The sequence below is a fragment of the Parafrankia sp. EUN1f genome (assembly GCF_000177675.1).
In the GTDB taxonomy this organism is placed as follows: Bacteria; Actinomycetota; Actinomycetes; order Frankiales; family Frankiaceae; genus Parafrankia.
Map to the genome: position 1 here is coordinate 1 of NZ_ADGX01000006.1, position 103,305 is coordinate 103,305.

Annotated in this window: 71 protein-coding genes and 4 pseudogenes; 43 read left to right on the forward strand and 32 right to left on the reverse strand. The window is 71.1% G+C overall.

Features of this window, described 5'->3' with window-relative positions:
* The 3 genes and pseudogenes from FREUN1FDRAFT_RS44900 to FREUN1FDRAFT_RS02585 form a co-directional block, all read right to left on the reverse strand.
* A pseudogene (locus FREUN1FDRAFT_RS44900) lies at positions 1 to 335 on the reverse strand (hypothetical protein); the annotation flags it as partial.
* Between the two features lie 414 nt (positions 336 to 749).
* Entirely contained in the window at positions 750 to 1,352 is a 603-nt protein-coding gene (locus FREUN1FDRAFT_RS02580; protein WP_006538376.1) for a TetR/AcrR family transcriptional regulator, read from the reverse strand.
* Positions 1,353 to 1,597: 245 nt separating this feature from the next.
* A complete protein-coding gene (locus FREUN1FDRAFT_RS02585) occupies positions 1,598 to 2,083 on the reverse strand; it encodes a GtrA family protein (protein WP_006538377.1) in 486 nt (161 codons plus the stop codon).
* 619 nt (positions 2,084 to 2,702) lie between these two features.
* On the opposite strand from FREUN1FDRAFT_RS02585, the gene FREUN1FDRAFT_RS02590 reads away from it, so the two are divergent.
* Positions 2,703 to 3,275, forward strand: a complete 573-nt coding sequence (locus tag FREUN1FDRAFT_RS02590; RefSeq protein ID WP_006538378.1) for a carbonic anhydrase — start codon at positions 2,703 to 2,705, stop codon at positions 3,273 to 3,275.
* Between the two features lie 49 nt (positions 3,276 to 3,324).
* Here the strand turns inward: FREUN1FDRAFT_RS02590 and FREUN1FDRAFT_RS02595 are convergent, their stop codons facing one another.
* The 3 genes from FREUN1FDRAFT_RS02595 to FREUN1FDRAFT_RS02605 all read right to left on the reverse strand — a co-directional run bounded on the left by FREUN1FDRAFT_RS02595 (position 3,325) and on the right by FREUN1FDRAFT_RS02605 (position 8,581).
* Positions 3,325 to 4,275 carry a TIGR03089 family protein gene (locus FREUN1FDRAFT_RS02595; RefSeq protein WP_006538379.1) on the reverse strand — a complete coding sequence of 317 codons (951 nt, stop codon included), beginning with the start codon at positions 4,273 to 4,275 and terminating at the stop codon, positions 3,325 to 3,327.
* Between the two features lie 219 nt (positions 4,276 to 4,494).
* The gene (locus FREUN1FDRAFT_RS02600) at positions 4,495 to 6,057 is read right to left on the reverse strand and encodes an LCP family protein (protein ID WP_006538380.1); all 1,563 of its coding nucleotides are present in this window, start codon (positions 6,055 to 6,057) and stop codon (positions 4,495 to 4,497) included.
* Between the two features lie 553 nt (positions 6,058 to 6,610).
* Complete coding sequence (locus FREUN1FDRAFT_RS02605) at positions 6,611 to 8,581, reverse strand: glycosyltransferase family 39 protein (RefSeq protein WP_006538381.1); 1,971 nt, start codon at positions 8,579 to 8,581, stop codon at positions 6,611 to 6,613.
* Positions 8,582 to 8,705: 124 nt separating this feature from the next.
* On the opposite strand from FREUN1FDRAFT_RS02605, the gene rfbD reads away from it, so the two are divergent.
* The 5 genes from rfbD (at position 8,706) to FREUN1FDRAFT_RS02630 (ending at position 15,957) form a co-directional block, all read left to right on the forward strand.
* The gene (gene rfbD, locus FREUN1FDRAFT_RS02610) at positions 8,706 to 9,605 is read left to right on the forward strand and encodes a dTDP-4-dehydrorhamnose reductase (protein WP_050795715.1); all 900 of its coding nucleotides are present in this window, start codon (positions 8,706 to 8,708) and stop codon (positions 9,603 to 9,605) included.
* Positions 9,606 to 9,656: 51 nt separating this feature from the next.
* Entirely contained in the window at positions 9,657 to 11,345 is a 1,689-nt protein-coding gene (metG, locus tag FREUN1FDRAFT_RS02615) for a methionine--tRNA ligase (protein ID WP_006538383.1), read from the forward strand.
* A gap of 85 nt (positions 11,346 to 11,430) precedes the next feature.
* Positions 11,431 to 13,194, forward strand: coding sequence for a hypothetical protein (locus FREUN1FDRAFT_RS02620; protein ID WP_006538384.1), 1,764 nt, complete (start codon positions 11,431 to 11,433; stop codon positions 13,192 to 13,194).
* A complete protein-coding gene (locus tag FREUN1FDRAFT_RS02625; protein WP_006538385.1) occupies positions 13,191 to 14,063 on the forward strand; it encodes an NAD(P)-dependent oxidoreductase in 873 nt (290 codons plus the stop codon). Before FREUN1FDRAFT_RS02620 ends, FREUN1FDRAFT_RS02625 begins: the two co-directional genes overlap by 4 nt.
* Before the next feature lie 22 nt (positions 14,064 to 14,085).
* Positions 14,086 to 15,957 (forward strand): hypothetical protein, encoded by a 1,872-nt coding sequence (locus tag FREUN1FDRAFT_RS02630; RefSeq protein WP_006538386.1) that lies wholly within the window; start codon positions 14,086 to 14,088, stop codon positions 15,955 to 15,957.
* Between the two features lie 260 nt (positions 15,958 to 16,217).
* Here the strand turns inward: FREUN1FDRAFT_RS02630 and FREUN1FDRAFT_RS02635 are convergent, their stop codons facing one another.
* Genes FREUN1FDRAFT_RS02635 through FREUN1FDRAFT_RS02655 form a run of 5 tightly spaced genes read right to left on the reverse strand, consistent with a single transcriptional unit; the run spans position 16,218 to position 22,725 of the window.
* Complete coding sequence (locus tag FREUN1FDRAFT_RS02635) at positions 16,218 to 17,354, reverse strand: glycosyltransferase family 1 protein (protein ID WP_006538387.1); 1,137 nt, start codon at positions 17,352 to 17,354, stop codon at positions 16,218 to 16,220.
* Between the two features lie 31 nt (positions 17,355 to 17,385).
* Positions 17,386 to 18,969: a glycosyltransferase gene (locus tag FREUN1FDRAFT_RS02640; RefSeq protein WP_006538388.1), complete on the reverse strand. Its 1,584-nt coding sequence runs from the start codon at positions 18,967 to 18,969 to the stop codon at positions 17,386 to 17,388.
* On the reverse strand, positions 18,966 to 20,459 hold the full coding sequence (locus tag FREUN1FDRAFT_RS02645; RefSeq protein ID WP_006538389.1) for a glycosyltransferase family 2 protein: 1,494 nt from the start codon (positions 20,457 to 20,459) through the stop codon (positions 18,966 to 18,968). The genes FREUN1FDRAFT_RS02640 and FREUN1FDRAFT_RS02645 overlap by 4 nt, the downstream gene beginning before the upstream one ends.
* Before the next feature lie 38 nt (positions 20,460 to 20,497).
* A complete protein-coding gene (locus tag FREUN1FDRAFT_RS02650; RefSeq protein WP_006538390.1) occupies positions 20,498 to 21,757 on the reverse strand; it encodes an ABC transporter ATP-binding protein in 1,260 nt (419 codons plus the stop codon).
* Positions 21,757 to 22,725, reverse strand: a complete 969-nt coding sequence (locus FREUN1FDRAFT_RS02655; protein ID WP_035948994.1) for an ABC transporter permease — start codon at positions 22,723 to 22,725, stop codon at positions 21,757 to 21,759. The genes FREUN1FDRAFT_RS02650 and FREUN1FDRAFT_RS02655 overlap by 1 nt, the downstream gene beginning before the upstream one ends.
* A 406-nt stretch (positions 22,726 to 23,131) precedes the next feature.
* On the opposite strand from FREUN1FDRAFT_RS02655, the gene FREUN1FDRAFT_RS02660 reads away from it, so the two are divergent.
* The 4 genes from FREUN1FDRAFT_RS02660 to FREUN1FDRAFT_RS02675 all read left to right on the forward strand — a co-directional run bounded on the left by FREUN1FDRAFT_RS02660 (position 23,132) and on the right by FREUN1FDRAFT_RS02675 (position 28,873).
* On the forward strand, positions 23,132 to 25,723 hold the full coding sequence (locus FREUN1FDRAFT_RS02660) for an HAD-IA family hydrolase (RefSeq protein ID WP_006538392.1): 2,592 nt from the start codon (positions 23,132 to 23,134) through the stop codon (positions 25,721 to 25,723).
* A 371-nt stretch (positions 25,724 to 26,094) separates the two neighbouring features.
* Positions 26,095 to 27,939, forward strand: a complete 1,845-nt coding sequence (locus FREUN1FDRAFT_RS02665; RefSeq protein ID WP_006538393.1) for a class I SAM-dependent methyltransferase — start codon at positions 26,095 to 26,097, stop codon at positions 27,937 to 27,939.
* Between the two features lie 159 nt (positions 27,940 to 28,098).
* Complete coding sequence (locus FREUN1FDRAFT_RS02670; protein ID WP_006538394.1) at positions 28,099 to 28,464, forward strand: Mth938-like domain-containing protein; 366 nt, start codon at positions 28,099 to 28,101, stop codon at positions 28,462 to 28,464.
* 199 nt (positions 28,465 to 28,663) lie between these two features.
* Positions 28,664 to 28,873, forward strand: coding sequence for a hypothetical protein (locus FREUN1FDRAFT_RS02675; RefSeq protein WP_006538395.1), 210 nt, complete (start codon positions 28,664 to 28,666; stop codon positions 28,871 to 28,873).
* Between the two features lie 162 nt (positions 28,874 to 29,035).
* On the opposite strand, the gene FREUN1FDRAFT_RS39415 is transcribed toward FREUN1FDRAFT_RS02675, so the two are convergent.
* The 3 genes from FREUN1FDRAFT_RS39415 to FREUN1FDRAFT_RS02695 all read right to left on the reverse strand — a co-directional run bounded on the left by FREUN1FDRAFT_RS39415 (position 29,036) and on the right by FREUN1FDRAFT_RS02695 (position 34,569).
* Positions 29,036 to 31,711, reverse strand: coding sequence for a WD40 repeat domain-containing serine/threonine protein kinase (locus tag FREUN1FDRAFT_RS39415; RefSeq protein WP_006538396.1), 2,676 nt, complete (start codon positions 31,709 to 31,711; stop codon positions 29,036 to 29,038).
* Positions 31,712 to 31,773: 62 nt separating this feature from the next.
* Positions 31,774 to 33,891, reverse strand: a complete 2,118-nt coding sequence (locus tag FREUN1FDRAFT_RS02690; protein ID WP_006538397.1) for a DUF2142 domain-containing protein — start codon at positions 33,889 to 33,891, stop codon at positions 31,774 to 31,776.
* A 3-nt stretch (positions 33,892 to 33,894) separates the two neighbouring features.
* Positions 33,895 to 34,569, reverse strand: coding sequence for a DapH/DapD/GlmU-related protein (locus FREUN1FDRAFT_RS02695; protein ID WP_232295013.1), 675 nt, complete (start codon positions 34,567 to 34,569; stop codon positions 33,895 to 33,897).
* A 141-nt stretch (positions 34,570 to 34,710) separates the two neighbouring features.
* Between FREUN1FDRAFT_RS02695 and FREUN1FDRAFT_RS02700 the strand changes: the two genes are divergently transcribed.
* From FREUN1FDRAFT_RS02700 to FREUN1FDRAFT_RS02735, 8 genes and pseudogenes are all read left to right on the forward strand, one after another.
* Positions 34,711 to 35,655 carry a glycosyltransferase family 2 protein gene (locus FREUN1FDRAFT_RS02700; RefSeq protein WP_006538399.1) on the forward strand — a complete coding sequence of 315 codons (945 nt, stop codon included), beginning with the start codon at positions 34,711 to 34,713 and terminating at the stop codon, positions 35,653 to 35,655.
* The gene (locus tag FREUN1FDRAFT_RS02705; RefSeq protein ID WP_006538400.1) at positions 35,645 to 36,952 is read left to right on the forward strand and encodes a glycosyltransferase family 4 protein; all 1,308 of its coding nucleotides are present in this window, start codon (positions 35,645 to 35,647) and stop codon (positions 36,950 to 36,952) included. Before FREUN1FDRAFT_RS02700 ends, FREUN1FDRAFT_RS02705 begins: the two co-directional genes overlap by 11 nt.
* Positions 36,949 to 37,662: a class I SAM-dependent methyltransferase gene (locus tag FREUN1FDRAFT_RS02710; protein WP_006538401.1), complete on the forward strand. Its 714-nt coding sequence runs from the start codon at positions 36,949 to 36,951 to the stop codon at positions 37,660 to 37,662. Before FREUN1FDRAFT_RS02705 ends, FREUN1FDRAFT_RS02710 begins: the two co-directional genes overlap by 4 nt.
* Positions 37,663 to 37,720: 58 nt before the next feature.
* Positions 37,721 to 37,909: a hypothetical protein gene (locus tag FREUN1FDRAFT_RS02715; protein WP_006538402.1), complete on the forward strand. Its 189-nt coding sequence runs from the start codon at positions 37,721 to 37,723 to the stop codon at positions 37,907 to 37,909.
* A gap of 248 nt (positions 37,910 to 38,157) precedes the next feature.
* Complete coding sequence (locus FREUN1FDRAFT_RS02720; protein ID WP_006538403.1) at positions 38,158 to 39,486, forward strand: glycosyltransferase family 1 protein; 1,329 nt, start codon at positions 38,158 to 38,160, stop codon at positions 39,484 to 39,486.
* Between the two features lie 64 nt (positions 39,487 to 39,550).
* Positions 39,551 to 40,681, forward strand: a complete 1,131-nt coding sequence (locus tag FREUN1FDRAFT_RS02725) for a glycosyltransferase family 1 protein (protein ID WP_006538404.1) — start codon at positions 39,551 to 39,553, stop codon at positions 40,679 to 40,681.
* A gap of 17 nt (positions 40,682 to 40,698) precedes the next feature.
* Positions 40,699 to 41,609, forward strand: a pseudogene (locus tag FREUN1FDRAFT_RS02730) (glycosyltransferase family 2 protein).
* Between the two features lie 149 nt (positions 41,610 to 41,758).
* A complete protein-coding gene (locus tag FREUN1FDRAFT_RS02735) occupies positions 41,759 to 42,832 on the forward strand; it encodes a sugar phosphate nucleotidyltransferase (protein ID WP_035949000.1) in 1,074 nt (357 codons plus the stop codon).
* Positions 42,833 to 43,078: 246 nt separating this feature from the next.
* On the opposite strand, the gene FREUN1FDRAFT_RS02740 is transcribed toward FREUN1FDRAFT_RS02735, so the two are convergent.
* The 3 genes from FREUN1FDRAFT_RS02740 to FREUN1FDRAFT_RS02755 form a co-directional block, all read right to left on the reverse strand.
* Positions 43,079 to 45,601, reverse strand: coding sequence for a sensor histidine kinase (locus FREUN1FDRAFT_RS02740; protein ID WP_157474219.1), 2,523 nt, complete (start codon positions 45,599 to 45,601; stop codon positions 43,079 to 43,081).
* A gap of 134 nt (positions 45,602 to 45,735) precedes the next feature.
* Positions 45,736 to 47,787, reverse strand: a complete 2,052-nt coding sequence (locus FREUN1FDRAFT_RS44905) for a lytic transglycosylase domain-containing protein (RefSeq protein ID WP_006538409.1) — start codon at positions 47,785 to 47,787, stop codon at positions 45,736 to 45,738.
* A 427-nt stretch (positions 47,788 to 48,214) separates the two neighbouring features.
* Positions 48,215 to 49,531: an acyltransferase gene (locus FREUN1FDRAFT_RS02755; protein ID WP_006538410.1), complete on the reverse strand. Its 1,317-nt coding sequence runs from the start codon at positions 49,529 to 49,531 to the stop codon at positions 48,215 to 48,217.
* A gap of 440 nt (positions 49,532 to 49,971) precedes the next feature.
* Here FREUN1FDRAFT_RS02755 and dnaN point away from each other — a divergent pair, with 440 nt between their 5' ends.
* Positions 49,972 to 51,177 carry a DNA polymerase III subunit beta gene (gene dnaN, locus FREUN1FDRAFT_RS02760; RefSeq protein ID WP_035949009.1) on the forward strand — a complete coding sequence of 402 codons (1,206 nt, stop codon included), beginning with the start codon at positions 49,972 to 49,974 and terminating at the stop codon, positions 51,175 to 51,177.
* A gap of 37 nt (positions 51,178 to 51,214) precedes the next feature.
* On the opposite strand, the gene FREUN1FDRAFT_RS02765 is transcribed toward dnaN, so the two are convergent.
* From FREUN1FDRAFT_RS02765 to FREUN1FDRAFT_RS02780, 4 genes are all read right to left on the reverse strand, one after another.
* Positions 51,215 to 52,006, reverse strand: a complete 792-nt coding sequence (locus FREUN1FDRAFT_RS02765) for a DUF3105 domain-containing protein (RefSeq protein ID WP_006538412.1) — start codon at positions 52,004 to 52,006, stop codon at positions 51,215 to 51,217.
* Positions 52,007 to 52,214: 208 nt separating this feature from the next.
* On the reverse strand, positions 52,215 to 53,798 hold the full coding sequence (locus FREUN1FDRAFT_RS02770) for a coenzyme F420-0:L-glutamate ligase (protein ID WP_006538413.1): 1,584 nt from the start codon (positions 53,796 to 53,798) through the stop codon (positions 52,215 to 52,217).
* Entirely contained in the window at positions 53,791 to 54,819 is a 1,029-nt protein-coding gene (cofD, locus tag FREUN1FDRAFT_RS02775; protein WP_006538414.1) for a 2-phospho-L-lactate transferase, read from the reverse strand. Before cofD ends, FREUN1FDRAFT_RS02770 begins: the two co-directional genes overlap by 8 nt.
* A 60-nt stretch (positions 54,820 to 54,879) precedes the next feature.
* Positions 54,880 to 55,464, reverse strand: coding sequence for a TetR/AcrR family transcriptional regulator (locus tag FREUN1FDRAFT_RS02780; protein ID WP_006538415.1), 585 nt, complete (start codon positions 55,462 to 55,464; stop codon positions 54,880 to 54,882).
* Between the two features lie 299 nt (positions 55,465 to 55,763).
* Here FREUN1FDRAFT_RS02780 and FREUN1FDRAFT_RS02785 point away from each other — a divergent pair, with 299 nt between their 5' ends.
* From FREUN1FDRAFT_RS02785 to FREUN1FDRAFT_RS02805, 5 genes are all read left to right on the forward strand, one after another.
* Positions 55,764 to 56,045: a hypothetical protein gene (locus tag FREUN1FDRAFT_RS02785; RefSeq protein WP_006538416.1), complete on the forward strand. Its 282-nt coding sequence runs from the start codon at positions 55,764 to 55,766 to the stop codon at positions 56,043 to 56,045.
* 110 nt (positions 56,046 to 56,155) lie between these two features.
* Positions 56,156 to 58,900 carry a bifunctional FO biosynthesis protein CofGH gene (locus tag FREUN1FDRAFT_RS02790; protein ID WP_006538417.1) on the forward strand — a complete coding sequence of 915 codons (2,745 nt, stop codon included), beginning with the start codon at positions 56,156 to 56,158 and terminating at the stop codon, positions 58,898 to 58,900.
* A gap of 446 nt (positions 58,901 to 59,346) precedes the next feature.
* The gene (locus tag FREUN1FDRAFT_RS47880) at positions 59,347 to 60,015 is read left to right on the forward strand and encodes a WhiB family transcriptional regulator (protein WP_006538418.1); all 669 of its coding nucleotides are present in this window, start codon (positions 59,347 to 59,349) and stop codon (positions 60,013 to 60,015) included.
* Positions 60,016 to 60,042: 27 nt separating this feature from the next.
* Positions 60,043 to 63,648 carry a glycosyltransferase gene (locus FREUN1FDRAFT_RS02800; RefSeq protein ID WP_050795716.1) on the forward strand — a complete coding sequence of 1,202 codons (3,606 nt, stop codon included), beginning with the start codon at positions 60,043 to 60,045 and terminating at the stop codon, positions 63,646 to 63,648.
* Positions 63,638 to 65,332 (forward strand): DUF5719 family protein, encoded by a 1,695-nt coding sequence (locus FREUN1FDRAFT_RS02805; protein ID WP_006538420.1) that lies wholly within the window; start codon positions 63,638 to 63,640, stop codon positions 65,330 to 65,332. The genes FREUN1FDRAFT_RS02800 and FREUN1FDRAFT_RS02805 overlap by 11 nt, the downstream gene beginning before the upstream one ends.
* Positions 65,333 to 66,009: 677 nt before the next feature.
* On the opposite strand, the gene manA is transcribed toward FREUN1FDRAFT_RS02805, so the two are convergent.
* Positions 66,010 to 67,374 carry a mannose-6-phosphate isomerase, class I gene (gene manA / locus FREUN1FDRAFT_RS02810; RefSeq protein ID WP_006538421.1) on the reverse strand — a complete coding sequence of 455 codons (1,365 nt, stop codon included), beginning with the start codon at positions 67,372 to 67,374 and terminating at the stop codon, positions 66,010 to 66,012.
* Between the two features lie 71 nt (positions 67,375 to 67,445).
* Positions 67,446 to 67,841 (reverse strand): metallopeptidase family protein, encoded by a 396-nt coding sequence (locus FREUN1FDRAFT_RS02815; protein WP_035949045.1) that lies wholly within the window; start codon positions 67,839 to 67,841, stop codon positions 67,446 to 67,448.
* Between the two features lie 363 nt (positions 67,842 to 68,204).
* Between FREUN1FDRAFT_RS02815 and FREUN1FDRAFT_RS02820 the strand changes: the two genes are divergently transcribed.
* From FREUN1FDRAFT_RS02820 to FREUN1FDRAFT_RS02850, 7 genes are all read left to right on the forward strand, one after another.
* The gene (locus tag FREUN1FDRAFT_RS02820; RefSeq protein WP_035949013.1) at positions 68,205 to 68,600 is read left to right on the forward strand and encodes a DUF3499 domain-containing protein; all 396 of its coding nucleotides are present in this window, start codon (positions 68,205 to 68,207) and stop codon (positions 68,598 to 68,600) included.
* Positions 68,601 to 68,827: 227 nt separating this feature from the next.
* Positions 68,828 to 70,192, forward strand: a complete 1,365-nt coding sequence (locus FREUN1FDRAFT_RS02825) for a phosphomannomutase/phosphoglucomutase (RefSeq protein WP_035949015.1) — start codon at positions 68,828 to 68,830, stop codon at positions 70,190 to 70,192.
* Positions 70,189 to 70,389: a Trm112 family protein gene (locus FREUN1FDRAFT_RS02830; RefSeq protein ID WP_006538424.1), complete on the forward strand. Its 201-nt coding sequence runs from the start codon at positions 70,189 to 70,191 to the stop codon at positions 70,387 to 70,389. The genes FREUN1FDRAFT_RS02825 and FREUN1FDRAFT_RS02830 overlap by 4 nt, the downstream gene beginning before the upstream one ends.
* 19 nt (positions 70,390 to 70,408) lie before the next feature.
* Entirely contained in the window at positions 70,409 to 71,557 is a 1,149-nt protein-coding gene (locus FREUN1FDRAFT_RS02835; RefSeq protein WP_006538425.1) for an SIS domain-containing protein, read from the forward strand.
* A 727-nt stretch (positions 71,558 to 72,284) separates the two neighbouring features.
* Complete coding sequence (locus FREUN1FDRAFT_RS02840) at positions 72,285 to 74,003, forward strand: long-chain-fatty-acid--CoA ligase (protein ID WP_006538426.1); 1,719 nt, start codon at positions 72,285 to 72,287, stop codon at positions 74,001 to 74,003.
* A complete protein-coding gene (locus FREUN1FDRAFT_RS02845) occupies positions 74,000 to 74,449 on the forward strand; it encodes a nuclear transport factor 2 family protein (protein WP_006538427.1) in 450 nt (149 codons plus the stop codon). The genes FREUN1FDRAFT_RS02840 and FREUN1FDRAFT_RS02845 overlap by 4 nt, the downstream gene beginning before the upstream one ends.
* A 7-nt stretch (positions 74,450 to 74,456) precedes the next feature.
* Positions 74,457 to 75,797 (forward strand): cytochrome P450, encoded by a 1,341-nt coding sequence (locus FREUN1FDRAFT_RS02850; RefSeq protein WP_006538428.1) that lies wholly within the window; start codon positions 74,457 to 74,459, stop codon positions 75,795 to 75,797.
* Between the two features lie 337 nt (positions 75,798 to 76,134).
* Here the strand turns inward: FREUN1FDRAFT_RS02850 and FREUN1FDRAFT_RS43395 are convergent, their stop codons facing one another.
* Positions 76,135 to 76,488, reverse strand: a complete 354-nt coding sequence (locus tag FREUN1FDRAFT_RS43395) for a hypothetical protein (protein ID WP_006538429.1) — start codon at positions 76,486 to 76,488, stop codon at positions 76,135 to 76,137.
* Between the two features lie 597 nt (positions 76,489 to 77,085).
* Between FREUN1FDRAFT_RS43395 and FREUN1FDRAFT_RS02855 the strand changes: the two genes are divergently transcribed.
* The 8 genes from FREUN1FDRAFT_RS02855 (at position 77,086) to FREUN1FDRAFT_RS02885 (ending at position 88,867) form a co-directional block, all read left to right on the forward strand.
* Positions 77,086 to 78,144 carry a hypothetical protein gene (locus FREUN1FDRAFT_RS02855; protein WP_006538430.1) on the forward strand — a complete coding sequence of 353 codons (1,059 nt, stop codon included), beginning with the start codon at positions 77,086 to 77,088 and terminating at the stop codon, positions 78,142 to 78,144.
* Between the two features lie 22 nt (positions 78,145 to 78,166).
* A complete protein-coding gene (locus tag FREUN1FDRAFT_RS39425; protein ID WP_006538431.1) occupies positions 78,167 to 80,554 on the forward strand; it encodes a glycoside hydrolase domain-containing protein in 2,388 nt (795 codons plus the stop codon).
* 68 nt (positions 80,555 to 80,622) lie between these two features.
* Positions 80,623 to 81,216, forward strand: coding sequence for an acyl carrier protein (locus FREUN1FDRAFT_RS39430; protein WP_006538432.1), 594 nt, complete (start codon positions 80,623 to 80,625; stop codon positions 81,214 to 81,216).
* A gap of 1,181 nt (positions 81,217 to 82,397) precedes the next feature.
* A complete protein-coding gene (locus tag FREUN1FDRAFT_RS43400) occupies positions 82,398 to 82,871 on the forward strand; it encodes a hypothetical protein (RefSeq protein ID WP_157474221.1) in 474 nt (157 codons plus the stop codon).
* A 219-nt stretch (positions 82,872 to 83,090) separates the two neighbouring features.
* The gene (locus FREUN1FDRAFT_RS02870) at positions 83,091 to 83,537 is read left to right on the forward strand and encodes a cytochrome P450 (protein ID WP_006538435.1); all 447 of its coding nucleotides are present in this window, start codon (positions 83,091 to 83,093) and stop codon (positions 83,535 to 83,537) included.
* A 276-nt stretch (positions 83,538 to 83,813) separates the two neighbouring features.
* Positions 83,814 to 84,872 (forward strand): hypothetical protein, encoded by a 1,059-nt coding sequence (locus tag FREUN1FDRAFT_RS02875; RefSeq protein ID WP_006538436.1) that lies wholly within the window; start codon positions 83,814 to 83,816, stop codon positions 84,870 to 84,872.
* A gap of 34 nt (positions 84,873 to 84,906) precedes the next feature.
* The gene (locus FREUN1FDRAFT_RS02880) at positions 84,907 to 87,258 is read left to right on the forward strand and encodes a glycoside hydrolase domain-containing protein (protein ID WP_232295016.1); all 2,352 of its coding nucleotides are present in this window, start codon (positions 84,907 to 84,909) and stop codon (positions 87,256 to 87,258) included.
* Between the two features lie 1,369 nt (positions 87,259 to 88,627).
* Positions 88,628 to 88,867, forward strand: a complete 240-nt coding sequence (locus FREUN1FDRAFT_RS02885) for a hypothetical protein (RefSeq protein WP_006538438.1) — start codon at positions 88,628 to 88,630, stop codon at positions 88,865 to 88,867.
* Positions 88,868 to 88,944: 77 nt separating this feature from the next.
* Here FREUN1FDRAFT_RS02885 and FREUN1FDRAFT_RS02890 read toward each other — a convergent pair whose 3' ends face one another.
* Both FREUN1FDRAFT_RS02890 and FREUN1FDRAFT_RS02895 read right to left on the reverse strand, forming a co-directional pair.
* Positions 88,945 to 91,437 carry a transglycosylase domain-containing protein gene (locus tag FREUN1FDRAFT_RS02890; RefSeq protein ID WP_006538439.1) on the reverse strand — a complete coding sequence of 831 codons (2,493 nt, stop codon included), beginning with the start codon at positions 91,435 to 91,437 and terminating at the stop codon, positions 88,945 to 88,947.
* A 371-nt stretch (positions 91,438 to 91,808) separates the two neighbouring features.
* The gene (locus FREUN1FDRAFT_RS02895) at positions 91,809 to 92,612 is read right to left on the reverse strand and encodes an RDD family protein (protein ID WP_006538440.1); all 804 of its coding nucleotides are present in this window, start codon (positions 92,610 to 92,612) and stop codon (positions 91,809 to 91,811) included.
* 108 nt (positions 92,613 to 92,720) lie between these two features.
* Between FREUN1FDRAFT_RS02895 and FREUN1FDRAFT_RS02900 the strand changes: the two genes are divergently transcribed.
* The gene (locus FREUN1FDRAFT_RS02900) at positions 92,721 to 93,731 is read left to right on the forward strand and encodes a stage II sporulation protein M (protein ID WP_006538441.1); all 1,011 of its coding nucleotides are present in this window, start codon (positions 92,721 to 92,723) and stop codon (positions 93,729 to 93,731) included.
* Between the two features lie 61 nt (positions 93,732 to 93,792).
* Here the strand turns inward: FREUN1FDRAFT_RS02900 and FREUN1FDRAFT_RS02905 are convergent, their stop codons facing one another.
* From FREUN1FDRAFT_RS02905 to FREUN1FDRAFT_RS02925, 5 genes are read right to left on the reverse strand one after another with little or no spacing between them, the layout of a single operon-like run.
* Entirely contained in the window at positions 93,793 to 95,091 is a 1,299-nt protein-coding gene (locus FREUN1FDRAFT_RS02905) for a DUF58 domain-containing protein (protein WP_006538442.1), read from the reverse strand.
* Positions 95,092 to 95,100: 9 nt separating this feature from the next.
* Positions 95,101 to 96,192 (reverse strand): MoxR family ATPase, encoded by a 1,092-nt coding sequence (locus tag FREUN1FDRAFT_RS02910; protein ID WP_006538443.1) that lies wholly within the window; start codon positions 96,190 to 96,192, stop codon positions 95,101 to 95,103.
* On the reverse strand, positions 96,189 to 97,760 hold the full coding sequence (locus tag FREUN1FDRAFT_RS02915) for a DUF4350 domain-containing protein (protein WP_006538444.1): 1,572 nt from the start codon (positions 97,758 to 97,760) through the stop codon (positions 96,189 to 96,191). The genes FREUN1FDRAFT_RS02910 and FREUN1FDRAFT_RS02915 overlap by 4 nt, the downstream gene beginning before the upstream one ends.
* Positions 97,726 to 98,508: a DUF4129 domain-containing protein gene (locus tag FREUN1FDRAFT_RS02920; RefSeq protein ID WP_006538445.1), complete on the reverse strand. Its 783-nt coding sequence runs from the start codon at positions 98,506 to 98,508 to the stop codon at positions 97,726 to 97,728. The genes FREUN1FDRAFT_RS02915 and FREUN1FDRAFT_RS02920 overlap by 35 nt, the downstream gene beginning before the upstream one ends.
* Positions 98,505 to 99,638 (reverse strand): hypothetical protein, encoded by a 1,134-nt coding sequence (locus FREUN1FDRAFT_RS02925; RefSeq protein ID WP_006538446.1) that lies wholly within the window; start codon positions 99,636 to 99,638, stop codon positions 98,505 to 98,507. The genes FREUN1FDRAFT_RS02920 and FREUN1FDRAFT_RS02925 overlap by 4 nt, the downstream gene beginning before the upstream one ends.
* Positions 99,639 to 99,910: 272 nt before the next feature.
* Between FREUN1FDRAFT_RS02925 and FREUN1FDRAFT_RS02930 the strand changes: the two genes are divergently transcribed.
* The 3 genes and pseudogenes from FREUN1FDRAFT_RS02930 to FREUN1FDRAFT_RS02940 form a co-directional block, all read left to right on the forward strand.
* Positions 99,911 to 100,798, forward strand: coding sequence for a ComF family protein (locus FREUN1FDRAFT_RS02930; RefSeq protein WP_232295017.1), 888 nt, complete (start codon positions 99,911 to 99,913; stop codon positions 100,796 to 100,798).
* A gap of 663 nt (positions 100,799 to 101,461) precedes the next feature.
* The gene (gene hpf / locus FREUN1FDRAFT_RS02935; RefSeq protein WP_006538448.1) at positions 101,462 to 102,250 is read left to right on the forward strand and encodes a ribosome hibernation-promoting factor, HPF/YfiA family; all 789 of its coding nucleotides are present in this window, start codon (positions 101,462 to 101,464) and stop codon (positions 102,248 to 102,250) included.
* A 148-nt stretch (positions 102,251 to 102,398) separates the two neighbouring features.
* Positions 102,399 to 102,809 (forward strand): annotated as a pseudogene (locus FREUN1FDRAFT_RS02940) (response regulator transcription factor); the annotation flags it as partial.
* Here the strand turns inward: FREUN1FDRAFT_RS02940 and FREUN1FDRAFT_RS43405 are convergent.
* Positions 102,809 to 103,305, reverse strand: a pseudogene (locus tag FREUN1FDRAFT_RS43405) (hypothetical protein); the annotation flags it as partial. The pseudogenes FREUN1FDRAFT_RS02940 and FREUN1FDRAFT_RS43405 sit on opposite strands and share 1 nt — an antisense overlap.

The following is a 103,305-nucleotide window of genomic DNA, read 5'->3' on the forward strand; positions in this document are numbered from 1 at the left end:
ATCGCCGTACCGCCCTGCTGGTACCCGCCTGTCTGCGGGTAGCCACCGCCCTGCTGGTACCCGCCGGTCTGCGGGTAGGCGGCGGTCGGCGGGTACGGCTGCTGGCCGTAGCCCGCGCCGGCCGGTGGCTGCTGCCCGCCGGCCGCCCCGCCACCCGGCTGCTGGTAGCCGCCGCGACCGGACGGATAGGAGCCGGGAGGTGTCGAACCGCCGCCGGCAATCTGGGTCACGGCGTCGTCGTCGAATCCGGGACCACCACTGAAGCCGGGACCACCGCTGTCGGCGCGCCGGGTTTCGGCGTCCGGATCGTGCTGACCCGGGTTCGGTGGCTGCATGACGTCCCTCCTGATGTGCCTGTACCGCGATGTGCCTGTAGCGCGCCGCCCACGGTCGGTGTGACCGGTCCGGTGGTGGTGCGATGGAACCTGGACGACCCTCGCGTGCCGGCGCCGCGTGCATGGGTGGCAGGTTCCGGGCGTCGAGCTGCTGGGCGTTCGTGGGCGCCCGGTCGTGCCCGGTCCGGGAGCGGTCCGCCGTGGGTTGACGGGTGGCCGGTGCGGGTTCGACTTTGGTGCCCGCCCAAGAGTAGGAGTCACGCGGAGATTGGGCTGGTCCGGGTCGCTTTTCGGACATGACCATCCGGTCAGGGTTTCAACACGGTCACTGCCCGCAGTCGCCATCCGGATTCCGGGTACCCGGATCCGCCGTGCGTGAGCCGCCGCAAGGCCTGCTCCGAGCCGCGGCGAGATTCAGATGCCGCGTGCGTAGGGCAGGATCACGTCGTCCACGATGTGCTCGACGAAGGCCCCGTCGACGGGATCCCCGGTGATGAGCAGCCGCTGCAGAATCATCGCCGTGCCGACCTCGACGAGAATGTTCGGATCGGCGGACGCGCCGACCTCGCCGCGGGCGATGCCGCGGTTGACGATGCCCTCCGAGGTGGTCATGCGCTGATTCCACATGCGTTCGCGCACCGCGGCGCGCAGCTCGGGGTTGCGCGGCATCTCGGAGACGACCTCGGCCATGATCCGGCCCTGTGCGTGGCCGACCAGGTCCGCGAAGGCGGACAGGAAGGCGACCAGCTCCTTGCGCATCGAGTCGGCTTCGGCGACCTGAAGCGTCTGCTCGGTGAACTGGGTGAGCGCATCCATCACAAGCGCGATCTTGGAAGGCCAGCGCCGGTAGATGGTGGCCTTTCCGGCCTTGGCGCGGGTGGCCACGCGGTCCATGGTCACGCCGTCGTAGCCGTGCTCCGCCAGCAGCTCGAGGGCCGCCTGGCGGATGGTGTGGTCCCTGCTCTCGTCGCGGGGGCGTCCGCCGGGCCTGGGTGATGCGAGTGTCGGCCGCGTCACGGCGCACCCTCCTGGACCTTGAGCGGGCCGTGCGTTGTACCGGGGTGACCAGGTCACCTCCGGTGGAGAACTCGGCACGCTGTGCATGGGCTGGTGACGCGAGCCTAGCGCAGCCGGCCGGCAGGAGAACTGATCGGTACCGGAACCAACCTGTTCCCTTTCTGTCCCGGCGGGGCGGAGGCAGGACAAGAAGAGGCCCGGCCCGGCGGTGATCCGCCTCGGGCCGGGCCACTTCCGCGGACCAGTCAGGCCTGGCCGGCGGGTTCGGGAATCCGCTGGTCCTTGACCGGCGGGGCCGCCACCTTCGGGTGGTCGGGATGCAGGAAAACGTATTTCTTGTAGGCCCAGAAGCGGAAGATCGTGCCCAGCCCGGTACCGAGAACGTTGCCGAACAGGTTGAACGCGACCACTCCTTCGAGGCCCAGGACGTACCGGGCGAAGCCCAGGCAGGCCAGCGCGATCGCCAGACCGATCGCGTTCAGGACCACGAAGAGGCTGTACTCACGCCGGACTCCGGTGCGCGCGCGATGGCTGAACGACCATTGCCGGTTACCGATGTACGCGCAGGTCGCCGCGATCACCGTCGATACGGTCTTGGCGCTGAGCGGCCCCATCCCCAGAAGGGTGTGACACAGGTTCGAGACGGCGAAGTCGATCGCATAGCAGATCGCCCCGACGATGCCGAACTTGCCCACCTCGTGGATGAGCACCTGAATCCGTGAGCGTGGCATCCGATGGCTCACCACGGGCGGCGCCGATCGACTTTGCGAACATCGATTTTGACCACCAGGAGAGAGTACAGACGACTCGTCCGGACTCGGTCGCCGCCCCCGGAGCCGGGGCCTGCGGGTCCTGGGCGCGTCGCGGTCCCGAAGCGTCCGTTTACGGACCGGCGTCCCTTGCTTGTGGAAGGCCGGTTGCTTGTGAAAGGCCCGCTGTGCTGGGCGGGCCGCCCGCGATGCCCGCGTCATGATTCCGCCGTTCCCGTGCGCCGACGAGGCCGACACGCCGAGAGGGCCGGACGAACGGCGGCCCGGGCCCGGATGTGGGCACGAGCCGGCCAGGGCTGCGCTGGGTGACGGTTCACTGTCACAGTGTTCCCGGTCGCCTCCCGATCGATACGTCACTCGCACCGCACGCGTGATCTGTGTCGGCTTCACGGCTGCCTTCGTGGGGAGAAATGCCCTGAGTGTGTGACGAAGTCCCTTTTCGAGGGCGACACCCACGCCCCCAATCGGGGCAGAGTGAGTGGCGGCGGGTGTCCGGGCCCTGCATGCTTGGGGCAGTGGCAATCCCTCCGCGGCTCGTCATGCCGCGTGAGCGACGAACCGACGGAGGTGACCTGCGGTCATGAGCGCGCCCGAGGATGTCGGACCCGCTCAGGGTGCGACCCGCACCCTGCTAGCCCGCGCGGCGGACTTCGCCGCACTGCGTGGTGGCACCCCCGAACGACCCCCGCTGCCGGGCCAGCCGGCGACCGGCGTCGCCGTCGTGGCCTGCATGGACGCCCGTCTCAACGTCGAGGCGCTCTTCGGCTTGGCCGAGGGCGACGCGCACATCGTGCGCAACGCCGGTGGAGTGGTGACCGAGGATGTCGAGCGATCGCTGGCGGTCAGCCAGCACGCGCTCGGCACCACCGAGATCATTCTCGTGCACCACACCAGGTGCGGTATGGAACAGATCAGCGACGAGGGGTTCAGCGAGGCCCTCGCCGAGCGGACCGGTGTCCGCCCGCCCTGGCGGGTTCGGGCTTTCGCCGACGTCGCCGTCGATGTCCTCGAGGGCATCCGAACGCTGCGTTCGTCACCGTTCCTGCGGGCATCGACATCGGTGCGGGGCTTCGTCTACGACGTCGACTCCGGTGAGCTTCAGGAGATCACCGAGAGTTCACTCACTGCCCGGAAGCAGGGCACGAGCGTCTAGCCCAGGCCTTTGCCGCTTCGGGTGCAGGCCTGGGGCGGGGCAGCGCAGGTCACCAGGGGGCGGGGAGCCTGCGGACCTGGAGCGGCAGGCCGGTGGTGCGGGACTGCGGTACCGACCAGTCGACAGTGGTGATCCGCTCACTGTCGACCCGGCGCGCCAGCGCCTTCGGGTCAAGGTCGTCCAGGTTGCGGCACAAAACCACCGACGCGCCGCAGACCAGCGGGACCAGCGTGGCGACCAGCAGCCCTGCCACGGTGGCGGGCCCCCCGACGGTGAGGATGCGATCCTCCGGGCCCAGCGCGTCGCGGCGTGCCACGGCGGCGGCGAGGCCGAGCAGCCGTGCCTGCTCCGCGGGCGCCGATGGCGGCCCGAAACGGTCGCCGTGCGGGGGGACCTCCACCGCGTAGTCGAGCACCCCCGGCACCGCGGCGCGCAGCCGGCCGCCGAGCGGGCGTAGCGAAAGCCCGACGACCTCGTCGACGTCGAGGGCGGTCGCGATGTCGAGCCGGTCCTCGCTGGTGAAGATGACGCCGGGGTGCCGCGGCGCCTCGCCGGCTCCGTGCTCGCCAGCCACGTGTCGGTCCGTGCCGTGCCCGCCCGCCTCGCGCTCGTCGACCGGCCCTCCCGGGCTCACGGCGAGCTGGACCTCCATGCCCGCCGACCAGGCCGCCAGGAGGATCACGCAGCTTGTCCAGTGCGGGGGAAGGTCGATGCCGACGGCGTCCGCGGGCGCCAGGCCAACCGTGTCCACCAGCAGGTTGGCGGTCTTCGCGACCCAGTTGTCCAAGGTCGCGGTGGAGAACTCCACCCGCTCGCCGGTGGCGTCGTCATAGAAGGTGACCATTGGTCGGCCCGGGTCGCGGGTCAGTCGCGCGGCGAGCGCGGCGGCCACCCCGGGGAAGGGCACGGCGGGTGCCTGCGTCGTGGCCTCCGTCGTGGCCTCGGACGGCAGGGCGACGGCGCGGAGCACCGAGGCAGCTGGGACGAACCGGACGTCCAACGGTCGCGGTCTCCAATCCGGTCGTCGGCGGTGCCGGTGGCGGGTGGTGGCGTGGTGGTGATGGCGGGGCGTGCCGGCGGTGCTGATCCGCCGTGGAACATAACGCTACCGATTCCCGGGACCGACCCCGAACGTCCGCCGCGCGAACACCGCGCGGGCACCGTTTCGGGGTCGCCACCTCGGGCCCTCCGGCAGGCTGTCGGCAGGCTGTCGGCAGTCTCAGTAGGTGCAACCGGTGGTCAGCTGCGTCGCGGTGAGGGGCGCGCTCGTCCTGGTACCGGTCGCCGCGGTGTCGGCCGTGGTGGGGGAGCCCGTGGCGGACGCGGATGACCCAGGTGAGGGCATCCCGGAGACCGCGCGGGTGCCGGGCGCCGGAGCCGCCCCGGGCCGCACCTGCTGGAACGACGTGCCGAGCACGAGCGAGACCCGGCTGGCGCGACCGTCATCCCGGACGAGACGGGCGTCCGGCACGACGGCGGCGACCGCGCGGGCCGCGGCCTCCTGCCCGGGCCCGTACCTGACCTCGCTGGTCGAGAGCCGGCCGGCCGGCCAGTCGCGGGGAGAGCCGACCCGGAAGCCCAGTTTCGACAGGTCCGCGCCGACCGCGCCCGCGAGGCCACCGATCCGGGCCGCGTTGAAGACGTCGACCGAGACGTCCTTCGGTGCCGCCGTGGCGGGCCGCGCCGGTGCGGACGGGGCCGGCGCCCGGCCGCGCAGCGGAGCGAGGAACGCGTTGAGCTGCGCGGGGTCGTACAGCTGCACCGATCCGTATCGGGGCAGCTCGCCGACGGCGTTTCCGCCCTCCGCGGGGGTCGGCGCGTGTACGGGGATCGTGACGAACCTGATCTGGTCGGAGCTCATCGCGCTCATCCGCTTCGCGAGTAGCCGCATGTCGTCGATGTCCGTCCCGTCGTCGATGGTCAGGGACTTCGTCGTCGCGCTGATCAGGCTCTCCAGCCGGGCCGGGTTCGTCAGCACGCCGTCGCTGGTGGCCTTGCGGAACACCGCCCCGATGAACTGCTGCTGGCGGTGGATGCGGTCGAAGTCGTTGTCGGGCAGGCCATGGCGCTGCCGGACGAACGCGAGCGCCTGGTCGCCGTCGAGGTGGTTCTCGCCGACCCGGCCCCGCCACTGCGACCAGTTGTCGTGCAGGTTGCTCCGTGAACCGTCCGGCAGGGCCTTCACGCAGACGGTCACCCCGCCGATCGCGTTGGTCATGTCGCGGAAGCCCGCGAGGTCGACCGACACGTAGTGGTCCACGCGGATGTCGGTGAGCCGCTCGATGGTGCGGATCAGCAGCGACGGGCCGCCGATCGAGATCGCCTGGGTCAGCTTGTCCCGGCCGTGCCCCGGGATGTGGACGAGGGTGTCGCGTGGGAAGGAGACCAGCGTGGTCGTCCCGTTCACGTCGAGGTGGGCGAGGATCGTGGTGTCCGAACGTTGCCCGGTGACCTCGCCGTCGTGCTGGAACTCGTTTCCGGTGCCGGCCCTGCTGTCGGACCCGACGAGCAGGAAGTTCGTCGTTCCCTCGATCGGGTCGGCGGGGCGCTCGCCCTCCAGGCTCAGCCGGAGCCGGTTGATCTGGCGGTCGAAGTGCTCGTAGAGCGCGAATCCCCCCACCACGAACGCGAAGATCAGGCAGGAGAGGGCGCCGCAGAGGCCGGTGGTGAGCCTGGCGGCGATCGGTCGGCGGCGGGTGCCCACCGGCGGCACGAGGCGGAGGTGATGTGCCTCGGGACCGGGAGGTCTCCCGGTCGAGGCGCGAGGTCCAGCACCGGTCACATGTCCCCCTCCGCCATCTTCCGGTAGCTCACCGTGCCTGCGGGGATGTCAGCCCGTTCCGCTACGTGCCCGGACGTGGCCACGATCCGTTCGCTCGGCGGTCGGCCTTCGACTTCGGCCCGCGACTCCTCGGTGCATGCAGCTACTCAACGTACTCGTAGCATCACGTTGCATGCCCTCGGGGGGTCGGAGTACACGCGATGTCGTCAGGAATGACCGTGGGTGTGGTTCAGGTGTCGCACGGTGACCCGCCGGGCCCGTGCTGCCGCACACCGTCAGACCAAAATTTCACCAATAGTTGCAAAAGGGGCGGATGGTCACTTGACGATCCGCAAGGAGCGAGGATTTCGGCTGCTGCGGCAGCTGAAATCGCCACATCTTGCTGAGAAGCAGCGGGGGCAACGGAAACCCGAAGATCGGGACTCGACGACGGGCTCTCCGACGGCCAAGGTCCTGCCTTCGTGCGGCTTGCTGAGGCGCCCTGCGCCCGTTTTGTGCTGCTTGCGGTGAATGGCTGACGCTGTGTGGCGGCGGTGCGGGGGCCCGGTTGGGGTCAGATCAGCGCCACCGGGTCGGGCTGGGAACTGGTCCCCGTGGTCTCCCCCGGTGCCCTGGTCTCCCCAGGCGCTCGGCTGGCCGTGGCGGTGCCGCGCTGCCGGGCCGTGCGGACGGAGGCAAGGAGAACAACGACCCACAGCAGCCCGGTCAGGACGAAGGCGCCGATCGTGACACCGACGGGCAGCGGCGCCCAGCGGGCGATCGCGGAGACGACGTCCGGAATCCGGGTAGGGACGAAACGGACACCCCGTGGCAGCCAGTAGTAGCTGCACACCGCGAGCAGCGCGAGCCCCTGCATCACCAGGGCGCCGAGCAGGACGATCGACGGCGCCCACCGGGCCCGCCGGCCGAGTGACCGCCCGAGCCCCGCGGCCACGACGACCGCGAGCCCCACCAGACCGAGGTACAGGTAGCGGCCCTGAACCGCGATGCCCCGGGTATACCGCTCGTACTCGGCCCAGCTCCGCTGCCCGACCATGAGATACGCGAAGAAAACAGGCGCGAGCAGCACGAGCGGAGCGGCCGCCCGCGTGACCCAGCCCAGCCCAGCACCGGCCGTCGTGGCCTCCGTCGCGGCCTCGGTCACGGTCGTGGCCTCCGGGCTGGCCGTGGTCGTGGCCTTCGGGCTGGCTTCCACTGCGGAGTCCGGAGCGGCGTCCGTTGTGGCCGCCGGCGCGTCCTCCGTCACGGCCTCCGGCACGGGCGCGCGGCGCCGGGCCGCCGTGACCACGGCCGTGACGGACAGACCGACCACGGTCACCGTCGCGGCCACGATCGCGATCGGCGACAGCTGCGGGGGCTCGAACATGCCGAGGCCACCCCAGAAGCGGCTGATCATCGTCCGGACGAAGTACCACAACCAGGTGAAGAACGAGTCGGGCAGCAGCAGCGGCTCGCGGCGCGGCGGGTCGGTGGCCCAGCCGTTCGGCTGGAGGGCGTCGTAGAGCAGGTAGTTGCGGACCCACCACCAGCCCCCGATCGCCACCCCCAGGCCGACCGCGATCACGGCGGGCAGCACCGGCACCCGGACCCGGCCGCCGGGCGGATGCGGGCTGCCGGCCGGGTGCTGGTCGCGCCGGGCCTGACGCCAGCCGACCAGGTAGGCGGCGACGATCGTGAACGGGAGCGCGAAGGCGAACGCCTTGGACAGCATGGCCACGCCGAACCAGAGGCCGGCCCAGGCCGCGGTACGCCGGCGCAGGTCACCGCGGACGACCCCGGCCAGGACGACGGTGAGCGCGCCGGTCGCGAGGACCAGGATGCCGTCGTTGTTGAAGGTCGCGCCGACCCTGGTGAAGCCGGGCACCGCCAGAGGCAGCGCCGCCGCCGCGGTCGCCAGCGGGCCGCGCAGCCCGAACCTGCGCGCCGCGGCCCAGGCCAGCAGCGGCAAAGGTGCGAGGAGCAGGATGTTCAGCAGCCGCAGGACGAGCACCTGCTGGTCGTAGGCCCAGTGCTCGGAGCCCGCCAGGACGTCCAGCAGGCCGGCGCCGATGGCGTAGACCAGTGGCGGATGCTGGATCATCTGGTTCGACAGCCGGCCGTCGTCGACCGGCGTGGCGCCGCCGAGCTCGTCGAAGGAGAGCCGGTCGCCGCGCGGGGTGGGGGTGATCTCGGCGAACGACGGTGAGCCGCGGCGCTTGCCGCCGGACTGGAACATGTCGTGGAACCGGCCGCGGTCGAAGTCGTCGGAGGTCGAGGCGACGCCGGTCGCGATCATCTTCTCGCCCGGGGCGGGCCAGCCGGCCCCGTGCTGTAGGCCGTAGACCATGTCGACGTGCTGTGCCTCGTCGTAGCCCGTCCAGGTGGTGTAGACGAACGAGTAGGTCACCAGAAGTGCCACGTGCAGCGCGGTGATGAGCAGCACCAGAACCGGGACCTTCGGACGCCTCGATCCCTGCGGGCCGTCCCGCCGCGGTTCGTTCTCCTGCGGGTCGGCCTTTTCCGGCATAGGCGTCTCGAGCGTCATCACCGCTCAGGGTAGTCGCACGCACCGACGCCCCGGCTGGCGCCGCCGGACCCGTCGCGGGTGCGTGACGACATCGCCGACGGCGTGTCAACAGCTGTTTGCATACATCTGCCAGACTCGCGGGGTGCGCATCCTCGTCACTGGTGCCGGTGGACAGCTCGGTAGCGATCTGTGTCGCCTTCTTGACGCCGAGTCCCGTGCTGACAGCCCGCGTGTGCTCGCCTGGGCCGGCCTCACCCGGTCCGAGCTCGATCTCTCCGACGCGGCCCGGGTCCGCGCGGTCATCGCCGACCAGGCCCGCCCGGCCCGGGTGCAGGGCGGGCTCGTCGTCATCAACACCGCCGCCTGGACGAACGTCGACGGAGCCGAGTCGGACGAGCAAGGTGCCTACGCGGTGAACGCCGCCGGGCCGGCCCACCTGGCTGCCGCCTGCGCCCAGGCCGGTGCCGTCCTCGTGCACATCTCCACCGACTACGTGTTCGACGGCGCGGCCTCGAAGCCCTACGAGACGACCGATCCGCCTGGGCCCCGGTGCGCGTACGGGCGGACGAAGCTCGCCGGCGAGGAGGCGGTGCTGGAGCTCTGCCCGGGGTCGTACGTCGTGCGCACCGCCTGGGTGTACGGGCGCACGGGCGGCAACTTCGTCAAGACGATCGCCCGGCTGGCCCGGGAGCGTGACCAGCTCACCGTCGTCGCCGACCAGCACGGCAGCCCCACCTGGTCCGCCGATCTGGCCGCCGGCCTGCTCGACCTGGTCACGGCGCGGCCCACGCCCGGCCTCTACCACTGCACCGGCGGTGGGGAGACGACCTGGTTCGGCTTCGCCCGCGCGATCGTGGGCGCGCTCGGGCAGGACCCGGCGAAGGTGGTGCCGATCAGCACGGCGGAGTTCCCGCGCCCGGCGGCGCGCCCGGCCTACTCGGTGCTGTCCCAGCGTTCCTGGCAGGACGCCGGGCTGCGTCCACTGCGCCCCTGGGACGACGCGTTCGCCGCGGCCTTCGCCGAGTTCGGCGCCGAGCTCTGAGCCGACCTCTGATCGGAGATCGGCAACGCGGCCGGCGAGTAGTTTGATGCTGTGAGCACTCAGACCCCCGACACGGAAGCGCGGCGTCCGGGCCGACCGGTCCTTGTCGCCGTCGCGTGGCCCTACGCCAACGGGCAGCCGCACCTCGGGCATATCGCCGGTGCCTACCTGCCCGCCGACATCTTCGCCCGCTACCAGCGAATGATCGGCAACCGGGTGCTGATGGTCTCGGGGTCCGACGCGCACGGCACGCCGATCACCGTGCGGGCCGACGAGGAGGGGGTCACCCCGCAGGCGATCGTCGACCGCTACCACCCGGAGTTCCTGCGGATCTGGTCCGATCTGGCGATCAGCTTCGACCTCTTCACCACCACCCGTACGCACAACCACGAGGTGGTCGCCCAGAGCGTGTTCACCCGGCTGCGCGAGGCCGGGTACATCTACCCGAAGGAGACCTCGCAGTTCTTCGACCCGGACGCGGGCCGTTTCCTGCCCGACCGGTATGTCGTCGGCACCTGCCCGCACTGCTCGTACACGCAGGCGCGGGGCGACCAGTGCGAGAACTGCGGCCGCACGCTCGACCCTGAGCTGCTGGTCGACCCGCGCAGCAAGGTCACCGGCGCGGTCCCCGAGATGCGCCAGACGACGCACTTCTTCCTGCGCCTGTCCGGGCTTTCCGACCAGCTGCTCGACTGGCTGCAGACCCGCCAGGGCTGGCGTCGGCACGTGCTGAACTGGTCGGTGCAGTTCGTCAAGGACGGTCTGCACGACCGCGCGATCACCCGTGACCTGGACTGGGGCGTCCCGCTGCCCACTGACGAGCTCGGGCCGGGCAAGCGGCTCTACGTCTGGTTCGAGGCCGTCATCGGCTACCTGTCGGCGAGCAAGGAGTGGGCGGCGGGCACCGGTGACCCCGAGGCATGGCGGGCCTGGTGGGAGGACCCGGAGGCGGCGGCCTACTACTTCGTCGGCAAGGACAACATCCCCTTCCACACCGTCATCTGGCCGGCGATGCTGCTCGGCCACGGCGGGCTGGACCTGCCGACCGACGTCCCGGCGAACCAGTACGTCACCTTCGGCGGTGCCAAGGCGTCGAAGTCGGCGGGGATCGGTCGGGGTGTGCGCGAGTACCTCGACCTTCTCCAGCCGGACGCGCTGCGTTTCGCGCTCGCCTCGGTGCTCCCCGAGCAGAACGACACCGAGATCTCGGACGCGGACATCGTCCGCCGCGTCAACGACGAGCTGATCGCCAACTGGGGCAACCTCGTCAACCGGGTGATGGCGCAGATCAACAAGTTCTTCGGCGGGGCGCTACCCGAGACCGGTGATCTCGACGGGGTGCACGCCGAGCTGCTCGCCTCCGTCGACGCCGGCCTCGTCCGGGTGGGTGAGCTGCTGGAGCGGGTCGAGCTGCGGGCCGCACTGCGCGCGGCGATGGAGATCTCCGCCGAGGTGAACGCCTACCTCTACCGCGAGGAGCCGTGGAAGACCGTCAAGGTCGACAAGGCCACCGCGGCGCACAGCCTCGCGGTCGCCGTCCAGGCGATCTCCGGCATCACGACGGCGCTGGCACCGTTCCTGCCGTTCAGCTCCGCGCGGGTCGCCGAGGTGCTGGGCATCGACCTCGGGGTGTGGGCACGGCAGCCGGTCGCCGCCGGGCGGGAGCTGGTCTGGTCCGGTGGCCTGTTCACCAAGCTGGACGCGGACGCCCTGGACGTCGCCGCACCCACCGGCGCCTGATGGCGTGACGGCCCTGCGCCACCCCGGGCGACCGGCCGGGGGCGGCGCACGGCCGCCGCGTGCGGGCTGGGACACTGACTCCCAAATGGCGAGCGCATCGGGCCCGCCGTCCCCGGTAGGCACACCGCCGGCCCGGGACGGGGTGGCGGCAGGAGAGGTACCCGCTCAGTCGAGCCAGCCGCGCTCCGATCTCCTTGATCGCCCGGCCCCTTCGGATCCGCCTGCCGATCAGATCCCGGCCGCGCGGCCGGGCCGTCCGCAGGACGGGCGTGCGCGTCTTCTGCGTCTTCTGTGGGGCCGCCTCCCGGCGCCGCTGTGGGAGCGCCACGCGGCCTTCCTGGTTGTGCTGGTGCTGGCCGTCGCGGCCAGGGTGGTGGTCGTCTGGGCCTACCGGCCGGCGCTGCTCTACTACGGGGATTCCCCCGCGTACCTGGACCAGGCCGCGAGAAGGCTCTGGGCGGGGGACTGGCGGCCGTCGGGCTACCCGATGTTCCTGCGGGTCCTCGGCGCGCCCGACCACCTGACCAGGCTGGTGATCGTCCAGCACGCGCTGACGCTGCTGGTCGGCGTGGCCCTGTACGCCACCGCCCGGCGGCTGTTCGAGCGGTTCGGTCCTGCCGCGGCGGCCCGAGGCCGCGGTGGCTGGCCCGCCGCCCTGGTGGCGGCCCCGGCGCTGCTGGCGCCCTGGGTGCTCGACCTCGGCCAGTTCGTCCTGGCCGACAGCCTGTTCGGCACGCTGGTGCTCGGCGGGGTCCTGGGCCTGGCCTGGCCTGGCCGCCCGGCTGGCTGGCGGTTCGCCCTCGCCGGCCTGTTGCTGGGAGCAGGCGTCACGGTCCGCACGGTCGGCTATGGCCCGATCGCCCTGGGCGTTGCCGGCACGATCATCCTGGTCATCGGTCACCACCGCACCGGCGCCACCAGCGCCACCAGCGCCACCAGCATCGCCGATGCTTCCAGCGCTTCCAGCGCTTCCAGCGCTTCCAGCGCTTCCAGCGCGGGCAGGGCTGTCCGTGTCGTCGCGCCCGTGGTGGCGTTCGTGCTGGCCGCGGCCGCGCCGGTCGTCGCGTACTCGGCCTGGAGCGCGAGCCAGGGCAGTGGCTTCACGGTCAGCGCCCACTCGGGCTTCTTCCTCTACGGGCGGGTCGCGCCGTTCGCCGACTGCGACCGGCTGCCCGACGACGCCGATCTACGGTCGCTCTGCGACCCGCGGCCACTCGCGCAGAGGGGCTCACCGGTGACCTATCTGTGGCCTGACGACTCGCTGCTGCGGCAGGGAAACGACCTTGTCCCACCAGGACGGGAGGAGCTCGCAGGCGAGTTCGCCCAGCACGTGATCCGGGCCCAGCCCTGGATGATGATCACCACCACGGCCCGCTACCTGGGCGGCTACTTCTGGCCCGTCCAGTACGAGACCGAACTCACCAGCCGTGCAGACACCTGGGAGCTGCCCGACACCACCAGAAACCGGCTGCCCGACGGGCAGCCGCACGCCACCGACGGCTACTTCGCCGTCAAGGACCTGAGTGACGGCCCCGCCGCGGTGCTCTCGTTCTACTCCGGGCTGTCCTACGCCGTGATGCCGCTGGTCGGCCTGGGCCTGCTTGCCGGCGTGCTCGCGGGGGCGGCCGGGCGGATTCGTGGCGTGGCGGGGCCGGGCCGGCTGTTCTGGCTGTCGGCGGGAGCGGGTATGTCCACCTTGCTGCTGAGTTCTTTGACGTCCGCGTTCGACTACCGCTATCTGGGGTCGGTCATCGGCCTGCTCGCCGCGGGCGCCGTGCTGGGAGCCGTCGCGCTCGTCAGGGTGCTGCGTGCCCGGCCCGCGGACCGCTTTCATGGGGGGACCTTGTGAGGATCGCGTTTCTCGGCCTCGGCCGGATGGGGCGCCGGATGGCCCGCCACGTGCTGGTCGCCGGCCACGAGCTGGTCGTCTGGAACCGCACCCCGGGGCGTGCCGAGGAACTGACCTCGGCCGGTGCCATCGAGGCCGCGGACCCCGCTGACGCCGTCCGCGGTGCCGAGGCCTGCGTGCTGATGCTGTTCGACCCGGAATCCGTCGCGGAGGTGCTCACCGCGGTCGTGCCGGCCGCCGAGCCGGGCGCCCTTCTGATCAACTGCACGACGGTGGGCCCGGCGGCGGCACGGGAGCTCGGCCGCACGGCTGCGGGCGCGGGGCTGCGCTACCTGGACGCCCCGGTGGTCGGCACGGTCGGCCCGGCCGAGGCCGGCACCCTGCGGATTCTGGTCGGCGCCGCCGACGCGGATCTCGCCGCGGCCAGGAGCATCCTGGAGGCCTTCGGCGATCCGGAGCGTATCGACCATGTGGGGTCCATCGGAACCGCCAGCGAGCTGAAAACCGTCGTCAACCTCGCTCTCGCCGAGGGGATGGCCGCCGTCGCCGAGGTGCTTCGCTACGGCACCGACCTCGGCCTCGACCGCGGCCTGGTGCTCGCCGAGCTCGCCGCCGGGCCGCTCGGCACGCTGGTCAACTACAAGCGGCCGATGCTGGAGTCGGACGACTACTCCCAGGCCGCGTTCACGGTCACCGGCCTGGCGAAGGACGTCCGGTTGGCCACGGCGTCGGTCGCGGGGCCACTGCCGGTCGCCGAGGCGACCCTGGCACTGACAGCGGCCGCCGAGCGGGCCGGTCACACCGACGACGACTTCTCCGCGATCGCCGCGGTGGACGTCTCCGGCTCGAACGTCTCCGGCTCGGCCTGAGCACGGCCGCGGTACCGATCCAGTGGCCACCAGACGTTGGTTGCTGCTCGGCGTGGTCGCGGCGGGGCTGACGCTGAGCTCGGTCGGGCTGCTCGGCGTGCTCGCGACGGAGCCCTTCGCCAGCGCCGACGAGGCACAGCACACCGCGTACGCGGTGGAGGTCGGCGACGGGCGCTTGCCCGAGCTGGACACACCGGTACGGGCGACCATCCCGGGCATGCCCGGCCTGCCGGCCGACTGCCGGGTCGACCCGGCGCAGGTGCGCCGTGCGGCCTCTGACTGGGCGGCACAGACGTCGCTGCCGGCCTGCGCGGCCCGGGACCGCGCCTTCATGACCTTCGACGTCATCTACACCGCGAACCATCCGCCGCTGTTCTATCTGCTCGAATCGGTGCCGCTGCGGATCGGCCGGTCGGCCGGCCATCCGCTGGCCGGTTTCTACGCGGCGCGGATCCTCAACCTGACGGTGGGCTTTGCGGCGCTGGTCGCCACGGCCTGGCTGGTGCGGGTGCTGGTGCCCGGCCGGCCGGATCTCGCGGTGGCCGCGGCGGCCGTTACCGGTGCGATGGGCGGGTTCATCGCCGTCACCACCCAGGTCTACAACGACGCGCTCGCGGTGGCCCTGATCACCGCGGCGACCGCGGCGACGCTCGTGCTCCTGCGCCGGGGGCCGTCAGCGCGGACGCTGCTGGCGGTGGCCGTTCTGGTTCCCGCGGCGGCGCTCAGCCGGGCCAGCGGCGCGATCGCCGCGTCGCTGCTGGTACCCACGGTCGGGGTGGCGGTCGGGCTCGCGCTCGCGCGTGGCGCGGGCCTGGGCGTGGGCGGACGTTCGACGCCGGGCCGCCGTCCGACACCGTGGCGCAGCGCACTGGTGGGGCTGGCCGCCGCCGTGGCCATCGGCCTGCTGACGGTGGCGGCTGCCGGCTGGTTCTACCTGCGTAACGAGCGGCTGTACGGAGATCTGACCGCCACCGGACGGATCGCGTCGATGTTCCCCACCGGGATCGAGGAACGGTCGGCCTGGCAGGTGGTCACGTCCGAGGACTTCTGGTGGCTGGTCTACCGCGGCCTGTTCGGGCGCCCGAAGCTGCTCCTCGGCTGGCCCTATCGGATCGCCGTCGGCGTCGGGCTGCTCACCCTGGTGGGCCTGATGGCAGCCGCCGTACGCGCGGGCCACGCCCACGCTGTCGCCCGCGGTCGCGGTCGCGGGCATGGGCGAGGGCGTGGGCGTGGTGCCGGGCGTGACGCCGGGGACGGTGCCGCGCGGGCCCGGAGCACACTGGTGATCGATCTGGTGTGCTGGCTGGTCGCCGGCGCGCAGGCCCTGATCGCGGTCGCGACGCTGGTGGGTTTCGTGGCCGCGGGCGGCGCGTCGTTCGCGCGCTACCTGCTGCCCGCGCTGCCCATGCTGGCCCTGGCTGTGGCGGCGGGATGTTCCGCCCTTCCGCTGGCCCGCCGAGGCCTGCCGACGGTGCTGGTGGTCGGGGCACTGTGGTGCACCACGATCGTCATGCTCAGCCGTGAGCTGGCCCGGCATGACCCGAGCCTGGCCGACCGGGACCTGCTCGGCCGGCTGCGCGGCGCCATCGCGGCGACCGCGTTCAGCCCGAGCGGCGCGTCGCTGGTGGTCGGTGTCCTGCTCGCCTTGGCCGCGCTCGGATTCGCCCTGCTGGCCCTGTCGCTGTGGATGCTTGCTACCGCCGCGGTTCCCCGCTGGCAGGTGCGCCCTGCCCGCGGCGCATCCGGCGCCGCTCCGGTAGATGGGAGCATGGTCCCGGCCGCGAGCGGTTTCGGAGCCGTTCGCGGCGGGTGCGGTGAGGGCGACAGACAGGGCGCCGGCGAGGTCGTCGGCGAAAGTGTCGGCGAGGTCGTCGGCCCACCCGGTAGTGCCTGAGGTTCGCACTTCACGAACGCGGTCGGACCTCCGAGCGCCCGGTAGTCCCGTAGTCCGGTAGTCCGGTTTGGCGAGTCGCAAGAGTGAACCATTTTGGTCGTTCCGACGACCGAAATCCTTCTTTCTTGCGGGTCGTCAGGCGACTCTGCGCCCCTTTTGCCCCTCTTGAGGGCTACTGCTGGTGCTGTGCGGCGGCGCGGGATCCTCGACGGGTGGCCGTGCGGGTGGGGTTCGCATTCCGTCAGGGCGGCTCCGCCGGTTCAGCGCGCGACTCGCTGGTAGACGGCGGCGGTCAGTTCCGCGGTGCGCCGCCAGGTGAAGGTGCGGGCGTGGTCACGGCCCCGAGCGGTTTCGGAGCCGTTCGCGGGTGCGGTGAGGGCGGCGGACAGGGCGCCGGCGAGGTCGTCGGCGAACGCGTCGGCCCGCCCGGGAGGCACCAGGCGGACGCCCGCCGCGCCGCCGACGACCTCACGCACCGCGGGGATGTCGGCGGCGACGACCCTGGTCCCGGCGGCCAGCGCCTCCAGCGGCGGTAACCCGAAACCTTCGTAGCGGGAAGGGAAGCACAGCACCGCAGCTCCGGCCATCACCGAACGCAGCTCGGCGTCGTCCAGGTAGCCGAGGGTGACGACCGCCTCCGGTGGCAGTCCGGCAGTGTCCAGGGCGGGGCCCCAGCCGGGCGGCCCGACCAGCGCCAACGGCGGGGTGTCGCGCTCGGTGGCGCGCAGTCGCCGCAGCGCCTCCAGCAGCGCCGGGAGGTTCTTGCGCGGTTCCGCGGAACCGACGAACAGCAGGTAACGCTCGGGCAGGCCGTGGGCGGCGAGCCAGCCGCGGGCCGGGGCGGCGGCGGTGAACCAGGCCGGGTCGACGCCGAGCGGCGTGGGGGTGACCAGCTCCGGGGCGAGCTGGTAGGCGGCGATCACCTCGTCGGCGACGGCCTGGCTGGGGGTCAGCACCGCGGCGGCACGGCGCAGCCCGCGCGGAACGAGTGTCGTGTACCGGGCGGACGCCTCCGACACCGTGTCGGGCGTGCGCAGGTAGGACAGGTCGTGCACGGTCAGCACGCCGCTGGCGGCGGCCAGCGGGCCGAGCACGAAGTTCGTCCCGTGGATGATGTCCGCGGCGCCGGTGAGCCATTCGGTCGGCGGGTGCTCGGAGCGCATCCAGGCGTCCTGCAGCAGCCGGGCGGGGACGCGGCGCGCCGCGGGGCGGACACCGGGCGGCAGCGCGGCGGCGAGCCCCGCCGAGCCCCGCCAGGTGAACGCGGTCGCCGCCACGTCGAGATCGAGCTGGTCAACGCGGGCCAGCTCGCCCAGCCCGGCGAGCAGCGCCGCTGTGTAACGGCCGACCCCCGTGCGCGGCCCGAGCAGCGGGGTGCCGTCGAGAACGACCCGCATCACACGGCCCGCATCAGGAGACCCACCCGCATCAGGCGTACAGCCGGCGGCGCTCGACGATGTCGTGCCACCGGTCGGCGAACGCGGCGTCGGAGAACTGCTGGGCCCGGTCGACCGCGGCCGCGGCCAGCCGGGAGCGCAGCCCGTCCTCGGCGGCCAGCCGGCGGGTGAACGAGGCGACCTGCTCCGGATCGCTCCAGCGGTAGCCGTCCCGCCCGTGCCGGACGATCTCGCGCTGCCCGGCGCGGTCGATGACGACCGGCACGCAGCCGCCGGCCATCGCCTCGACGGTGGTCATCCCGAAGTGCTCGGCGGTCCAGGGGCGGCGCCGGTCGTCCTCGCCGTAGCCGGTCGCCGACCAGAAGACCGAGCTGGTGGACAGCAGCCGCTCGACCTCGGCCCGCGGCGCGTTCGGCAGCACCTCGACGGGCAGCCCCGCACCGGCGGCACGGACCTGCTCGACGTAGGGCTTCTGCGAGTCCTCACAGCCGCCGACGACGTACATCTTCCAGTCGGGCAGCCCGCCGGAGCGGTACAGCTCACCGAACCACTGGACCATCTCCAGCTGCCGCTTGGCATGGCCGAGGCCCGGGGCGAAGAACCGCCCGACGGTGATCACGGCCTTCTCCCGCTCCGGGGCCGGGTGGAGCCGGTCGACCTGGATCGGCGGGAACAGCACGTCGGAGTCCCGCTTCCACAGCTGGCGGATCCAGCCGCGGGTGTACTGCGAGTTGGCCATGACGGTGTCGTAGCCGTCGAGGTAGCCGAGGTCGGCCGGGTCGCGCAGCAGCCACGGGAAGCGCAGCGCCATCCGCTCCAGCGGGCCCTCGTCGGCGTCGGTGACCCGCGGCCGGCTCACCGCCACACCGAGCTCCCGCACATCCGCCTCGCCGGGGGAGAACGCGTCGCTGACCAGGGTCAGCTCGGTGCCCTTCGACGACGACGGCAGCGCCACCTCGAACGGGGCGAACTCCTGGCCGACCGTCAGCTTGGCAAGCACCGTCCCGTCGGCGTCGAGGACCTGCAGCCGCACACCCTCGGGGGCGCCGGGCCGGCCGATGTCGGCCCGCAGGGTCCGCCCGCCGCCGGGGTTGACGGCGAGGATGCCGGAGCCGTTCGTCCAGGTCCACTGCCGGCGCCGGCCGCCTTCCGGCGGATACCAGCCCTGCCCGAAGCTGACGGCGGGGGTCACCCCGCGCAGCAGCGGGCCGGCGGTGCGCACCGCGGCCTTGCGCCAGGCGGCCATGTCGTGGTCGAACGGCGTCGGGAAGAAGCACAGGTACGCGGACCGCGGCGACCGCGGGGCGAGCCGGCTCATGTACGAGCCGTTGACGAACAGGTGGTACTCCTCGGACAGGACGGCGATCGCGTCCTCGCCGCGGTCGGGCAGCCGCCGGTAGCGGCAGCCCGACAGATCCAGACCCAGGTGGCTGCCGATCGCGGCGAGGTCGACGTCGGAATGCCCGATGATGTCGACGTCGAGGCCGTCCGCGGCCAGCACCTGGGCGATCATGCCGTTGTGGCGCTCGCCGCCGCCCATCGAGTGCCAGAAGCGGTTGTAGACGGCCGCGCGCAGACCCTCCGCACGCGGACCGGCGGTGCCGGGCGCGGTCATCGCTCGACCAGCCAGCTCTGCAGGCTGACTCGCCGCTCGGTGGCGGCGGCGCCGATCTCCCGGCGGTGGCGCAGCATCGTGGGCAGCAGCCGCAGATAGGACGAGAACACCCGCACCCGCAGCAGGGTGGGGCGCACTGCCGGCCGGCTGCGCGAGCGCCACGCCTGGCGCAGTGTGCGCACGGCGATCGACGCAGTCGTCAGCGGGTAGCGGGCGACCGCCGAGATCGCGGTGCGCGCGGTCGCGTCCTTGGTCAGCATCAGCAGCCGGTTGCGGTCGGTGTGGAAGACGAACAGCGGGGACCACTCGACGCTGGACGCGGAGTGGACGTGGCGCAGCACCGCGCCCGGCACGTAGCGGATCTGGTAGCCGCGGGAGCGGATCCGCCAGGACAGGTCGGTGTCCTCGTAGTAGAGGAAGAAGTCGTCGTCGAACCAGCCGAGCTGCTGGCCCAGCTCGGTCCGCATCGCCATGCCGTTGCCGCAGGCGGTGAAGACCTCCTCCGGGTTGTCGAACTGGCCGGTGTCGATCTGCTGGTAGCCGCGGTCGGCGCCGTAGCCCTCGGTCAGCACGATGCCACCGACGTTGTTGATGACGTCCACCCGCGGCGCGTCGGCGCCCACCGTGAACGAGACGGTGGACGGCTCGGCCGTAACCGGCAGCGTGCACGACGACTGCAGAGCGTCCGACGGCAGAGCGTCCGACTGCAGAGCACCTGACGGCAGAGCACCCGACGTCGGGGCGTCCGGCGAGCCGTCCCAGCCCAGGGTGACGTCCTTGGCGGTGTCCGCGGCCCAGGTGATCCCGATGGTGACGGGGCCGTGCTCGGGCACCGGAACGCACAGCTCGCCGTCGCCGCGGGTCCAGAAGAACGGGGCCTTCGGTGGGCCCTCGGCGCCGAAGGTGAGCTTCTCCCACAGCACCTCGCGCAGCACCTCGCGGCCGTCCACCGTCACCGAGCTGACTCGCACACCCAGCTGGCGCGGGTCGTGGGGGCCGGGGGAGAAGGTGGGCGTGGCCAGGGTGAGCCGCAGGAACCGGGGCAGGAAGACGACCTTGCCGGTGACCGCGCCGAGCCTGCTGCCGCCGGGCTCGTCGAACGGTGCCAGCAGCCGGGCCAGCCAGTCCGGCTCGGGGATGGCGTCGTTGTTCAGCAGCACCGCGAGCGGTGTGGTCACGTTCCGCAGCGCGAGGTTGTTCCCGCCGGCGAAACCGAGGTTGCGGTCCGACCGCACGACCTTCACCCAGGGGTAGCGGCTGGCGAGCAGCTCCAGCGAGTCGTCGCCGGAGGCGTTGTCGACCACCTGGGTCTCGAACGCGAACGGCGCGTCCTGCTTGGCGAGTGCGTCCAGGCAGGGCGGCAGCAGGTGTGCCCCGTTCCAGTTGACGATGACGACCGTCGCGAGCGGCCCGGTGCCGTTGCCGTCGCTGTTGCCGCTTTCGGCGCCGCTGCCGCTGCCGTCGCCGTTGCTCTTGGAAGCGCTGCTCATCGCACCATCCGCTCCTTGCCAGCCGTCACTGCCGCCAGTCACCGGCGCAGCCCTGCCTGGTAGTCGACGCGGAGCAGCCCGGCGACCTGCGGGCCGCTCACGCCGAACAGGTCCTCGAACCGCCGCACCGTGACCGGATGGCCGGTGGCGGCGTCCGACACCCGGACGTTGACCGCGAAGGCCCCGAGCAGCTCCGGCAGCCGGGGAACGACGAAGTCCACCATCACGATGCCCGGCCCCGGGCTGATGCCGCCAGGCGGGGTCTCCATCATCCAGATCGGGACCTCGCCCTGACCCAGGATGTCCACGTGCAGGTAGACGTGCTGCGGCGCGTAGTCGGTGAGGTCCAGCTCGACGCTGACGGTGAGCTGCTCACCCGGGTCGTACTGCACCTGCGGGGCGCCGCCGGGATCGCGGCTGAACGTGACCGCCGTCGGCTTGACCGGTGACAGGTCGTACGGCACCGCCCCGCCCTCGACGGGCAGGCTGCCCAGCCGCTGGCGAAGCAGCTTCGTCCCGACCGCCGGCTGCCCGTCGTAGATGAGGTTGCCCGTCTCCAGGACGAGCACCCGGTCGCACATGTTCTCGATCAGATCCAGGGAGTGGGTGACGAACAGGATCGTCCGCCCCTCGGCCCGGAACTGCGCGATCTTGTCGAGGCACTTGCGCTGGAACGCCTCGTCACCGACGGCGAGCACCTCGTCGACGAGCAGGATGTCCGGGTCGACGTGCACGGCGACGGCGAAGCCGAGCCGCACGTACTGGCCGGACGAGTAGTGCTTCACCTCGTCGTCGATCTTGTGGCGCAGCTCGGAGAAGTCGACGATCGAGTCGAACAGCCGGTCGATCTCCCGCTTGGACAGACCCAGCAGCGAGGCGTTGAGATACACGTTGTCGCGGCCGGACAGCTCGCCGTTGAACCCGGCGCCCAGCTCCAGCAGCGAGGCGATCCGCCCGTTGACCGCCACCTCGCCGGAGGTCGGGCGCAGGATGCCGGCGAGGACCTTGAGCAGCGTCGACTTGCCCGACCCGTTCGCGCCCGCCAGGCCGACCGTCTGCCCGCGCCCGATCTGGACGTCGACGTCGCGCAGCGCCCAGAAATCCTCCCCGCTCGCGCCCTCGCGGCGGACGAACCGCTCCTTCAGGCTGGTCGCGCGCTTGTGGTAGGCGACGAACTTCTTGCTGACCCCGGCCGCGCGGATCACGGTCGGCGAGCCCGGCGACTGCGCCGCGGAGGCCGAGGCCGAGGCCGCGGGGCGGTCGGGCTGTGCGGGCGGGGCGAGCGGCGGTGACGACACTAGAGGTCCTCGGCGAAGTCGGCCTGGAAGCGCCGGAACACCCGCAGCCCCAGAAAGAGCACGGCGAGCGAGATGAGCGCGGCGATCCCCAGGTGTTCGAGGTAGAACGTGTATCCGGTGTCGGCGATGATCGACGACGAGCCGGTGGAGTTGCCCGGCGGCGGGTCGTAGATCGCCCGCTGGAACGTCATCACCACCACGGCCATCGGGTTGAGCAGGTACACCCAGGTCCAGTCGCCGAGCCGGTCGGAGATCAGGCCGTACGCGTAGACCATCGGGTTGACCCAGAACCAGGCCACCAGGGCGACGTCCAGCAGGTGCTGGGTGTCGCGATAACGCACGTTCAGCGCCGACAGCAGCAGCGACAGCGCGACGGTGAACAGCAGCGCGACCGCCCCGGCGGGGACGATCAGCAGCAGCTCGGGCCCGAACAGGCTGTACTGCAGCCCCAGGATGACCACGAACAGCACCAGCAGCTGGAGCGCGAAGTGCACCGCGGCGAAGCCGACCGCGGACAGCGGCAGCACCAGCAGCGGGAAGCGCACCTTCTTCACCAGGTTCGCGTTGGCCACCACCGCGCCGCAGGCGGACGACACGCTGCCGGAGAAGGCGTTCCACACCAGCATCCCGGACATCAGGTAAATGCCGAAACGCGGGATCCCCGTCTTCAGCACGACCTGGAAGACGAAGGTGTAGACCACAAGCAGCAGCAGCGGGTTCGCCAGCGACCAGGCGAAGCCGAGCGTGGACCCCTTGTACTTGACCTTCAGGTCCTTGCGGACGAGGTTGCGCAGCAGCTCCCACCGCACCCGGGTCTGTGCCCGGCTGCGATGATCGACATGGCGCGCGCCGGAGCGTGAGCCGCGAGGGCGCTGGGCCGGTGCCGGTGTCGGCGCCTGCCCGGACCCCTGGCCCGGCGACGGCGGTGGTGATGAGGGGAACGTGGAGAGGTCAGCGACCCGCGACATGACCTTCTTCTTTCCCCGTCGGGCGTGCATCTCGGACCCGCACCGTGCTCGGCCCCTCCTCCGCCCAGCGCAACCGTGGCCGGTTGGCGTCGACTCCTCGACCGTTGCTCGAACGTCGTCGTGTGCTCGGACGCCGTCGTGCTTGAACGTCGTCGCCCGGGTTGGAGACGATGGCCGTAGACCGTACCGCGTGCCACCCCGGAGGCGATGCCCCGAGTCCGGTGACTGGCACCCCCAGGGGGGTTCATAGTATCGATCCGTCTATCTGGCTCCGGCCGGCGAGCGCTCCACCCGAACCACCCGTTGACAACCCGGAAACCTCCGGTGTCGTCCGGCGGTGGTCCGGGGGTGCCTGGCCGGCCCAGATTGGGCGGTCGGGGGACCGGCTGTCCGGGAGGGGCGGGCAGTGTTCACCGACGTCCGACTTCGCGAGGTCTGGTCGCATCTGGAGTCGGGCGGTGCCCAGGCCCTGACTCTCGATGTGTTCGACACCCTGCTGTGGCGCATGGTGCCCGAACCGGCACACGCCTTCATCACCCTGGGGCATCGCCTCGCCGAGATCGGCCAGCTGCCGACCGGCGTCACCCCGGGCGAGTTCGCCCGCCTGCGCGTCTACGCGGAGCACAAGGCCCGGGAGCACTCCCACGAGGTGCGGGGCACCTACGAGGTACGCCTCGACGAGATCTGGGGCGTGCTGGTGCCGGCGCTGCCCGGCGCGGGCAGCCTCGGCGACCTGATGGACGTCGAGCTCGCCGTCGAGCGTGACCTGTGCCGGGCCGACCTGGCCGTCGTCGAGCTGGCCGAGCTCGCGATGACCAAACTCGGGCTGCCGGTGTACCTGCTCTCCGACACCTACTTCTCCGCCGCCCAGCTGGAGCGACTGCTCAGCCGCCCGGAGCTGGCCGGGGTGCCGTTCACCGAGATCTTCACCTCGTCCGACGCCGGGCTCAGCAAGAGCGACGGACTGTTCCGGCACATGCTGGCCGCCTCGAACCTGCAGCCGTCGCGGGTCGTGCACCTCGGCGACCACCCGGTCGCCGACGTCGAGAGCGCCCGCGAGCACGGCCTGGTCGCCATCCACTACCCGAAGTACTCCGGCTCGCTGAAGTCGACGCTCGAGCTGGAGGGCCTGCTCACCGGTCCGGGCGACGACACCCCGATCGACTCGGCGCACGGCGACTACGGCATGACCGCGCTGCGGGCCCGCTCGCTGCACCGCGCGGACGCCGCCGCCGTCCCGCCGGGCCTGCGCCGCTACTGGGAGACCGGCGCGACCGTGTTCGGCCCGGTCTTCACCGGTTTTGCCGACTGGGCGGTGGAACGCACCAGAGACCACGGCGCCGACCACATCTACTGCCTGATGCGAGAGGGCGAGTTCCTCTCCCGCCTGGTCGCCGAGCCGGGCGCGGACGCCGGTGTGACCACCTCCACCCTGTGGGCGTCACGCCAGGTCTGCGCGCTGTCCAACGTGTTCGAGGGCAGCCCCGAGGAGCTGCGCAGCTTCCTCGTCCGCCGGCACGCGCCGAGCGTCGGCCAGCTGCTGCGCCAGCTCGGGGTCGCCGTCGACGACGTCGCCGGCATCTCCTCGCTCGCCGACCGGCGCCTGGACGTCCCCGGCCTGCTCGACGACACCCTCGAGGCGCTGTGCTCGGACGAGCGCATCCGCAGCGAGATCGTCCTGACCGCGGCCCGGCTGCGCGACCGGTACGTCCAGTACCTCGACACCCAGCTGCCCGAATCCGGGCGGATCGTCGTCGCCGACCTCGGCTGGGGCGGCACCATCCAGGCGCTGCTCGCCCGCCTGCTCGCCTCCACCGGGCGGGACTTCGACGTCCGCGGCCTCTACCTGGCGACGAACGCCGCCGCCGGCACGCACCGCCTCGCGGGCCTGCAGATCGAGGGCTACGCCGCCTCCGGCGGGCAGCCGGAGCTGATGGCCAACCAGCTCATGCGCAGCCCCGAGGTGCTCGAACAGCTCTGCATGCCAGACATCGGCTCGCTGGTCTCCTTCGACGACGAGCACCGCCCGGTCCTGAGCATCGACCGCACCTCGCGGACCCAGGTCGCCCAGCGGGTCGCCGTCCAGGACGGCATCCTCGCCTTCCAGCGCGAATGGCTGCGCTACCGGCGCTCGGAGACGGCGATGCCGTCGCTGTCCGAGGCGGGCGCCCGGCACGCCTCGCTGCGAATGCTGACCCGGTTCGTCGCCCGCCCCACCGCGGCCGAGGCCTCCGCGTTCGGCGCGTGGGCACACGACGACAACTTCGGCTCGGACTCGACCGAGGGCCTGTTGCCGCCCGAGCTGGTCCGGCGGATGCCCTACCTGACCCCGGCGGACGTCGAGAAGATCACCATGCGGGAGCTGTACTGGCCCGCCGGTGTCGCCGGCGTCGCGAACCGGTCGCTCGCCGTGATCAGTGGTCTGGCCGCCGCGGCCGGGGTGCGGGCCGAGGAGGTCTCCCCGGAGGCCGCCGCCGGCCCGGTCGAGGTCTACGTCGACACCGGCAGCGACTTCGTCAACGGCCACAAGGAGACCGTCGTCACCCGCTCCGGGCGCGACGGGATGTCGATCGTGCGGCTGCGGGTCGAGGGTGTCGGCGCCCGCCGGGTGCGGATCGACCCGGCCGGCCGGCGCGGCCTGCTCCGCCTCGACTGGCTGACGATCTCCTTCCACCTGCACAACGCTCCCGAGCCGTACAAGGTCACCGTCACCTCCCTGGACGACCTCGCCGGCCAGCAGCTCGCGCTCATCGGCCTGCGGACCCTGCAGGCCAACCTGCTGGAGATCGTCGGCGACGACCCGCAGATCATCTACACGATCGATCACGGCACGCAGCCGCAGCTCGGCGGGACGTACGCGATCGACGTCGAGATGGCCTTCGGCTGGCTCGGGATCCGGGCCGACCCGCTGCAGGTGCGCACGGCGGACGCGGCCCGCACCGGCCTGCCCGTCCGAGCCGCCCGGAAGATCCGTCGTGAGCTGGGAGGGATGCGGTGACGTCAGAGGCAGACGACACGGCTGACACGGAGGGCATGTCCCCCGATCCACGCCCCTCCCCGCCTCCGGGTGGCGCCGCCGGCACCTCGGGCACCCCCGGCGACCCGGTGGCCCCGGGCAGCGGGGGCACCGCGGGAAGCTGGTTCCGCCCGCCACCGAGCCAGTCCGACCCGCTGCGGACCAGCCTGCTCCCGTCGGTGTCACCGCCATCGCCTCCTACGGGGCCGCCGCCTCCCACAGGGCCACGGCCTCCCACGGGGCCGCCCTCTGCTTCGCTCCCACCGGCGGGGCCACCGTCCGGCCCGCTCCCCGTGCGCTCGTCGGCCCCCCGGCCGCCCGCGGCCACGCCGCCGGCCTCGTCACCCCCCGAGATGTCGGTCTTCACGCCGCGCTCGGCCCGGCGCGCCGCCGAGAACGCCCCGGCGCAGCCCTCCTCACCAGGTGGGCCCGTAACGGCTCCGCTTCCGCTTCCCGGCTACCCGGTCACCCCCGGCACCTCGGCGACCTTCGAACCACCCCGCGACCCCCGTGAGTTCCGCGACGCGCGGGACCGCACGCACGACCGCCCGGACCGCAGGCATCCGGACCTCAGCCACCCGGACCCCAGCCCTCCGGGCCTCGACCGCCCGGGCCTCGACCGCCCGGGCCTCGACCGCCCGGGCTTCGATCGTCCCGACCTCGATCAGGCGGATCCTGGCCGTGCACCCTTCGACAGCGCACCCTTCGACCGTGCACCCCTGGACCGGGCACCCCTGGACCGGGCGGAAGCCGCACCCGACGCCCTGCGGCCGCCGGCGGAGACGTCCAGCTCGCCCGGGACGTCCAGCCCGCCCGGGACGTCCAGCTCGACGGAGACGTCGAGCGTGGTGCACGGCAGCCTCGCGGAGCTGGCCGCGGACGCCTACGGCGGTGGCGACCACGCCGCCGAGCCGGGTGAGATCGCGGAGAAGACCCTCGCGCCGCTGCTCCTGCACTCGCTGACCGACCTGCGCGAGATCTGGATCCCGCTGCTGGAGGCGGCCGGCGCGCGCAGCGTCGCCGAGATCGGCTCGGAGAGCGGCGCGACGACGTCGCTGCTCGTCGGCCTGCTGCGCCGGGGTGGCGGCGGGCGCCTGGTGGTCATCGACCCCGAGCCGGGGGTCACCCCGACGTCCGGCGGAGGGCTGGACGTAGAGGTGATCCGCGGCTTCAGCCCCGAGGCGCTCGACGGCCACGCACCGACCGACGCCTACCTCATCGACGGAGACCACAACTACGCCACGGTCCGCGGCGAGCTCGCGGCGATCGCGGCCGCCGTGCGCGACTTCGACCGGGCCTACTTCCCGCTGGTGATCCTGCACGACGTCGGCTGGCCCGCCGGTCGCCGCGACCAGTACTACGCCCCGGACCGGATCCCCGAGGACCAGCGCCAGCCGAACTCCTGGGACGTCGGCGTGGAGATCGACAAGTCCGACGCGATCCCCGGCCGCGGCTTCCGCGGGGCGGGCGCCTTCGCCTGGGCGCTGACCGAAGGCGGCCCCCGCAACGGTGTGCGTACCGCCGTCGAGGACTTCGCGATGGACCATCCCGACCTGCGGTTCATCACGGTGGCGCCGATCTTCGGCCTCGGGGTGCTCCTCGACCGGCGCGCGCCCTGGGCCCGCCGTATCGCCGACCTGCTCGCACCGTGGGTGGCCAACAGCCTGCTGGCCCGGATGGAACGCAACCGCATCGACCTGTACCTGCGGGTCCTCGCGATGCAGGACGACGCGGCCGCCGCCGCCCGGATCCGGCAGCGGGAATGGTCCCGCATCGACGCCGAGCGCAGCGAGCTCGCCGCCCGGGACCTGCATCGCCTGAGCCGCATCAGCGAGCTGGAGCAGGAGCTCGCCGTGGCCCGCAGGGAGCAGCAGCAGCGGCCGCCGTGGGGCCCCGGAGCACCGGACGAGCCGAGGCTTCTCACCGCCGCCCGCATCGCCGGCGCAGCCCTGCGGGCCCGTCTCGGCGGTGAGGCGGGTGTCCGCGACTCCGGCGACTCCGGCGACTCCGGCGACTCCGGCGACTCCGGTGACGGGGCCGGCTCGACGGCTATCCCGTCGCGGGGCGCTCAGGCCCTGGCCGCGGGCACCCGCACCGGCAGCGCCGCGGTCGTCCGCCTGGGCTCAGGCCTCGCCCGGCTGGTGGAGAACAGATCCACCGGTGGCACCCCGAACTCCTCCCGTCACAGCAGGCACTGACCGCGCGGGCCTGCCGGGCGTCGGGCTGCCGCTGCTGCCGCGCAAGATTTGAGGGTTTTGGTTGCTACAACGACCAAAGCCCTCAGATCTTCCGATCGTCGCCACGTGATCCAATGATCTTCGCTGGAAAGAGATGCCGATCCGGTTCTGAGGAGTCCGATGGCCCGCTCGCCACACGTTGTCCACATCTCATGGGGCCGCACCGACGTGGAAGGGCTCGGGTCAGGCAAGGACTTCATCCTGTACCCAGGCGGAGGCCGGGAGTGGGACTGGTCCGAGAACGGTACCCGCCATGAGCCGGGAATCCAGCCGGCCGATGTACAGGAGATCCTCGACGTGGGCGTGACCGCGGTCGTGCTCAGCCGCGGGATGGAGCTTCGCCTGCGGACGATGCCGGAGACGCTCGAGTTGCTGCGCGATCACAACGTCGAGGTTCACGTCGAGGAGACGAAAGCCGCGGTGCTCCTCTACAACCGGCTGGCAGAGACCGCTGCCGTTGGTGCGCTTCTCCATTCGACCTGTTGAGCCCGGGCTCGCGCGCGTCAAATGACGAGCGGGTCGACGTCGTAGCGCTGGATGTCGGCGCCGCGGGTGGCGAGGGTCGGATCTGCTCTGAACGGGCACGCCCAACGGGCTGGACGTCCCGGGCGGCGCGGTGAAGGTCTGTGGGTTGAGGTGACAGGGTGCCCGCGATCACACCGCTCGTCTGAGGAACCCTTCCAGCATGCGATGGAGCAGCGAGAACGACTACGCGATCGACGAGACGATCATCACCGTTGATGACGGCCGTAACGCCCGCGTGCTCAGGGTCAGCCGCCACGGGCTCGTCGTCGGTGACTTCGCGTCCTGGGGTGATCTGCTGGCAGACGTCGACCTCGGCCTCGCCATTCAGGAGGATCCGCACGCACCCTGTGTCCCCGGCGCGCCTCGGTAGGCGGCGCCTGGCGTCGGCCCGGGCAGCCGGTTCGTGCCTTGTCTCGCCGGGCCGGTAACGCTGGCCCGGCGAACGGCCCGGGAGCCGCGTAGGGCGCTCGGCAGCGAAAACTGATGTCGGCCTGGCGGTGGTCGGCTCCTGGCCGTTCAGGCGCTGGGTGCTTCAGCAGACGGGCTGGTAGGGGACGTCGGCGATGTCGCGTTGCCAGTCGGCCTGGGTGATCTGGTTCGCCGGGTCGGCGCAGGCGCGGGCGACGAGGCCGGCGTCGTCGATGCGGGAGATACGGGTCGTGTAGTCGTCGCTGATGGTGACCAGTGATTCACCATTCGGCATGAACTCGACGCCCTGCACCCAGTCGCCGTGGCCGGAGATCACCCCGGCTGCGGTCACCTTGCCCGGGGCGCTCAGGTCCCACAGGTGGGCGGTGGTGTCCCAGCCGGCGGTGGCCAGGGTGTGGCCGTCGGGGCTGTAGGCGAGGTCGAAGACCCACTTCTCGTCGGCCTCGATCGACGCGGTCGCCCTGGGCCGGGCGGGATCCGTGACGTCCCACAGCTTCACCAGGCCGTCGTAGGCGCCGGTGGCCAGTTGCTTCCCGTCCGGGCTGAACGCCACCGCCCAGACGTAGTCCGTGTGGGCGGTGATGGCGGCCAGCGGGCGAGGCGAGCTCGGGTCGCTGATGTCCCAGAGTCGGGCGGTGTGGTCGGCGCTGGCGGTGGCCAGCACCTTTCCGTTCGGGCTGAAGGAGACCTCGTTGACCCAGCTGGTGTGCCGGTTCAGCACGGCGAGCTGGTGCGGGGACTCCGGATTCCTGATGTCCCACAACCGGGCGGTGTTGTCGTAGCCCGAGGTGGCGAGGATCTGCCCGTTCGGGGAGAAGGCGGCGTCGAGGACGTAGCCGTCGTGGCCCAGCAGCACGGCGAGCTGCCTGGGCTGGCTCAGGTCGCGGATGTCCCACAGCCGCACGGTGCGGTCGTAGCTGACGGTCGCGAGCAGCTTTCCGTCCGGGCTGAACGCGGCGTCGAGCACCCAGGCCGAGTGGGCGGTGAGGGTGGCCAGCTCATGGGGGTGCGAACGGTCGGTGACATCCCACAGCCGGACCAGGTTGTCAGCGCCGCCGGTGGCGACGGTGCGCCCGCTCGGGCTGACGCCCAGGCCGAGCACCGACTCGGTGTGCCCTGTCAGCACCGTCGCCGTGGCAGGGGAGAAGGACGTCCGCAGGCTGGCCCTGGCCTCGGGTACCGGGCTGATCCGGAACGCGGCCAGGCTGAGGCGTGCCGCGCGCCCGGAGTCGGAGTCGCGGATCGACTCGGCCATCGCGGCGACCCGGCGGGCCACGTTGTCGCGCGTCGCCCTCTCGTCGCGGCCGCCGCCGGTGAAGGCCAGCGGGATGAGCGCGGCGATCAGGAGCAGCGCGAGCAGGGGCACGCCGAAGAGCACGATCCGGCGGCGGGTGGTGGCGGCGAGCAGACGGGTGACCCGGGAGCCTTCGGTCCCGGCCGCTGAACCACCCCCAGTGCCCCCAGTGCCCCCAGCGGCCTCGGCGCCGGCGGCGTCACCGGTGCCGGCCGGTCCGGCAGGTGGCCGGCCGCCGGTGCCGCCGCCACTGAGGCTGTCGGTGCCGGTGCGGCTGCCTCCGGTGCCCCCAGCCCCCCCGGTGCCCCCAGCCCCCCCGGTGCCCCCAGCGCCGCCGGTGCCGGTGTGGCCTCCGGCGTCGGGGGCACCGGTGATCGCTGGCGGGCGGGGACCGGTGGCGACGTCGTGCTCGGGTGCGGGCTGTGCCGGCACGCCCGTGACCACGCACGACGCCGAGGCCCCCACGATGCCGCTGGTCAGGTCCGGGAGTGGCAGGTTGCCCGGCTGGCCGACCGGTGCCACCGGTGGAGGAGGGTCGGCGATGGGCGCGTTGGTGGTCTGGATCGCCGCCGAGACGTCGGGGTCGGGGTGGGTCGCCGGGCCCATCCCGACCAGCCGCAGGAACAGCTCCTGGGCGGTCGGGCGCTCGGCCGGGTTCTTGCGCATCGCCTGCTCGACGATGGGCCGCAGCGCGGGATCGAGGCCGTCCAGCAGCGGTTCGCGGTGGACCACCCGGTAGAGCTGCACCGGGGTGGGCCCGTCGCCGAACGGGTACGAGCCGGTGCCGGCGTAGGTGACCAGACCGCCCCAGGCGAAGATGTCGGCCGCCGATGTCACCGGCTCGCCGTTGGCCTGCTCGGGGGCCATGAACGCCGGGGTGCCGATGCGCTGGACCTCCTGGCTGACCATGGTCTGGGCGTCCAGGGCGCGGGCGATGCCGAAGTCGATCACTCGCGGGCCGAGGGTGGACAGCAGCACGTTGGACGGCTTGAGGTCCCGGTGGACCATGCCGGCGCCGTGGATCGCGGTCAGTGCGGCGGCCACGCTGACCGCCACCCGTTCCAGGTCGGCCGAGCGCAGCGGGCCTTCGACGGCGACGGCCTGGGCCAGCGTCAGCCCGTCGACGTATTCGGTCACCAGGTACGGCTGCCCGTCGGGCGGGTCGACGACGTCGAGGACCTCGGCGGTGCAGAAGCGCGCGACCCGGCGGGCCAGGTCGGCCTCGCGCTGGAACCGGGCCCGGAACTCGGGCAGCCGGGCCAGATCGGCCCGGACCACCTTGACGGCGACCATCCGCCCGCCGGGGTCACGGCCGAGGTAGACCGTGCCCATTCCGCCCTCGCCGAGCCGGCCCACCAGCACGTAGCGGCCGAGCCGGGCCGGATCGTCCGGGCCCAGCGGGGACGCCAGCCGCGAGGCGGCGGCCACCGAGGGGCCGGTCGAATCCGCGGGCGGTGTGGTTTCCCAGCCCCGCTTTCGGCGCACGGCTCCCCCCGAACCGAGATGACGGACACCGGAACCTTACGTGAGTGGTCCGCGGCCTGCTTTCAGTGTGACGGCACGGGGCTGGCCATGCTTGACGGCCTACCTTTTGCCGCGGAGGGTCCCGACTCGGCCGGCGCGGATTCGCCCGGGGGCGGCTCGGAAAGCCCCTGCTCATCGGGCTTGGACCCGGCGGAACCGGCTGGCGGGGATTTCCGCGCCGCCGGGCGGATGGGGATGGTGTCCCTGGATTCCGGTTCCGTCGGGAGTGGTTCGAACCCTCCGGCCTGGCCGGGCGGCCCGGCCGGCCAGGCCGCTGTCGTCGCTGTGGTCGGCTGGGGCGTCCCGGCGGGGTTCCGGCCGCCACCGAGGCCCGGTGCGGCTGGATGATCCGGCCCGGCGCCACCCGGCGGCGTGTCACCGCGCACGGCCGTCCACACACAGCTGACGAGAACGAGAACGGCCAGCGCGACACCGACCCACACAATGGTGATCACCGTCGAGGGCGACCAGGGTGACCAGGCCGCCAGTGCGTCCCAGGAATCGGCGAGATCGCCGCCGGCCGGCTCCCAGAAGTGCACCAGAACGGTCTTGATGGACCACCACTGGGCTGCCGCGGCGGCCCCGAAGAACAGGACGGGAAAGACGCGGGCGACCTGCCGGCCGAACGCGGGGGCTCCCATGCCGACGCCGACCGCGAGAGCGGTCAGCCCGCCGTACATATACCGCCCCGAAATCCCGCTCAGGTGGCCGTGCTCGCTGAAGCCCGTCGCGGACTGAAAAGTCATCAGCCCGAAAAGGCCGAGCGTGGGCCAGAGCAGGAACAGCAGGTCCACCCGGGTCCGGCCGTCGCGGGCCCGGATGATGCCCAGCGCGAACAGGGCGATCACGATGGCGCTCGCCGTCCGGACGAACACCGTCGGCAGGGTCACCTCGAACCAGCCGAACGCTCCCCACCAGCGCGTGACCGCGCCGTTGAACAGGACGTCCAGGTAGGCGTCCCAGTCATCGCCCAGGTAGTCGCCGAGCGGGAAGTTCGGCGTCTCCGGCTGGAACGTGTGATAGCGGACGAGGTTGACGACCCACCACCAGCCGCCGAAGGCCACCATGAGCCCACCGCCGAGCAGAATCTGCCGCCACGGAGCCCTGGTGGCGCCGGTCGGCACGGTACGCAGCCCGGTGTCGGCGAGCAGGAACGGCGCGTCCCGGTCCGGATCCAGCGTGCCCCGGCCCCGGACCCGGCCCCGCTCGGCCTGGCCGGTGCGGCTGAGGTTGCTGGCGCGACTGGCACGACTGGTGCGGTTGTGGCGGTCGTCCCGCCGGGCTCGCAGCCAGGCGACGAGGTAGGCGAGCGCCGCCATCGGGACGAGCACAATGGCGAGCGACTTCGTCAGCAGGGCGAGCCCGATGAACCCGCCGGCCCAGGCCGCGGTGCGCAGCGAGGTGTCTCCGCGCAGGATGTAGATGATCGTCAGGGTGGCCAGCCCGGTGGTCAGCGCCAGCAGGTTGTCGTTGTTCACGCTCGACCCGATGTGGCTGAGCTCGGGCACCGCCAGCGGGACGAGGGCCGCGCAGGTCGCCGCGATGCGGTTGCCACCGGAGAGCCGGTGCGCGCCCGCCCAGGCCAGGACCGGCAGCCACATCACCATCAGCGCGCTCATCAGGCGCAGCGCACCGATGGTCACGTCCCAGCGCAGGCCGTCGCCGTCCCCGCCGCCGGGCAGCGCCCACAGCACCGCGGCGCCGACCCAGTAGTAGAGCGGCGGGTGCTGGACGAGTTGCTGAATGTCCCCGGGAGGCTGCGGATCACCGTCCGCCTGCCGCGTCTGGCCCAGCTCGTCCCAGTCGGGACGGTCGGCGCGCGGTGTGGCGTCGTCCGTGACGATCGGCGCGTGGTCGAGCTCGTAGGGCACCGCTTCGGAGCCGTAGGGGGACGCCGCGATCGCTCCGACGCCGTCCGGCTTCACGAACGCGTGCCCGGGATGAGGCCAGCCGTCGCCCTGGACCAGCCGCAGCACGGCGTCCACGTGGTTCGGCTCGTCGGGCGCGTGGTACTGCGGGACGAGCACCGACCAGCAGGCGAGCAGCGCCCCGAACAGGGCGGTGATCAGCCAGATCGGCAGCGGAACCGAACGCAGCAGGACCAGTGGCCGGAACCGGATGCCACCCGGGTATTCGGACATCGCTCAGCGCCAGTAGTCGATATGCCCGACGACCTTCGCCGGTGAGCCCGCGACGACGGCCTTCGCGGGGACGTCCTTGGTCACCACGGAGCCTGCGGCCACGACGGCGCTCTCGCCGACCGTCACGCCTTTGAGGACGATCGCGCCGGCACCGATCCAGGCCCGGTCCTCCAGCACGATCGGCCCACTCATCGGCTGTTCGACACCGTCGACGACCATCGGATGGAAATCGTTGTCGAGAAGCTGGGTGTCCCATGACACGTTGCAGTACGCGCCGATCGACACCCGTTCCCGTACCAGGATCTTCGCGAAACCGTTGATATTCGCGAAGGGGCCGAGTTCAAGCACGCCCGAGTCGACCACGACGCGAATCCCGCGCTGCAGCGAGACGACGCCCTCGCAGCGGATCCGGCCCTCGGGATGGACGCGGACCACCGACACGTCGTGCCGCGTCGTCAGGCCGAACGGAGCGAGCCCGATCCGCAGCGCAGCGCCGTCGGCGAACTCGATCCGCTCGTGCCCTTCGATCACCGTCGGTGAACCGATCCAGATCGGCTGCTTGTGGGCGAGCGGATACCGCAGTCCGGCCACGAACGAGCGTGCCGAGGTCTCCCGGGCGGCCCGCAGAGCCCGCACATGGCGCACATACTCGCGTAGATCACCTCTGAACGTCCCCACGCTGGTAACAGTAGGCGCAGCATCGGGCCGACCGGAGTTCGGCCCCCACAGCAAGCCGTGTCACCCTGGTGGGCGGACTGCCCGCGAGCTGCCTGGGGAAGGAACGCGGGCGCGCGACCACGACCCGGGAGTCACAGCGACGTGAGTGTCAGTGCCATCCATCCATCCGAGCACCAGACGGGCCTCGCGGTCGAGACGCCGCCCTACGTGACCGTCGTGCTTCCCTGTTACAACGAGCAGGATCACGTCGTCCTGGAGCTCGAGCGCATCACGGCGGCGATGGACGCCAGCGGCTACAGCTACGAACTGCTGGTGATCGACGACAAGTCGACCGACAGCACACTGAGCGTCCTGCGCGACGTCGCGCCGAAGTACCCGAACATGCGGCTGATGCCGTTCCGGCGCAACGGCGGGTCGGGCACCGCCCGGCGCATCGGGACGCAGGAGGCGCGCGGTAGGATCGTCGTCTGGACCGACGCGGACATGACGTATCCCAACGAGCGCATTCCCGAGTTCGTCCAGTACCTCGACGAGAATCCGGATGTCGACCAGGTTGTCGGCGCGCGGACCACCGAGGAGGGCACGCACAAATGGGCGCGCGTGCCGGCGAAGTGGCTCATCCGAATGATCGCGCAGCGGCTGTCCGGAATGAAGATCCCTGATCTCAACTCCGGGCTGCGTGCCTTCCGCCGCGACGTCTCACTGCCCTACCTGCGCCTGCTGCCGCCCGGATTCTCCTGCGTCACGACCATCACGATGGCGTTCCTGTCCAACCAGCATCCGGTGGACTACCTGCCGATCGACTACGCCAAGCGCTCGGGGACGTCCAAGTTCCACCCGTTCCGGGACGCGCGCCGGTACATCCTGCAGGTGCTGCGGATGGTCATGTACTTCGACCCGATCAAGGTCCTGATGCCGGTCGCCCTGTGGATCATGGGGATCGGCTTCGCCAAGCTGATCGCCGACGTCATCCGCTACGACTTCCGGGTCACCACCTCGACGCTGCTCGCGATCCTGGTCGGGTTCCAGATCGTCGTCCTCGCCCTGATCGGTGACCTGGTGGCCCGGTCGCGCAGTGACACCTGACCGATCGCGGTCCGCGGCGCGGATCGCGATCATCGGGCCGACCCACCCGTACAAGGGCGGTATCGCCCAGCACACGACCGAGCTGGCACACCGACTGGCCGACCGTGGCCATCAGGTGCGGATCGAGTCGTGGTCCCGCCAGTACCCCGCCCGGCTCTACCCGGGCCAGCAGCGGGTCGCGGTCCCGGAGGGGACGCCGTTCCCCGCGACCTCCTACCCGCTTTCCTGGCGCCGGCCCGACACCTGGCTGCGCCTGGGCCGTCAGCTGCGGCCGACCGGAACCGCCGCGGCCGACGGCCCAGGCGCTGAACGCCCGGACGTCGACGGGCGGGATGTCGACGGGCGGGATGTCGACGGGCGGGATGTCGACGGGCGGGGTGTCGACCTCGTCGTGCTCGTCGTCGTGACGCCGATCCAGGCGCCGGCCTATCTCGCGATCCTCGCCGGGCTTCGCGGCCGGCGTCGGCGGCCCCCGACCGTCCTCGCCCTGTGTCACAACGTGCTGCCGCACGAGCGTCGCTCGGCCGACCAGCCGCTGATCTCCGCCGTGCTGCGCCGGTGCTCGGCGGTGCTCGTGCACACCCAGGCGCAGGCGGAGCTCGCGGGCACGCTCACCGACGTCCCGGTGCGGGTCGCCGAGATGGCCACCCACCTGTGGACCCCGTCCGCCCCCGACTCCGACCCCGGCCTCGACCCCGCGGTGGGGATCGCCGTGCCGGCGGCGGCCGCCGTGCCCGAGCCCTCGCGCGAGCTGCTGTTCTTCGGGCTGGTCCGGCCGTACAAGGGTCTGGACGTGCTGCTGCGCGCGCTGGCGGCCGGGCCGGCCGACGTCCGCCTGACGGTGGCGGGGGAGTTCTGGGGCGGGGTGGAGGCGACCCGGGACCTGGTGGCCGAGCTGGGCCTCGGCGACCGCGTCGACCTGCGTCCCGGTTATGTCCCGGCCAGGGAGGTCCCAGGCCTGTTCGCGGCCGCGGACGCGCTGGTGCTGCCGTACCGGGCCGGCACCGCCTCGCAGAACGTCGACCTCGCGCACCTGCACGGTCTGCCCGTCGTCGCGACCAGCGTCGGGACGCTCGCGACGTCGGTGCGTGACGGCGTCGACGGCCTGCTCGTCCCACCGGACGACCCGACCGCGCTCGCCGCGGCGCTGTGGCGGCTGTACGAGCCGGGGACGCTCGCCGCGCTGCGGGCCGCGGTGGCCCCACCTGACACCGACGCCGCCTGGGACCGCTACCTCGACGCGGTGCTGGCCCCGTCCGGTGCCGACCGTGCGGGAAAGGCAGACTGTGCGCCATGAGTCCCCTACGCGACGACGCCCTCGCCTACGCCGGTCACCAGGTGCACGTCATGCGCCGCCGCGAGGTCGGGACGCTGCTCTCCTGGGCGGGTGACCTGCACGGGCGGACGATGCTCGACGTCGCGGGCGGCGACGGCTACTGGGCCGGCCAGGCGATTCGCCGCGGTGCCCGGGCGGTGAGCCTGGACCTCGCGCGCCACAAGCTGACCTTCGGCAGCCGGCTGAGGCACCGCCCGGGGCTGGTCGAGGGTGACGCGCTGCGGCTGCCCTTCGCGCCCGCGACGTTCGACGTCGTCATGTCGGTCTGCGCCATCGAGCACTTCGACGACGGACCGGCCGCCCTGGCCGAGATGGCCCGGGTGCTGCGCCCGGGCGGTGACCTGGTGATGTCCGCGGACGCGCTGACCCGGGCCGAGCGCTGGCCGGACCTGTTCGCCCGGCATCGGGAGCGGTACCACGTCCAGCACACGTATCCCGGCGAGCGGCTGACGAAGCTGCTCGACGCGGCCGGGCTGGAGGTCGTCCGACAGACCTACATGTTTCGCTCCGAACGGGCTGAGCGGCTCTACCTGAACCTTTCGGCCAAGGGTGGGCGGGTCGGGTGGAACGCGGCCGCGGCGATCTCACCGTTGGTGGCGCTGTCCGACCGCCGGGCGCCGGACACCACCGGTAGCGTCGTGCTGACCCACGCCCGCAGGAGGCAGCAGTGACCAGCCGACCAGTCAGGCCTGCCCGGCCCGTCAGCTCCGCCCGGCCCGGAACATGGGCATGAGTGCGCCGCTCGGGCAGAAGGTGCTGGCGGGCATCCTCACCTTCCTGTTCTTCGCGCTGGTCATCTTCGGGCTCGGCGCGGCCTTCGACCAGTTCGGGCACCGTGCCTGGGGGCACGCTATCGGGATCGGCGCCTGCGTGATCATGGTCGTCGCGGGCGTGGCGACCAGCCGGCGCGACCAGTAGCCCGGCCCAGGGCCACTGGCCCCGGAGGCGTTCGGATGAGCCAGAAGATCTGAGGATTCTGGTCGTTCTGACGACCACGATCCTCGGATCTTGCTCGGCAGCAGCAGCGGTCCGAAGACGCAGCTCGAAGATCTGAGGTTTCTGGTGGTTCCAGCAACCACGATCCTCAGGTCTTGCTCGGCAGCAGCGGAAGTTCGTCGCGGGGGGCGGGGCCGGCGGGTCCGGCGTGGCGCGGGAGACTGACCGTCGTGCGGATCGGTTTCCTGGTCGAACAGATGCTGGCGCCGGTGCCCGGCGGCACCGGTCGCTACTCCGCCGAGCTGGCCGCCGCCCTGGCCCGCACCGCGGATCCCGGCGACGGCGTCGTCGGGTGGTGCGCGTTCCGCCGCGACGTCTCGGGCGCCGCCGTGCCCGGTGTCCTCGGGCCGTTGCGCCTGGGGCTGCCACGGCGGGTCCTTGCCACGGCCTGGGCGCGCGGCGTGGGTCCGATACCCGGGGGAGTGGACGTCGTCCATGCGCCGACGCTTCTCGTGCCGCCACGGGGCCTTGAGGCGCTCCCGCCCGGGGTGCGGCACGCGGCCACCGCCTGGCGGCGGACGGCGGCCGGCCGCCACGGCGGGGCGGGCCCGCAGAGCCGCCCGGCACCGCAGAGCCGCCCGGCACCGCAGAGCCGCCCGGGCCCGCAGAGCCGCCCGGGCCCGCGGAACAACCTGGTATCCCGGAGCCGTCTGGTGGTCACGGTGCACGACGCGGTGCCGTGGACCCACCCCGAGACCCTCACCCCGCACGGGGTGCGCTGGCATCGCGAGATGGGGGAGCGGGTCGCCCGCGAGGCCGACGCGGTGATCGTGCCGACCCAGGCCGTCGCCGCGGACGTCCGCGAGCACCTGCCGATCGACCCCGAGCGGCTGCACGTGATCGGCGAGGGGGTCGCCGACGCGGTGCTGCGGGTGCCGGCGGACGCCGATCGCCGGGCCGCCCGGCTGGGCCTGCCCGAACGGGGGTACCTGCTGACGCTGGCGACCATGGAGCCCCGCAAGGGCCTGGACACGGCGCTGGCCGCGATGCGTCACCCGGCGGCGCCCGATCTGCCGTTGGTGCACGTCGGAGCGGCGGGGTGGGGCGATCTCGGTGCCGGTACCGCGGGCGCGGGCGGGTTCGCCGAGCTCGCGGCGGCCGGGCGTTTCCGCGCGCTCGGCCGGATCAGTGACGAGGATCTCGCGGTCGTGCTCTCCCGGGCGACGGCCCTGCTCGCGCCGAGCCGCTCGGAGGGTTTCGGGCTGCCGGTCATCGAGGCCATGGCCCACGGAGTGCCGGTGGTCGTGTCCGACACGCCGGCTTTGGTGGAGGTCGCCGGGGACGCCGCGCTGGTGGCCCGGATCGGTGATGCGGCCGGCTTTGCCGAGGCTCTCGGGCGTATCGTCCAGAATCCCCGGCTACACAGCCGTCTGTCGCGTTCGGGACTCCTCCGCGCGGCGGGATTTACCTGGAATGAGGCGGCGCGATCGTGCTGGGAGCTCTACCGTCGAATCAGCAGCTCCCCTGCCGTGTCCGTCGCTGACGACGGGCGGGCGTAGTGTTGCCACCGTTGAGAAGCAAGCGGCCACACTGAATCAGGCGGCACGTCTCGGAAGGAGCGCCGTGGGACCCCGGGTGCTCGTTGATGCGACCTCGGTCCCGGCCGACCGCGGTGGCGTCGGGCGATATGTCGACGGGCTCGTCGCCGCCTTGGGCGCGGCTGGCGCCGACATGGCGCTGGTGTGCCAGCGATCGGACGAGGAACGTTACAGCCGGATGGCGCCCCAGGCGACCGTCCTGTCGGGCCCGGCGGCCATTGCGCACCGGCCCGCGCGGTTGGCGTGGGAGCAGACCGGCCTTCCGCTGGTGGCGGAGCAGGTCAATGCCGAAGTAATCCACTCCCCGCACTACACAATGCCATTGCGAGCACAACGACCGGTGTGCGTGACGATCCACGATGTCACGTTCTTCACCGAGCCGGAGATGCATACCGCGGTGAAGGGAACCTTCTTCCGCTCGGCTATGCGTACGGCGGTGCGCCGGGCGAACCGCATCATCGTGCCGTCGAAGGCGACGCGGGACGAGCTCGTCCGCGTGCTCGAGGGCGATCCGACCACTACCGACGTCGCGTATCACGGGGTGGATACCAGCACGTTCCATCCGCCTACGGAGGATGACCGGCGGCGGGTGCGGTTGCGGCTCGGTCTCGGAAACACCCGGTATGTCGCTTTTCTCGGCATGCTGGAGCCGCGGAAGAACGTTCCGAACCTCATTCGCGGCTGGGCCGAGGCGGTGCACTGGCGGGACGAGCCGCCGGCGCTGGTGCTGGCCGGCGGCTCCGGCTGGGACGACGACGTCGACGCGGCCGTCGCCTCGGTGCCGAGCCATCTGCGCGTGATCCGTCCGGGCTACCTGCGCTTCTCCGACCTGCCGGGCTACCTCGGCGGTTCGGAGCTGGTCGCCTACCCGTCGCACGGCGAGGGCTTCGGGCTGCCCGTGCTGGAGGCCATGGCCTGCGGCGCGCCGGTGCTCACCACACCGCGGCTGTCGCTGCCCGAGGTGGGTGGGGACGCGGTCGCCTACACCCAGCCGGACGCGGACTCCATCGCCCGCGAGATGAGCACCCTGCTCGACGACGCGGAGCGCCGCAGCCAGCTCGCGGCCGCCGGCCTCGCCCGCTCCCGCGAGTTCACCTGGGCCGCCTCGGCGGAGGCGCACCTGGCGAGCTATGCCCGTGCGGTGGCCGACGCCTGACGCGCTACGGTTTTCCGGTGGACAAGCCGGAGATCCGGGTCGTCGTCGTCACCTTCAATTCCGGGGAGGTCATCGGAACCTTCCTGGACTCGTTGGCCAAGTCGACCACCCGTCAGTACGAGGTCGTGGTGGTCGACAACTCGCCCCAGGTCGACGTCGGGACCCGTGCCGCGGGTGAGCGGCCCGAGGTGGCGCTGCTGCGCCCGGGCCGCAACCTCGGCTACGGCTCCGGCGCCAACCGGGGGCGGCCGGTGCGTCCACGCCGTGGCTGCTGGTGGCGAACGCCGACATCGCCTTCTCCCCGGGCAGCCTGGACGAGCTGATCGCCGCGGCCGGTCGCTGGCCCGGCGGCGGTGCGTTCGGCCCCGGCATCATCAACCCTGACGGAGCGCTGTACCCGTCCGCTCGTGACCTGCCCTCGCTCGGGCGAGGCATCGGCCACGCGCTGCTCGGGTGGTGCTGGCCCACGAACCCCTGGACGGCCTCCTACCGTCGCGAGCGGGGCGTGCCGAGGGAGATGACCGCCGGCTGGCTGTCCGGCTCCTGCCAGCTGCTGCGGCGCGAGGTGTTCGAGGCCGTCGGCGGCTTCGACGAGTCCTACTTCATGTTCATGGAGGACGTCGATCTGGGCCGGCGCGTCGGGCTGGCCGGCCACCAGCTGGTCTACGTCCCCGGCGCCGTCGTCGAGCACCTCGGCGGGCACTCGACGAAGCGGTCGTCGCGCCGGATGGTGATCGCGCATCACCGCAGCATGATCCGCTATCTGTGTCGGCAGTACGACAGCCCGGCCTACCTGCCACTGCGGGCCGCGCTCACGGTCGGCCTGGGTGCCCGGCTGCTGCTGGCGCTGGCGTTCGCCCGGGACAGCGCGGGCGCGCGGGCCACCCGGTCCGCTGACCTGCTCGCTTCGGCGCGCCGGCCGCACTGATTTTCTCACCCAGATAACGGATATCCGTCACGACTCGTGAACTCGGTATAGAGCGTGTGTGTCCGGGTTGTGGCCTCTCGTTGAGAGGATGCGATTTCCCGGACAGGTGTGCGCAACTGAGACGAGGTGCTCTGCGACACTGACGAATCATGGACGCAGTGATGCTGGTCGGCGGGCAGGGAACCCGTCTCCGCCCGTTGACAATGTCGGCGCCGAAGCCGATGTTGCCGGTTGCCGGCGTGCCGGTGACGGCCCACATGCTCGCCCGTGCCCGCGACGCGGGGATCACCCGGGTGGTGCTCGCCACCTCCTATCGGGCCGAGGTTTTCGAGGAGTACTTCGGCGACGGCTCCGAGCACGGGCTGGTTCTCGAGTACGTCACGGAGGTCGAGCCGCTGGGCACCGGCGGGGCGATCCGCAATGTCGCGGAGCGCCTCGAATCAGCCCCCGACGATCCGGTGGTCATCTTCAACGGTGACATCCTCTCCGGTCTCGACATCGGGGCCCTCGTCACCCGGCACACCACGGCCGGTGCCGCGGTGACGCTCCATCTGACGAGGGTGGAGGATCCCCGTGCGTTCGGCGTCGTGCCGACCGACGACGCCGGCCGGGTGACCGCCTTCCTGGAGAAGACCCCCGACCCGCCCACCAACCTCATCAACGCCGGCTGCTACGTCTTCCGGCGTTCCGTGATCGACGACATCCCGGCCGGGCGCCCTGTCTCGGTCGAGCGGGAGACCTTTCCCGCCCTGCTCGCATCCGGGGTTCCGGTGGTCGGCTACCCGGACGACACCTACTGGCTCGACCTCGGCACCCCGGCCGCGTTCGTCCGCGGTTCGCGTGACCTCGTCACCGGGCGGATGCCGTCCTCGGCGCTGCCCGGCCCGGTCGGCGACCGGCTGGTACTGCCCGGGTCGACGGTGGCGACCGACGCCAAGATCGGCGGTGGCTCGACGATCGGTGCGGGTGCGTCGGTGGGCACCGGGGCGCGGATCGACGGCTCCGTCCTGTTCGACCGGGCCTCCGTCGGCGCGGGCGCCTACATCCGCGACAGTGTCGTCGGGCGGGCGGCGGTCATCGGTAACGGCGTGGTACTGGAGAACGTCGTCGTCGGCGACGGCGCCGTGATCGAGCCGGGCAACGAGCTGCGTGCCGGCGCACGGGTGTTCCCCGGCACGGTGCTGAGCGCGGGCGCCGTCCGCTTCAGCTCCGACCGCGCCTAGCGCGGCGCCTCCATGGCGCGGGTGGCGAAGGGCGAAGAGTGGAGGATTTCGGTCGTCCTGACGACGATCATCCTCCACTCATCGGGCCGCGGCTTCGGGCTGCCGCCGCGGCGGTGGTTGCTGCCGGGCAGGATCTGAGGGTCTTGGTCGCCAGGACGACGAACCGCCTCAACTCTTCGGACAGCCCGAGCCCCGGGGCCCGGGTCGGACAGACCGGCCCCCCGGGATCACCGTGGGCCCGCGGGCTCACCGCGGGTCGGTCTGCCGGCTCAGCGCGGGCCAGGTGATCTCCAGGCAGACCTGGCTGTCGTCGACGTCCCGGTGCCACGAGAGGAGATCCTCCTCCTCCGGCGGAAGCGGGGACGCCGTAAGCGGCGGCGGCGGAAGCGGGGACGGCTGGGACGCGGCCGTTCCGGCCGGGCCTGTGGCCGGGTAGGTGAGGAAGAGCCGCCCGCCGGTGTCGTCGCAGATCAGGGTGAGGACAACCTGCTGCGCGCCGGTGGCCGGCGCGGCACCGAGCAGGCCGGGCAGGATCTCCGCGAGCCGCGCACGCACCGGCGCGGGAATCCGCCCCGGCTCGCCGGCCAGCCGCACCTCGACCCCGAGCCCCCGCGCGCGGGCCTCGACGACTGCCGGCCCCAGCTCACCCAGCGTCTGTCCGGCGCCGGTGACCAGGGCCCGGCGGATGGCGGCCGCCCGCTGGCCGCAGCGGTCGCGCACGGCTGGGTCACGCGGGTCGAGCAGACCGTCCGCGACCGCCTCCAGCAGCGGCAGCACCTCCTGCTCGATCGTGGCGAGACCACGCTCCCGGTCAGCCCGGACAGCCCGCGCCGACTGCTCCAGCGCCGCGCGGGCGGTCTCCTCCTCGAGCGCTCGGGCGACCTGGTCGGCGGTGCGCCGCAGCACCGGGCCGCCCATCGCCACCATGATCTGCAGCGCGATCTGGCTGTTCGTCGCGGCCAGCAGCTGGGCGAGCGCCAGTGGGCCGGTGTCCGAGCCGGCCAGGACGAGCACGCCGAGCACCGCGACGGTCGCGATGATCGCGAGAGCCCAGACGACCAACAGGCGGGACACCGCGAGCAGGGCGAGAAGCACCGGGAGCACCAGCACCGGCCAGGTGTTGATCCGGCTCGGTGGCCCGCCCGCCCCCGTCGCACCGTGGGCCTGGACGACGTTCAGTCCCACCACCACGGTCACCGCCAGCGCGAGCACGATCGCGGCGACGGCCTCGCCGCGGCGCAGTGGCCGCCGGTAGGACGTCCGGGCCGCGGCGGCCACGATCAGCGCCATGGCGGGCCAGCAGAGCACGGCGAGTGGCACCGACCGGGCGGACGGGAGGGTGAACGGCACGATGACGGCGGTACAGCCGAACCAGGCCAGTGCGGCGAGGGCGACCGTGCGGCGCAGCACGGCCGCGTAGGAGTCCCGCAACTCGGTGGCCGACGTCCCGGCAGCCGCCGGCCCGCCTCCCGGCAGCCTTCCCGCCGCTTCCGGCATCTTGCCGGCCGTCTGTCCCCGTGGCAGGGGCCCTGGTGCCGTGGAGGCTGCCACGCGGTCAGGCCCGGCCGGTGCCGGTGCCGGCACTGGTACTGGTGCCGGGGCCGGGGCCGGGGCTGGCGCCGGCCAGCGCAGGCGGACGGATGTTCCGTGCCCGGGAGCCGAGCTGATCGTCGCCTGCCCGCCGACCTCGGCGAGCCGGGCGTGCACCGACCGGGCCAGCCCGAGCCGGTCGTCGGGAACGTCGTCGGTGGCGAAGCCCCGTCCCGCGTCGGCGACGACGACGTCCACGCCGCCGCCGGGTCGGTTCGTGACGGTGAGGGTGGCGTGATCCGTCCCGGCATGGCGCCGGACGTTCGCCAGCAGCTCCTGCGCGGCCGCGGCCACCGCGCGGACCACCTCCTCCGGCAGGTCCGTGGTGGGCAGCGAGGCGACGTCCACCCGTAGCCCGCGGGCCGCCGCCACGGACACCACCCGCAGCATCGGCTCGGTGAGGTCGCGCGTGGCGGACGCGGTCCCGTCCAGCATGGTGCGGACGGCGTCGATCGCGTAGCGGCACTGCTCGGCGGTCAGGGCGATACCGGAGCGGTCCCGGGTGCCGCCTCCCCAGGCGATGCCGGTCAGCGTGTTGAGAACGGTGTCGTGCAGCATCCGTTCGCGTTCTCGCTCGTCGCGAAGCCTCGCGGCTGCCACTGCCGCCGCCTGCCGCTGCGCCGCGGCGGTGCCCAGCCTGGTGTCGGCCAGCCGGGCGATCGCGCTGAGCCGGGTGAGCGCGAGACGGAACAGAGCCGCGATCGCGATCACCAGCAGGCACGCGGCGAACGCGCGCGCCAGCGGGGTGTGGTTCCCGCCGGCCGCCGGGTCGTCCATCGTGACCTGGGCGATGGCCGCGCCGCCGACGAGGGCCGTGACCATCAGCACGACCGCGGCGGCCAGAACCCGTCGGCGGCAGGCCCAGGAGGCGACGATCGCCGCATGGGCGGCCGCGGAGAAAACCCAGGTGGCGGAACCACCGACGGATTGCGCCGGCAGGAACAGCACCGCACCGGCGCCGACACCGACGGCGACGGCGACGTTGCCGGGGACCAGCAGGCGGACGAGCCGCGGCCGGGCCAGAGCGACGGTTACGAAGACGGTGCCCCAGAGCGCCGTCACGGCGGCGGCGGCGAGCCCGGCGGGGTGCGCGGTGTACCAGGAACGCCAGACGACGACGTAGGCGACGAGGAAGGCGATGTTCAGGGCCCGCATCGTCGCGAAGGTCCGTACTGCCACCGCGTCGAACGCCTGGTGGGCATTTGCCGGCACAGGACGAGTGTGCCCGGGTCGTGCCCGATGGGCGCCGATTTGTGGGTTTCCGGGCCGATCGTCCGGATGGGTGCGGCCCACCCGGAGCTGGTTGGGGCCGGTCAGCCGCTGGTGCCCGTCGTGGGTGACGCGGTTGAGGACGCCGCCGGCGACGCGGTGCTGGGCGCTGTCGTGGTCGTCGTCGTGGCCTTGGTCGTGTTGGCCGTGGCGCTGGCGGTGGCCGTGGCGCTCGCGGGAGGCGTGGTGGCCGCCGGAGTGGTCGCCGCCGGTTTCGTCGTTGCGGGAGTGGTCGGCGCCGGTGTCGCGGTGGCCGTCGGCGCGGCCGTGGCGGCGGGCGCCGCTGTGGTGGGGGTGGTGGTCGGTGCCGCGGTGGCGCTCGGCGATGTGGGCGCGGTGGTGGCCGGGGTCGCCGTGGGCGACGGCGTCACGGTCGGAGTGTCCTCCGTCGGGGTCGCCGTGGGCGCCGGGACGGTGGGGTCTGCCGCGAATGCGCTCGACGGGACATTGCGGATGCGCAGCCGCATCTGGGCCGGGCAGACCTGGTCGGCGGGGGTGACGGTCAGCGTGACGATGACGGTGTCGTCCGTCAGGGCCGCCGCGGCCAGGCTGCTTCCGGGCAGCCGGGCGAGGAGCGCCGGCACCATCGTTCCGTCGCCGGTCTGCAGGGTCGTCCAGCTGGTTGTGATCTCTTTGTCGCCGGTGGTGGTCGCGGTGGCCTCGACCGTGACGGTGGTGTTCAGCCAGGGCAGGCGCGCGGTGGTGAGGTCGAGCGCCTCGGCGCCGGCGGTGTCCGGGTCGAGATCCGTGAGAGCGACGGCGAGATCGGCGGCCCGCAGCGGGTCGCAGCTGCCCGGGTCGAGAGTGATCGCCGGGGCTGGCGTCGGTGGCAGCGTCGCGCCGGGCGTGGTCGGGCTCAGGCTCGGGTCCGTCGTGCCGTCCGTCCCGCCGGTGGGGGTGAGGTCGGTGATGGGGACGTCGGCCAGGCTGGGGCTGCTGGAGTCGGTCGTGGTGGATCCGGTGCCGGGGGTGGCGCCGCCCTGGCGGTAGCCGTTGTACCAGGTGAGGACGGTACGGACGTAGGCGTCGGAGGGGTTGTACGACAGGATCGCGGCGCGCAGGTCGGCGGCGTCGTCGAGGTCGCGGTCGCGGGCGCAGAGGTAGTGGCCGGCGGCGAGGTCGGCGTCGTGGATGTTGTGCGGGTTCTTGACGCCGTCGCCGTTGCCGTCGCGGCCGGAGCCGGCCCAGGTGGTGGGGATGAACTGCATGGGGCCGACGGCGCGGTCGTAGACGGTGTCGTGGTCGAGGGCGCCGTTGTCGCTGTCGCGGATGAGGGCGTTGCCGCCGGTGCCGTCCAGGCGGGGGCCGAGGATGAGCGGGCTGGTGACGGTGCCGTCGGCGGTGATGCTGCGGCCCTGGGCGTGGTGGGACTCGACCCTGCCGATGGCGGCGAGCAGTTCCCAGGGCAGGTGGCAGCTGGGTTTGTCCTCGGCGAGCTGGTCGGCGGCCTTCTGGTAGGCGGCGAGGAGCTGGGCGGGGATCTTCTTGGCGCTGTCGGTGAGGGTGATGCTGGTGGTGGGGCTGTCGCTGTCGGAGGTGGCGTCCTGGGCGAGCTCGTCGGTGGTGAGGTCCGCGGGGTCGGTTTCCGGCGGGGTGTTCGGGACGAGGTCGGGCAGTTTCCAGTCGCCGGCGCGGGCGGGTGGGTTCTTGGTGGTGTCGAGCTGGTCGCCGGTGTCGCCGCTCGTTTCGGGGGTGGCGGCGGTGCAGAAGAACAGCAGGCTGGCGGCGACCGCGGTGGGCAGCACCGTCGTGCGCACCAGGCCCGAGGCACGGACACGCTGGCCCGGTCCCCTGGCCGCGGGCCCAGCCTTGCCCGCCCGCGTCGCACCGCCCGCCTTGGCGGCTTTGCTCGCCTTCGCGGCCTTGCCTGCCTTCGCGGCCTTCGTGGTGCTGCCTGCCTTCGTGGCGCTGCCGGCCTTCGCGATGCCGCCCACGGTGGGTAGCTCGATGGTCGGCGCCGTCGGAACGCGCTTGGTCAGATCGACCCGAGTGGGAACACCGCCAGCCGCCGGTGGGCCCGGCTGTGGCGTGTTCGCGGCCGCGGCACTGGGCCGCGGGTCCGTCGGGGACTGGTGACGTCGGCGGCGACGGCTCACCGGCAGATTCCTCCTGGCTTGGGAGGCGTCCGATGGGGCGGGCGATCACCACAGGACGCGAGGGCGCGTGGGGCAGACGTGCTCTTCGTGACCTGCCTGGGGCAGCAGGCCTGACCTGCGTCGATGCATGCCGACAGCGTCCCGGCCCGGGGTGGCGCCGGGCTGGGACGCGTGGGTTCTGCACTCGGTTCAGTCACGTTGTGTGAAAATTCCGAAACGGTCGTCGGCGAACGGTCGGGCAGACCGCGAGCTATCCGCGTGCTGGTTGGCCAGCGCGAGAGAACTGTGACAGATGGAGGCGCTTTCTGTTACCAAAAGATCAGATGTCCCGCTTGCTGTTATTTAGTTAACAGGTTCGGGGAAACGATCGCCATCCGCCGACTGACCAGTCCGTGAACTCGTCCGCGGGAGCCCCCGCATGCGCAGGTCAGCTGCCTGCGGGCGGGACGGATTCGCCGCCCGCGGTCATGGGTGCGGACGTCGGCCGCGGCGACATGGCCCGCGGCTGCGTCGTCGCCAGCCGCGGTGCCGCGGCAGGCGGGGTGAAGGTGCCCCGGCCCTTGCGCGGGGCTGTCCCACGGGCATTGACCCAGGCTGGGCGCCGGCGCTGGACGGGCCTCTCCACCAGGTAGTACGAGGCGGAGGCGAGCCCCAGGCTGACGACGAGCGCGGCTCCGGCGGAGGGCACCCGCCCGTATCGGGGGACCAGCGAATCGTTGGCGACCCCGGTCACCGGGAAATGCCACAGGTAGAGGCTGTAGGAAATGCGGCCGACCCAGGATGCCGGGCGGCAGCTGAGCATGCGGTAGTACCACCCCGGACGCCGCTGGTCCGCGCCCAGGATCGCGACGGCGGCGAGGACCGCGACGAGCAGGTAGCCGCCGCGGGCCATCCAGGTCGGTCGGCCGACCAGATCGGGCCCGGTGGCGAAGAGGACCACGATGGCGACCAGTGCGACGGGGCTGAAGAAGGCCACCCGCCGGAGGATCGCGTCCGCGGTGGCGCGGGCCGCGTGGCGAGGGGAGGCCCAGCCGCGCAGGGAGTCGTAGCGCCAGACGGCGAGCAGACAGCCGACGAGCAGGGAGTCGAACCGGGTGTCGGGGGCGTAGTAGATGCGCAGGTTCGACGCGCCGGTGGAGATCAGCACCTCACGCCAGATCAGCACGATGATCACCAGGCTGATCAGGATCTCCGGCAGGCAGCGGCGCAGCCGGCCGTTGCGGCAGATCGCAACCAGCGCGATCGGCCAGACCAGGTAGAACTGCTCCTCCAGCGAGAGCGTCCACACATGCCCGAACCACGCGCCGCTGTCCGGGGGATTCAGCGTGCGCTGAATATTTGCCACGTAGAAGACCGCGGCGAGACCGTTGCGCAGGAACTGCCATTGATCGTCCGCGTCCTTGAAGAGCAGGACGAGTGGGATCCCTGCTGCTACAAAGATGTAGAAGGCGGGGAGGAGACGGAAAGCACGGCGTGCCCAGAAGGCGCGCAGGGAGATCCAGCCTTCACGGTCCCGCTCGGCCAGCAGCAGGCCGGTGATGAGGAACCCGCTGAGCACCAGGAAGAGATCGACCCCCAGATAACCCCCTGGTACCAGGCCCATATGGTGGAAGAACACGGTCAGCACCGCCAGCGCGCGCAGCCCGTCGAGCGCGGGATTGTGCCCACCGGAAGGTGTCCTCGGCGTGTTCCCGGCGGGTTGCGCGGATTCGCCGCGCGTAGCTGCGGTCAGGTTTTCCAGCATGGCGTCCCCCCACGGGAACCAACGGTTCGAACGATACTGGCGACGACAATAGACCTGCCTTTTACCGCTGGTCGAACCCGGTACCGGCCAGGCACCCGAAGGTGCTCCGTAATGGTCTCACTCAATATCTGAACCGGATCCCAGGAGCTGCTCGGGTGTCCGCGAATCGTGGTGACCGGTCCTGCGGCGGCGGACGGGATCCCGTTGCCCGGGCGGCTCCCCACCGGGGGCCGGGCGGGAGCGGTGGGGCGTACCCGAGGCCAGCGGCCGGCTGGCCGATGGGCGCCCCGTCGGAACGCCGAGGTGGCGTCGAGATGGCGGCGAAGCGGCGTCGGGGGAGGCGTGATGACCCGTGCGGCTGTGGCCCCGGGCGCCGCGCCGTCGCGGCGAGGCTTTGCGGAATGCGGAGATTCGGCCTCGTCCGGCGAGACAATCCGAGCATGAGGTTCAGCGTGGAACGCGACGTACTCGCCGACGCTACGGGCTGGGTCGCCCGCCATCTGCCGAAGCCGACGGGTGGCGCACAGCAGGTCCTGACAGGCCTGCTCCTGGAGGCCCTGCTGCCGGACCACGCCTCAGACCACAACTCGGACCACACCGCCGAGCGCTCCCGGGGCCGCGGCGCGCCGGCTCTGGAGATCTCGGCCTTCGACGGTGAGGTGGCGGCCCGGGCCCCGGTCGAGGCCGTCGTCACCGAACCGGGCCGGGTGGTTGTTCCCGGGCGTCTACTGGCCGATGTCGTGCGCAACCTGCCGGATGCTCCGGTGCTCGTGTGGGCCACCGCGACCCGCGTGACCATCGAATGCGGCACCGCGAGCTTCCGTATCCCCACGCTCGACTCCGAGGACTACCCGGTTCTCCCGGTGTTCCCGCCGCCGGTGGGCGAGGTCGACACGCTGGGCTTCGCCGCGGCGGTGGCGCAGGTGGCACCCGCCGCGGGCCGGGACGACTCGCTGCCGGTCCTCACCGCCGTCCGACTGGAGATCGCCCGGGGCGGGTTGAGCCTGGTCGCAACCGACCGTTACCGGCTCGCGCTGCGCACGATTCCCTGGCAGCCCACGGTCGACGATCCCGAGGCCGTCGCGCATGTGCCGGCCCGGCTGCTCGCGGACATCGCTCGACTGCCGACCAGTGCCTCGCGGATCGCGCTCGGGATGGGCGTCGACGACTCCGGGGTCGCGCGGTTCGGTCTCTCGGTCAACGGCCGGCAGACGATCGTTCGCCTGTTGGAAGGGACCTTCCCGAACTACCGTCGGCTGCTGCCGGAGGCGTCCGCGTTCACCGTCACCGCGCAGACGTCGGTCCTCGCGGCGGCCGTGCGCAGGGTCGCGCTGGTCGCCACCCGGACGGCGCCGCTGCGCTTCACCTTCTCGGCGGGCCAGGTCCTCGCCGAGGCCGGTGACGGCGGTGGGGCGCAGGCCTGCGAGCTGGTGCCGCTCGAGTACACCGGCCCCGAGCTGTCGGTCCTGTTCAATCCCGCGTTCCTGCTCGACGGCCTAGCCGCGGTCGAGGGTGATGAGGTGGTGTTCGGTTTCGCCGCGGTGGACCCGAACACCACCTCGTCGAGCCCTGCCGTGCTGACCGGCAAGGACGACGGGGAGGACTATCGCTACCTGCTCATGCCGATCCGTACCGGTGCGGCCTGACCGCCGGTCACGGGCCGGCGGTCAGGAGAGGCATCGGTCAGGGGGCCGGCGTGCTCATCGTGCCGGCGCCCGGCGTCGCGTCGGCGGCGGCCGCGGTGTCGAGCGGACCGTCGGCGGTCACGTTGAGCGTTCCGCCCTGCAGGCCCGACTCGGGGGCGGTCGGGGAGTCCCAGTTCGCGCCCTCGGCCGGCGGGTTCGCCCACTTGGTGACGAACTCCTTCACCACGTCGGCGGAGACGGTGGTGCAGCGCTGGGTCCGGTCCCAGCCGGTCAGGACGAAGTGCTGGTTGCCTGCGAACGCGTCGCGTGTCCAGGGCACCGCGATGAAGCGGTTGCCGGAGTCGGCGGCGACCTTCTCCAGCGTCTTGACCTGGTCGTCCGGCAGCTTGGTGTCGTACCAGGCGACGACGAAGCCGTGCTCCAGGTTGTGGACCGCCCGCTCGATGCGGATGCCCGAGTCCGGGTTGTAGAAGCGGATGGCGTCCGGGAGCGGGTCCGCGTCGTGGTTCCCGGAGGACGGCGGGACGTCCTGGTACTTGACGGTGTCCGTGGTCCCGACGTGGGTGTTGCCACGGAACTCGTCGTTGCGGATTCCGGTGCAGCCAGCGGTGAGCGCGGCGGCGGAGGCCGCCTCCACGTAGCCGACCTTGCGCTTCTCGCTCTTCGACTGGTTGTCGATGACGCTGTAGATGATGATCCCCGCGAGGAGGGCGACAGCGACGAACCCGGACGTGCCATAGATCAGAAGCGCGCGCCGGCGTTCCTTCCGCCGCTGTTCCTGGCGGAGCTGATCCAGACGGCTGTTGCGCGCGGCGCTGCTTTTCCCCACGGTGTCAGATCCTACGAAGTGTCGAACAGGGCTGGGCAGGTGCGGTCCGTCCGACTCGCCGGCAGTCGCGCTCGGTCGCCGTCCCGGGCGCTCCGGCGACCCGGCGGGAACCTACAAATACCAGCAAATCGGACGGAACTCGGGCCCTCGATTTTCTCGTCACAGCCGGATCACAGCCGGCGTACAGCTGCCTGAAGGCAGTTATCGATCAACGTTCGACGATGAACGCGGTGGCGTCCCGGGGTGGGCGGGGAGCCGCCGGCGCGGCTGGATGCCCGACGCCCACCACACCCATCGGAGTCCACGTCCGCGGCAGATCCAGCACGTCTGTGACGATCTCACCGCAGAACAGCGCGGACGACACCCAGCACGAGCCCAGGCCCTCGGCAGCCAGCGCGACCAGCAGGTTCTGCACGGCGGCGCCGACCGCCACGGTGAACATGCGCTCCTCGGCCCGCGACCGGCGCTCGTCCGGATACGAATGCGACCCGTCGCTGACCATCATCGGCACGATCAGGACGGGTGCCCGGCGCAGCACGTCGCCGCGACGCAGCCGCCGGCTCACCGAGTCCTCGTCGAAGCCGTCGCGGCGCAGATCGTCCGTCCAGGCCATGGCCATGGCGTCGAGCAGGGCGTGCCGGCGGGCGTCGACCAGCACGAACCGCCAGGGTGTGGTGTGGTGCGGGGCCGGGGCGGTGATCGCGGCCGCGACCGCCTGGCGCACGGCCGCCGGGTCCACCGGGAGGTCGGCGAACTCCCGCACCGTGCGGCGGGCGAACGGTGCGGACCGGCGTGCCTCGACCGTGCCGAGCTGGAACATGTCCTCGGCGAAGGGCCGCAGCATCGCCCCCGCGCCGGCGCCGTCGTCCGGCAGCCGCCCGAAGCCGCGGACGATGGCCACCGGGGTCGCCCCCAGCTTGCCCTTCACCAGGTCGGCCGCCGCGGCGAGCTCGTCGGCCTCGGCGATCTCGGTCATGCCCAGTTCGTTGCCGTACGTGTCGACATCGCCGATGTGGCTGCGCAGCGCGGCCATCCCGGCCACACCGATGGCCATGTCGGTGAGCCCGCGGCGCCAGGGCCGCCCGGCCGTGTCGCTGATGATCACGCAGACGTCGACGCCGAGCCGCTCCCGCAGGCCGTCACGCAGGGTGCGTGCGCTGGCGTCCGGGTCGACCGGCAGCAGCGCGATGGAATCCTTGTTGACGTTCGACGCGTCCACGCCGGCGCTTGCCAGCACCAGCCCGTGCCGGGTCTCGACGATGCGGGTCTGGCCGCGACGGGCCACCTCGCGGACGGACTCGGCGTCGATCGCCGCCTGCCGGGTCGCCTCCCGGTCCTGGTCGCCGTCGATCTGGATCAACCGGCCCTCGGCCTTGGAGACGATCTTCGAGGTGACCACGAGGACGTCACCGTCGAGCAGGCCCGCGGCCCCTCCCGTACCCGCCTCTCCCGCACCCGCGGCCGTGGCGATCACCTGGGCGAGGTCGTCGCCGGGGCGGATCTCCCCGATACCGGGCAGGGGCAGGATCTGCAGCCGGGCGCTCGCCGGCACCTCCGGGCCGGCCGGGGTGGGCGGTGCGACCGGCGCCGGCTGCTGCGCGGCCGACGGTTCGTGCGCAGGGGAGAGCGCCGCAGCCTCCGACGGGACGGCCAGCGGTGCCGAGGTGCCCGCCGGCGACGGCTCGTCCGCGGGCGACGGCTCGTCCGCGGGCGACGGTTCGTCCGCGGACGTCGGCGTCCCCAGCGCGGGCGTGCCCAGGGTGAAAGGATCCATGGCGGACAGCTCAGACACCGGCGAGCTCCAGTGCCGCCTCCACGATCGCCACAGTGGCCTCCAGATCGGTCATGAGAAGCGGTACGGCTTTCACGGTAGCTCCGGGTATGGCATCCGGGTCCGCTGCGACATCGGCATCCACGACGTCAACCAGCCAACCGTCGAGGAGACCGTGACCAAGCTCCCGCTCGGCGCCCCCGGAGGTGCCCTTCCGCTCGGGCGCTGAGGCCGTTTCGCCGTCGCGGTGCCGGCCGCCGTAGTGCGCACCGACCGCACGCGCCGTGGTCTCGACACCGATCGCCTTCAGGCAGGCGTCCGCCATGCCACGCACCGCCGCGCCACCGATGATCGGGGAGATGCCGATCACCGGGGCGAGCGTCACCCGCAGCGCGTCGGCGATCCCCGGCACCGACAGGATCGTGCCGATGGAGACCACCGGGTTGGACGGGCCGATGAGCACGACATCGGCCGCCGCGATGGCGTCCAGCACTCCGGGCGCGGGGGTCGACTCCGCGGCGCCGACGGAGAGGATGGCCTCGGCCGGGACGGACGCCCGCAGCTTCAGCCACCACTCCTGGAAATGCACGGCCCGCCGGCCCTGGTCATCATTGATGATCACGTGGGTCTCGACGCGGTCGTCCGACATGGGCAGCAGGCGCACCCCGGGCCGCCAGCGGTCGCACAGCGCCGTGACGACGTCCGACAGCTTGTAACCGGCGTCAATCATCTGGGTACGGACGAGATGGGTGGCCAGATCGCGGTCGCCGAGACCGAACCAGCTCGGCCCCACGCCGTAGGCGGCGAGCTCACCGGAGACCACGAAGGACTCGTCCTCGCGGCCCCAGCCGCGCTCCTCGGAGATGCCTCCGCCGAGTGTGTACATGACGGTGTCGAGGTCTGGGCAGATGCGCAGACCATGCAGGGTGATGTCGTCACCCGTGTTGCCGATGACGGTGATCTCTGCGTCCGGCCGTGCCACCCGGACACCGGTCAGAAAACGCGCGCCGCCGATTCCGCCAGCCAATGCCGTAATCCTCACCGCGCCATCCTTCCACCGCGGTTGCCGCAAGGGCGGGTCACGGTGTCGGCGCGATGCGCGTCAGTGCAGCACGCTCTCCGCGGGCAGCGGTGGTGCGGGGGAGTTCGTGGTGCTGGCCAGTGAGGCGAGCAGGTAACGGACCAGATGGCTGGTGGGCCGGCTCGGCGCGGGGTTCGCCAGCCCGCCTTCGATCGTCGCCACCACGGCGTCCGCGGCGATCTCGCGGTCCGGCCCGGGCACGAGGTCCGCGACCGCGCTGAGCGCGAGTCCATGCAGCCATTCGTGTAGCCGCTCGTGGTATTCCATGATCGGTGGGGCGTGGGGTGCCCGTTCCGCCACGCACGGATGCAGCGTTCGCCGTTGCTCGACCGAGTCCAGCGCGGCGAAGAGCTTGTTCGCCGGCTCGTCGGGCAGCCGTGCGATGCGCTCCGTCTCACCGTCGAGCAGGCGGTTGAGCACGGCTGCGAACGCGTGGTCCTTCGAGCGGAAGTACCAGTAGACCGAGCCGGGCTCGATACCGGCGGCGCGGGCGATCTCGGCGATGGAGGTTCCGGCGAACCCGCGGGCAAGGAACTGCTGCTCGGCGACCGCGAGCAACGCGTCGATCCGTTCCTCGCGCGGGACTTCCTGACGGTTGCGTGGCACCTGATCAGGGTAACGACCTCGGCGGGACGCAGGAGGGAATTGTCTTGTACGAGCGCCATCCGCTCGTCGACGTTTCGGCTTGGGGGAGTACCCGGCCATCTCCGCCCAGGCTGTCACCGGCGGCGGCACTGTCATCACCGGCACGGCGCGGCGCGTTGACGCGTCGTGGCGGTCATCGGTGTGGGGATGTGGACGGTTGCCGTGGGTGATGTTGCCTGACTCGAAGCTGCCATCTCTTGATTCTCATTAAAGAGGGCTGTGAGATGGACACAGCTCTTCACGTCGCCGGAAGGACTGCCATGTCCGCGATCAGAGACCCACGGAGCCCTACCAGTACCGGTACCCCAAAGAGCCTCGAAGCCCTCTCCGCGTCCTTGAACCGTGCCCTGGCCGGGGCGCGGGCACCACAGGTGGCGGCCGCCCGGCACGCCGACCTGCGGGGCGCCGGCCTGGCCAGGGCCAGCGCACGGACCGACAGGCTGGCCGCCCGCAGGCGCACGAACCTGCTGATCGGGACCCTTGACCGGCTCCGCGGCTCCGCGGCCGGCCGGCTCGGCGCCCGCCAGGGCGGCGCGGCCTGACCCCCGCTCAAGACCGTTCGGAACTTTTCGGCCCTTTCGGACGGTTCATGACATTTCGCGACCTGTAAGTACATCCCCAAGATCCTCGACCGACTATCCAGGGTGAGCGCATGACGAGTACGGCGGCTGTTCCGGGCGGAGAAGGAACCGGGGAGACGAGGACCCTCGACCCCGGTCGCGAGCACCGTCCGGAACCGCCGCCGTCGGCCGCCGCGATGCGCCGCGCGCTGCGGCGCGCGCGCGACGGTGCCACCCTGGACGTCACCGAGGCGGCGATTCTGCTCGCCGCCCGCGGCACCGACCTCGTTGATCTGTGCGCCTCGGCGGCCAGGGTGCGTGACGCGGGGCTCGCGTCCGCGGGCCGCCCCGGGGTGGTCACCTATTCGCCCAAGGTCTTCATCCCGCTGACCCGGCTGTGCCGGGACCGCTGCCATTACTGCACCTTCGCGACCGTTCCGCACCGGCTGCCGGCGCCATACCTCACGGTTGACGAGGTGCTCGACATCGCCCGCGCCGGGGCTCGGGCCGGGTGCGCCGAGGCGCTGTTCACCCTCGGTGACCGACCCGAGGACAGATGGCCCGCCGCCCGCGAGTGGCTCGACGCCCACGGCTACGACTCCACCCTGGGCTACCTGCGTGCGGTGGCGATCGCGGTCCTGGAGGAGACCGGTCTGCTCCCGCATCTCAACCCCGGGGTGCTGAGCTGGGCGGAGCTGGCACGCCTCAAGCCGGTCGCGCCGTCCATGGGAATGATGCTGGAAACCACCGCCACGCGGCTGTGGTCGACCCCTGGCGAGGCGCACCACGGCTCGCCCGACAAGGACCCGGCGGTGCGCCTGCGGGTGCTGGCGGACGCCGGCCGGCTGTCGATCCCCTTCACCACCGGGCTGTTGCTGGGCATCGGCGAGACCCTCACCGAACGCGCCGAGACGATCTTCGCGCTGCGTGGCCTGGACCGCGAGTACGGCTCCATCCAGGAGGTGATCGTCCAGAACTTCCGCGCGAAGGACGACACCGCGATGCGTGGCGAGCCGGACGTCGGGGCGGCGGAGCTCGCGGCGGCCGTTGCGGTGACCCGAATGGTGCTCGGCCCGCGGATGCGGGTGCAGGCGCCGCCCAACCTCATCGACACCGACGAGTGCGCCCTGCTGCTCTCGGCCGGGCTCGACGACTGGGGTGGGGTGTCACCCGTCACTCCGGATCACGTCAACCCGGAGCGGCCCTGGCCCGATCTGGACGTGCTGCGGACCGTGACCGAGGCGGCCGGGTTCACGCTGCGCGCGCGGCTGACCGTCCATCCCACCCATCTGGACGAGCCGTGGATTGACCCGCGCCTGACCGGGCACGTGGCGGCGCTGGCTGGCCCGGACGGACTGCTCGCCCCGCAGGCGTGTGCCACCGGGCGTCCCTGGCAGGAGCCGGACGGTGGCCTGGCCGACAGCGGCCGCACCGACCTGCACACCGCGGTGGACACGGAGGGCCGGCGTACCGCCGCGCGCTCCGACTTCGACTCGGTGTACGGCGACTGGGCTGGTCTGCGTGACCAGGTGCGCGCCGCGGGCACCGGCGTGGACGGCGTGTACGGCTCGGGTTCCCGGGCCGGGGCCGCGATGCCGGCGGGCCCCGACGGATCGGCGATGCCGGCGGGCTTCGACGGATCACCGCCGGCCACCGCGGTGCCCGGCCAGCTCTCCCGAGCGGAGCCGGAGGTGCTCGCCGCACTGCGCCGGGCGCGTACCGACCCGGCCGGCATCACCGACGCCGAGGCCCTCGTGCTGTTCGGCGCGACCGGCCCGGCTCTGGAGGAGCTGTGCCAGCTCGCGGACGACCTGCGCCGCGACGTGGTCGGCGACGACGTGACCTACGTGGTGAACCGCAACATCAACTTCACCAATGTCTGCTACACGGGCTGCCGGTTCTGCGCCTTCGCCCAGCGGCGCGGTGACGCCGACGCCTACACGCTGTCGCTGGAGGAGGTGGCCTCCCGGGTCCAGGAGGCCTGGTCGGTGGGAGCCACCGAGGTCTGCGTCCAGGGCGGCATCCATCCCGACCTGCCGGGAACCGCGTACTTCGAGCTGGCCCGGGAGATCAAGAAGGCCGTCCCGGAGCTGCACCTGCACGCGTTCTCGCCGATGGAGGTCATGAACGGCGTCAGCCGTAGCGGCCTGTCGGTGCAGGAGTGGCTCACGGCCGCCCGGGAGGCCGGCCTCGACAGCATCCCCGGCACCGCCGCGGAGATCCTCGACGACGAGGTCCGCTGGGTTCTGACCAAGGGCAAGCTGCCGACGGCCGCCTGGATCGAGGTGATCACCACCGCACACCGGGTGGGCCTGCGGTCGTCGGCGACGATGATGTACGGCCACGTCGACACGCCCGCGCACTGGGTGGCCCACCTGCGGTTGCTGCGCCGCATCCAGGAGGAGACGGGCGGGTTCACGGAGTTCGTCGGGCTGCCGTTCGTGCACCACAGCTCGCCGATCTACCTGGCCGGGGTAGCCCGGCCCGGCCCCACCGTTCAGGAGAACCGGGCGGTGCACGCGATGGCCCGGATCCTGTTGCACGGAGCGATCGCCAACATCCAGTGCTCGTGGGTGAAGCTCGGGACCGACGGCTGCGCGCAGGTGCTCGCGGGTGGGGTCAACGACCTCGGGGGCACACTGATGGAGGAGACCATTAGTCGAATGGCGGGCTCCCAGCATGGCTCTCGACGCTCCATCGCGGAGCTGGAGGAGATCGCCGCGGCCGCCGGCCGGCCCGCTCGGCAGCGGACCACTACCTACGGTGTGGTCTCCTCGGAACGCCTTGCGGCCGCACGTGGTGACGCTGCGCGCACCATGCTCGCGATCGTGACCTGAGGAGCGTCACAGCTCGTTCGTGTCACTACTCTATGTGACCGACGTCTCGATGGCTCGTCGTCGGTGCTGGTGATCGGTGTAAGTTCGGGTTGGATGTCCGGATATTTCGGCGTCCGATATGGGGGAGTTCGCCCTCAGGGCTGAGATCGAACATCGCGCCCCCGCCTCTCGAATTGTCACTCTCCGTAGTAGAGCGCTGGTCAACGGGGACCCTCTGTGACGGGCCCTAGTGACTGTGAGCTATGGTCTCATCGCTGGTTGTAGAAGATGTTGCGTCGGTGGGGTTGACGCGGCCAAGTCTGGCGCGTGTAATTACCGGCGTGTCATTCCCCCCGTCGGCGGGGCTCGTGAGGTAAAGCGAGGTCCAGTCGGTGTGGATCCAAGGCACCGCGCGCCGGCGTCCGGGGGGTGGCCGACCGCACCGCGACGGGTCTGGAGGAGTCCATATGGAGCACGCCGACGCGGGCGTCCACACTGTTCTGGCGGACGTCGAGCGTCCCGCTCAGTACCACCACGGGCCGGGGGAGGAGGCCGCGCACGCGGCCGCGCCACTGCCTGTCCCCGCGCCACTGCCTGTCCCTGTTGTTCCCGCGTCCGCCGCGTTGGCCGGCACCGGGCCGCACCCGATCCCGGTGACACCGAATGCCACCGTCGTCGCGCCGCCGGCCATGCCCGGTCTCGGCCGGCAGGAGCTGGTCGGGTCCGGCCACGGCACCGCTGTCGACGACCTCGACGACAGCGATCTGGACGAGGACGACGACGAGGATGACGAGGACGACGACGAGGGCGGCATCCTCGTCGGTCCGGGCGACGTGCGCCTGACCCAGGTGGACGGGCCGTTGGCCGAATCCCTCGCCCAGGTCATCGACATCGGCTTCGGTGATCTGCTCGGCGAGGTGATGGAGTGGCAGGAGCGGGCACTGTGCGCGCAGACCGATCCGGAGGCGTTCTTCCCTGAGAAGGGCGGTTCGACCCGGGAGGCGAAACGCATCTGCTCCGGCTGCGAGGTCCGCATCGAGTGCCTCGAGTACGCCTTGGAGAACGACGAGCGTTTCGGTATCTGGGGGGGCATGTCCGAACGGGAACGGCGCAAGCAGCGCCGGCGAGCCGTCTGACGGCGGATCACACCGACGGCGCCCGCGATGACGACACCAACGCGGGGCGCCGATCGGGATCCGTGGGCGGTTCGTCCGCGAGATGCGGTTCGTTCTGGCCAGCAGGTCATCGGGATCGTCGTCACGCGCCACGGCGATCCAGGCCATTCGAGCGACCCGGCGGGTGACCCGGGTGATCCGGGCGGGGCGGTGGCAGCGCTTGCCACCGCGCTCCGTCCCCCGGAGCGGATCATCGTGGTGCGTCTCGGTGGCCTCGCCATCCCGTCGCAACGCACCTCACAGCCCGTCGGGCCCGAGCCGCGTCACGAGGTACTGAACCTTCCGAGCACAACGTCGTTCGGCGCCGCCGTCGCCTCCGCCATCTCGCGGGTGGACCGGGCGGGCGACCCCGACGTCTTCTACTGGCTTCTCCACGATGGCGCCGTGCCTGCGCACGACGCGCTGGACCGCCTGCTCACCTACGCCCGGGTCGACCGGAGCGCCGCGGTGCTGGGCCCCAGCCTGCACGCGGCCTCCGATAACGGCGCCCCACAGGTGGCGGGTTCCCAGCCGGCGGCCGGCTCCCCGGGGGCGACCGGCGTCCCGCTCGAGGCCGGCGTGACCGTCGACCGGGCGGGGCGGCGCGTCACGCGAGGTGCGACCGGCCGGCACGACGCCGTGCGGGATGTGCTGGCGGTCTCCTGCACGGGAATGCTGATCCGGGCCGCGGCCTGGGAGCGGCTCGGTGGGCTCGCCGTCGATCTCACCGCAGGCCTCGACCTCGACCTGGGCGTGCGCGCGGCGAGGGCAGGCCTGCGGGTGGTGGCGGTCCCCCGGGCCGTGGTGGCGATCAGACCGACGGCCCGGGTCGACATCCCGCTGCTTCCCCGGCTCGACGAGCGGGCCGAGCGGGCCGAGCGGGCCGGGCACGCCGGGAGCGTGCGGGCCGGCGGGGCGGCCAGATCCGACCAGGCGGCCCTCGACCGGGCCGCGAGAGCCGCTGGTATGCGGGTGCGGCTGGCGCTCACCGCCGCCCCGCTGCTGCCGTGCGCGTTGATCGCGCTTGGCGTCGCCGGGGCTGCCCGCGCCTGCGCGCGGCTGTCGCACCGGGGCGGCCGCTGGCACGCAGCGGTGGCCGAGATGTGGGTGGTGACCGCTGTCCTCGCCCGGCCGTGGAGGCTGGCACGGCTGCGGCGCCGGGCGGGCCGTCGCGCGGTGGTCCCGCGCCGGGTGGTGCGGGAGCTGCTCCCGCACCGCCCCACGGACGCCGGCCTCGACCTCGATTCCGATACCGGTGCCGATCCCGATCCGGACGGCGGCCTGGCCGCCGGCGTCGACGTCGGCGTGCGGGCCGGTCTGGCCGTGCGGGGCCGGGTCGGCGCCCGGAACGCGACCCCGCCCCGGGCCTTCGCGGCGCTGACGGCGGTGCTCCTCGCGGCCGGAGCAGCCGCGGTGCGCCGGCTGCCCGCGGACCTGGTCGGTGGCGGAGTGCCGATGCCCCGCACCGCGGGCGATCTGTGGTCCATCGTGTGGTCTGGTTGGCACGACGTGGCAGGCGGGGCACTCGGCTGGGCGGGTCCGGCTCCGCCCTGGACGCCCGGGCTCGCCCTGCTGGCCTCCATCGTGGCTCCGGCCGGCCTGGACGTCCCCGCCCTCTGTTCGGTCCTGCTCGCGCTGGCCCCCGCGGTGGCCGCGTCGAGCACCTACCTTGCGTCGGCCCGCGTCACCGGCTCGGCGCGAGTGCGGGTCGGCCTTGCGGCGTTGTACGCAGTCTCCCCGCCGATGGTGGAGTCGGTGGTGGCCGGCCGGCTCGAGACCGCCGTGGCGCTGGCCGTGCTCCCCACCGTGCTGGCGGCCGGCGACCAGGTGCTGCGCGGTCAGCACCGGCCGGTCTGGTTCGGCGACTGGCCGGCGTGGCGTCTCGCGGTGGGGCTCGCCGTTGTCGTGGCCTGTGCGCCGCTGCTGGCGATTATCGCGCTGGTGGGCCTTCCGGTGGCCTTCTGGGCGTCCCGCCGGGCCGGGCGCCGGGCGCCCCGAGGTGCGCGCAGCCCTGGTGCGGCCGGCTGGTCGACGGCCCCGCTCGCCATGGGCCTGCCCAGCCTGCTCTGCGTGCTGTCTGTCGGGATGCTCCCCCTGGTGCCCGCCGCGGTCGCGGGTCGTCCCGGCCTGTGGGCGGCGGTGGGGCTCGCACAGCTGTCCGGCTCCGAACGGACCGGCCTCATCGCCGGCGCACCCGGTGATGAGGCCCGCGCGACCACCCTGTGGCTTTTTGTGGTCCTCTGCGTCCTGCTCATCGGGTTGTCGCGGCTGCGCGCCACACGCCTCCGCACAGGCACGGGCTCGGGCAGGGGCTCACGCACGGGCCCGAGCACGGGAGCGGGCCCGAGCCCGGGCACGGCCCGGGGCAGCGGGAGGAACGGGGCGGTCGGCTGGGCACTCGCCGGCGCCGGCCTGCTCGAGGTGGCCCTTGCCGTGCCCCTCGCTCACGCCTCGCCGGACGCGGCGTCCCCGCCCATGGCCACGGCCGCGAGTGCGCTGGCTGGTGTCTGGGTGGGCCCGCAGTACGGCCTCGCCTGTGCCGGCCTGCTGATCGTCATCGGTGTGGCCCGGATGTCCGGGCCCACGGCCGGTCGTCCGGTGACCGAGGGCCGCGCCGAGGAGGCCGCCGGCCGGCCGGCGGCGGGCCGGCGTTCGTGGGGCGCGCGCGGTGCCTCGCTGGTAGCCGGTCTCCTCACTGTCGTCGCGGTGCCCGCGTTCGCCGTAGGCTTCCTCGTCGCGCCGGCGACGGAACGGCCGGACGACGCCCTGGCCCGCTCCATCGCCGGCCTGACCAGGACGGGCGGAACCGGCGCCCGAGTGCTGGTACTACGCGGCACACCCCCGGATCGGGCCAGCTACACGCTCGCGACGCAGGATGGCCCGAGCTTTCCGCAGGCCTCCCCGTACCGCGCTTCGAACGCCTCGGGCGCGCTGGCCCGCCTCGTCGCGGATCTGTCAGCCGGCGTCCCGGACGCCGCTGACGGTCTGGCTGCGTTCGGCGTCGTCGCGGTCGTCACCCCCGAGGACGCAGACCCGTCGCTGCTCGCGGCGCTCGACGCCGTGAGCGGCCTGTGGCGTGACCGGCTCGGTGCCGGCGTCCTGGTCTGGCGGCCAGTGGACCCCGCGACCGGTGAGAACCAGCCCGCCGCGCTCGTGCGGCTTGTCCGGGGCGGCGCCGGGCCGTCCGCAGGGCACCCGGCGACCGAGCAGCGGCGCGTGGGCGCGGCCCTGGACGGATTCGGGCCGACCGTGGCCGGACTCGCCGGCACGGCGCGGCTCCCGGCCGGCACGGCGGGCCGCCGCGTGGTCCTCGCCGAGCCCGCCGACCCGGGATGGCGGGCGACCCTGGACGGTCGGCAGCTACCCGCCGCCGTGGCGTCGGGCTGGGCACAGGCCTTCGACCTCCCGGAAGGCGGCGGCCTGCTGCGGATCTCCTACGACCACGGCCGGCACCGGGACGCAGTGCTCGCCACCGCCGTGGCCGCGGGAACCGTGCTGACCGTGGGCGCCCTGGCCGCCCTCACGGGGCGCGTGCCGACCAGGCGCGGCCGGCGCCGGCCCCCGACTCGACAGCAGTCTCCGGTGCGGTGGGGAGGGCCTCGCGATGCGGCCTGACAACGGTCGATCGAGACGGCGGGTGCCCCGGGCGCTCGCCCCACTCGGTCTGGTCTGCCTGGCGGCGCTGGGCGCGTCCGTGTTGACGACGGCGGGCACCCGTCCGCCGTCGTCCCAGCCGAAGCCGGTCACCGCCGTCACGCTGCTGTGCCCTGATCTGGGCCTGGGTAACCGGGTCGCGCAGATTGTCGATCTGGTGCGCGGGTCGGGGCCGGGAGGGTCGGTCCAGCCGTCCCGTGGCCAGGAGCTGCTCGATGGCGATCGTCAGCATGACGAGCTGTTGTTCCTTCCACCCACCGACCCGTCCTTCGCCGGTGAGGGCGCTGACAGCGGCGAGAGCGCTGACACCGGCGAGGCGACTGACATCGGCGAGGCGACCGCCGCCGGCCAGGCGGGCGGCCCGCTACGGCTCGTCGCGGCCGGCCCGGCAGCGGCCGGCCTCACCGCCACGGTGACGTCACCAGGGGCGGGAGCGGGCCCGCTGCGGGTCCGCTGCGAGCAACCACGCGCGCGGACCTGGTTCGCCGGCCCCTCCACCCTCGCGGGCCGCGATCCCATCCTGTATCTGGCAAACCCCGGCCCACGACCCGCGCGGGTGGACGTGGGTGCGGTGTCGTCGAACGGCGCGGCGCCGCGGACGGAGATCACCATCCCGCCCGGCCGGACGGTCGGGCGGCGCCTCACGGAGTTCGCTCCCGAAGCCGAGACGACCGCCATCGACGTGCAGGCCCGCACGGGACGGGTACTGAGCTGGCTGGTCGACCGCGCCAGCGGAAGCGGACCACAGCAGGCCACGCCGGTTCCGCCGACTGCCGAACCGGCGGCCAGGGCGTTGGTGGGCGGTCTGCTCACCCCGGCGGCGACTGCCGGCGGCCCACGGCAGCCGCCGGCGGAGCTGGTGCTCTCAGCCCCGGGCGGGGCGGCGACGGTGCGCGTCACCGTGATCACGAGTACCGGCGGGCATGTTCCCGTCGGCCTGGAAACGGTGCGGATTCCGGCGTCGACGACGGTGCACCGGCCGGTGGCCCTGCCGTCGGCGACGCCGTCAGCCCTGCTCGTCGAGTCGGCGGACGGAACCGGTGTCGTCGCGGCGCTTGCGCTGCCCACCGGCACGTCGGTCGGGCCTGCCTGGGTCGCCGCGACCGTGCCTGAGCGTCCTCGCTGGGACGGCCTGGTCGTCGGGGAGACGGGTGCCGCCGGGCCGACGCCGTCACGGCTCGTCGTCGCGGCGGCACCGGTGCCGAGGTGGACCGCCGGCGCGCTCGTGCTGGTCGCGCCCGACCGGGCCGCGACGGCCTGGGTGGACGGCAATCGGGTCGAGGTCGGGGCCGGCACGGCGGTCCTGGCGTCGCTGCCCGCGGACAGGGCCGGTGTCCGGGTGGTCGGCGTGGGCGGGACGCTCGTCGCGACCCAGGTGCTGGGCAACGGCCCGCCGCCCGGCAGTCCGCCAGCTGATGGCCTGGCGCCAGACGGCCCGGCGACCAGTGGCGCGGCGACCAGTGGCGCGGCGACCAGCGGCGCGGTTCCGATAGCGGTGGGCCCGCCCGTTTCAGGCAGACTGCCCGCGCCTGTCCCGCAGACGGTCTCCGCCGTCGTGCCGCTCGCCGGGGCGTGGCGGTTCCGGAGCGGTCCGGCACCGTTGGCCGATCCCGGAGTCCTCCACCAGCGGAACCTGTCCCGCTGATCCGTCCGGGTCAGAACTTTTCGGTCTTCCTCTCGGTTCGGCACACCCAGGGCGCCTGTCGCGAAATCCTGAGCCGCGGGCTGCCGTTGCTGCCGAGAATTCACACTAATAGCGACAAAAGGGAACGGGGCCACTTGGCAATCCGCAAGAAGTGAGGATTTCGGTTGCTGCAGCAGCCATAGTCCTCACTTCTTGCCCGGCAGCAGTGGCGGCAACGGAAGTCCGAGGCTCGGGATTCTGCGACGGGCTCTGGAACGACCAAGATCCTCAGATCTTCGAGTCGCGGATTCGTCCTGCCGCTACGGCAGCCGTTGCTGTCGAGCGAGAGTGGAGGATCGTGGTCGCCGGAACGACGAAGATCCTCGGATCTTCGTGCCGCAGCCACTGCTGCCGAGGAGGACCTGACGACCGTGGCCCCAGGGGGCGTGAGCAGAATCCCGAGAATCGGCGAATCCGGGCCACCGGCTTCTCGACCGGGCGGCCCGGGTTCATCTGCCAGCGGCGATCTCAGCCACGCCTACCGATTCCCTCCCGATTCCGAATCTTGGTCAGCGTGATTTTTTCGCCAGCTTCCAGAACCAGAACGCCCGGAATCCTCAATTCGCCAATTTGAGACAGACTCCGGGGCCGCGGCCGGGGCCGCGGCCGGGGACCGGAGGCTGGAACGGTTTCGCCGGTCAGGTGGGCGGGCCGGCCGCGAAGACCCGCCCGGTGCCGGTGAGCCTGAGGGTGGCCGAGCCGGTCACCAGTGCCGAGCATCCCCGGCTCAGTGTCATCGGCGCGAGCGCGGTGCCTGAACCGTCCGTTCCGGACACCTCGACCTCGCCCTCCACCGCCAGCAGGATGGACGGATTGGCGAGGGTGACCGGCCCGCCGGTGCAGACGGCCTCCCGCAGCGAGAAGTCATCCACCGGCACCACCCAGGTCCGCAGCAGACCGCCGGGGCCGGTCGTCAGGGTTCGGGGACGCAGCACCGGCGCACCGGTCGGCCGCGGGTCGAGGATGCGCAGCAGCTCGTTGACGTCGATGTGTTTGGGCGTGAGACCACCGCGCAGCACATTGTCCGACGTGGCCATGATCTCGATGCCGACGCCCTGGATGTAGGCGTGCAGCAGCCGCGCGGGCTGGAACAGCCCCTCGCCGGGCTGAAGCGTGACGTCGTTGAGGAGCAGCGCCGCCGCAATGCCGACATCGCCGGGATGGGTCGCGGCGAGCAGCCGCACCAGATCAGCCGCGCGGCGTAGCTCGGCGTCGGCGCCGGCGGGGACCCGCTCGGCGGCGCTCACCACACCGGCCGCGAGGTCGACACCGGCCTGCGCCGGCAGGGTGAGCAGGCTACGCAGCACCTGGGTCGCGCCGCCGGTCGGGTCGGTCGCCAGTGGCGCGAACGCCGCGATCAGACCGGGGTGGCCCAGCCCGCGCGCGATCGCCAGCGTGGCAGCCGGAGCGCGGATGCCGGCCAGCGCCCGGAACGGCGTGAGCGCCACGATCAGCTCGGGCTTGTGGTTGCGGTCGCGGTAGCGCCGGCGAGGATCGCCCAGCGCGATGCCGGCGGCCTGGTCGGCGTCGAAGCCGGCACGGGCCTGGTCGAGGTCGGGATGGACCTGAAGTGACAACGCCTTGTCGGCCGCGAGCACCTTCAGCAGGAAGGGAAGCTCGCCGACCAGGTCCGCCGCGGCACGTCGGGCGCCCAGATCGGCCGCACGCGGCCGCGGGGCGGGCTCCACCACCTCGGCCGGGGCCTGCGGATGAGTACCCAGCCACAGTTCGGCGACGGGCTCCCCGTCGGCCGGGACACCGAGCAGCTCGGGGATGGCGGTGGTGGAACCCCAGGCATACCGCTGGGACTGGCCGAAAAGCTCCAGGACGCGAACCGGGCTGCGGCCTGGTGACGTACGCACTGTCGGCACCGGCGACGTGCCGGTCGCCGTACCCGTACCCGTACTTGTGCTGGCAGTGGACATTTCGTCGGTGCCCGCGCTGGCGGTGCTCGTGCTGCCGCTGTCTGCGGCGCTGGTCGGCGCGGTCTCCCCGATGGTCACACGTCTCTCCGTCCCCGCCTCGGCGGTCGTGAGCGGTTCTGGCCTGGAGTCGGGCGAATGTCGCGACAGGCCTATTCCTCGTCGCCCCAGCCGTGACCTTCGGGGTCGATCACTGCTGGGTCGACGTCCATCATCTCAGCCACCTGATGGATGATCGCGTCGAGGACGAGCTCCGCGAGATCCTCGGTGATGAGGGCACGCGCCTCCAGCGGACGCCGGTAGACGACGATCCGCCGGGGCGTGGCGGAACGGCCCTTGCCGCTCGCCGGCTGGTAGGCCGCGAGCGGAACGTTGTCGTCGGTGGCCGGGTCGACGGGGGGCACGTCCTCGACCGCGAACTCGACGTCGGCCAGCTCGGCGGACCATCTGTGGTCCAGGTGTTCGACCGCGTCCAGGACGAGGTCGTCGAAGCGCTCACCGCGGGTCGCGTAGGCGGGCACATCGGGCGGGAGCAGCGTGCCACGCATGCCACGGCCGCGGCGGTCACGCCGGCGGCGCGGCGGGACCGAACGCGTGGCCGTGGGAAAGAGCGCCCTGGGCGTGCCGGCAGGTTCGGCCATCGTGACAGAGTAACGCCATTTCTTCCGGACGATCACAGCGACGGTGTGGCCGGGAGGCCGGCGGAGGCCCGCAACCCCCACGTAGGGGTACCCGACCAGGAGCGACACGACGTCAGAAGCCGGTTTTGGTCGAAGTGCGCCCGTAGTTCTGGTGTAATTGTATGCGTGGAGCAACCGAGTGATAAGCGCTGCGTCACAGTGACCTCTGTCGGTGCGCGACACGACGGGCGGTGGTGGCCGTCGTCCGTTCCGGGGTCTACCGTCCGGAACGTGAAGCCTCGGCGCTGCTCCCGCTCGGCCTGTTCCGCGGCCGCGATCGCCACGCTCACCTACGCCTACGCGGAGTCCACCGCCGTACTCGGTCCGCTGTCGCCGTTCGTCGAGCCGCACTCCTACGACCTGTGTGGGGTCCACGCTGATCGGCTGACGGTGCCGCTCGGCTGGGCGGTGGTTCGCCTGGAGGCCGAGCAACAGTCCGGGCCGGAGCGGGCAGCCGACGACATCGAGGCGCTCGCGGACGCCGTACGTGACACCACGCCGCGTCGTGGCCCGGAACCGCCCGGCGGCTCTGGGCCCATTCCGCCTGGCCCGCCCGGTCCGGCTGGTCCGTCGGGTCCGCCCGGGGGGCGTCGCGGTCATCTGCGGGCCGTGCCGAGCCCGTCCTAGGGCCACAGCGGTACCGCTGCAGCGGCAGTGCCACAGCGGCAGTGCCACAGCGGTAGGGGCCGCAGCGGCCCACTTGTCCAAACGCCGCCGGCGCATGATCCTGACCATGCGCCACGCGGTCGCGCCGCGAGCCCGCGACGCCGGGCGAGGCGCTGGAGTTGCTGTCGGTGGGGGCGGATAGGGTCAACCCGGTCGATCGACGCCTGTCAGGAAAGGGTGGTTGCGGGGTGCACGACCTCTCACGAATCTTCAAGGCGTATGACGTGCGAGGCGTGGTGCCATCCGAGTTCGACGAGGAGGTGGCCCGGGCCACCGGCGCCGCGTTCGTGCGGCTGCTCGGCGCGGATCGGATCGTCACCGCCCACGACATGCGCGAAAGCTCGGTCCCCCTGGCCGCGGCCTTCGCGGACGGCGCCACCAGCCAGGGTGCGGACGTCGTCGCCGCCGGCCTCGGGTCGACGGACCTGCTCTACTTCGCCGCCGGCTCGCTCGGCCTGCCCGGCGCGATGTTCACGGCCTCGCACAATCCGGCGAAGTACAACGGCATGAAGCTGTGCCGGGCCGGTGCCGCTCCGATCGGGCAGGAGACGGGCCTGGCGGACATCAGGGCGTTGATCGAGGCGGGCATCCCGGAGCACGCCGGCCCGCGCGGCACCGTCACCACCCGGGACCTGCGGGACGACTACGCGCGCCACCTGCGCTCCCTCGTCGACCTGGCCGGCATCCGGCCGCTGACGGTGGCCGTGGACGCGGGCAACGGCATGGCGGGGCTGACCGTCCCGTGCGTGCTCGGCGGGCTCGGGCTGACGATCATCCCGATGTACTTCGAGCTCGACGGGAGCTTCCCCAACCACGAGGCGAACCCGATCGAGCCGGAGAACCTGCGTGACCTGCAGGCCAAGGTGCGTGCGACGGGGGCGGACATCGGCCTCGCCTTCGACGGCGACGCCGACCGGTGCTTTGTCGTCGACGAGCGGGGTGAGATCGTCTCGCCGTCGGTCATCACCGCGCTGGTCGCCGAGCGTGAGCTTCGCCGGGAGCCGGGCGCCACCATCATTCACAACGTGATCGTCAGCAGGGCCGTCCCCGAGCTGGTGGCGCAGAGTGGCGGTGTGCCCGTGCGCACCCGGGTGGGTCACTCGTTCATCAAGGCGGAGATGGCCCGAACGGGCGCCGTCTTCGGCGGTGAGCACTCGGGCCACTTCTACTTCCGCGACTTCTGGCGTGCCGACTCCGGCATGCTGGCGGCCCTGCACGTCCTGGCGGCGCTCGGCGAGCAGAGCGGCCCGCTGTCCGAGCTGCTGGGTGGTTACGCGCGGTATGTCGCCTCCGGCGAGATCAACTCCGAGGTGGCCGACGTCGAGCTGGCGATGAGCCAGGTGGCGAAGGCCTACGCGGACCGGGCGATCGACGTCGATCACCTGGACGGGCTCACGGTCTCGCTGGCGGACGGGGCCTGGTTCAACCTGCGGCCGTCGAACACCGAGCCACTTCTGCGCCTGAACGTCGAGGCGCGCGATGATGCGTCCATGTGCCGGCTGCGTGACGACGTCCTCGTCAGCATCCGCGGTGGAAGGGAGAACTCTGCATGAGCCTCGATCCCCTGTTGTTGGAGATCCTCGCCTGCCCGTGCCCCGAGCACGCCGCGCTGCGGGAGGAGACGCTGGACGGTGCTCCGGTGCTCGTCTGCGCGTCCTGTGGGCTGGCTTTCCCGGTTCGGGATGACATCCCGGTCATGCTGCTCGACGAGGCGAAGCCCTTCCCGGCCGCGGCCGGATCCTCGTCCTGATCGGCGTCGTGCGGCCCGGGTGAACCTTGACGAGTCCCTGCTGGACGACGCGGGCCGCCTTGAGGCCGCTGATGCGCTGAGCCTGCTTCCGCACACCGCCTCGGCCGCGCGGCAGGTCCGCGAAAGCTGGCGGTTGGCGCAGGAGGCCGGCGTGGCCGCGCTCAGCGCGGACGGCCGTCCGCGCGCGATCGTGGTGACCGGGGTCGGTGCCTCCGGTCTGGCTGCCGATGTGCTGGACGCGGTCGTGGGCACGGCCGCCCCGGTGCCGGTGATCACTCATCGCAGGCATGGGCTCCCGGGCTGGGTCGGCGTCGCCGACGTGGTCCTGGGTGTCTCCGCGTCGGGGACCTCGGCGGAGACCTGTTCGGCCGTCGAGGAGGCACTGCGGCGTGGCTGCCGGCTGGCCGTGGTCAGCCCGCCGGACACCCCACTGGCTCATCTCGCGGGCCTCGCCCGCGCGCCGTTCGTGGCGCTGCCGACGGCCCGGCCCGCCCAGGCGGATCTGTGGTCGCTGGCCGTTCCGCTGCTCGCCGTCGCCGCGTCGCTCGGCCTGCTGCGCGACGGCGGCGCCTCGGTCGAGGCCGCCGCGGTGCGTCTGGAGGAGACGGCGATCCGGTGCCGTCCGACCAGCGAGTCGTTCGTCAATCCGGCGAAGACGCTGGCGCTGGAGCTGGCCGGCTCCCTACCGCTGTGGTGGGGGACCACCCGGCTCGCCGAGGTCGCGGCACTGCGGGCGGCGGCGGTGCTCGCCGTGAACGCCTGGTATCCGGCGCTGGTCGGTGCCCTGCCGCATCCGGCCTATGAGCAGGCGGGCCTGCTCGGTGGGGCGTTCGGCTCGGGCGCGGGCGGTGGCGCCGACGACGACCTGGATGACTTCTTCCGTGACCGCGTCGACGACGAGGCCCGTACCCGCCTGCGCCTGCTGGTCCTTCGGGACAGCGCGGGCGAGCATCCCGAGATCGGCCAGGCCGCCGAGCGTGCCGTGGCACTGGCGCAGCAGCGCGGCATCGGGGTGACCGAGTTCCGGATGGACGGAGCGACGTCACTGGAGCGGCTCGCGTCGATCGTCGGGCTGATCGACTTCGCCGCCGTCTACCTCGGGCTCGGCCTCGGGGTGGACCCTGCGGCCGCACCACGCCTGCGGCCGCTGGACAGCACCACCCGCTGAGCGCCTCTGAACCTGGCCCGGCCGACGGCCTGCAGGCTCGGTCATCTTCTCTGCTTCCCCGCGCTCGGAAGGAGAGCCTGGGGCGGGTGGCCTCCAGCTCCCATATCCAGGCCAAGGGTGTGATCTGCCTCACGCGCCGAAGGGTCAGGCGGGCGAGTTCAACCCCGGTGGAGCCGTCGGCCATCACAGGCGGTGATGACGGGGAGCAAGACGGTGAGGTTCCTCGCGTGCTGACCGCCGGCGCAATCCAAACGGTGCGACAGGGTTGCCGCAGCGAACCCGCAGATCACACAGATGCCGCACAGGTTGCGCGAAGCCGCAGCCGCAGCGGGACGCCACGGACGGCCGCCAGTGCGAAGGCACAGGATGTGACCGGATGAGCCATCCGGGCCCGAAACGCGTTGGATGGCGGCTTTCGTCGATTCGTTCGACTGGATCCTTATAGAACGCTAAAGTCCTCAGTGTTCCTTCTGATCGCATGCTGGTGGCGAGTGTACGAGGGCCCGTGATGTCCTGAAGGGTCGTGCGTTTCGCATTCCCTTGCAATGCATGGAAGCAGAGCATTTATTGTCGGCTCGCTCGACGACTGCGGAGATTCTGCCGCTCAGTTATGTCGGCTTCGGAGTCTCGGGTGAACCGCTCGGGATGCGCGTCCATCATTCGGATAATCCCAGGCGCCCGCCTGTGCGGGTGGTCTGTGGCCTGGTCTAAGAGAGGCGTGTGTCCGTTGGCGGAGTTGCTGCTGGAGGGGATTGACCGGGCTCGGCTTCAGAACGGTCGGGTTGTTTTCCTCGGCACGGATTCCGAGGACAGCCTGGGCTGGTCGGAGTTCTTCGCGGACGCCGAGCGGGTCGCGGCGTGGCTGCAGGGTGAGCGGGGCGTCGGGCCGGGTTCTCGCGTGGTGGTGCTGGCCTCGCCGTCGCGTGAGATGGTCACGGCATTGACGGCCGTCTGGATGGCGGGAGGGAGCGTGACCTGCGCACCCACCCCGGCCCGGACCGTCGACCTGGCCACCTATGCGGAACAGACCCGCGATCGGGTCGCCGCGCTGGGCTCCTCGCTCGTCCTCCTCGGCTCGCCCTATGAGGATCTCGGCCAGGTGCTGGCCGCGGGGGGAGCCCGGGTCGACCCGCTCGCCCAGGTGATGACTGCGGAACCGGCCGGAGCGTGGAAACGACCTGACCTCACGTCCACCGACCTCGCGATCGCGCAGTTCACCAGTGGTACGACCGCCGACCCGAAGATCGTCCAGATCAGCCATGGGAATCTGGCGGCGAACATCGCGGCGATCCGCGAGCGAGGCCGCCATGATGAGGTCCACGGCGGGATGCTCAGCTGGCTGCCGCTGTCCCACGACATGGGTCTGATCGGCGGGCTGGCACTGCATCTGACCTGCGGGCGCTGTGACGTGCTTTTCAGCAGGCCCGAGGATTATCTGGCCGCACCGTCGTCGTGGATGGGGAACGCCGCCCGGCATCGTGCCACGGTGCTGGTGGGCCCGGCGTCCGCCTACGCGTTGGCGGGGCGTCTCCTCGCGGTCGGCCCGCAGCTGGATCTGTCGTCGGTCCGGCTCGCGCTCTGCGGCGGAGAACCGATCGAGCCCGAGGCGATAGAACGCTTTCTCGACGCGGCGGCCAGGCACGGTCTCGACCGGAACGTGTTTCTCCCCGCCTACGGTCTCGCGGAGGCGACACTCGCGGTCACGATGCCTCCCGCGCCAGGACTGCGGCTCGATGAGATCAACACAGATCTTCTGGCTGACCGAGGGCTCGCCGTCCCCGCCTCCGACGCTGCTCAAAGTGATGCTCCGGCACGTCGGCTGGTGCGGCTCGGTCCACCGATGGCAGGACTCCACATTCGTGTCGTCGACCCGGCGACAGGGCAGCCGCTCCCGGAACGAGCCGTCGGTGAAATCCACATCCGCGGGGAGTCAGTGACCGCCGGATACCTCGAGAACGGTGGGCCCGAGCCTCGTTCCAGGAATCAGAATCAGGATCAGGATTTCGGCGGGGTGAACGAAGGTGTTGGGGTCAGGCGGTTGGAGGACGGCTGGCTGGCCACCGGGGACCTGGGCTATCTCGTCGACGGTGAGCTCGTGGCGTGCGGGCGCGCCAAGGATCTGATCATCATCGGCGGGCGCAACCTGCATCCCGAGGAGATCGAGCAGGCCGCCGGCCGAGTCCCCGGGGTTCGGCCCGGCAACGTCGTCGCCTATGCGATTGCCCTTACTCCGGGCGCGAGCACCGAGGGCGTGACGATCGCCGCCGAGGTCCGCCCTGGCCACGACGAGGCCACGATCCGCGCCGAGGTCACGGCGGCGGTGCTGGCGTCGGTCGGGGTGCGCCCCGGCCATGTGCATCTGCTGCCGCCCGGCAGCATCCCCAAGACGCCGTCCGGAAAGCTTCAGCGCGCGCGGGCCGCCACGATGTTCGGGAGCGGACGATGAAAAACGGTTCGGTCACCAGGCAGGAGAACAGCACCGTCGGCGCCGAGGTCGCTCCCGAGGTGGTCCAGTTCGTGGCCGCTGCCGCGAACCGGGTATATGAGGCGTGGTCCGCCCCGGGCACCGATCAACGTGCGGAGATCCTCGCCGAGGTCTGCGCGCCGGATGTCGAGTACGTGAACCCTCTGAAGCGTGCCACCGGCGTCCCGGCGTTCGCCGAAATGCTCAGCGAGCTGATCGGCACCTTTCCCGGTCACGTCCCGGTCCGTACCTCGGGCCTGGACGCCCACCACGACTGCGCCCGCTACGAGTGGGCGCTGCGTGACCGTGCCGGTCAGGCGGTGATCGGCGGGATCGAGATCGTCCGTTTCACCCCCGAGGGACGACTGACCTCGATCGTCTCCTTCTTCGGCCAGCCACCCAGGATCACCTACACCTACCAGGTGTGAGCAGCCCATGGCATCCGTCGACACGGCCCGGCACAGTGGCTCCGGGCGTAGCAACTCCGGGCATGGCAACGCTGGGCACGGCAGCTATCCGCACAGCCACGATCCCGCGGCGCGCCCGCCCGCGCCGGTGTGGCCGTCGAGCCGGACCTTCCGGGACGCGACTCCCGACCAGAAACTGGCCTATCTGCGTCGCCTGCGTGATGACCCGAGTCTGCCGGTCTTCGACGAGCCGCCGATCCCGGGGCTTCCCCGAGGCAGTGGCTACCGGGCGCTCACCCGCCACGCCGATGTCGTCGAGGTGTCCCGCCGCCCGGGTGACTTCTGCTCCGGCCAGGGCACTTTGTGGATCAATGACTTCGGGCCCGAGCTCAACGAGTTCTTCGGCTCCCTGATCAATATCGACGACCCTCGCCACGGCCAGCTGCGCAGGCTTGTCGTGGCCGCGTTCACCCCGCGTACAGTGCGCCGTCTGTATGACAACCTCGGCGCCCTCGCCGCGGAAACGGTTGCCTCCGCCGCGCGCCGGTCGACGCTGGATCTGGTCGCGGACCTCGCGACGCCGTTCCCACTCGCCGTCATCGGCGACCTTCTCGGAATTCCGGAGAGCTGCCGGGACGACATGCTGCCCGCCTCCAACATCATTATGTCCGGTGGTGACCCCGAGTTCGTCCGCAACCAGCAGGACCCGGTCAGCGCCTTCCTCAAGGCGGGCAATGACCTGGCGACACTCGCCACCGAACTCGCCGAGGACCGCCGGCGCAGACCCGCCGACGACCTCCTCACCGAGCTGGTTCAGGCGGAGGTCGACGGCACCCGCCTCAGCACCCAGGAAATCGCGTCCTTCTTCATCCTCCTGGCGATCGCCGGCCAGGAGACCACCCGCAACGCGATCAGCCTCGGCCTCTGGGCCCTGCACAACAACCCGGCGGCACACCAGGCCTGGGCCGCGGACTTCGACCGGCTGGCCCCCACCGCCGTCGAGGAGATCCTCCGCTACTGCACGCCGATCGCCACAATGCGTCGCACAGTGACGCACGACACCGCACTGAACGAGCATCACCTGACTGTCGGCGACAAGGTTCTGCTCTTCTACGCCGCCGCCAACCGCGACGAAAGAATCTTCCCCGAGCCGGACCGCTTCGATATCACCCGAACCTCGAACCCGCACCTTTCCTTCGGCGGGCCGGGACCCCACTTCTGCCTGGGCTCGCACCTGGCCCGAGCCGAGCTCACCGCCATCTTCCGCGAGATCTTCCGGTCCCTGCCGAGAATCGAGATCACCGACGAACCCGAATTCCTCCGCTCGATCTTCGTCAACGGCGTCAAACGGCTCGGTGCCCGGGCATGAAAACGGCGCGAATCGATGGTGTGACAGTCGAGCTCGACCCACGCCGCCGAGCGGCGTGCGACCACCTGCCTATGTGGTCAAGATCATTTTTGGTGTCAGCTCGCGAGGTGAATACCAGGTCAGTCATCACGGCGAGGCCTGCTTCGTCATCATCAGTGCCCGAGACTGCAGTGCACCACCCTGCGCGGGCCGGTGTGGCGCCGCCTCCGCCATCGTGTCCAGAGGGCCGCGGCCAGCGCTATTGGAGCGGCGGAACTGCCGCGAGCCTGGTCCGGTTTTGCTCGGATGATCCCAAGGGAAGGCGCGCTCCGGCAACGCGTATTCGAGTCGAGGCGTTCTACTCGGGGCGGTTTGGGGGAGTGATGTTGCCCAGACAGCGACGAACCAGCCGGTCTGCGAAGATCAGCAATGGTTCGATTACGAGGAAGGCTACCCACACTGCCAGGCCCAATGTCGCGTTGGTGAGCCAGAAGTTATCTGCGGTGGAAAAATCGAAAAGTACCTCGGGAGCCGGATGGGGCACGAAATGGGACCAGTAGAAAAGGCAGAAAACCACTGCGGCCGGGAGACCGGCAAGCCAAGCCCAGAAGCAAGCCCAGAAAGGCCAGCCCAGACGCCGACCCGACAGGTAGAACGCCATATGCACGAGCCAGAACACCAAGCCGACGGCGGGAACCATGATTGGACCCACGGGCTAGCTCCCCGGTCTTCTCTGGCGCCATGGCGACGCTGCGAACGTGTCCGACGAAAGTCCCGTGGCGGCGGGGATCAAGACATCGACTCTGACGTACCCAATCTTATCGCTCGTCGTCGTGGATTCGCAACCGGTGTGGCTGGCGGCTCTCTGGGCTGCAGGTATCTCTCCGTTCGCACCGCATCTCGAAGCCGGCGGCAGGGGGCAGTGGATTTTTCTTCGTGAGACCGGTTTCCAATGCTTGACCAGGTCCGGTGAATCTGTCATCGTCGGGGTTGTCGAGGTTGAATCGTACAACCTCTGATGTGACTGCGGGGCGGTTCTTCCGTCGTTGCTCATCGCACGACTGTTGAACCGCGCCGAAAAATCCTGCGCAAAAGCGGTTTCGATTTTCTGTCGTGGCGCAGGCCTGCGTCTTGGCTCTTTCGTATGAATTTCCTTATCGACTGCGCGTGGAAATAGTTACGCGTCTCGGCCGGTAGTGGCCTCGATTTCCGGGCGTGCCGGAATGGCGTGAGTTTCGCCGTGCCGGGTGGCCATGGAAAACGGTCGGGTTGACGGGCGCTGAATTCTTCTCACTCGAAAGGTTGTCGGATGGAGCAGGAACGAGGCGGGGGTATCGGTCGGCGGACATTACTGCAATGGGGTGTGACCGGCGTTGTCGTGGCCGGGCTGTCGGCTGGTACGCAGGGCGTCGCGTTCGCCGCGACGCCCAGCCCGGCGAGCGGGCCGCTCTCCCTCAGCCCCACCTCGGGCGGACTCACCTCGATCCTGGTTCCGGGGGCCAGTCAGGCCGTGGAGGTCCCCTACGACCTCGGCGTGACGATTTCCGGCGGGGCAGCGGGGTTGGCAAGCGGGTCCGTCCTGACCTTCGAGTTCGACCCGCGTGTGTACGACCTCACCCCGCAGGCGACCGCGACCAATGGCACGGCCGCCTTGGCTGCCACGGGCCAGCCGGCCACGGTCGACACGAAGACCGGAATGATCACTGCGACGGTGACGCTGAGCGACGCGATTCCAGCGGGCGGCACCGCCACGGTGATTGTCGGTCACCTCAGGCCCCGGCGGTACCCCTACGACATCGTCCGAGGATTCGACCAGCCCGAGGCCGCCGTCACCGACCACCGGACGAAGGAGCGTCGGTCGCGCGGGCTGAGCGGGCGCCCGAAGACCCCCGCGAACGAACAGCCGTGGGGGTTCGAGGCGGGGGTGTTGTGGCAGCCCATCACCTGGGGCTCAGGTTTCCGGTCGTACTGCGCACGGGAGGCGTCGGTGCGGTCGACAGGGCCGGGACCGGTGCCGGCAGGCTACCGGGTCCGGATAGTGGCCGATCCGGCGGTCGTTCGATCGGTCCGGGTGCTGGGGGCGTTCGACGGCGCGGCGGTCGCCGGTTCGGCGGCCGACCTCGCCTTGCCCGGTATCCGGGGTGTCGAGTGGACGGCCAGGTCACCGCTCGCCGCGGGGCGGCGAGTACGGCTGGCCTTGGCGGTGACTGTCGCCACGCCCCGCGGTGACCTGAAGAGCATCAAGCACCCGACGGTCGAGCTGATCGGTCCGGAAGCCCACCGCGGCGCCCAGCGGACGACCTACCTGGAGTCGGTGGTCAGGGACGACAGCATCTACGACGCCGAGACCAAGGCCAGATTCGCCTGAGCGCGGTGGAGAGGGACGGTAAATGGACGTTCAGGTAAAGAATGCCCAGGAGTGGGTGAACGCGACCTATCAGGGCGTCAGTGGCTACGTCGCCTGCGCGGAGGACGGTATCACCGGATGGGCGACGATGTACTCGCTGACGCGTGCCCTCCAGCACGAGCTCGGCATCACCGCGCTGTCGGATAACTTCGGCAGCACGACGATGAGCATGATGGTCGCCTTCGGTCCCATCTCGAAGGCCACGACGAACGTCAACATGAAGACGATCGTCGAGGCCGCGCTCTACTGCAAGGGTTACTCGGGCGGCGGAATCGACGGCGGCCTCGGCTCCTCGACGCAGAGCGGGCTGATCGCCTGGAAGACAGACATGGGGTTCTCGGCCAGCGGCAACGACAACCCTGTCTCGGCCAAGGAAATGAAGACGCTGCTGACGATGGACGCCTACGTGCTGCTGCCGGGCGGGAACGCCACGGTGCGGTCCGTCCAGCAGTGGATGAACGCTACCTACGTCGGTCGGCAGGCATACCAGATTGTGCCCTGCGACGGGTTCTTCTCCCGTAACGTGCAGTTCGGGCTGGTGCTCGCGATCCAGTATTCGATCGGCATGGCCGACGGGGTCGCGAACGGGAACTTCGGCCCGGGGACCAGGAACGGCCTGCTCACACAGGGGACCGTGAGTATAGGCTCCACCGACTCCGGTAGCCAGCGCTTCGTGAAACTGTTCAAGGCGGCGCTTATCTTCAACGGCCAGGCCGGGGTCGACTGGGGCAGCACGACCTTCACTTCGGCCACCTCCACGGTGGCGATGCGGTTCCAGGCCTTCTGCAAGCTGCAGATGTCGGGCGTCGGTGACTACCCGACATGGTGCAGCCTGATCGTCTCGACCGGCGACCCAACCCGGGTCGGCAAGGCTTGCGACTGCGCGACGCCGCTAAACGCAGCCCGGGCCCAGGCCATCCTGGCCGCCGGGTACGAGACCGTGGGCCGCTACATCACTCATGGCACCATCAATGGCGTCGACAAGATCCTCACCTCCGCCGAGATCGACGTCATCCTTACCAGCGGTCTGAGTTTCTTCCCGATCTATCAGGCCGGCAATAACTCGCTCTCGCAGTTCGACGAGACGCAGGGCGCGGCCCAGGCTCAGGCAGCCCTGACATCGGCGAGAAGCCTCGGGATCCCACGCGGAGCGATCATTTATTTCGCGGTTGATTTTGACGCGACGGCCGACGAGGTGAGCGGCCCCGTCTCTGAATTCTTCAAGGCTGTGAACCAAGTCTTCAAGGATGACGACGGCTACTACCTTGTCGGGGTCTACGGAAGCCGCAATGTCTGTTCGATGATCAGTAAAAAGAACTACGCCATGAGCAGCTTTGTCTCGGGCATGTCGACGGGCTTCAGTGGCAACCTGGGCTTCCCGCTGCCCGCCAACTGGGCGTTCGACCAGATCAGCAACGTGACACTGGCGTCCGGGGCTGCCGGCCAGATCGAGATCGACAACGACATCAAGTCCGGTCGAGACCTGGGTATCTACTCACTCAGCACCGACATCAACCACAACGCACTCTTCATCGCCTGGGTCCAGTGGATCGAGGCACGGGCCGCGGAATGGGCGAGCACGCATTCTGGGAACAGCTTCCAGCAGCTCACCGCCCAGTACATTCGGACCTATCCCGACGCCAAGCTGTATGACAGAACAGATTACGATTCATTCGTCGGGGACGTGAAGTTCTTCGACATGGTCAGCGGGGAGATCGACTACGACTTCATCGATTACTGCACGGATGCCCGACCGCCGAGCCCGGGGATCCTGCGCTGCCCGAAGACCGACATCCTGCTGGACCACCAGCATTTCGGTGCGTCGCTCGGGTCGGTGCTCAAGTTCACCGGGCATTCAGACAAGACGCTGGTCAGCTTGGCGGACTTCGGTGGTTGGATCGGCGATCTGATTACTGCGACGGCAGACTTCTATAAGTCCGGGCAGGTCGACTCCGAGGCCTACAATTACGGCTGTAGTCATATCGGGCTCACAGGCAGCTTCGGGGGTCCGGACATGCTGGCCGACGTCGACGCGATGGTTGTGGGCCTGGCGATCAAAGCGGACCCGACGCGCACGATCTCGGGGCTCCTGGAGTCGCGCTACGAGAATGCCGCCGCGGCGAGTGCCAAGTACCAGGAATTCATCACCGCCCGGTTCGGGACCAACCAGACGTTCGTGGACGCGGTCGAGAACGTGGTTAACCAGGGCCTTGAGGATGACAACGACTACTTCGTCTTCCGCGAAGGGCTATGGGTAGAAGAGGTTGGCATCACGCACCCTCTCCCGCTGGTGAGGTCGTCTCATCCCGATATTTTCAGTGGCATGCTGCAGGCCTTCCTGGACGTGTACTTGGACATCTTCGTCAACTGACCGGTCGGCCCGAGGGTGTCAGCTGACTTAACTGAGTGCTTCCTGTAGGTGTCCTTTGTGGAGTGTAGATGCTCGCTGAAATCCAGGTCAGTGTTGTCGATGAATTCTTCGTTCCTCGTCTTGGGATCGACCCTGCTTCGGTGACACCGGCTACACACCTGCGCGACGAGCTCGGCCTCGACTCGTTGCAGCGTCTGGACCTCTATACCTGGCTGGTCGAACGCGGCACCGATCCGGAGGTGATCCCGCCGGGCGGGCCTCGGACCGTTGCTGAGAGCCAGTCGCTGCTCGACGGCGCAAGCGGCGGGACTGCGGCTGCGGGCACCCGAGTGGTACCCGGGGCGCCACCGGCTGCGGGTGTCGACATCACAGCGCTGCGGGGCGCGGAGCGCAGTCGCGCGCATCCGCCGGTGCTTCACACCAGCCAGTTCGGCCTGCGTCCGGTGGGTCCTGATCACGTGCCATTCCTCTACCATCTCGCGATCCGGGAGGAGGTCGGCTACCGTTGGCGTTTTCGCGGTGCGGTCCCCGATATGGAAACCTTCCAGGCCAACCTGCGCCAAGGCGTTCTCAGTCAGTTCGTCGTGGTAACGGAACCTGCCGGTGAGCTTGCCGGAAGCGTCATCTGCTACAACGCCGATCTGACCCGGGGGATCGGCTAACTCGCTGCCGCGTTCACTCCCGAGCACACCGCCAACGCGCTTCCGGTCGCCGCGGTCAACCTTTTTATTCGTTACGTCTTCCAGGTCTGGAACCTACGCAAGCTGTACCTGGAGATGGTCTCGTACAACTATGATCAGATCGCCAGTGGTGCTGGGCGACACTTCGACGTCGAAGGCAGGCTGAGCGACCACAGCTATTACGACGGTCGTTACTGGGACGAGTATCTTCTCGCGATTCGGCGCCACCATGTCGGCCTGCCTCCTGTGCGGCACCCCGCGTAACCGATCCCGGACTATCCCTGTCGTGCACCGCCGGCGCTGGCCGCCATCCGAGGAGATCCGGTGGCAAGGGGAGGGGTGTTGCGTGCGTGTCTAATTTTTTCGCAGGTCGCCTGGCGACCTGGCCATCGTGAGTCTTTCCTTGTAGCCGGTCTGCTTGCATCGAAATGAAAGGACGACGAAGAGAAGTGCGTGTGAATTTCTTCAACACCGGCGCGGCCGCCGCGACGGCGGTCAGTATGGGAGCCGTGGCTGCTGTGCAGGTCGCAACCGCTGCTCCGGCCGTCGCGGCGTGTGACCAGAGCGATGCAGTCGTAATTGGGACGACATCATCCTGGTATCGAAACTACCCCACGACAACCGGCGATCTCGGCGACTTCACCGTCAAGTACAGTTCGAGTTGTAACACGGAATGGGCCTATCTCTCGTTGACCGGCACTGTCCCGTCCGGCGCAAGCGCCTGGGGGACGTATACGAACTGGTCTGGGGACCACACATGTAATGTCGCAGTAGGTGGTACAACTTGCAGTACCGTGCCACAGACTGTCCACTGCGGTGTTGGCGTAAGCTCGTCAACAGCTTACAAGCAGAGCACCGAACCGGCGTTGTGGAGAACTCAGCCGCAGCTCGTTGGTGTGCACTGCTGAGGAGCGCCCACCAGTTTCTTAGCCTGACCTCGACCTTTCGCGGGGCGGGTCGACGACGAAGGTCCGATCTCTCGGTCGGCCGTCCGAGGGCTTAGACGCTGCCAAGCCCTCGGACGGCCGACCGCGGTATGGGTTCTCCCGCGAGCGGCGTCGGTGATGGCTACCGGCCTGCCGTAAATCTCAGGTCGAGCTTTGATTTCGACTGCGGCAGCCATGGGCCAGGCGTGGTCGGCATCTCCACCGAAGAACGAAATCGTGTCCAACGAGAAAGGCGAGATCGTGTTGAATGCCAGGAATATTGCTGCCCGGGTCGCTATTGGTGCGTGCGGTCCGGTCGCCCTCACGATGGCAGGAGGCGCTTTCAATCCTGCCTCCGCCGCCTCCGCTGTCACGGTGCCGTGTAGCTCGCCCGCGGTCGGCACCCTCAGAGTCGATGCGGCCAATGTTCAACACATCACCGAGTTGCAGGAGGGTGTGTTCACATCTGGTACCGCGAACTGCTACATCTCGAACAGCAATCACAACGACCTTACCGTGGCTGTTCAGATTTACAAGAATGGCAGTTGGAGCAATGTGGCGACGGGGCACCTTGCTGGGTACGGCACGATGCTTGAATTTGCATCGGTTGCTTGTCCCGCGAACGCCAGCTACCGGGGGGCCGCGATTGTCACTACTGGTGGCTCTGTGGTCACAGGGACGGTAACCGAACCCGAATGGATTACCTGTTGATGTCGTGATTCGCTGACGCGGCGGCCGTCTCCAGGATCTCGGCGGTGTTCCTGGCTAACCCAGGTTGCCCAGGTGAACGGATTCGGGGTACCTGTCGCACAGGGGGCAGGTGGGCCCGGCCCCCTGTGCGGGGTTTAGGTCCTGCCGAACTCTCTGAATCGGTCAGTCCCGGTCTGGGTTCTCCCGCCTGCGATTCCGAAGGCGGCCACCCTCCTGCCCTTGGCGGGTGTCGGGTCCGCGGCAGGCAGACCCGCCGAGGACCTCCTCACCGAGCTGGTTCAGGCGGAGGTCGACGGCACCCGCCTCAGCACCCAGGAAATCGCCTCCTTCTTCATCCTCCTGGCGATCGCCGGCCAGGAGACCACCCGCAACGCGATCAGCCTCGGCCTCTGGGCCCTGCACAACAATCCGGCGGCACGCCAGGCCTGGGCCGCGGACTTCGACCGGCTGGCCCCCACCGCTGTCGAGGAGATCCTCCGCTACTGCACGCCGATCGCCACAATGCGTTGCACAGTGACGCACGACACCGCACTGAACGAGCATCACCTGACTGTCGGCGACAAGGTCCTGATCTTCTACGCCGCCGCCAACCGGGACGCTGCCTGGGCTCCCACCTGGCCCGCGCCGAGCTCACCGCCATCTTTCGGGAGATCTTCCGTGCTGTGAAATCAGCTCGATCCGATGGTGCGACAGCCAGATTCAGCCCACTCCACCAGGCGCCCGCCGCCACCAGGGAAACGAACATGCCGGCCCAGGAGAACCAGCCCGGAGGTCGTCCCGACAGGCGGCGCGCCGGTGTGCGGAAACAGTGAAATGCCTCGGCCGACAGCAACCACGATCTCCGGTATCACCGGAACGGCGTGGAATTTCGCCGCGCCGGGCGGCCGCGGCCCACGGTCGGGATAACGGGCGCCGCATCCTTCTCACTCGAAAGGTTGTCAGATGGAGCAGGAACGAGACGGGCGCATCGGTCGGCGGACATTACTGCAATGGGGTGTGGCCGGCGTCGTCGTGGCCGGGCTGTCGGCTGGAACGCAGAGCGTCGCGTTCGCCGCGCCGCCCAGCCCGGCGAGCGGGCCACTCTCCCTCGGCCCCACCCCGGGCGGACTTACCTCGATCCTGGTCCCGGGCGCCAGCCAGGCCGTGGAGGTCCCCTACGACCTCGGCGTGACGATTTCCGGCGGGGCGGCGGGGTTGGCAGGCGGGTCCGTCCTGACGTTCCAGTTCGACCCGCTTCTGTACGACCTCACTCCGCAGGTGACCGCGACCAGTGGCACGGGAACGCTGCCCGCCGCGGGCCAGCCGGCCACGACCGACACCAGGACCGGACTGACCACGGCAACGGTGACGCTGAACGACGCGGTACCCCCGGGCGGCACCGCCACCGTGATCGTCGGCCACCTCAGGCCCCGCCGCTACCCCTACGACATCGTCCGCGGATTCAAGCAGTCAGAAGCCGCAGTCACCGACCACCGGACGAAGGAGCGTCGGTCGCGCGGGCTGAGCGGGCGGGCGGCCGCCCCCGTCAACGAGCAGCCGTGGGGGTTCGAGGCGGGGGTGTTGTGGCAGCCCATCGCCTGGGGTTCAGGTTTCCGGTCCTACTGCGCCCGGGAGGCGTCGGTTCATTCGACGGGGCCGGGACCGGTACCGGCCGGGTACCGGGTCCGGGTCATGGCCGACCCGGCGGTCGTCCGTTCGGTCCGGGTGCTGGGTGCGTTCGACGGCGCGGCGGTCGCCGGTTCGGCGGCCGACCTCGCCCTGCCCGGTGTCCGGGGTGTCGAGTGGACGGCCAAGTCGCCGCTCGCGGCCGGTCGGCGAGTGCGGCTCCAGCTGGCGGTGACCGTCGCCGCGCCCGGCGGCGACCTGAAGAGCATCAAGCATCCGATGGTCGAGCTGATCGGCCCCGAAGCTCATCGCGGCGCCCAGCGGACGACCTACCTGGAGTCGGTGATCAGGGACGACAGCATCTACGACGCCGAGACCAAAGCCAGATTCGCCTGAGCGCGGTGGAGAGGAACGGGCAATGGATCTTTGGGTGAAAAATGCTCAGATATGGGTCAATAATACCTATCAAAATGTCAGCGGATATGTCCCGTGCGCGGAGGACGGGATCACCGGTTGGCAGACGATGTACTCACTGACGCGGGGCCTCCAGCACGAGCTCGGCATCACCGCGCTGTCGGACAATTTCGGCAGCACGACGATGAGCTTGATGACCACCTTCGGTCCCATCTCGAAAAACACGACGAACGAAAACATGAGGGAGCTCGTCGAGGCTGCTCTCTACTGCAAGGGATATTCGGGTGGTGTAATCGATGGCACCTTCGGCTCCTCGACCCAGAGCGGGCTGATCGCCTGGAAGACCGATATGGGTTTCGCGGCCAGCGGCAATGACAACGCGGTCTCGGCCAAGGAAATGAAGACGCTGTTAACGATGGACGCCTACTCGCTGCTGCAGGGCGGGGACCCCATGGTGCGGTCCATCCAGCAGTGGATGAACGCGACCTACATCGGCCGGCAGGCGTACCAGATCGTGCCCTGCGACGGGTACTACTCTCGCAACGTGCAGTTCGGGCTCGTGCTCGCGATCCAGTATTCGATCGGCATGGCCGACGGAGTCGCGAACGGCAACTTCGGCCCGGGGACCCGGGACGGCCTGCTCAACCAGGGCACCGTGACCGTGGGCTCCACCGACTCCGGCAGCCAACGCTTCGTGAAACTGTTCAAGGCGGCGCTCATCTTCAACGGCCAGTCCGGAGTCGACTGGGGCAGCACGACCTTCACCTCGGCCACCTCCACAGTGGCGACGCGGTTCCAGGCCTTCTGCAAGCTGCCGACCACGGGTATCGGCGACTACCAGACATGGTGCAGTCTGGTCGTCTCGACCGGCGACACGAACCGGGTCGGCAAGGCCTGCGACTGCGCGACGCCACTGAACACAGCCCGGGCCCAGGCCATCAAGGCCGCCGGGTACGAGACCGTGGGTCGCTACATCAGCCACGGCATCATCAACGGCGTCGACAAGATCCTTACCGCTGCCGAGATCGGGGTCATCTTCGCTAACGGTCTGAGCTTCTTTCCGATCTACCAGCAAGGCAACAACGCGGTCACGAGTTTCACTCAGGAAGAGGGCGAGGCTCAGGCTCAGGCCGCCCTGGCCGCAGCGCGTAGTCTCTCGCTCCCGTTCGGAACGATCATCTATTTTGCGGTCGACTACGACGCGACGACCGAGGAGGCAAACAGTTTCGTCACGAATTTCTTCTCAGGCGTTAGATTAGTCTTCGACGCGGACGACAACTACTACTTCATCGGGGTCTACGGCAGCCGCAACGTCTGCTCGATCATCTCCCGCCAAGGCTACGCCGTGAGCAGCTTCGTCAGTGGCATGTCGACCGGCTTCAGTGGCAACCTGGGCTTCTCGCTGCCCAGCAACTGGGCATTCGACCAGATCAGCGGCCGGACGCTGGCGTCCGGGGCGGCCGGCCAGATCGCGATCGACAACGACATCAAGTCCGGTCGCGACCCGGGCGTCTCCTCGCTCACCGTCGGCGTCGACCACAACGCGAACTTCATCAGCTGGGTCCAGTGGATCGAGGCCCGGGCGCAGGAATGGGCGAGCACGCATTCAGGGAACAGTGTCCAGGAACTCACCGCCCAGTTTATACGGGACTTTCCCGCCGCCGGGCGGTACGACAGTTCAGATTTCGACGAGGTGAGCGGTCCTATCGACCACGGCTTCAGGGACTACTGCGTGGCGGCTGGGGCGTCTCAGCCAGACGTCCTGCGCTGTCCCAAGACCAGCCTTTTTCTGGACCATCAGCACTTCGGTGCGTCGCTCGGGTCGGTGTTCAAGTACGCCGTGAATTCGGACAGGACCGTGATCACCCTGGGGGATTTCGGTAGTTGGGCCGGCGATCTGATCACTGCGTCCGCCGACTTCTACATGTCCGGGCTGGACTACTCCGCGGCCTACGATTTCGCCTACACGCGCATCGGGGCCCCACATTGGGAAGACTTCAGCTTCACGGGTGGGGACGTGCTGGCCGACGTCGACGCGATGGTGGTCGGCCTGGCAATCAGAGCGGACCCGGCGCGTTCCATTTCGGGGCTCCTGGCTGCGCACTACGCGAATGCCGTCACGGCCGCTGACAAGTACCTGGAGTTCATCAACGCGAGATTCGGGAGCGAGCAGACCTTCGCCGACGCGATCGTGAAGGTGTTCACACAGGGCGCCATGGAAGGCAACGACTACGCACTCTTCCGTGAAGCTCTGTGGGACTTCAACACACATAGACTCCTCGCCGTGGAGTACGTCCAGAATATGGATCTCTTCGAGGACACGATGCAGGCCTTCTTCGACAAGTACAACGACCACTTCGTCAACTGACCGGGTGGCCAAGAGTGCCAGCTGGCGTGCCCGCACACTTCCTGTAACTGTCCATTTGTGGAGCGAGGATGCTCGCTGAAATCCAGCTCATTGCTGTCGAAGACAGGTTGAGCGACCACGGCTGTTACAGCGGCTGTTATTGGGGCGAGTGCGTGCTGCGTCAGCGGGCAGCGGTCCGGCCGTGACGGTCCGGCCGTGACGCGATTGTCACTACCCGCGGCTCCGTGGTCACAGGGCGGTAACCGAGCCCGAATGGATTACCTGTTGATGTCCCGATTCGCTGCCGCGCCGACAGGAGGCGGCGGCCGTCTCCAGGATCTCGGCGGCGCTCCTGGCCAACCCAGGTCGCCCAGGTTTCTGTAGGGAAGAGAGGGGAGTGTCGTATGTGCGTTTAATGCCACGTCATAGGTTGCCCCGGCGACCTGATCCTCATGGGTTGCTTGCCTGGTGGCGGGCTGCCTGTATTAATATGAAAGGATTGGCCAAGGAAATGCGGGTGAATTTCTTCAACACGGGTGCGGCCGCCGCGACGGCGGTCAGTATGGGGGCCGTGGCTGCTGTGCAGGTCGCAACCGCTGCTCCGGCCGCTGCGGCGTGCAGCACTGACGATGCAGCAGTAATCGGGACGACATCCTCCTGGTTTCAGAATCCCTCGATACCCGGCGATCTCGGCACGTTGACCGTCAAGTACAGTGCGAGTTGTAACACGGAATGGGCCTATCTCGAATTGAACGGTCCTCTTCCGTCCGGGGCAAGTGCGCACGCGGTATACGGAAGGGAGAATACTCCTAGTAGCACTTGCTATGTCGGAGTTGGCGAAACGGGCTGCAGTACCCCGCCGCGATACATAAACTGCTATGGCTACGTAGGTGGGGCGCAGGCTTTCAAAGTGACTACCAGCCCGGCATATTGGCATACTGAAGCCGTCTGGGGTGTGTACTGCTGAGGAGGTAGTGCCAGCGAGTCATAGGTGGGCAGGGGTCCGCAGGGCCCGTTTCGCAGAGATCGGTCAACCACGGCGTGCTCATTACCCTGGTCGACACCCTGGTCGACGCTCGTCCGCAGATCGTCGTCGCCTGCTCCTCGACCGGTACGGGTCCCGTGGGCAGCTCATCGACACGGTCACGCCCTGGACAGGGCGCAACCGGGACAACGACCCGGACGTGAAGGCCGCGTCGGTCTGGACCCGTGACCAGCGCCCCAGGTCGTGGTGGGCGGTCTGGGCCTACGCCGCCAAGCGCGCCGCCCGGGACAGGCCGACGCTGACCGCGCAGGAGAACCGGGCGATCTTCTCGCCGTCGACGACGGCGAGAAGATCGCCCGACCGCGCCCGCCGGCTTGTCGGGCTGTCGGATAGGCCGCCAGCGCGGTGCCCTGGCCGGGTCGTTCTCCGTCGGCCCCCGCCGAACCCGCCGGGGGCATCCAGCTCTCGCACGCCGCGAACGTCCTCGACGACCCCGCCGACCTGGCCGGACGGATCGGAGCGGCGGTCTTGGCCTCGCCGCTGCCCCACCGGGGGCTGTGGGTCAGCCCCCGGGTCGTCAAACGCACGATCTCCAAGTACGCCACCAACACCAGCAAGGGCCGAATCCGCGGCCGCAGGCGCTAGACGGGTCTGCCGAGCTCTCGGAGCGGGCAGTCGCGGTTTGGGTTCTCCCAGGAGCCCAGGAGCGTTTCGGCGGGCGTCTATCGGCGCGATCCGCTGCCGCCACCGGCACCGGATTGCTGGCCTCCGCCGGTCTGTTGGCTGCCGCTCCCGGTCCGCTGGCCTGTCTGGCCAGAGGTGGCGGCTCTCGGGGTCTGGGTGCTGGTCAGGCCGGGGATCTGGATGCCCTGCAGGAGGTCATCGACGCTCGGCAGGGTGGGTGTCGGCGGGGCGGGCACGGTGTTCATCAGGCGGCCGCCCTTCGTGCCCTTGGCGGTTGTCGGGTCCGCCGCAGGCAGCGCCACGACCGGCTGATCCTTCAGCGCAGCCTTCATTGTGCGGCCCCAGATGAGCGCCGGTAGGTCACCGCCGTAGACGTGCGTCCAGTGCTGCCCGTCGGCATTGATGTTGCTCAACGGGTTGCCTTCAGGCCCGTTGGGATCGCCGACCGCCACCGCTGCCGCGATCTGTGGGGTGTAGCCGACGAACCAGGCACTGGAGAAGGCGTCGTTGGTGCCGGTCTTGCCGGCGGCGGGGTGGTCGAAGCGGGCCTTGGTGCCCGTTCCGTTGGTGAGGACACCGGCCAGGATGCTGGTCACCGTGTCCGCGACACCCTCGTCCAGAGCCCGCTCGCATTTCGGGGTGTTGCCGACGTCGATCTGCTGGCCGGCGGAGTCGACCACCGAGGTGGCGAACTGCGCATCGCAGCGGATCCCGCCCGCTGCCAGCGTCGAGTAGGCCATGGCCATGTCCAGGGGGGTGACCTTTTTGTTGCCGATGGTCAAGCCCCCGTCGGTGGGGTCGACGCTCCCGGGACGGTCGGGGTCGGCGCTCCCGAGGTGATTGGGATCGACACCGAGCCGAGTGGCCATCTCAGCCACGGCCGGCACCCCGATTTCCTCTTCGAGCTGGATGAAGTAGGTGTTGACCGAGTGCCAGGTCGCGTCGTCCATGCGATATACGCCGGCCTCGGCGGGGTCGGAGTTCTGGTAACCCTTGCGACAGTCGCCCGTCCTTCGCTCGAGCGGGAAGGCGTCGGACTCGTAACAGGCCGGTGAGTAGTAGGCCGTGTTGACGCCATACCCCTGCTCCAGGGCTGCGGCGAGGGTGAACGTCTTGAAGGTCGATCCGGGCTGGAATACAGGCCCGACCGTGTCTGAGCCGGCCGGCAGCGGAAGCACCGTCTGGTTGGCGGCCACGTCGTGCCCGTAGGTGCGGTTGACCGCCATGGCGAGGATCGCACCGGTGCCGGGCTGGATGGCGACCTCCGTGGCGGACACCCGGTTGTCCCGGGGAATGGTCGCGTCGACCACGGTCTGAGCCGCCTGCTGCACCTGCATGTTGAGGGTGGTCTTGATGATCAGGCCACCCTCGTAGATGCGGCGGTTCCGTTCTTCCTTGGTGTCGCCGAGTGCCTTGTTGTTCTGCAGCTGGGTGCGGACGTAGTCGCAGAAGAACGGCGCCTCGGACTTCTCGCAGGAGTCCTGCGTGGTGGGTCGCTCCTTGATGACGTCGATCGGCATCTGCTTCGCCGCGTCCGCCTGGGTCGGGCTGATGTAGTGCTCGTCCGCCATCCGGGTCAGCACGGTGTTGCGCCGTTCGAGGGCCGCGTCCGGGTGGTTCACCGGGTCGTAGGCGGAGGGGCTCTGCACCAGGCCGGCGAGCAGGGCCGCCTGGTCCAGGGTGACGTCCTTGATCGAGACGCCGAAGTAGTGCTCGGCGGCGGTGCCCACCCCGTACGCGCCGTCACCGAAGTAGGCGATGTTCAGATACCGCTCGAGGATCTCGTCCTTGGTGAACCGCTTCTCGATCTCGACGGCGTAACGCAGCTCGCGCAGTTTGCGGTCCAGCGAATCGCCGGCGACGGCCTCCCGAGCCTCGTCGGTCGTCGCGTCCTGGAGCAGGACGTTCTTCACGTACTGCTGGGTCAGGGTCGAGCCACCCTGGGTGGTGGTACCGGCCTCGCTGTTGCGCGCGGCGGCCCGCAGGACGCCCTGTGGGTCCACCCCGTGGTGCTGGTAGAAGCGGGCGTCCTCGATCGAGACGATCGCCTCACGCATGATCTTCGGGATGTCGGCGCCGGGTGCGACCTCCCGGTTCTCGGCGCCCCTGAGAGTCGCGATGACGGTCCCGTCCGAGGCCAAGATCTTGGAGGCCTGCGGGAGCGGGGGAGTCACGAGGTCCGACGGCAGTGCCAGGAAGTGGTCGGCCGAGGCCTTCGCGAACAGCCCGACCGCGCTCAACAGGGGCAGAACGAGCAGGCCGACGGTGACGCCCATCGCGGTCACGACGAGGCCGATGCGGGTGAGCTGGCGGCGGCGGTTGACGGGACGGACCAGGCCGACGGTCGGTGGGCCGAACGGAAGATCGTCGGGGGCGCGACCGATCTCGTCGGGGGCCCCGCCGTCGCCGGAGCCGCTGCGACCGGAGCCGTTGCGACCGGAGCCGCTGCCACCGGAGCTGTTGTGACCGGAGCCGTTGCCGCCGCGCGCCGAACCGGACGAAACCCGGCGGCGGGCGGGAAGCGTCGCCAACCGGCCGGCCTGACCCCGCAACCGCCCGGCGGGTGTGCCGCCGTGCCCTCTCGAGTCGCCCTCAGACGCGGCGTCACCGCGAACCGGGGATGCCGACTCCCGTCCCTGCGCCGTCGTTGTCACCCCCAACGTCCGGTCCGGCCAGGTGGGCCGGAACTCGTTCTGGCGGACCCGCCAAGCATGCTTGACACCGCGCCGCTCCGCTCACCCGGGCCCTGGGAAGGTCATCAGGTGCGGGCTCCGGCGCGTGGCCCGGGGGCGCAAGATCCGAATTGTCGCGATCACCCCGGAGGATCCCGTCGGGTCAGACGCTAGACGACGCCCGTCAGTTCCGGCCAGCCGGCCCGGTCACATATCACCATCTGCCGGGACTACCCAGGGTGTCGCGGCGGGTGGGCCCCAGTTGTGGTGATCATGCGCTGGTAGGCGCGGCGGGTGCGCTCGGCGAGCACGGTGGACAGCACGGCCCATTCGGGCGTTCCCGGGGGCGGGGGTGGGGTGACGGCGGCGAGGACCTCGGACAGCAGCTCGCCGCCCATGCGGGTCCGGGCGTCATCCGAGAGCTGGTTCGCGCGGTCCAGGAACCGCCGGGTCCGCGTCGCCAGGGCATCGTCGACGCCGGTCAGGTCCAGCAGGGCCGCCCAGCCGGCCAGCTGCGGGGGGACCACGGGTGCCATCCCGACCGTGCGCGGCACCCGCACCTGCAGAACGATGGTCCCGGCGACGAGGTCGCCCAGCCGCTTGGACCGGCGTGAGACGGTCATGCTGATGATCGCGGGCAGGGCGAACAGCACCCCGGGGCGTTCCGCCACGACGCCGACCAGCCCTCTGACCAGCGCATGGCGGAAGCGGATCGGCCCACCGTCGTCGCGGACGACCCGCAGGCCCAGCGCCATCTTGCCGAAGGTGCGTCCGCGCAGGAGCGTCTCGCAGGCCACCGGGTAGCCGAGCATCGTGACCACGTAGACGGCCAGGACCAGGGCCGTCAGCATGGCTTCGTCGTCCGGCCCCACGACCTCGAGCGTTCCGATGACGATGGCGATCTGGGCGACGGTCTGGACGGCCAGATCGACTATTCCGGCGATCATGCGGGAGCCGAGCCGTGCCACACGCAGGTCGATGGGCACGGCCTCGCCCGTGACCACCTGGTTCGTTTCCAGGCCGAGCCCGCTCACCGGCGGCTTCCGGGGTCCGCGGGCCGCTGATTGGTCATCTGTACCCCGCTCGTGTTTTCGTGCCCGGCACGCAGTGCCATGTGCCGGTCTGGAAGAGTAAGAGTAGCCATGGACCTCGATGCGTATGTCGCCGTCCACCGTCCCGAGTGGGTCCGGTTGGGCCAGCTTGTCGACCGTGCCGCGCGCCCCCGGCGGATGCCGATCGGCGAGCTGGACGAGCTGGTCGATCTGTACCAGCGCGCGGCCACCCACCTGTCGGTGATCCGTGATCGTTCCCATGACCCGCGCCTCGTCGAGGATCTGGCGGGCCTGGTCATCCGGGCGCGGGCCGCGGTCGTCGGCGCCCCGGATGTCGGCTGGCACGTCCCCGCCAGGTACTTCGCGGTGACCTTCCCGGCGGCGGTCTACGCGCGCTGGCGCTGGGTGGTCGGGGTGACGCTGGGCTCGCTGCTGCTCGCGCTGGCCAGCGCGCTGTGGATTCTGAACGACGCGCAGGCCCGTGCCAGGGTCATCCCGCCCGACGAGGTGACGGCCCTGTGCCGGCATGACTTCGCCTCGTACTACTCGGAGCACCCGGCGTCGTCGTTCGCCAGCCTCGTCTGGACCAACAACGCGTGGGTATCCGCGCAGGCGGTGGCGCTCGGAGTGCTGCTCGCCGTGCCCACGCTGCTGGTCCTGGGGCTGAACGCGCTGAACCTCGGCATCATGGGCGGCTACATGGGCAGCTGCGGCGAGGGCGGCCAGTTCTTCTCGCTGATCCTCCCGCACGGCCTGCTGGAGCTCACCGTGGTCTTCGTCGCCGGCGCCGTCGGCCTGCGGCTGGGCTGGGCGATCATCGCCCCGGGAGCCCGCCGCCGCTCCGAGGCACTGGCCGCCGAGGGGCGCGCCGCCGTCGGGATCGTGCTCGGAATGGCGGTCGTGCTCGCGGTGTCCGGGGCGATCGAGGCGTTCGTGACCCCGTCCTCGCTGCCGACCGCTGTCCGCATCGGTATCGGCGTCGTGGCCTGGGCCGGGTTCGTCGCCTACGTGTGGATCTACGGCCGCCGGGCCACCGCGGCCGGCGAGAGCGGCGATCTGGACGCGGCCCTCGCGCAGGACCTCGCGCCAGTCGAAGCCTGACCGGGACGGAGTTCCGGGCTCCGGGGGCCGGCGTTCAGGGCCGGCGTTCAGAGCCGGGGCTTCAGAGCCGGCCGTGGGCCTTCAGCGCGAGGTAGGTGTCGGTGACCGCCGTCGCGTACTGGGCGGGCGCGACGTCGACGACCTCGACCCCGCGCTGGCGCAGCACGGCTGTCAGCTCACGCCGGCGCAACAGGGCCTGTTCCGCGGCCGCGGCCGCGTAGACCTGCGCGACGTCGCCATGCCCGGCGGCGAGTTCGTCCAGCCGCGGGTCGCGCAGGGCGGCCACCAGCACGGTGTGCCGGGAGATCAGCGTGGGCAGCGCCGGCAGCAGGCTCTCCTCGATCACCGCCGGCACCAGGTCCGTGAAGATCACAACAAGGGCCCGGCGGGACGCCGCCCGCAGCACCGTGGTGGCCATCACCTCGTGATCGGCTTCGACCAGCGCCGGCTCGAGGGTCGCCATCGCCTCGCTCATCCGGGCCAGCAGGCCCTGGTCACGCGCGTGCGCGACGGTCAGCCGCGCGGCGCTGTCGTACGCGGTCAGGCCCACCCGGTCACCGGCCCGCAGCGCCACCGCGGTGAGTAGCAGCGCGGCGTCCATCGCGTGGTCGAGGCGGGGGACGTCGCCGACGCGACCGGCCGAGGTCCGGCCCGAGTCCAGCACGCAGATGACGCGGCGGTCCCGTTCCGGGCGGTAGGTACGGACGACCACCGAGCCGTGGTGGCGGGCGGTGGCGCGCCAGTCGATCGTCCGCACGTCGTCGCCCACGACGTACTCACGCAGGCTGTCGAACTCCGAGCCGGCGCCGCCGCCGCGCAGCGCGACCTCGCCCTCCACCTCGCGCAGCCGCGCCAGCGCGGCCGGCAGGTGCCGGCGGGAGAGGAACGGCGGCAGTACCCGCAGTCGCCAGGGTGCCTGGTGGCGGCCCTGCCGGCCGGCCAGCCCCATCGGGCCGAGGGAGCGCACCGTGATCCGGACGGGCTCCCGGTCCCCGCGCCGGGTCGGGCGCAACGTCGTCTCAAGGAAACGCCGCTCACCCGCGGGCACCGTGACGGTGTGCACGCGGGGCTGGGCACCGGCCGACGGCACCCACGAATCCCTGACTCGCGCCCGCAGCGTCCGACGTCCACCGTTGGCGACGGTCAGCATAAGGGTCACCGGCTGCCCGAGCCGGGCCGACGTGGGGCCCGACCGGCTGAACGCGCACAGGCGCACCCGGGCCGCCAGCCCCAGGTCGACGGCGACCAGCAGGAGGATCAGAAGGTTCACGAGCACGAAGGCCAGGCCGGGGTCGGGGGAGAGGCCCACCACGACGATGCCCAGCGCGACCAGCGCGACTGTACGGCCGGTGACAGCCACGGTCGGCCGCTACCGGGGAACGGGCACGACGGCGAGCACCTGGTCGAGCACGATGTCGGCGGTCACACCATCCTGCTCGGCCTCCGGGCGCAGGCTGATGCGATGGCGCAGGGTGGACCGGGCCAGCGCCTTGACATCATCCGGCGTCGCGTAGGCGCGCCCGGACAGCCAGGCCCACGCGCGGGTGGTGGCCAGCAACGCCGTCGCGCCGCGAGGGGAGACCCCGAGCTGGACGGCCGGCGCCGACCGGGTGGCCCGCGCGATGTCCACGATGTAGCCGAGCACCTCGCGCTGGACCTGCACCCGGGCCGCCGCGGCCTGCGCCGCCGCGAGATCGGCCGGGCCCGCCACCGGCCGGACCCCGGCCGCCGCCAGGTTCCCCGGGTCGAAGCCTTCGGCGTGATGAGCCAGGATGCGCACCTCGTCCTCGCGTGGCGGGAGCGGCAGCGTGACCTTCACCAGGAAGCGGTCGAGCTGCGCCTCCGGCAGCGGGTAGGTGCCTTCGTGCTCGATCGGGTTCTGGGTGGCGAGGACGGCGAACGGCGACGGCAGCCGGCGCGCCTGCCCGTCCACGGTGACCTGCCGTTCCTCCATGACCTCGAGCAGCGCGGCCTGCGTCTTCGGCGGGGTCCGGTTGATCTCGTCGGCGAGCAGCAGGTTCGTGAAAACCGGCCCCTGGCGGAAGGCGAACTCGCTGGTCCGGTTGTCGTATACCAGCGAGCCGGTGACGTCGCCGGGCATGAGGTCCGGGGTGAACTGCAGGCGCTTGGTCTCGAGCGACAGCGCCGCCGCCAGCGTCCGGACGAGCAGGGTCTTCGCCACGCCCGGCACACCCTCGAGCAGGACATGGCCGCGGCACAGCAGCGCGACCACCAGCCCGCTGACCGCGGCCTCCTGGCCTACGACCGCCTTCGCGACCTCGTTGCGCAGCGCCATCAGCGACTGCCGGGCGGTCTCGGCGTCGGGCGGAGGAGGCGTCCGGGGCGTCGGCGACGGTGAGCGCAGCGTCTCCGAGCCCATGGATTGCGGCTCGGAGGCCACTGGCATTGCCGTCTGCGGGGACGACTCGGTCGGAGCCGCACCGGAGTTCGGGGACGTCACCTTCTGCCCACCTGTCGATCGAGTTCGTGTAGTTCGCCGGCCAGCCGGACGAGCGTGATGTCGCTGTCGGTCGCGGGCGCGGCCTCCGCGCTGGTTGCCGCACCGGCCACCGTGCCCGTGGGCCCGATGTACTGGCCAGTGCCGTGTGGAGGTGGTGCGGCCCCTCCACCGGGGGTGTGCTGGTGGCTCCCAGGGCCCCAGGACGGATGGCCCGTGGGTGCTATGTCCGAACCGTACAGGAGCGATCGGATCTCTATGGGTGACCGACCGGTCTGCTCCGCGACCGCGGCCACCAGCACGGTCGGTTCCGGTTCGTGCGGGGGCCGCGCAGGGCCGGCGGGGGCGCCGTGCTGGATGCCCAGCCGGTCCGCGAGCCGGACCCGCAGGCCCGCCCGCAGCGCCGCGGCGGCCCCTTCGCGGGCACGCGCGGCGGCGTAGAGGCGGCCGCGGCCCTCGACGGTTTCCGCGGAACGCACCACCACCGGCAGCGGCTCGGTGACGGGCGGCCCCAGGCGCCGCCCTTGCCACAGGGCGAAGACGACCAGCGCGACGAGGGCCTGCAGGAAACCGACCCAGAACCCGTCCGGCAGCAGGTCGGCCAGGCTCTGCCCGCCGACCGCGCCCTCGCTCGCGACGGCCGGTGTCACCCAGTCCAGCTGGGTGTGCCGGGCCAGCAGGCCGACGGCCAGCGCGGCGTTCCCGGACTCGTCCAGCGCGCCGTTGGTGAGGAAGTCGCCGCTGCCCAGGAGAACCAGCCGGCCGCTGGTCTGTTCGGTGAGCCCTGGCCCGGTCGGGGTGAGGACGGCGAGGCGGGCGGCGTCGGGGAAGCCGTAGCAGAGCTCCAGCTCGATGCCGTTGCCAGACCAGCCCTCATGACCCGATCGGAGGATGTCGTCCGCCCGGGTGAACCGGACGTCGGCCCCGATCGTCGTCGTGCCGGCCACCGTCGCCTCCGGCAGCCCGCACCGGGGCTGGACCTGTCCGTCGGCGAACGCCGCCGCGGGGACAGCCGCGACCGGCATCTCCAGCGCCGCCACGGCGGCCTCGAACGGCGCGACCAGCACGACGTCCGAGCCGGTGTCGGCCAGGTTGACGAGAGCCTGGAGATCGGCCGGGGACAGCAGGTCCGGGTCGGTCACGACGACCGTGCGAGACCCGTCGGCGCCCGCGGAGCGCCGACCCTCGGCAGCTGGACCGGTATCCGTCAGCTCCGCGGGGACCGACTGCTGCGCCGAGACGGTGACGCCCCGCTCGCGCAGGATCTCCGCGACGGCCAGCGTTCCGTGCGGGCCCGGGGAGCCGATGTCGAGGTACCGGTCACCGCTGGGCCGGCTCGCCACGGCCGCGAGCACCGCGTACACGGTCACCACCGTGGCCAGGACCGCCGCCAACCGTAAGGCGGCACGCACCGTCGTGGCCCCCGGGCCGCTGCGGACATGTGTCGGCGAGCCCACCCCCGCCGCCGGCCGGTTGGGGCCGTCGGTCGAGCCGGGACCGGCGCCGGGGGCCGCGGCGGGCTGGCCGGTGGCGCGGTCATGCCCGGACCGGCGGGGCGTCGTCGGGGGCACGATCCCGGCCGATGGATCCGCGGATGCGCCCGAGGCTCTCGTCCGCGCGCACGACCACCTCGTAGGCCTCCAGGTTCGCCGGCCTGCCGCCATACCAGATCTCGCTGAACACCTCGACCGCGACAGCCAGTGTCACGATCGGGTCGGACGGCCCCCCGCTCGTGGTCTCGCCGGCCAGCGGCCGGACTGTGGACGGGGGGCCGGCCACGGCTCGCAGATCGCTGATCAGCTCGTTCGCGGTGCGCCCGGGCCGCGGATCGAGAACGCCGCGTTCCTCCAACATCCGGGCGATGGCGCGCAGCCGGGATCGCACCGCCTCCGCGTGGTCCCCGCGTTCGGCCTGGGCACGCGACAGCGCCCGCAGCTGCGCGGCGGTGAGCGGACCGGGCGACGTGGCCTCGTCGAGCTGCTCGAGCCGGGCGGAGCGCCGGACCGGGCCCAGCCACACGCGGAGCACCACCACGAGCGCGACCAGGACGATGACCAGCGCGAGAACGCCGAGGCCCTGGAAACCGCCGAGGCCGGAGTCCGGATCCGGGGTGAGCCAGTTCCACAGGTCGGCCAGCCGGTCGTTGATCCAGTGGATCGTTCGGCTGAACCAGCCGCGCTCGTCATCCCGGTAGATGCTCCTGGACAGCTCCCGGTGGGCCTCCTCGCGGGCGCCGTCCCTGGTGACCGGCCCACCCGGAAGGCCACCGGACGACGCGGCCACGGTCGTCGGGTGAACGCCCGGGCGGGCAATGATCATGATCCGGTGCTGCGTTGCCGAGCCGCCTCGGCCAGCGTCACGTCCAGCCCCTCCTTGCGGATGCGCTGATCTATGTAGAGCAGGACGGCGGTGCCGGAGAGGATCGGGGTGGCGATGGTCGTTCCGATCAGTGTCCCGATCGCGTTGACGATGTGGCCGGCGATGGTCAGGTCGGTCAGCGTCGAATCGGCGAGGGAGTCGGATGAGTCCAGGATGACGGTGGTGATGACACTGACGATCATCATCAGGATGCCGCCGACGAGGCCGGCGAGCAGCCCGATGCCGAACACCCGCCACCAGGCCCCGCGGACGAGGTCGCGCGAGCGGCGCAGCGCCCCTCGCACGGTCTGCCCTTCCAGGACGTAGGCCGGGGAGGCGAGGCTCAGAAAGACGGCGACCACGATCGCGCCGACGAGAAGCGCTATGAGCCCCAGGGCGGACAGCAGCATCACGGCGATGCTCAACACGACCAGGCCGCCCAGGCGCGGTGCGGCCCGCCTGATCGCCGCGCCGGCCGAGATCCGTGAACCGAGCGCCGCCTCGCTCACCACCACGGCGAGCACGCCGGAGAGGAAGATCCCCAACGCGGTGGTCAGCATGAAGATCAGTGCTTCGAAGATGATCGACGCTCCGGTCGAGGAGTCCTCGCCCGCGATCATGATGATCGTGATCACGATCTCGACCACCGCGGACACACCGAGAGTCAGCCCCAGTGTGGCGCCCGGGTTCGCGCGGATCGTGGAGAAGATCCCGTCGAGGATCTCGCCGACCGACAACGGGCGCAACGGGATCACCCCCGGCTTGGGCGCGATCGGCGGCCGGCCCCACGGGCCGGGGCCCCAGCCCGGGGGAGGCTGGCCCGGCGCCTGGCCGGGCCAGGGCTGCTGCCCGCCGGACGGATCCCAGCCGCCGGGCGAGCCCCAACCGCCGGGTGTGCCCCAACCGCCCGGGGCGCCAGGCCCGTCGCCCGGCGGCTGCCCGGGAGCCTGCCAGCCGCCCGGGGTGCCCCCGTCGCCGCCGGCTGACGGCGGACTCCAGGATCCGGGAACTGGCGCGCCCCAGGAACCGGGGGATGCCGGCCCGGCCGGTCCGGGCTCATCGGGAGGGGTCTGACCGGCCCCGTCCGCCATCGTGGTCTCCCTGTGCTCGTGCCGTGCCGTGCGGCTTCTGCCGACTGGCGTACCCGGCACCGCACATCGTCGCAGATCGGCTACGTCCACAACGCGATCGGGCGGTCGACGGCGAGAGCGAACCGTTGATGTCCGTCCGGGGTTCATGGCCGCGGTTGGGTGTCCGGATCGAGACCGGGCGGGTCTGTGCACAGAAACGCACTGCGTTTGTCGTTGTCCACAGAGCGGCCCACGGCGGGCCTGGCGCGGTGGGCACGATTCATGCTCGTTTCGTGACCACATCTCCCGTCCGCCGCGGAGCGCCAGGCCAACACCGCGAAGCGGCAGGCCTGTGCGAAGCGGCAGGTCCGCGTGAAGCGTCGGGCCTGCCGCGTCTGCGTGAGGCGCTGGCGATTCTCGCGGATCTCGTCCTGCCCAGGGCCTGTGCCGGCTGCGGGCTGCCGGGGTACGCGGCCTGCGCCTGGTGCGCCGCCGCGCTGGCGGGTCCCCTGGTTCTCGCCGCTCCGGGTCCCACGGCCAGCCCGGGGCGGCGAGGTCACGTCACTGGTGCCTCGTCGTCCCCGTTCCCCACCGTCGCCGCGGCTCGCTTCGAGGGGGCGGCCCGGGCACTGCTGATCGCCTACAAGGAGCGGGGACGCGTCGACCTGGCCCGGGTTCTGGGTGGCGCGCTCGCGCGGGCCGTGGCGGTGGCCGGTCGCGATCTTCACCGGCGGCAGCGGGCTGATGCGGTGGTACTGGTGCCGGTCCCCACGACCGCGGCGGCCCGGCGGAGGCGCGGGCTCGATCATGTCGCTGGCCTCGCGGCGGTCGCGGCCAGGGTGCTGACCCGGTCGGGCACGCGGGCTCGGGTAAGCGGCGCGCTTCGTGTCCTGCGGGCCGGTGTGGACCAGGCCGACCTCGGTGCGGCGGATCGGCGTCGCAACCGCTCGGGTGCCTTCACCACGCACCCGGGGGCCCGGCCGCCGTGTCGGCGCGAGATCGTGATCGTGGTCGACGACATCATCACCACCGGCGCGACGGCCGCGGAGGCGATCCGTGCGCTGCGGGCAGGTGGCTGGGCGCCGTCGGGTGCGGCCGCGATCGCGGCGACACCACTGCGGAGCGCGGGTGCGCCGGCGCGACGCGCCACCCTTCGGGATTGCCCGCCGTACTCCGGCTGAAGGAGGAAACTGGGTGCACGCGCTCCGCTCCCGGAGCCGACGGCGCGAGCTCATGGCGAACGCCGCACCGCAGCGCAGAGGCGGTCATCCGGGGTGAGGGCACCGTGGCACACCTGCCACCGCGGCGGATGTGGCCTACGGCCCCCGCCCTGCCTGCCGTCCAAGGCTGCCGGGCCGGGGTAGGAGCGTGGCGAGGCGGGTCTCACTGACCGTGTCCAGAGACGCTGCGGCGCGTTCAGGGGCTCCGTAAGCCGGGTCGGAATCTCCCGATTTCGGCAGGTCGGTTCCGGCATGGATCCGCCCGATGTGGGGAAGGAGCCGAGCGTGGCGGGTCGGTGGAAATCGCGCCGATGCCGTGGTCACCGGGCAGAGCGTCAGGTGCTCTCACGAAAGGAGACGTCTCGCGGCGCCACTGTCACAAGCCGGCACCAACGAGCCTTTTCCGAAGTCGACTCGGGCTCGCGGCACCCCTGAGACCGCGGGCCGTGCGGTGGAAAAGGCTCGATGACTGACACCAGGAACGTTGACAACCTTCGGTGGGATCCCCCGGCGTGGGTCGACATTTTGATCCGTTCCGGAAAACCGCCGAGGCAACCGACTCGCTGGCCGTGCTGATCGAACGTGGATCGGCCGGCTGGGCCAGGTGAACGGGAGGTGGATCGCGTGGACATCGTGGTCAAGGGCAGGCACACCGCGGTTCCGGAACGGTTCCGCAGGCATGTCCAGGCCAAGCTCGCCAAGCTTGAGCGGCTCGATTCCAGAGTGATGCGGGTGGACGTCGAACACTCGAAGGAGACCAATCCTCGACTGTCCGGCATGTCCGACCGTGTCGAGCTGACCGTCTATTCACGCGGCCCGGTCATCCGTGCGGAGGCTTCCGCGGGCGACCCGTACGCGGCACTCGACCGCGCCGCGGCCAAGCTCGCCGAACGCCTGCGGCGTGCCGCCGACCGGAGGGTCCGCCACCACGCCAACCACGCCGGCGCGAACCATCCGGGGCCCGGCCGGGCGGGAGCCCTGCAGGCGGACCTGGTCCTCCAGAGCACGGGCGAGCAGGTTTCCAACGGCGCGGGCGGAGCGGTCATGGGCGTGTTGCACGGCGTTCCGGGCGGGGAGTCCACGGCCGCCGCGGCGGGCAGCGGGAGTGCCGGCGGCGACCGTTGGTCGGATGCCGAGAGCGGCCACGAATCGGACTACTCACCGATGGTGGTACGGGAGAAGACCCACGCGGCCGCGCCCATGACTCTCGACGACGCGCTGTCCAACATGGAACTCGTCGGCCACGACTTCTACCTGTTCCTCGACGCGAACAGCGGTCTGCCCAGCGTCGTGTACCGCAGGTGCGGATACGACTACGGCGTCATCCGGCTCGCGGGCTCGGCGGGCCAGAACGGCTCGGGCGACATGAACGGGTCGCGAGAACGCGCGGCGGCGGTCATTTCCGCCGTGTGAGGGTCGATCCCCCCGGCCGACGTGGGACCATTTGCCTCGGGTGTCGGACTCCCGGCATCGGTGCACACGGCGGGTTCCGTGGGGCGTGCCTGCGACGAGGGGTCGTCGCAGGCACGCCCCACCGGGGCGGTTCCAGGGGAGGTCGGAGATGACGGTGGACGAGCGGCGTTCCGAGGAGGCGCTGCGGACGCCATCGGAGGCGAATCCCATCCGGGTGCTGATCGTTGACGACCACGCGTTGTTCCGCCGCGGCCTGGAGATGGTCCTGGCGCAGGAGGTCGACATCGAGGTCGTCGGTGAGGCAGCCGACGGCTCGGAAGCGGTCACCATGGCGGCCGAGATGGCGCCGGACATCGTCCTCATGGACGTTCGCATGCCGCGCCGCGGCGGGATCGACGCCACGAGTGCGATCAAGGAGAAGGTGCCGAGCGCGAAGATCGTCATGTTGACGATCAGTGACGAGGAGGCCGACCTCTTCGACGCGATCAAGGCGGGTGCCATGGGCTACCTGCTCAAGGAGATCTCGATCGACGAGGTGGCCGCGGACATTCGCGCGGTCTACAACCAAGGCCGCGTAGTTAAGTGATCTCGGTTGCTGTCAAGGGTGTTTGAGGTCAGGGTGTAGGTCGCTCGGTCGGTCTTGTGGAGGAGCCCCTGGCGGGCCCACTGCGACATCCGGGTGCGGAAGCTGTTGATGTTCGTGACGTGGAGGATCCGGGCGATGTCCCTGCTGTGCCAGGCGCGGTGAGGATCGCCGCGCAGGAGGTCCAGGACGTCGGTCGCGGTGGGTGCCGGGCGGTGGGATGGCTGGTCCGGTGCTGTCGGGTCGGTGTCCGGTGGTGGCACGGCGGGCCGGGTGAGCGCCGGGGTGGCTTGCCGGGGTGGTGTCCGGTTGCGGTGGCTGGCCGCGGGTGTGGCGGGGGTGGCTGGGGGGTGGATCTCGGTGGTCACGGTCGCGATGCTGGTGGTGACCAGTGGCCGGTCGTCTCCGGCGGGCCGGGCGTGGTAGCGGGAGAGGGGGGACGTTGGACCTTGCGGGTGCTGTAACGGGCTCG

Bases quoted from the DNA above. Each gene is read 5' to 3' on its own strand.
- FREUN1FDRAFT_RS02585 (WP_006538377.1), bottom strand. From the start codon at position 2,083: ATGCCACGCTCACGGATTCAGGTGCTCATCCACGAGGTGGGCAAGTTC.
- FREUN1FDRAFT_RS02590 (WP_006538378.1), top strand. From the start codon at position 2,703: ATGAGCGCGCCCGAGGATGTCGGACCCGCTCAGGGTGCGACCCGCACC.
- FREUN1FDRAFT_RS02605 (WP_006538381.1), bottom strand. From the start codon at position 8,581: ATGACGCTCGAGACGCCTATGCCGGAAAAGGCCGACCCGCAGGAGAAC.
- FREUN1FDRAFT_RS02620 (WP_006538384.1), top strand. From the start codon at position 11,431: ATGGCGAGCGCATCGGGCCCGCCGTCCCCGGTAGGCACACCGCCGGCC.
- FREUN1FDRAFT_RS02635 (WP_006538387.1), bottom strand. From the start codon at position 17,354: ATGCGGGTCGTTCTCGACGGCACCCCGCTGCTCGGGCCGCGCACGGGG.
- FREUN1FDRAFT_RS02640 (WP_006538388.1), bottom strand. From the start codon at position 18,969: ATGACCGCGCCCGGCACCGCCGGTCCGCGTGCGGAGGGTCTGCGCGCG.
- FREUN1FDRAFT_RS02645 (WP_006538389.1), bottom strand. From the start codon at position 20,459: ATGAGCAGCGCTTCCAAGAGCAACGGCGACGGCAGCGGCAGCGGCGCC.
- FREUN1FDRAFT_RS02655 (WP_035948994.1), bottom strand. From the start codon at position 22,725: ATGTCGCGGGTCGCTGACCTCTCCACGTTCCCCTCATCACCACCGCCG.
- FREUN1FDRAFT_RS02665 (WP_006538393.1), top strand. From the start codon at position 26,095: ATGTCGGTCTTCACGCCGCGCTCGGCCCGGCGCGCCGCCGAGAACGCC.
- FREUN1FDRAFT_RS02670 (WP_006538394.1), top strand. From the start codon at position 28,099: ATGGCCCGCTCGCCACACGTTGTCCACATCTCATGGGGCCGCACCGAC.
- FREUN1FDRAFT_RS02675 (WP_006538395.1), top strand. From the start codon at position 28,664: ATGCGATGGAGCAGCGAGAACGACTACGCGATCGACGAGACGATCATC.
- FREUN1FDRAFT_RS02690 (WP_006538397.1), bottom strand. From the start codon at position 33,891: ATGTCCGAATACCCGGGTGGCATCCGGTTCCGGCCACTGGTCCTGCTG.
- FREUN1FDRAFT_RS02710 (WP_006538401.1), top strand. From the start codon at position 36,949: ATGAGTCCCCTACGCGACGACGCCCTCGCCTACGCCGGTCACCAGGTG.
- FREUN1FDRAFT_RS02715 (WP_006538402.1), top strand. From the start codon at position 37,721: ATGAGTGCGCCGCTCGGGCAGAAGGTGCTGGCGGGCATCCTCACCTTC.
- FREUN1FDRAFT_RS02735 (WP_035949000.1), top strand. From the start codon at position 41,759: ATGGACGCAGTGATGCTGGTCGGCGGGCAGGGAACCCGTCTCCGCCCG.
- FREUN1FDRAFT_RS02755 (WP_006538410.1), bottom strand. From the start codon at position 49,531: ATGCTGGAAAACCTGACCGCAGCTACGCGCGGCGAATCCGCGCAACCC.
- dnaN (WP_035949009.1), top strand. From the start codon at position 49,972: ATGAGGTTCAGCGTGGAACGCGACGTACTCGCCGACGCTACGGGCTGG.
- FREUN1FDRAFT_RS02785 (WP_006538416.1), top strand. From the start codon at position 55,764: ATGTCCGCGATCAGAGACCCACGGAGCCCTACCAGTACCGGTACCCCA.
- FREUN1FDRAFT_RS02790 (WP_006538417.1), top strand. From the start codon at position 56,156: ATGACGAGTACGGCGGCTGTTCCGGGCGGAGAAGGAACCGGGGAGACG.
- FREUN1FDRAFT_RS47880 (WP_006538418.1), top strand. From the start codon at position 59,347: ATGGAGCACGCCGACGCGGGCGTCCACACTGTTCTGGCGGACGTCGAG.
- FREUN1FDRAFT_RS02800 (WP_050795716.1), top strand. From the start codon at position 60,043: ATGACGACACCAACGCGGGGCGCCGATCGGGATCCGTGGGCGGTTCGT.
- FREUN1FDRAFT_RS02805 (WP_006538420.1), top strand. From the start codon at position 63,638: ATGCGGCCTGACAACGGTCGATCGAGACGGCGGGTGCCCCGGGCGCTC.
- FREUN1FDRAFT_RS02815 (WP_035949045.1), bottom strand. From the start codon at position 67,841: ATGCGTGGCACGCTGCTCCCGCCCGATGTGCCCGCCTACGCGACCCGC.
- FREUN1FDRAFT_RS02830 (WP_006538424.1), top strand. From the start codon at position 70,189: ATGAGCCTCGATCCCCTGTTGTTGGAGATCCTCGCCTGCCCGTGCCCC.
- FREUN1FDRAFT_RS02845 (WP_006538427.1), top strand. From the start codon at position 74,000: ATGAAAAACGGTTCGGTCACCAGGCAGGAGAACAGCACCGTCGGCGCC.
- FREUN1FDRAFT_RS02850 (WP_006538428.1), top strand. From the start codon at position 74,457: ATGGCATCCGTCGACACGGCCCGGCACAGTGGCTCCGGGCGTAGCAAC.
- FREUN1FDRAFT_RS02855 (WP_006538430.1), top strand. From the start codon at position 77,086: ATGGAGCAGGAACGAGGCGGGGGTATCGGTCGGCGGACATTACTGCAA.
- FREUN1FDRAFT_RS39425 (WP_006538431.1), top strand. From the start codon at position 78,167: ATGGACGTTCAGGTAAAGAATGCCCAGGAGTGGGTGAACGCGACCTAT.
- FREUN1FDRAFT_RS39430 (WP_006538432.1), top strand. From the start codon at position 80,623: ATGCTCGCTGAAATCCAGGTCAGTGTTGTCGATGAATTCTTCGTTCCT.
- FREUN1FDRAFT_RS02875 (WP_006538436.1), top strand. From the start codon at position 83,814: ATGGAGCAGGAACGAGACGGGCGCATCGGTCGGCGGACATTACTGCAA.
- FREUN1FDRAFT_RS02900 (WP_006538441.1), top strand. From the start codon at position 92,721: ATGGACCTCGATGCGTATGTCGCCGTCCACCGTCCCGAGTGGGTCCGG.
- FREUN1FDRAFT_RS02920 (WP_006538445.1), bottom strand. From the start codon at position 98,508: ATGATCATTGCCCGCCCGGGCGTTCACCCGACGACCGTGGCCGCGTCG.
- FREUN1FDRAFT_RS02925 (WP_006538446.1), bottom strand. From the start codon at position 99,638: ATGGCGGACGGGGCCGGTCAGACCCCTCCCGATGAGCCCGGACCGGCC.